The organism is Luteimonas sp. Soil_N_1, assembly GCF_057656255.1.
On record NZ_JBDGKS010000001.1, the window covers coordinates 2269436 to 2381383 of the forward strand.

The 111948-nt window shown below is 66.8% G+C and carries 106 protein-coding genes, 2 tRNA genes, 1 other RNA gene, 2 pseudogenes and 1 riboswitch (2 of these 112 only partly in view); of the genes and pseudogenes, 55 read left to right on the top strand and 56 right to left on the bottom strand.

Going from position 1 to position 111948, the window contains the following annotated elements; genetic code table 11:
• On the bottom strand, nucleotides 1–65 hold the 5' portion of the coding sequence (mtnA, locus tag AC3A4E_RS10450) for an S-methyl-5-thioribose-1-phosphate isomerase (RefSeq protein WP_487631414.1). Its footprint begins 997 nt before the window's first position; 65 of the gene's 1062 nt are visible here — the first part of the coding sequence; its start codon is at nucleotides 63–65; its stop codon lies off the left edge, out of view.
• 48 nt (nucleotides 66–113) lie between these two features.
• Between mtnA and AC3A4E_RS10455 the strand changes: the two genes are divergently transcribed.
• Nucleotides 114–341: a hypothetical protein gene (locus tag AC3A4E_RS10455; protein ID WP_487631415.1), complete on the top strand. Its 228-nt coding sequence runs from the start codon at nucleotides 114–116 to the stop codon at nucleotides 339–341.
• Nucleotides 342–1065: 724 nt separating this feature from the next.
• Here AC3A4E_RS10455 and epmA read toward each other — a convergent pair.
• From epmA to AC3A4E_RS10485, 6 genes are all read right to left on the bottom strand, one after another.
• Nucleotides 1066–2037 carry an EF-P lysine aminoacylase EpmA gene (epmA, locus tag AC3A4E_RS10460; protein ID WP_487631416.1) on the bottom strand — a complete coding sequence of 324 codons (972 nt, stop codon included), beginning with the start codon at nucleotides 2035–2037 and terminating at the stop codon, nucleotides 1066–1068.
• Between the two features lie 2 nt (nucleotides 2038–2039).
• Nucleotides 2040–4544 (bottom strand): NAD-dependent DNA ligase LigA, encoded by a 2505-nt coding sequence (gene ligA, locus AC3A4E_RS10465; protein ID WP_487631417.1) that lies wholly within the window; start codon nucleotides 4542–4544, stop codon nucleotides 2040–2042.
• A 147-nt stretch (nucleotides 4545–4691) separates the two neighbouring features.
• Nucleotides 4692–5105, bottom strand: a complete 414-nt coding sequence (fosX, locus tag AC3A4E_RS10470) for a FosX/FosE/FosI family fosfomycin resistance hydrolase (RefSeq protein ID WP_487631418.1) — start codon at nucleotides 5103–5105, stop codon at nucleotides 4692–4694.
• Between the two features lie 10 nt (nucleotides 5106–5115).
• Nucleotides 5116–5868: a cell division protein ZipA gene (gene zipA / locus AC3A4E_RS10475; protein ID WP_487631419.1), complete on the bottom strand. Its 753-nt coding sequence runs from the start codon at nucleotides 5866–5868 to the stop codon at nucleotides 5116–5118.
• A gap of 111 nt (nucleotides 5869–5979) precedes the next feature.
• The gene (gene smc, locus AC3A4E_RS10480) at nucleotides 5980–9492 is read right to left on the bottom strand and encodes a chromosome segregation protein SMC (protein WP_487631420.1); all 3513 of its coding nucleotides are present in this window, start codon (nucleotides 9490–9492) and stop codon (nucleotides 5980–5982) included.
• A 228-nt stretch (nucleotides 9493–9720) separates the two neighbouring features.
• Nucleotides 9721–10818 carry an ABC transporter ATP-binding protein gene (locus tag AC3A4E_RS10485; RefSeq protein ID WP_487631421.1) on the bottom strand — a complete coding sequence of 366 codons (1098 nt, stop codon included), beginning with the start codon at nucleotides 10816–10818 and terminating at the stop codon, nucleotides 9721–9723.
• A 310-nt stretch (nucleotides 10819–11128) separates the two neighbouring features.
• Here AC3A4E_RS10485 and zwf point away from each other — a divergent pair, with 310 nt between their 5' ends.
• The 5 genes from zwf (at nucleotide 11129) to AC3A4E_RS10510 (ending at nucleotide 16969) form a co-directional block, all read left to right on the top strand.
• Nucleotides 11129–12550, top strand: a complete 1422-nt coding sequence (gene zwf, locus AC3A4E_RS10490; protein ID WP_487631422.1) for a glucose-6-phosphate dehydrogenase — start codon at nucleotides 11129–11131, stop codon at nucleotides 12548–12550.
• Nucleotides 12547–13542, top strand: coding sequence for a glucokinase (gene glk, locus AC3A4E_RS10495; RefSeq protein WP_487631423.1), 996 nt, complete (start codon nucleotides 12547–12549; stop codon nucleotides 13540–13542). Before zwf ends, glk begins: the two co-directional genes overlap by 4 nt.
• Nucleotides 13539–14291, top strand: a complete 753-nt coding sequence (gene pgl / locus AC3A4E_RS10500) for a 6-phosphogluconolactonase (protein WP_487631424.1) — start codon at nucleotides 13539–13541, stop codon at nucleotides 14289–14291. Before glk ends, pgl begins: the two co-directional genes overlap by 4 nt.
• A gap of 88 nt (nucleotides 14292–14379) precedes the next feature.
• A complete protein-coding gene (gene edd, locus AC3A4E_RS10505) occupies nucleotides 14380–16296 on the top strand; it encodes a phosphogluconate dehydratase (protein WP_487631425.1) in 1917 nt (638 codons plus the stop codon).
• A 22-nt stretch (nucleotides 16297–16318) separates the two neighbouring features.
• Nucleotides 16319–16969 (top strand): bifunctional 4-hydroxy-2-oxoglutarate aldolase/2-dehydro-3-deoxy-phosphogluconate aldolase, encoded by a 651-nt coding sequence (locus AC3A4E_RS10510; protein WP_487632051.1) that lies wholly within the window; start codon nucleotides 16319–16321, stop codon nucleotides 16967–16969.
• Between the two features lie 126 nt (nucleotides 16970–17095).
• On the opposite strand, the gene AC3A4E_RS10515 is transcribed toward AC3A4E_RS10510, so the two are convergent.
• The 9 genes from AC3A4E_RS10515 to AC3A4E_RS10555 all read right to left on the bottom strand — a co-directional run bounded on the left by AC3A4E_RS10515 (nucleotide 17096) and on the right by AC3A4E_RS10555 (nucleotide 33031).
• Nucleotides 17096–20353: a discoidin domain-containing protein gene (locus tag AC3A4E_RS10515; RefSeq protein WP_487631426.1), complete on the bottom strand. Its 3258-nt coding sequence runs from the start codon at nucleotides 20351–20353 to the stop codon at nucleotides 17096–17098.
• Between the two features lie 197 nt (nucleotides 20354–20550).
• A complete protein-coding gene (locus AC3A4E_RS10520) occupies nucleotides 20551–21402 on the bottom strand; it encodes a carbohydrate ABC transporter permease (protein ID WP_487631427.1) in 852 nt (283 codons plus the stop codon).
• A complete protein-coding gene (locus tag AC3A4E_RS10525) occupies nucleotides 21399–22277 on the bottom strand; it encodes a carbohydrate ABC transporter permease (protein WP_232138087.1) in 879 nt (292 codons plus the stop codon). The genes AC3A4E_RS10520 and AC3A4E_RS10525 overlap by 4 nt, the downstream gene beginning before the upstream one ends.
• On the bottom strand, nucleotides 22267–23589 hold the full coding sequence (locus AC3A4E_RS10530) for a sugar ABC transporter substrate-binding protein (RefSeq protein ID WP_487632052.1): 1323 nt from the start codon (nucleotides 23587–23589) through the stop codon (nucleotides 22267–22269). Before AC3A4E_RS10530 ends, AC3A4E_RS10525 begins: the two co-directional genes overlap by 11 nt.
• A 51-nt stretch (nucleotides 23590–23640) precedes the next feature.
• A complete protein-coding gene (locus AC3A4E_RS10535) occupies nucleotides 23641–25308 on the bottom strand; it encodes a glucoamylase family protein (RefSeq protein ID WP_487631428.1) in 1668 nt (555 codons plus the stop codon).
• Between the two features lie 83 nt (nucleotides 25309–25391).
• Entirely contained in the window at nucleotides 25392–28427 is a 3036-nt protein-coding gene (locus tag AC3A4E_RS10540; protein WP_487631429.1) for a TonB-dependent receptor, read from the bottom strand.
• 78 nt (nucleotides 28428–28505) lie between these two features.
• Nucleotides 28506–31526 carry a TonB-dependent receptor gene (locus AC3A4E_RS10545; protein WP_487631430.1) on the bottom strand — a complete coding sequence of 1007 codons (3021 nt, stop codon included), beginning with the start codon at nucleotides 31524–31526 and terminating at the stop codon, nucleotides 28506–28508.
• Nucleotides 31527–31613: 87 nt separating this feature from the next.
• Entirely contained in the window at nucleotides 31614–32618 is a 1005-nt protein-coding gene (locus tag AC3A4E_RS10550; protein ID WP_487631431.1) for a LacI family DNA-binding transcriptional regulator, read from the bottom strand.
• A gap of 113 nt (nucleotides 32619–32731) precedes the next feature.
• Nucleotides 32732–33031 (bottom strand): YciI family protein, encoded by a 300-nt coding sequence (locus tag AC3A4E_RS10555; RefSeq protein ID WP_487631432.1) that lies wholly within the window; start codon nucleotides 33029–33031, stop codon nucleotides 32732–32734.
• Nucleotides 33032–33414: 383 nt separating this feature from the next.
• Here AC3A4E_RS10555 and AC3A4E_RS10560 point away from each other — a divergent pair, with 383 nt between their 5' ends.
• The 5 genes and pseudogenes from AC3A4E_RS10560 (at nucleotide 33415) to AC3A4E_RS10580 (ending at nucleotide 38674) form a co-directional block, all read left to right on the top strand.
• A complete protein-coding gene (locus AC3A4E_RS10560) occupies nucleotides 33415–34320 on the top strand; it encodes a segregation and condensation protein A (protein ID WP_487631433.1) in 906 nt (301 codons plus the stop codon).
• 28 nt (nucleotides 34321–34348) lie between these two features.
• Nucleotides 34349–35209: pseudogene (gene scpB / locus AC3A4E_RS10565) on the top strand (SMC-Scp complex subunit ScpB); the annotation flags it as partial.
• 23 nt (nucleotides 35210–35232) lie between these two features.
• Entirely contained in the window at nucleotides 35233–36903 is a 1671-nt protein-coding gene (locus AC3A4E_RS10570; RefSeq protein ID WP_487631434.1) for a pseudouridine synthase, read from the top strand.
• Nucleotides 36904–37023: 120 nt separating this feature from the next.
• Nucleotides 37024–37473 (top strand): PaaI family thioesterase, encoded by a 450-nt coding sequence (locus AC3A4E_RS10575; protein ID WP_487631435.1) that lies wholly within the window; start codon nucleotides 37024–37026, stop codon nucleotides 37471–37473.
• Between the two features lie 58 nt (nucleotides 37474–37531).
• On the top strand, nucleotides 37532–38674 hold the full coding sequence (locus AC3A4E_RS10580) for an NAD(P)/FAD-dependent oxidoreductase (protein ID WP_487631436.1): 1143 nt from the start codon (nucleotides 37532–37534) through the stop codon (nucleotides 38672–38674).
• An 84-nt stretch (nucleotides 38675–38758) separates the two neighbouring features.
• On the opposite strand, the gene AC3A4E_RS10585 is transcribed toward AC3A4E_RS10580, so the two are convergent.
• Together AC3A4E_RS10585 and AC3A4E_RS10590 are read right to left on the bottom strand one after the other, a co-directional pair.
• Nucleotides 38759–39892: a fatty acid desaturase family protein gene (locus tag AC3A4E_RS10585; protein ID WP_487631437.1), complete on the bottom strand. Its 1134-nt coding sequence runs from the start codon at nucleotides 39890–39892 to the stop codon at nucleotides 38759–38761.
• 63 nt (nucleotides 39893–39955) lie between these two features.
• Nucleotides 39956–41044, bottom strand: coding sequence for a ferredoxin reductase (locus AC3A4E_RS10590; RefSeq protein ID WP_487631438.1), 1089 nt, complete (start codon nucleotides 41042–41044; stop codon nucleotides 39956–39958).
• 112 nt (nucleotides 41045–41156) lie between these two features.
• On the opposite strand from AC3A4E_RS10590, the gene fabR reads away from it, so the two are divergent.
• Nucleotides 41157–41834, top strand: a complete 678-nt coding sequence (fabR, locus tag AC3A4E_RS10595; RefSeq protein WP_487632053.1) for an HTH-type transcriptional repressor FabR — start codon at nucleotides 41157–41159, stop codon at nucleotides 41832–41834.
• Between the two features lie 46 nt (nucleotides 41835–41880).
• On the opposite strand, the gene AC3A4E_RS10600 is transcribed toward fabR, so the two are convergent.
• Entirely contained in the window at nucleotides 41881–42678 is a 798-nt protein-coding gene (locus tag AC3A4E_RS10600) for an amidohydrolase (RefSeq protein WP_487631439.1), read from the bottom strand.
• A 157-nt stretch (nucleotides 42679–42835) separates the two neighbouring features.
• On the opposite strand from AC3A4E_RS10600, the gene AC3A4E_RS10605 reads away from it, so the two are divergent.
• Nucleotides 42836–43294: a hemerythrin domain-containing protein gene (locus AC3A4E_RS10605; RefSeq protein WP_487631440.1), complete on the top strand. Its 459-nt coding sequence runs from the start codon at nucleotides 42836–42838 to the stop codon at nucleotides 43292–43294.
• 133 nt (nucleotides 43295–43427) lie between these two features.
• Here AC3A4E_RS10605 and AC3A4E_RS10610 read toward each other — a convergent pair whose 3' ends face one another.
• A complete protein-coding gene (locus AC3A4E_RS10610) occupies nucleotides 43428–45200 on the bottom strand; it encodes a DUF885 domain-containing protein (RefSeq protein WP_487632054.1) in 1773 nt (590 codons plus the stop codon).
• 455 nt (nucleotides 45201–45655) lie between these two features.
• Here AC3A4E_RS10610 and AC3A4E_RS10615 point away from each other — a divergent pair, with 455 nt between their 5' ends.
• The 4 genes from AC3A4E_RS10615 to paoC all read left to right on the top strand — a co-directional run bounded on the left by AC3A4E_RS10615 (nucleotide 45656) and on the right by paoC (nucleotide 50610).
• Nucleotides 45656–46681, top strand: coding sequence for an XdhC family protein (locus AC3A4E_RS10615; protein WP_487631441.1), 1026 nt, complete (start codon nucleotides 45656–45658; stop codon nucleotides 46679–46681).
• A gap of 130 nt (nucleotides 46682–46811) precedes the next feature.
• A complete protein-coding gene (gene paoA, locus AC3A4E_RS10620; protein ID WP_487631442.1) occupies nucleotides 46812–47456 on the top strand; it encodes an aldehyde dehydrogenase iron-sulfur subunit PaoA in 645 nt (214 codons plus the stop codon).
• A complete protein-coding gene (locus tag AC3A4E_RS10625) occupies nucleotides 47453–48412 on the top strand; it encodes an FAD binding domain-containing protein (protein WP_487631443.1) in 960 nt (319 codons plus the stop codon). The genes paoA and AC3A4E_RS10625 overlap by 4 nt, the downstream gene beginning before the upstream one ends.
• Nucleotides 48409–50610: an aldehyde oxidoreductase molybdenum-binding subunit PaoC gene (paoC, locus tag AC3A4E_RS10630; RefSeq protein WP_487631444.1), complete on the top strand. Its 2202-nt coding sequence runs from the start codon at nucleotides 48409–48411 to the stop codon at nucleotides 50608–50610. The genes AC3A4E_RS10625 and paoC overlap by 4 nt, the downstream gene beginning before the upstream one ends.
• Nucleotides 50611–51028: 418 nt before the next feature.
• Here the strand turns inward: paoC and AC3A4E_RS10635 are convergent, their stop codons facing one another.
• The 4 genes from AC3A4E_RS10635 to AC3A4E_RS10650 all read right to left on the bottom strand — a co-directional run bounded on the left by AC3A4E_RS10635 (nucleotide 51029) and on the right by AC3A4E_RS10650 (nucleotide 54343).
• Nucleotides 51029–51211 (bottom strand): hypothetical protein, encoded by a 183-nt coding sequence (locus tag AC3A4E_RS10635; protein ID WP_487631445.1) that lies wholly within the window; start codon nucleotides 51209–51211, stop codon nucleotides 51029–51031.
• Nucleotides 51212–51334: 123 nt separating this feature from the next.
• Complete coding sequence (locus AC3A4E_RS10640) at nucleotides 51335–51640, bottom strand: UBP-type zinc finger domain-containing protein (RefSeq protein WP_487631446.1); 306 nt, start codon at nucleotides 51638–51640, stop codon at nucleotides 51335–51337.
• Nucleotides 51640–53349: an FAD-dependent oxidoreductase gene (locus AC3A4E_RS10645; protein ID WP_487631447.1), complete on the bottom strand. Its 1710-nt coding sequence runs from the start codon at nucleotides 53347–53349 to the stop codon at nucleotides 51640–51642. Before AC3A4E_RS10645 ends, AC3A4E_RS10640 begins: the two co-directional genes overlap by 1 nt.
• Before the next feature lie 67 nt (nucleotides 53350–53416).
• Nucleotides 53417–54343 carry a LysR family transcriptional regulator gene (locus AC3A4E_RS10650; protein WP_487631448.1) on the bottom strand — a complete coding sequence of 309 codons (927 nt, stop codon included), beginning with the start codon at nucleotides 54341–54343 and terminating at the stop codon, nucleotides 53417–53419.
• Between the two features lie 117 nt (nucleotides 54344–54460).
• Here AC3A4E_RS10650 and AC3A4E_RS10655 point away from each other — a divergent pair, with 117 nt between their 5' ends.
• Nucleotides 54461–54865, top strand: a complete 405-nt coding sequence (locus AC3A4E_RS10655; RefSeq protein WP_487631449.1) for a RidA family protein — start codon at nucleotides 54461–54463, stop codon at nucleotides 54863–54865.
• A gap of 169 nt (nucleotides 54866–55034) precedes the next feature.
• Here the strand turns inward: AC3A4E_RS10655 and AC3A4E_RS10660 are convergent, their stop codons facing one another.
• The 3 genes from AC3A4E_RS10660 to ssrA form a co-directional block, all read right to left on the bottom strand.
• The gene (locus AC3A4E_RS10660) at nucleotides 55035–56432 is read right to left on the bottom strand and encodes a PQQ-dependent sugar dehydrogenase (protein WP_487632055.1); all 1398 of its coding nucleotides are present in this window, start codon (nucleotides 56430–56432) and stop codon (nucleotides 55035–55037) included.
• Nucleotides 56433–56446: 14 nt separating this feature from the next.
• Nucleotides 56447–56887: a DUF2231 domain-containing protein gene (locus tag AC3A4E_RS10665; RefSeq protein WP_487631450.1), complete on the bottom strand. Its 441-nt coding sequence runs from the start codon at nucleotides 56885–56887 to the stop codon at nucleotides 56447–56449.
• A 415-nt stretch (nucleotides 56888–57302) separates the two neighbouring features.
• Nucleotides 57303–57656: a transfer-messenger RNA gene (gene ssrA / locus AC3A4E_RS10670) on the bottom strand.
• A 212-nt stretch (nucleotides 57657–57868) separates the two neighbouring features.
• Nucleotides 57869–58037: riboswitch (yybP-ykoY riboswitch) on the top strand.
• Nucleotides 58038–58050: 13 nt separating this feature from the next.
• On the opposite strand from ssrA, the gene mntP reads away from it, so the two are divergent.
• Nucleotides 58051–58644, top strand: a complete 594-nt coding sequence (gene mntP / locus AC3A4E_RS10675; protein ID WP_487631451.1) for a manganese efflux pump MntP — start codon at nucleotides 58051–58053, stop codon at nucleotides 58642–58644.
• Nucleotides 58645–58713: 69 nt separating this feature from the next.
• Nucleotides 58714–59211 carry a hypothetical protein gene (locus AC3A4E_RS10680; RefSeq protein WP_487631452.1) on the top strand — a complete coding sequence of 166 codons (498 nt, stop codon included), beginning with the start codon at nucleotides 58714–58716 and terminating at the stop codon, nucleotides 59209–59211.
• Nucleotides 59212–59218: 7 nt separating this feature from the next.
• On the opposite strand, the gene AC3A4E_RS10685 is transcribed toward AC3A4E_RS10680, so the two are convergent.
• The 4 genes from AC3A4E_RS10685 to serS form a co-directional block, all read right to left on the bottom strand.
• Nucleotides 59219–59470, bottom strand: coding sequence for a hypothetical protein (locus AC3A4E_RS10685; RefSeq protein ID WP_487631453.1), 252 nt, complete (start codon nucleotides 59468–59470; stop codon nucleotides 59219–59221).
• Nucleotides 59471–60129: 659 nt separating this feature from the next.
• Nucleotides 60130–60219, bottom strand: a tRNA-Ser gene (locus AC3A4E_RS10690).
• Between the two features lie 223 nt (nucleotides 60220–60442).
• Nucleotides 60443–61444: a LysR family transcriptional regulator gene (locus tag AC3A4E_RS10695; RefSeq protein ID WP_487631454.1), complete on the bottom strand. Its 1002-nt coding sequence runs from the start codon at nucleotides 61442–61444 to the stop codon at nucleotides 60443–60445.
• A gap of 136 nt (nucleotides 61445–61580) precedes the next feature.
• A complete protein-coding gene (serS, locus tag AC3A4E_RS10700) occupies nucleotides 61581–62861 on the bottom strand; it encodes a serine--tRNA ligase (protein ID WP_487631455.1) in 1281 nt (426 codons plus the stop codon).
• Between the two features lie 133 nt (nucleotides 62862–62994).
• Between serS and AC3A4E_RS10705 the strand changes: the two genes are divergently transcribed.
• Together AC3A4E_RS10705 and AC3A4E_RS10710 are read left to right on the top strand one after the other, a co-directional pair.
• Nucleotides 62995–63672, top strand: coding sequence for an energy transducer TonB (locus tag AC3A4E_RS10705; RefSeq protein ID WP_487631456.1), 678 nt, complete (start codon nucleotides 62995–62997; stop codon nucleotides 63670–63672).
• A gap of 81 nt (nucleotides 63673–63753) precedes the next feature.
• On the top strand, nucleotides 63754–64290 hold the full coding sequence (locus AC3A4E_RS10710) for an energy transducer TonB (RefSeq protein ID WP_487631457.1): 537 nt from the start codon (nucleotides 63754–63756) through the stop codon (nucleotides 64288–64290).
• A 93-nt stretch (nucleotides 64291–64383) separates the two neighbouring features.
• Here AC3A4E_RS10710 and aroA read toward each other — a convergent pair whose 3' ends face one another.
• Genes aroA through serC form a run of 3 tightly spaced genes read right to left on the bottom strand, consistent with a single transcriptional unit; the run spans nucleotide 64384 to nucleotide 67965 of the window.
• Complete coding sequence (gene aroA, locus AC3A4E_RS10715; RefSeq protein ID WP_487631458.1) at nucleotides 64384–65697, bottom strand: 3-phosphoshikimate 1-carboxyvinyltransferase; 1314 nt, start codon at nucleotides 65695–65697, stop codon at nucleotides 64384–64386.
• A complete protein-coding gene (gene pheA, locus AC3A4E_RS10720) occupies nucleotides 65694–66872 on the bottom strand; it encodes a prephenate dehydratase (protein WP_487631459.1) in 1179 nt (392 codons plus the stop codon). Before pheA ends, aroA begins: the two co-directional genes overlap by 4 nt.
• Nucleotides 66865–67965 carry a phosphoserine transaminase gene (gene serC, locus AC3A4E_RS10725; RefSeq protein WP_487631460.1) on the bottom strand — a complete coding sequence of 367 codons (1101 nt, stop codon included), beginning with the start codon at nucleotides 67963–67965 and terminating at the stop codon, nucleotides 66865–66867. The genes pheA and serC overlap by 8 nt, the downstream gene beginning before the upstream one ends.
• A gap of 132 nt (nucleotides 67966–68097) precedes the next feature.
• Between serC and msrP the strand changes: the two genes are divergently transcribed.
• On the top strand, nucleotides 68098–69066 hold the full coding sequence (msrP, locus tag AC3A4E_RS10730) for a protein-methionine-sulfoxide reductase catalytic subunit MsrP (protein ID WP_487631461.1): 969 nt from the start codon (nucleotides 68098–68100) through the stop codon (nucleotides 69064–69066).
• Nucleotides 69063–69752, top strand: a complete 690-nt coding sequence (locus AC3A4E_RS10735; RefSeq protein WP_487632056.1) for a protein-methionine-sulfoxide reductase heme-binding subunit MsrQ — start codon at nucleotides 69063–69065, stop codon at nucleotides 69750–69752. The genes msrP and AC3A4E_RS10735 overlap by 4 nt, the downstream gene beginning before the upstream one ends.
• A 96-nt stretch (nucleotides 69753–69848) precedes the next feature.
• Here the strand turns inward: AC3A4E_RS10735 and AC3A4E_RS10740 are convergent, their stop codons facing one another.
• Nucleotides 69849–70652, bottom strand: coding sequence for an FHA domain-containing protein (locus AC3A4E_RS10740; protein WP_487631462.1), 804 nt, complete (start codon nucleotides 70650–70652; stop codon nucleotides 69849–69851).
• Between the two features lie 94 nt (nucleotides 70653–70746).
• Between AC3A4E_RS10740 and AC3A4E_RS10745 the strand changes: the two genes are divergently transcribed.
• Nucleotides 70747–71019 carry a polyhydroxyalkanoic acid system family protein gene (locus AC3A4E_RS10745; RefSeq protein ID WP_487631463.1) on the top strand — a complete coding sequence of 91 codons (273 nt, stop codon included), beginning with the start codon at nucleotides 70747–70749 and terminating at the stop codon, nucleotides 71017–71019.
• A 1-nt stretch (nucleotide 71020) separates the two neighbouring features.
• Here the strand turns inward: AC3A4E_RS10745 and AC3A4E_RS10750 are convergent, their stop codons facing one another.
• Entirely contained in the window at nucleotides 71021–71740 is a 720-nt protein-coding gene (locus AC3A4E_RS10750; RefSeq protein WP_487631464.1) for a DUF8198 family protein, read from the bottom strand.
• Nucleotides 71741–71962: 222 nt separating this feature from the next.
• Here AC3A4E_RS10750 and AC3A4E_RS10755 point away from each other — a divergent pair, with 222 nt between their 5' ends.
• The 7 genes from AC3A4E_RS10755 to AC3A4E_RS10785 all read left to right on the top strand — a co-directional run bounded on the left by AC3A4E_RS10755 (nucleotide 71963) and on the right by AC3A4E_RS10785 (nucleotide 77597).
• The gene (locus AC3A4E_RS10755; RefSeq protein ID WP_487631465.1) at nucleotides 71963–72520 is read left to right on the top strand and encodes a phasin family protein; all 558 of its coding nucleotides are present in this window, start codon (nucleotides 71963–71965) and stop codon (nucleotides 72518–72520) included.
• Nucleotides 72521–72795: 275 nt separating this feature from the next.
• Nucleotides 72796–73713, top strand: a complete 918-nt coding sequence (locus AC3A4E_RS10760) for a restriction endonuclease (RefSeq protein ID WP_487631466.1) — start codon at nucleotides 72796–72798, stop codon at nucleotides 73711–73713.
• Between the two features lie 198 nt (nucleotides 73714–73911).
• A tRNA-Val gene (locus AC3A4E_RS10765) sits at nucleotides 73912–73986 on the top strand.
• 213 nt (nucleotides 73987–74199) lie between these two features.
• A complete protein-coding gene (locus tag AC3A4E_RS10770; RefSeq protein ID WP_487631467.1) occupies nucleotides 74200–75030 on the top strand; it encodes a transglutaminase domain-containing protein in 831 nt (276 codons plus the stop codon).
• Nucleotides 75031–75048: 18 nt separating this feature from the next.
• A complete protein-coding gene (locus AC3A4E_RS10775) occupies nucleotides 75049–76146 on the top strand; it encodes a zinc-binding metallopeptidase family protein (protein WP_487631468.1) in 1098 nt (365 codons plus the stop codon).
• A 132-nt stretch (nucleotides 76147–76278) separates the two neighbouring features.
• Nucleotides 76279–76929 (top strand): TenA family protein, encoded by a 651-nt coding sequence (locus AC3A4E_RS10780; protein ID WP_487631469.1) that lies wholly within the window; start codon nucleotides 76279–76281, stop codon nucleotides 76927–76929.
• The gene (locus AC3A4E_RS10785; protein WP_487631470.1) at nucleotides 76929–77597 is read left to right on the top strand and encodes a TenA family protein; all 669 of its coding nucleotides are present in this window, start codon (nucleotides 76929–76931) and stop codon (nucleotides 77595–77597) included. Before AC3A4E_RS10780 ends, AC3A4E_RS10785 begins: the two co-directional genes overlap by 1 nt.
• 98 nt (nucleotides 77598–77695) lie before the next feature.
• Here the strand turns inward: AC3A4E_RS10785 and AC3A4E_RS10790 are convergent, their stop codons facing one another.
• The gene (locus AC3A4E_RS10790; RefSeq protein WP_487631471.1) at nucleotides 77696–78169 is read right to left on the bottom strand and encodes an FKBP-type peptidyl-prolyl cis-trans isomerase; all 474 of its coding nucleotides are present in this window, start codon (nucleotides 78167–78169) and stop codon (nucleotides 77696–77698) included.
• Nucleotides 78170–78387: 218 nt separating this feature from the next.
• Here AC3A4E_RS10790 and AC3A4E_RS10795 point away from each other — a divergent pair, with 218 nt between their 5' ends.
• The 10 genes from AC3A4E_RS10795 (at nucleotide 78388) to trmY (ending at nucleotide 85359) form a co-directional block, all read left to right on the top strand.
• The gene (locus AC3A4E_RS10795; protein WP_487631472.1) at nucleotides 78388–78876 is read left to right on the top strand and encodes a YaiI/YqxD family protein; all 489 of its coding nucleotides are present in this window, start codon (nucleotides 78388–78390) and stop codon (nucleotides 78874–78876) included.
• Nucleotides 78877–78935: 59 nt separating this feature from the next.
• Entirely contained in the window at nucleotides 78936–79934 is a 999-nt protein-coding gene (gene rlmF, locus AC3A4E_RS10800; protein WP_487631473.1) for a 23S rRNA (adenine(1618)-N(6))-methyltransferase RlmF, read from the top strand.
• 81 nt (nucleotides 79935–80015) lie between these two features.
• Nucleotides 80016–80387 (top strand): hypothetical protein, encoded by a 372-nt coding sequence (locus AC3A4E_RS10805; RefSeq protein ID WP_487631474.1) that lies wholly within the window; start codon nucleotides 80016–80018, stop codon nucleotides 80385–80387.
• Nucleotides 80388–80479: 92 nt separating this feature from the next.
• Nucleotides 80480–81223 carry a helix-turn-helix domain-containing protein gene (locus AC3A4E_RS10810; RefSeq protein ID WP_487631475.1) on the top strand — a complete coding sequence of 248 codons (744 nt, stop codon included), beginning with the start codon at nucleotides 80480–80482 and terminating at the stop codon, nucleotides 81221–81223.
• A gap of 69 nt (nucleotides 81224–81292) precedes the next feature.
• Nucleotides 81293–82249: a DMT family transporter gene (locus AC3A4E_RS10815; RefSeq protein WP_487631476.1), complete on the top strand. Its 957-nt coding sequence runs from the start codon at nucleotides 81293–81295 to the stop codon at nucleotides 82247–82249.
• 87 nt (nucleotides 82250–82336) lie between these two features.
• Nucleotides 82337–82819 (top strand): DUF4126 domain-containing protein, encoded by a 483-nt coding sequence (locus AC3A4E_RS10820; protein WP_487631477.1) that lies wholly within the window; start codon nucleotides 82337–82339, stop codon nucleotides 82817–82819.
• 171 nt (nucleotides 82820–82990) lie between these two features.
• The gene (locus AC3A4E_RS10825) at nucleotides 82991–83821 is read left to right on the top strand and encodes a ParB N-terminal domain-containing protein (protein ID WP_487631478.1); all 831 of its coding nucleotides are present in this window, start codon (nucleotides 82991–82993) and stop codon (nucleotides 83819–83821) included.
• Between the two features lie 118 nt (nucleotides 83822–83939).
• Complete coding sequence (locus AC3A4E_RS10830) at nucleotides 83940–84092, top strand: hypothetical protein (protein WP_487631479.1); 153 nt, start codon at nucleotides 83940–83942, stop codon at nucleotides 84090–84092.
• A gap of 112 nt (nucleotides 84093–84204) precedes the next feature.
• The gene (locus AC3A4E_RS10835; RefSeq protein ID WP_487632057.1) at nucleotides 84205–84684 is read left to right on the top strand and encodes a VOC family protein; all 480 of its coding nucleotides are present in this window, start codon (nucleotides 84205–84207) and stop codon (nucleotides 84682–84684) included.
• An 81-nt stretch (nucleotides 84685–84765) separates the two neighbouring features.
• Entirely contained in the window at nucleotides 84766–85359 is a 594-nt protein-coding gene (gene trmY, locus AC3A4E_RS10840; protein ID WP_487631480.1) for a tRNA (pseudouridine(54)-N(1))-methyltransferase TrmY, read from the top strand.
• 85 nt (nucleotides 85360–85444) lie between these two features.
• Here the strand turns inward: trmY and AC3A4E_RS10845 are convergent, their stop codons facing one another.
• Nucleotides 85445–85915 (bottom strand): YehS family protein, encoded by a 471-nt coding sequence (locus tag AC3A4E_RS10845; protein ID WP_487631481.1) that lies wholly within the window; start codon nucleotides 85913–85915, stop codon nucleotides 85445–85447.
• A 150-nt stretch (nucleotides 85916–86065) separates the two neighbouring features.
• Nucleotides 86066–86554, bottom strand: a complete 489-nt coding sequence (locus AC3A4E_RS10850; RefSeq protein ID WP_487631482.1) for a hypothetical protein — start codon at nucleotides 86552–86554, stop codon at nucleotides 86066–86068.
• A gap of 170 nt (nucleotides 86555–86724) precedes the next feature.
• Between AC3A4E_RS10850 and AC3A4E_RS10855 the strand changes: the two genes are divergently transcribed.
• Nucleotides 86725–87447 (top strand): rRNA pseudouridine synthase, encoded by a 723-nt coding sequence (locus tag AC3A4E_RS10855; protein WP_487631483.1) that lies wholly within the window; start codon nucleotides 86725–86727, stop codon nucleotides 87445–87447.
• Between the two features lie 39 nt (nucleotides 87448–87486).
• Here the strand turns inward: AC3A4E_RS10855 and AC3A4E_RS10860 are convergent, their stop codons facing one another.
• The gene (locus tag AC3A4E_RS10860; protein ID WP_487631484.1) at nucleotides 87487–88509 is read right to left on the bottom strand and encodes a S66 peptidase family protein; all 1023 of its coding nucleotides are present in this window, start codon (nucleotides 88507–88509) and stop codon (nucleotides 87487–87489) included.
• Nucleotides 88510–88805: 296 nt separating this feature from the next.
• Here AC3A4E_RS10860 and AC3A4E_RS10865 point away from each other — a divergent pair, with 296 nt between their 5' ends.
• From AC3A4E_RS10865 to AC3A4E_RS10880, 4 genes are all read left to right on the top strand, one after another.
• Nucleotides 88806–89570, top strand: a complete 765-nt coding sequence (locus AC3A4E_RS10865) for a hypothetical protein (RefSeq protein WP_487631485.1) — start codon at nucleotides 88806–88808, stop codon at nucleotides 89568–89570.
• A 134-nt stretch (nucleotides 89571–89704) separates the two neighbouring features.
• Nucleotides 89705–90865: an SPFH domain-containing protein gene (locus tag AC3A4E_RS10870; protein ID WP_487631486.1), complete on the top strand. Its 1161-nt coding sequence runs from the start codon at nucleotides 89705–89707 to the stop codon at nucleotides 90863–90865.
• Between the two features lie 20 nt (nucleotides 90866–90885).
• Entirely contained in the window at nucleotides 90886–92202 is a 1317-nt protein-coding gene (locus AC3A4E_RS10875; protein ID WP_487631487.1) for a TFIIB-type zinc ribbon-containing protein, read from the top strand.
• On the top strand, nucleotides 92199–92495 hold the full coding sequence (locus AC3A4E_RS10880; protein ID WP_487631488.1) for a hypothetical protein: 297 nt from the start codon (nucleotides 92199–92201) through the stop codon (nucleotides 92493–92495). Before AC3A4E_RS10875 ends, AC3A4E_RS10880 begins: the two co-directional genes overlap by 4 nt.
• An 89-nt stretch (nucleotides 92496–92584) precedes the next feature.
• Here AC3A4E_RS10880 and AC3A4E_RS10885 read toward each other — a convergent pair whose 3' ends face one another.
• Both AC3A4E_RS10885 and AC3A4E_RS10890 read right to left on the bottom strand, forming a co-directional pair.
• The gene (locus AC3A4E_RS10885) at nucleotides 92585–92785 is read right to left on the bottom strand and encodes a hypothetical protein (protein WP_487631489.1); all 201 of its coding nucleotides are present in this window, start codon (nucleotides 92783–92785) and stop codon (nucleotides 92585–92587) included.
• 285 nt (nucleotides 92786–93070) lie between these two features.
• On the bottom strand, nucleotides 93071–93628 hold the full coding sequence (locus tag AC3A4E_RS10890; protein ID WP_487631490.1) for a lipocalin family protein: 558 nt from the start codon (nucleotides 93626–93628) through the stop codon (nucleotides 93071–93073).
• 142 nt (nucleotides 93629–93770) lie between these two features.
• On the opposite strand from AC3A4E_RS10890, the gene AC3A4E_RS10895 reads away from it, so the two are divergent.
• The 3 genes from AC3A4E_RS10895 to AC3A4E_RS10905 all read left to right on the top strand — a co-directional run bounded on the left by AC3A4E_RS10895 (nucleotide 93771) and on the right by AC3A4E_RS10905 (nucleotide 95942).
• Nucleotides 93771–94304: a hypothetical protein gene (locus tag AC3A4E_RS10895; RefSeq protein ID WP_487631491.1), complete on the top strand. Its 534-nt coding sequence runs from the start codon at nucleotides 93771–93773 to the stop codon at nucleotides 94302–94304.
• A 178-nt stretch (nucleotides 94305–94482) separates the two neighbouring features.
• The gene (locus AC3A4E_RS10900) at nucleotides 94483–95331 is read left to right on the top strand and encodes an ion transporter (RefSeq protein WP_487631492.1); all 849 of its coding nucleotides are present in this window, start codon (nucleotides 94483–94485) and stop codon (nucleotides 95329–95331) included.
• 233 nt (nucleotides 95332–95564) lie between these two features.
• Nucleotides 95565–95942 carry a VOC family protein gene (locus AC3A4E_RS10905; protein WP_487631493.1) on the top strand — a complete coding sequence of 126 codons (378 nt, stop codon included), beginning with the start codon at nucleotides 95565–95567 and terminating at the stop codon, nucleotides 95940–95942.
• A gap of 26 nt (nucleotides 95943–95968) precedes the next feature.
• Here the strand turns inward: AC3A4E_RS10905 and AC3A4E_RS10910 are convergent, their stop codons facing one another.
• On the bottom strand, nucleotides 95969–96787 hold the full coding sequence (locus AC3A4E_RS10910; RefSeq protein ID WP_487631494.1) for a DUF5694 domain-containing protein: 819 nt from the start codon (nucleotides 96785–96787) through the stop codon (nucleotides 95969–95971).
• Between the two features lie 259 nt (nucleotides 96788–97046).
• The gene (locus AC3A4E_RS10915; RefSeq protein ID WP_487631495.1) at nucleotides 97047–98000 is read right to left on the bottom strand and encodes a retroviral-like aspartic protease family protein; all 954 of its coding nucleotides are present in this window, start codon (nucleotides 97998–98000) and stop codon (nucleotides 97047–97049) included.
• An 82-nt stretch (nucleotides 98001–98082) separates the two neighbouring features.
• Between AC3A4E_RS10915 and AC3A4E_RS10920 the strand changes: the two genes are divergently transcribed.
• The 3 genes from AC3A4E_RS10920 (at nucleotide 98083) to AC3A4E_RS10930 (ending at nucleotide 100835) form a co-directional block, all read left to right on the top strand.
• Entirely contained in the window at nucleotides 98083–98835 is a 753-nt protein-coding gene (locus AC3A4E_RS10920; protein WP_487631496.1) for a response regulator, read from the top strand.
• Nucleotides 98832–100199, top strand: coding sequence for a sensor histidine kinase (locus tag AC3A4E_RS10925; RefSeq protein ID WP_487631497.1), 1368 nt, complete (start codon nucleotides 98832–98834; stop codon nucleotides 100197–100199). The genes AC3A4E_RS10920 and AC3A4E_RS10925 overlap by 4 nt, the downstream gene beginning before the upstream one ends.
• A gap of 195 nt (nucleotides 100200–100394) precedes the next feature.
• A complete protein-coding gene (locus AC3A4E_RS10930) occupies nucleotides 100395–100835 on the top strand; it encodes an FKBP-type peptidyl-prolyl cis-trans isomerase (protein ID WP_487631498.1) in 441 nt (146 codons plus the stop codon).
• Between the two features lie 172 nt (nucleotides 100836–101007).
• Here the strand turns inward: AC3A4E_RS10930 and AC3A4E_RS10935 are convergent, their stop codons facing one another.
• Both AC3A4E_RS10935 and AC3A4E_RS10940 read right to left on the bottom strand, forming a co-directional pair.
• Nucleotides 101008–101769 carry a class I SAM-dependent methyltransferase gene (locus AC3A4E_RS10935; RefSeq protein WP_487631499.1) on the bottom strand — a complete coding sequence of 254 codons (762 nt, stop codon included), beginning with the start codon at nucleotides 101767–101769 and terminating at the stop codon, nucleotides 101008–101010.
• A 122-nt stretch (nucleotides 101770–101891) separates the two neighbouring features.
• Nucleotides 101892–102263: a YajD family HNH nuclease gene (locus tag AC3A4E_RS10940; RefSeq protein ID WP_487631500.1), complete on the bottom strand. Its 372-nt coding sequence runs from the start codon at nucleotides 102261–102263 to the stop codon at nucleotides 101892–101894.
• A gap of 390 nt (nucleotides 102264–102653) precedes the next feature.
• On the opposite strand from AC3A4E_RS10940, the gene AC3A4E_RS10945 reads away from it, so the two are divergent.
• Entirely contained in the window at nucleotides 102654–103805 is a 1152-nt protein-coding gene (locus AC3A4E_RS10945; RefSeq protein WP_487631501.1) for a hypothetical protein, read from the top strand.
• 66 nt (nucleotides 103806–103871) lie between these two features.
• Here the strand turns inward: AC3A4E_RS10945 and AC3A4E_RS10950 are convergent, their stop codons facing one another.
• A complete protein-coding gene (locus tag AC3A4E_RS10950) occupies nucleotides 103872–104552 on the bottom strand; it encodes a hypothetical protein (protein WP_487631502.1) in 681 nt (226 codons plus the stop codon).
• Between the two features lie 100 nt (nucleotides 104553–104652).
• Nucleotides 104653–104922, bottom strand: a complete 270-nt coding sequence (locus AC3A4E_RS10955) for a hypothetical protein (protein WP_487631503.1) — start codon at nucleotides 104920–104922, stop codon at nucleotides 104653–104655.
• Nucleotides 104923–105306: 384 nt separating this feature from the next.
• On the opposite strand from AC3A4E_RS10955, the gene AC3A4E_RS10960 reads away from it, so the two are divergent.
• Nucleotides 105307–105999, top strand: coding sequence for a transposase (locus AC3A4E_RS10960; RefSeq protein ID WP_487631504.1), 693 nt, complete (start codon nucleotides 105307–105309; stop codon nucleotides 105997–105999).
• Nucleotides 106000–106064: 65 nt separating this feature from the next.
• On the opposite strand, the gene AC3A4E_RS10965 is transcribed toward AC3A4E_RS10960, so the two are convergent.
• The 8 genes and pseudogenes from AC3A4E_RS10965 to AC3A4E_RS11000 form a co-directional block, all read right to left on the bottom strand.
• Nucleotides 106065–106412 (bottom strand): ribonuclease E inhibitor RraB, encoded by a 348-nt coding sequence (locus AC3A4E_RS10965; protein WP_487631505.1) that lies wholly within the window; start codon nucleotides 106410–106412, stop codon nucleotides 106065–106067.
• Nucleotides 106413–106611: 199 nt separating this feature from the next.
• Nucleotides 106612–107301 (bottom strand): hypothetical protein, encoded by a 690-nt coding sequence (locus AC3A4E_RS10970; protein WP_487631506.1) that lies wholly within the window; start codon nucleotides 107299–107301, stop codon nucleotides 106612–106614.
• A 43-nt stretch (nucleotides 107302–107344) separates the two neighbouring features.
• Nucleotides 107345–107971 (bottom strand): hypothetical protein, encoded by a 627-nt coding sequence (locus tag AC3A4E_RS10975; protein ID WP_487631507.1) that lies wholly within the window; start codon nucleotides 107969–107971, stop codon nucleotides 107345–107347.
• 366 nt (nucleotides 107972–108337) lie between these two features.
• Nucleotides 108338–109552 carry a DGQHR domain-containing protein gene (locus AC3A4E_RS10980; RefSeq protein WP_487631508.1) on the bottom strand — a complete coding sequence of 405 codons (1215 nt, stop codon included), beginning with the start codon at nucleotides 109550–109552 and terminating at the stop codon, nucleotides 108338–108340.
• A complete protein-coding gene (locus tag AC3A4E_RS10985; RefSeq protein ID WP_487631509.1) occupies nucleotides 109549–110151 on the bottom strand; it encodes a hypothetical protein in 603 nt (200 codons plus the stop codon). Before AC3A4E_RS10985 ends, AC3A4E_RS10980 begins: the two co-directional genes overlap by 4 nt.
• A 5-nt stretch (nucleotides 110152–110156) precedes the next feature.
• Complete coding sequence (locus tag AC3A4E_RS10990) at nucleotides 110157–110969, bottom strand: DNA adenine methylase (RefSeq protein WP_487631510.1); 813 nt, start codon at nucleotides 110967–110969, stop codon at nucleotides 110157–110159.
• 18 nt (nucleotides 110970–110987) lie between these two features.
• Nucleotides 110988–111641 (bottom strand): annotated as a pseudogene (locus tag AC3A4E_RS10995) (methylmalonyl-CoA mutase family protein); the annotation flags it as partial.
• A gap of 149 nt (nucleotides 111642–111790) precedes the next feature.
• Nucleotides 111791–111948: the end of a C1 family peptidase gene (locus AC3A4E_RS11000; RefSeq protein WP_487631511.1), read on the bottom strand. 1921 nt of this gene lie beyond the right edge of the window; only the last 158 of its 2079 coding nucleotides appear in the window; the start codon falls outside the window, past its right edge; its stop codon occupies nucleotides 111791–111793.

Below are 111948 nucleotides of genomic sequence, written 5' to 3' on the forward strand. Positions count from 1 at the left end.
TCACCGGTCCAGAGGATCGGGCGGATGTGGTCGTAGCGGTCGAAATCGAGGGGGGATGTGTTCATGGGGGCATTGTAAATCGGGGATGTTGGATTGCTGTTGGTGGGGAGTGGGTGCAGAGCTGTCGCCTTGACGACCGCTTCCTCGCCCCCCCCTTCAGCACAGAGTGCGACCAGTTTTCGTTACCCGTCATTCCCGCGAAAGCGGGAATCTATTTTGATGTTGGCGTCCGCTTCCGCTTCCGCTTTGGCATTGGCTTTGGCATTGGCTTTGGCATTGGCTTTGGCATTGGCTTTGGCATTGGCTTTGGCATTGGCTTTGGCTTCCAGCTCTTGATCTGAATCGAGCCGTAGAGCGAGCCGAGAACCGGAGCCTGACGTGGCCGTAGAGCAGCCCATGTCTGAGCGCAGCGAGTTTGGGCTGCGTGCCGCGTCAGGCGAGGAGCGCAGGGCACCGATGCGGCTTCATCGCATCGGCTCGCGTCCGGCGAAGGGACCTTTTGGTTCCTTTTGGGTCCATCCAAAAGGGACTCGCACGCGCAGCGGGCGAAAGCCGTGCACTTACTGTTCGCTTCGAGCCGTTGGCTCTGCCTTGGTTGGATCGCTGGATTCGATGTCGTAGACGAGCTTGCCTAGGGGCGAAGATCAAGAACAGGGCTTCCGCGCTGTCGCGCGGCTTACTTTTGTCTTGGCAAAAGTAAGCAAAACCGTCTTCGCCGGACGCGATCCGCCGCGATGAAGCCGCGGCGGTCCCCTGCGCTTCTCGGACGACGGGGCACGCAGCCCAAACTCGCTGCGCTCAGACATGGGCTGCTCTTCGACCCCGACGCCCTGCGATGCTCGGCTCGCTTTACGGCTCGATTCAAATCAAAAGCCAAGGTAAGAATCAAAGACCAAAGCCAAAACCACAGCAACAACCAAACCTAAGCCCAAACCCAAACCCAATCCCAATCCCAAGCTAGATCAGCATCGAGATGGGATGCCCGATTCACCAGACGTACGTGTGTCGAGAACTATGACCACGACGACAATGAATTCGCAAAGCTAAACGCCGTCTCGCGTGCGCCTAGGCCCGCACAAAATCAAATGCGACCACATCGGCGATCCGCCCCGTCCCCAGCATCGCCATCATCAGTCGATCGACCCCCAACGCTACACCCGCGCAATCCGGAAATCCGGAATCCAGCGCACCCAGCAGGGCTTCATCGATCACCGGCAATGCATCGCCGCGCGACCCACGCACCGCATGATCCCGCTCGAAGCGTGCGCGTTGTTCCGCGCCGTCCGCAAGCTCGTGATAGCCGTTCGCGAGTTCCAGTGCGCCGAGGTACAGCTCGAAACGCTCAGCCACCTGCACGCCGTCACGCTCGGCGACACGCGCGAGCATGCATTGCGAGGCCGGGTAATCATGGACGACGAGGATCCGGTCGGCCGGATTCGCCGGCTGGATGCGATGCGTCATCAGCAGGTCCAGCCAGTCGTCGCGGGTCAGGCCCTCGGGGTCGATCTGCACATCGCCGAGCGCCGCCTGCAGTTCGGTGTCGGCTGCAGTCATCGGATCGAGTCCGAGCGTGTCGAGGTACAGGGCGCGGTACGTCGTCTGCACCACCTCGGCGCGCCGGTCCACGATCTCCAGTGCGTCCTGTACCAGAGCGACGGTCTCGTCGGCCAACTGGTGCTGGTCCCAGCCGACGCGGTACCACTCGAGCATCGTGAACTCGGGATTGTGGCGGCCACCCGCTTCGCCATCGCGGAACACGCGGCCGAGTTCGTAGCAGTCGCCGAAGCCGGCGGCGAGCAGGCGCTTGAGCGGAAACTCGGGCGACGTGCGCAGCCAGCGCGTGCGTGGGCCGGCCGATACATGCCCACCGAACTCCGTACGGAAGCTGGCGACGTTCGGGTCGGTGTTGCCGGCCTGAGACAGCATCGGGGTTTCGACTTCCGGCACGCCCCGATCCGCGAAGAACGTCCGCAGCGTCGTGTTGAGGCGCGCGCGCAGACGCAGGGTGTCGAAGCTTGCCGACGGTCGCGTCGACACGCTCACGCCTGCGACCCGAGGAACGCGAGCAGTGCCGCTTCGTCCCAGATCTCGATGCCGAGCGCCTGCGCCTTCGTCAGCTTCGAGCCTGCCGCATCACCGGCGACGACCAGCGAGGTCTTCTTCGACACGCTGCCCGCGATCTTCGCGCCCAGCGCTTCGAGTTGTTCGCCCGCTTCATCGCGGGTCATCGCTTCGAGGCTGCCGGTCAGCACGACGGTCTTGCCGTCGAGCGGACCGCTGGTCTTCACCGCTTTCGCCGGCGCTGCATCGAGCAGGCGGCGCATCGCGGCGTCGCTCGCGCGGAGCGCTGCAAGTGCATCCGCATCGGCCAGGAACGCCGACAGATTGTCCGCGCCTGCGGACGAGAGGCCGGCGCCGGTCCAGCCGCTCGCGTTCGCGCGCAGCAGCGCGTCGAGCGTGCCGTAGGTATCGGCAAGACGCTCGGCGCTCTTGCCCCCCAGCTTGTCGACGGGCAGCGTCGACAGCAGGTGTGCGAGGCCGAGGCGCTCGCGCAGCGCGGCCGATGGTGCTGTTTCGTCGTTGAAGGTGATGCCCGCGGCGAGCAGCGCGTCGACGACCTCGACGTTGCCGGACTGTTCGAAGAACGTCGCGATCGAGCGCGCGACCTCGCCGCCGATGTCGGGCAGCGCCTGCAGCAGGACGGCCGGCGTCGTGCGCACGAAATCGAGCGACCCCAGCCACTGCGCGAGCGACTTGGCCGTCGTCTCGCCCAGATGCGGAATGCCCAGCGCGAACAGGAAGCGCGGCAGCGTGGTGCTGCGGCTGGCGTCGATGCCGGCGACAAGGTTCTCCGCCCACTTCGTCGCGAGCTTGCCGCCGGTCTCGACCGTCAGATGCGCGCGCAGGAATGCAGCGTCCTTCCACACCGGCGACTCCTGCGCCAGCACCACTTCGCCCTCGGCATCGAGCGCGAAGGCGCCCTTGCTGTCGGCGATCGCCTGCGCGAGATCCGCCGCGGTTGCGGCGTCGAGCGCGGTCTTCATCCGCACCAGATCCTCGACGGTCAGCGCGAACAGGTCGGCCGGCGAATGCACGAAACCGAACTCGACCAGCGCCTCGGCCTGCTTGTCGCCGAGGCCTTCGATGTCCATCGCGCGTCGCGACGCGAAGTGACGCACGGCTTCCTTGCGCTGCGCCGAGCAGGTCAGGCCGCCGGTACAGCGCCACGCGGACGCCCCCTCTTCGCGCACGAGCTCCGAACCACAGACCGGGCACGTGGCCGGCATCGTCCACTCGACCGTGCCCGCGGGACGCCGGTCTTCGATCACGCGCACGATCTCGGGAATCACATCGCCCGCGCGGCGTACGATCACCGTGTCGCCCTCGCGTACGTCGAGCCGGCGGATCTGGTCTTCGTTGTGCAGGGTTGCGTTGGTGACGGTGACCCCGGCGACCTGCACCGGCTCCAGACGCGCGACCGGCGTGATCGCACCGGTTCGACCGACCTGCACTTCGATCGCACGCAGCACCGTCGACTGTTCCTGCGCCGGGAACTTGTGCGCCAGCGCCCAGCGCGGCGCGCGCGAGACGAAACCCATCGTCGCCTGCTGGTCGTAGTCGTCGAGCTTGTAGACCACGCCGTCGATGTCGTACGGCAGCGTGTCGCGCGCTGCGCCAATGCGGCGGAAGTAGGCGATCAGGCCATCGAAACCGGTCGCGGTGTCGGCTTCTGGCGCAACGGGGAAACCGAAATCACGCAGCAATGCGAGCGTCTCGGAATGCGTTTCCGGCAGTTCGAGTCCACGCACCTCGCCGATCGAGTAGGCGAAGAACGCCAGCGGCCTCCGGCGCGTGACCGCGGGATCGAGCTGGCGCAGTGAGCCGGCTGCGCCGTTGCGCGGGTTGGCCAGCAGCTTTTCGTTGTGGTCGAGCGCTTTCGCGTTCCAGGCTTCAAAGGCCTTGCGCGGCATGTAGATCTCGCCGCGCACTTCCAGCACCGCCGGCGGCGGCGCTGCGGTCTCGCGCAGCTTCAGCGGCACCGCGCGCACCTGTCGCAGGTTCGCGGTGACGTTCTCGCCGGTGCTGCCGTCGCCGCGCGTGGCGCCCTGCACGAACAGGCCGTCCTCGTAGCGCAGGCTGATCGCCAGGCCGTCCAGCTTGGGCTCGACCGAGAACACCGGCGCTTCGATGTCGAGCTTCTGTTCGATGCGGCGCTCGAAATCGGCGACTTCCTCGTAACGTGCGCGGTCGTCGGCATCGTCCTCGACACCGGCGGTCTCGAATGCGTTGGCGAGCGACAACATCGGGATCGCGTGGGTGACTTCAGGAAAGCCGCCGTCCGGTCGCGCGCCAACGGTGCGGGTCGGGGAATCGTCGCTGGCGAGCTCGGGGTACGCGGTTTCCAGCGCTTCGAGTTCGCGCAACAGCGCGTCGTAGTCGGCGTCCGGAATCGACGGATCGTCGAGCACGTAGTAGCGGTGATTGGCGTCTTCGATCAGCGCGCGCAACTCGGCGGCGCGCCCGGCGGGAGAAGTCTTCTGCATGCCGGAATTGTAGGACGGCGGGCGTTCGGCGCGGTGTGTACCGGGCAGTCCGGTCCTCTTCGCGGCGTCGCGGCGAAGCGCCGCGTCGGCGTAAGGGGGATCTCTCGACGATCGGCCCGGCCCCACCGAGCGCAACCGGAGTCGGCGCTATGCGCGCGCCGCCGCGTAGGCCGCCAGTCGCGCATCGAGCGTGCCGGCATGCAGTTCGAACAGGTGGTTGTCGAAATCGTGGAAGTACAGCGATTCGCCCTCGCCTTCGATGCGCGGCCGGGGCGGTCGGATGTCCACGCCCAGCGCTTCGAGCCGCGCACGGTAGGCCGGCAGATCGTCCGCCTCGACCGCGAACGCGACATGCCGGTAGGAGCGCTGCGCCGGCGGCTCGCCTTCCATCGCCGCGATCCAGACCCCGCCGAGGTCGAAGAACTTCTCGCGCGAGAGCGAATGCGGCCGATCGCCGCTGTCGTAGACCTCGCGTCCGCCCAGCCCCTCGACCAGCAGGCGGGCCGTGCGGTCGAGGTCGCGGACGACGAAGGTCAGATGGCTGATCCCGGAGACCGGCATCGCGCGGACATCACCACTTCGGGCTGCGCGTCACCTGCGGCACATCGTGCTCACGATCCCAGGCGCGCATCTCGTCACGCAGACCCGAAATGCGCTGGCGGCCGAGGGCATTGCGCTGCTCGTCGAGCAGCACGCCGTCGAGCAGTTCGGCCATGCGTTCGGCGGTGGGCAGCATCGCGTCCCAGGCGTCGAGGGCACGGGCCGGCGCCGGCAGGGTCAGGAAGAAGCCGATCGCCGGTGTCTCCAGGGTCTGGATCTCCGACATCTCGAAGCTGCCCGGCTTCTGCATGTTGGCCACGCTGAAGATCGGGCCACGCTCGGGGTGCCCGTCGACCAGGCGATGGAACACGTTCATGTGCCCGTAGGTCAGGCCGGTCTTCTCCGCGGCGACCACGATGTCCGGACCGCGCAGCACGCTGCCCGCCCGCGCGGCGATATAGAGGGTGACGATCTTGTCGAAGTCGTCGGTATTGCGCTTGCCCAGCTCGCTGTTGGGCGAGACGCTGCCGACGGTCGCGTCGAGCAGGTCCATCTCGGCCTGCACGGCATCGCCCTCGCCTTCGGCGCGTGGCACGCCGGCCTCGCCGAGATCCTGCTCCAGCTGCGCACCCAGGGTGGGTTCCAGACGCTGCTCTCGCTCATCGGCGGTGGCGATGCGTCGGCCCTGTCCGCTGCGCGGCCGCGTACCGAAATACCAGATCGCGCCCATCAGCAGCAGGCCTGCGACGAGGATTCCGATCCGCATCATCCAGTCGTCGGTCATTGGCGGTGTTCTCCTTCGGGTCGTTCATTATGCGCAGGCGCCGGGCCTGTCGGGCATGACGACCGTCGCCGGACAGGCCGTGCCGACGGTCGCGTCACATGATGACAGTCTCTAGGCGGCGCCGGCCAGTCGCGCGGCCTCGGCCAGATCGACCGAGACCAGTCGACTCACGCCCGGCTCGCGCATGGTCACGCCGCTGAGCTGGGACGCCGCTTCCATCGTCGCCTTGTTGTGGCTGACGAACAGGAACTGCACCTGCTCGCTCATCTCGCGGACCATCGCGGTGAACCGGCCGACGTTGGCCTCGTCCAGCGGCGCGTCCACCTCGTCGAGCAGGCAGAACGGCGCGGGATTGAGCTGGAAGATCGAGAACACCAGCGCGACCGCGGTCATCGCCTTCTCGCCGCCGGACAGCAGCGAGATGTTGGACACGCGCTTGCCGGGCGGCCGCGCCATGATCGCGACGCCGGTATCGAGCAGGTCCTCGCCGGTCAGTTCCAGATACGCATGGCCGCCACCGAACAGCCGCGGATACAGCGCCTGCACGCCGGCATTGACCTTGTCGAAGGTGTCCTTGAAGCGGCCGCGGGTCTCGCGGTCGATCTTGCGGATCGCCTCTTCCAGCGTGTCGAGCGCCGAGTTGAGGTCGGCGTCCTGCGCGTCGAGGTATTCCTTGCGCTGCGCGGCTTCGGCGTGTTCGGCGATCGCGGCGAGATTCACCGGCTCCAGACGGCGCAGGCGCGCGTCGAAGTCGGTGACGATCTTCTCCCAGTCCTTCGCATTCGCGGAATCTTCGAGACCATTCAACACCTCGTCGACGACGAATCCGCCCTCGACGACTTGCGCCGACAGCTGGTCGGCCGCGATCACCAGCGCCTGCTGGTCGAGGCGGCGCTGCGAGATCGCTTCGCGCTGGGTCAGCGACTGCGCGTCGCGCTGCTGGCGGACCTGTTCGAATGTGCGCAGTTCGTTGTCCACGCCTTCGAGCGCGGACCGCGCCTCGGCCAGCGCGCGCTCGGTGCGCACGCGTTCTTCAAGTGCGACCTGGCGCTGCTGCTCCAGCGTGTCGACTGGCGAGTCGCCCGTCGCCAGCTGCGCCGACAGTTCGCCGAGGCGATTGTCGATCTGGCCGCGCTGACCGCCCATGCGCGCGAGCGCCTGGGTCAGCGAGGTGATCTGGGCACGCTGGGATTCGATGGTCAGCGCGAGTGCGTGCGCGGTGTCGCGCGATTCGCGCGCGGCCGATCGCAGCTGGTCGCGGGCCTCGACCAGTCCGCGGCGCTCGGCTTCGAGTGCAGCGCGCGCGGCTTCGAACTCGCCCATGCGTTCGACCGCGTCTTCCAGCCGGCCGCGTGCGTCGCGTGCCTGCTGGGCGGCGGTATCGAGGGTTTCGTGCAGCTGGGCGAGATCGGTATCGATGCGCTCGATGCGGTTGCGCGCCGCTTCCACCCGGCCCTGCTGGCTCTGCACCTGGCCGGCGAGTTCGGACACGCCGCGATGCGCGACATACAGCGCACGCTGCGCTTCCTCGCGCTGCTGCTCGACGCTGAGCAGCTGTTCGCGGCCCTGCGCGATGCGCGTTTCCAGCGTCTGTTCCTGCTCCTGCAGCGTGGAGATCGTCTCGCGCAGCGACTGGATCTCGCGTTCGCGCAGCAGCGCGCCCTGCTTCGCCGCGCCCGAGCGCGACACGCGCACCCAGCCCGCGCCGAGACGCTCGCCGCTGCGGGTGATCACCGAATCGCCATCGCCAAGCCCCGCCTGCAGCGCGCGCGCCTCGGCCAGGGTCTCGGCCACATGCAGGCGCGCGAGCAGCCGGCGGATCGCGAGCGGACCCTGCACCTTGGCCGCCAGCGACGTCGGCGCGAAGGCTTCATCGCCGGTCTCGCCCGACACCAGCGCCAGACGGCTTTCGCCGAGTTCGCCGAGCGCATCGACCAGTTCGGCCGGCACGCCGTCGCCTTCGACCAGCACGCCTTCGATCAGCTGGCCGAGCGCGCTTTCGACCGCGAATTCCCAGCCCGATTCCACTCGCAGCCGCTCGCCGACGCGCGCCGACGAATCCAGCCCGCGCTGGCGCAGCCATTCGACTGCCGCGCCCTGCTCCTGGCCGAGCGCCGCGTTCTGCAGGGTTTCCAGCGACGACAGGCGGCCGCGTGCTTCCTGTGCCTGCTTGCGCACGACGGACAGCTCTTCCTGCGCGCCGCGCTGCGCATCCTGCAGATCGACCGCCGCGGCCTTGCGCGTTTCCAGATCGTCGCCGAGCGTGTCGAGCGCGGCCTTCTGTTCGTCGTGGCGAATCTGAAGATCGGCGAAGGCTTCGCTCAGCGCTTCGAGATCCAGCCCGCCGCGTTCGGCCTGCAGCTGCTCGCGGCGGCGATCGGCTTCGAGTGACTGCTTGTCCAGATAGTCGACACGGGTGCGCTCGACATCACCTTCGCGCGCCGCCTCGCCCTGCTCGCGGTTGTGGGTTTCCCAGCGCGTCTGCCAGTCGGCGAGCGCGGTTTCGGCCTCGCGCAGCGTGTCCTGCCGCACGGCGTCGTCGTCCTGCAGCTGCGCGAGCTGCGGTTCGGCGTCGGCGATGCTCTCGTGCAGGGTGTCGAGCCGCAGCTGGTCCTGGTCGATGTGCTCGCCGATCTCGGCCAGCTGCGCCTGCGCTTCGTCGCGGGCCTTGAGCAGGCGCGCCGACAGTTCGCGCTGATGCTGGATCTGCTGCTCGACGCGGGCCAGCGCACCGCTGACTTCGTAGCTTTCGGCCTGCGCGCGGTTGAGGCTTTCGCTCGCCTCGTGGCGACGCTCGCGGCCCGTCTCCAGCTCGCGTTCGGCTTCGCGCTGTTCGGCGATGATCTGCTCGAGCTTGGTTTCTTCCTGGGCCAGTCCTTCGCGCAGTGCGCGCAGACGCGAATCGAGCGTGCGCCATTCCAGCGCCTTCCATTCGGCGTCGCGGATCTTCCGCTCGGCCTGGATTGCGGTGTACTGCTCGGCCTGCTTGGCCTGCCGCGCGAGATGCTGCAGCTGCTTGCCCACTTCCTCGCGCAGATCGCTCAGGCGGTCGAGGTTCTCGCGGGTGTGGCGGATGCGGGTCTCGGTTTCCTTGCGGCGCTCCTTGTACTTGGAGATACCCGCCGCTTCCTCGAGATAGACGCGCAGCTCTTCGGGCTTCGCATCGATGATCTGGCTGATCATGCCCTGCTCGATGATCGAGTAGCTGCGCGGGCCCAGACCGGTGCCGAGGAACAGATCGGTGATGTCGCGGCGGCGGCACTTGGTGCCGTTGAGGTAGTAGCCGCTTTGCCCGTCGCGGCTGACGGTGCGCTTGACCGAGATCTCGTTGAACGCGGCGAACTCGCCGGCGATCGTGTGATCGGAGTTGTCGAACACCAGTTCGACCATCGCCTGCGACACCGGCTTGCGCGCGGTGGAACCGGCGAAGATCACGTCCGTCAGCGAGTCGCCACGCAGGCGGCTGGCCGAGGATTCGCCCATGACCCAGCGCACCGCGTCGATGATGTTCGACTTGCCGCAACCGTTGGGCCCCACCACGCCGGTCATGTTGGTCGGCAGGTGCAGCGTGGTCGGATCGACGAAGGATTTGAAACCGGCGAGCTTGATCGTGGACAGGCGCATGCGGGCTTTGGTGGCCTCTTGGCGCCCGTCAGGGCGCAATGGATGACGGATAGCGTGTCATGCGATACGCGAAATTTCCATCGCAAGCGGTTGATTCCACAAGCACGGAGCGCCGCTCGCGCGCGCAAGCGGTCAGTATAGCGAGGCAACGCCACCGCAGCAGACAGCGGAGGCACGCGTCTCCGCAGTCACGCAGACTCTTCCCGACAGGGAAGAAGGACGAAGCACTCAGCCCGCGGACTGCACCAGCCGCTCGCCGCTCTCGACATCGAACGCGTGTACGCGGCCGACCGGGATCGTCAGCGACAGGGTTTCGCCCGGCACCGGCACGCGGTCAGGCGGCAGGCGCGCGATCAGGGCGTGGGTGCCCAGGCGCAGGTTGACGAAGACTTCGCTGCCGACCGGCTCCACCACTTCGACCACCGGCGACAGCGATGCCTCGGCACCGGTCGCGGGCAGCAGGTGTTCGGGGCGGATGCCCAGATCGACCGTGCGGCCGTTCCAGTCGGCCGGGAACCCGGCATCGCCGAGCGCGAGGGTGATGCCCGCGCCCGCATCGAAGGTCCAGCCACCCGCGCCCTGCGCCAGCGCGCCGCGCAGCACGTTCATGGCCGGGCTGCCGAGAAAGGTCGCGACGAACAGGTTCGCCGGCCGCTCGTACAGCGCCATCGGCGTGTCGATCTGCTGGATGTGGCCGTCCTTCAGCACCACGATGCGCTGACCCAGCGTCATCGCTTCGATCTGGTCGTGGGTGACGTAGATCATCGTCGTGCCGAGCTTGCGGTGCAGACGTGCGATCTCGACGCGCATGCCACTGCGCAGCTTGGCGTCGAGGTTCGAGAGCGGCTCATCGAGCAGGAACACCTGCGGCTGGCGCACCAGTGCGCGGCCGAGGGCGACGCGCTGGCGCTGGCCGCCCGAAAGCTGGCCGGGCTTGCGGTCGAGCACCTTGTCGAGTTCGAGCACCTGCGCCGCTTCGTCCACGCGCGCGGCGATCTCGGTCTTCGACTGGCCGCGCAGCTTCAGGCCGAACGCGAGGTTCTCGGCCACGCTCATGTGCGGGTACAGCGCGTAGCTCTGGAACACCATCGCAATGTCGCGATCCTTCGGCGCCACGTCGTTGACCACGCGCTCGCCGATCGTCAGCGTGCCGTCGCTGATCGCCTCCAGTCCCGCGACCATGCGCAGCAGCGTGGACTTGCCGCAGCCCGACGGGCCCACCAGCACCAGCAGCTCGCCATCGGCGACCTCGAACGTCGCACCGGCCACGCCGACGAAACCGTTGGGGTAGACCTTCCGTACCGCGTCGAACCGCACCTGTGCCATGCACGCTCCCGTGTGTCGCAAACCCGTCGTGGATCGCATCCTGCCGCCGGTCCCGTGAACCGTGTGCGGTCATGCAATTGCGCTATTCTGGCATGTAATCGTTTCCAATCCAGCCGGCACACGTGTGGGAGGCACAGCGTGGTGCAACAGACGACAGGATCCATCCGCGTACGCGCCCGTCGCCTGCGACCCGCAGCGCGAGCGGCCTCGCCCCACCCGATGCCCCGGTCGCATGCACGTTGCGGTCCGGGCGCCTCCGGCGACACACTCCGTGACTCCCTTTCCTGAACCCGAGACGGTACCGGCGCCCATGCACGATTCCCTGCTGTTGTTCGGCGCCACCGGCGATCTGGCACAACGCTACCTGTTCCCCTCGCTGCTGCATCTGCTGCGCGACCGGCTGCTGCCGAACGACTTCCGCGTCATCGCGATTGCGCGCAGCGCGCACGACGACGCCAGCTTCCGCGACTGGCTGCGGGGCCGCCTCGACGACGAATACGACACCGCGCTGGTCGACGAACTGCTGCGCCGCATCCAGTACGTGCCGGTGGACCTCGGCGATGCGGATGCGATGGCGGCGTCGCTGTCGCGCTTCGCCGACCGGCCGGCGGTCAGCTATCTGTCGACGCCGCCGAACCTGTTCGCCTCCGCGTGCCGCGGTCTCAAGGCCGCCGGCCTGCTGGAAGCGCCATCGCGGCTGGTGCTGGAGAAGCCGATCGGCCACGACCTGGCCAGCGCGCAGGAAATCGACGCGACGTTGAAGTCCGCGCTCGACGAGTCGCGGATCTTCCGTATCGACCATTACTTGGGCAAGGCGCCGGTGCAGAACCTGCTCGCGCTGCGTCTGGGCAACACGCTGCTGGAAGCGACGTGGGAGCGGCGCTGGATCGAATCGGTGGACATCATCGTCGCCGAGACCGCCGGCGTGGACGGGCGCGAAGGCTATTACGCCGACTACGGCGCGCTGCGCGACATGGTGCAGAACCACATGCTGCAGTTGCTGGCGCTGATCGCGATGGAACCGCCGGCAGCGATGGACACCGACAGCATCCGCGACGAGAAGCGCAAGGTGCTACGCGCCCTGCGGCCGATGACCGCCGCCGATGCCGACGCCGACAGCGTACGCGGGCGCTACGGCCCGGGGGTCGTCGATGGCCAGGCCGTGCAGGGCTTCAAGCACGGCGGACACGAGGATGTCGAAACCTTCGTCGGCCTGCGTGCGTGGATCGACAACTGGCGTTGGGCCGGCGTGCCGTTCCGCCTCGTCACCGGCAAGCGCATGCCCTCGCGCACCACCGAGGTCGTGGTGACGTTCAAGCCGGTTACGCACTGGCTGTTCGGGCCCGGCGAGCGCAAGCGCGCGCGGGCCAACCAGCTGCGGGTGCGCCTGCAGCCGGAGGAGACGATCGAACTCGGTCTGATGGGCAGCCTTGCCGCGTCCGAATGGGCGGCGAATGAGCTGCAGCCGATGTCGCTGGATCTGGCGATGCTGCCGCCCAAGCGCCGCATCGCCTACGAGCGTCTGATGATCGATGCGCTCAAGGGCGACCAGACGCTGTTCGTGCGCGACGATGAAGTCGAGGCCGCATGGCGCTGGATCGACAGCGTCAGCGCCGCGTGGCGCGAAGCGGGTACGCCGGTGCGCGATTACCCGGCCGGCAGCTGGGGCCCGGCCGAGGCGCAGCCGTTCCTGCCGCGCACGCTGACCACCCATAACGGGCGCAAGCCGTGACGGCTGGACTCGCCCTGCTCGCCGACATCGGCGGCACCAACGCACGTTTCGCGCTGGCCGACACCACCAGCGCAACCCCGTTGCAACTCGAGACCGTCCAGGTCTTTCCGGTCTCCGACTTCCCGTCGCTGGCCGATGCGGCGCTTCACTATCTCCAGGACACCGGCCACGGCACAGGCGCACTGCCGCGCGCCGTGCTCGCGGTGGCCGGGCGCGTCGATGGCGACGATGCACGCATCACCAACCATCCCTGGGTGATCTCGCGCACACGCACGCAACAGCGCCTCGGCATCGACGATGTCGTGCTGACCAACGATTTCGCCGCGCAGGCGATGGCCATTCCACTGCTGCAGCCGGGCGATTTCAGCGCCGTCGGTGGCGTGCCCTGGTCGGTGCCCACGGAGACCGGTGCCCCGCGCACGTATGCGGTGATCGGCCCGGGCACGGGCCTGGGTGTCGGCGGACTGGTGATCCGCGACGGCCGGCATTACCCGCTGGAAACCGAAGGCGGCCATGTGAGCTTCCCGCCCGGCACACCGGAAGAGACCGCGATCCTCGAACGCCTGTCGGCACAGTTCGGCCGCGTCTCCAACGAGCGTCTGGTCTGCGGCCCGGGCCTGGTCAACATCCACCGCGCGCTCAGCGAGATCGCAGGCGTCGATCCGGGCCCGATGCAGCCGGCGGACATCACCGCACGCGCGAAAGACGGCGATGCCCGCTGCGCGCGCGCGGTCGATGTGTTCTGCGCGGTGTTCGGCGCGATCGCCGGCGATCTGGTGCTGACGCTGGGCGCCTGGGACGGCGTGTTCCTCACCGGTGGGCTCGTGCCGAAGATGCTCGATTCGATCCGTCATTCGGGCTTCCGCCAGCGCTTCGAACACAAGGGCCGGTTCTCGCCGAACATGGGCCGCGTGCCCAGCGTCGCGGTGCTGCATCCGCATGCCGGCCTGCTCGGCGCGGCCGCGATCGCCACGCGCAGGGCCGCCGCATGACGCCGACCGGCGCACCGGCCTTTGGCATCGCCGGCGGAATCGGCGACGATGGGCGCATGCAGCTGCACGCCTACGAATCGGCGACCCAGTGGACCTGGGGCGCCGCGATTGCGATTTCGTCCGCCATTGCCCGTGACCTGGAGCAGAAGCCGCGTGCGCGCCTGCTGCTGTCCGGCGGCAAGACGCCCGGGCCGGTATACGCGGCGCTGTCGAAGTCGCCGCTCGCCTGGGACCGCGTCGACGTGGCCCTCGTCGACGAGCGCTGGCTGCTGCCTGACGACCCCGACAGCAACGCACGCCTGCTGCGCGACACGCTGATCCAGAACAAGGCGCAGAAGGCGCGGCTGGAAACGCTCACCCGGGCCGGCCGTCCGTTCGACGAAGCCGTCTCCACCGCCAACCTGCATGCGCGCCAGCCTGCCGGCGTGGTCGTACTGGGGATGGGCGACGACGGCCATACCGCGTCGCTGTTCCCGGGCATGGTGGATCTGGAATCCGCGCTCCAGTCGACAGAGGCCTATGTGGGCGTGGACGCGGCCGGCAGTCCCGGTGCCGGTGCATGGCGCCGCCGGATCAGCCTCACGCCTGCGGGCCTGGCGCCGGCGCATACGCGCATCCTGCTGATCCGCGGCGAAAAGAAGCGCGCCCTGCTCGACCAGCTGCTGCAGGACGACGATGCCACGCAGTATCCCGCGCGCATCGCCTTCACCACGCCGGGCGCGAAGCTGCACGTCCACTGGTGCCCGTGACGCACACATCGCTCGACCGTCGCGCGCAGTGCGATCCGCGCGCCCCCGCCCGTCCCCCGGGCGCCCGTTCCTCTCATCGCCGCCGCCAATGAGCCTGCATCCCGTCGTCCACTCCGTCACCGAACGCATCCGCCAGCGCAGCGCGCCGTCGCGGCAGGCGTATCTCGAAGGCATCGCGCGCATGCGCGACGAAGGGCCGCTGCGCGGCCACCTGAGTTGCGCCAATCTCGCGCACGGCTTCGCCGCCTGCGGGCCGGTCGACAAGTCGCGCCTGCGCAACGGGCCGACCGCCAACCTCGGCATCGTCACCGCCTACAACGACATGCTGTCGGCGCATCAGCCCTACGAGCCGTATCCGGAATTCATCCGCCAGACCGCGCGTGCGCTGGGCCACACTGCGCAGGTCGCGGGCGGCGTGCCGGCGATGTGCGACGGCGTGACCCAGGGCCGCGCCGGCATGGAACTGTCGTTGTTCTCGCGCGACGTCATCGCCCAGGCCACCGCGATCGCGCTGTCGCACGACATGTTCGACAGCAGCGTGTATCTGGGCATCTGCGACAAGATCGTGCCCGGCCTGCTGATCGGCGCACTGGCCTACGGCCATCTGCCGGCGATCTTCATTCCCGGCGGCCCGATGACACCGGGTGTCCCGAACAAGACCAAGGCCGAAGTGCGCGAGCGCTACGCCGCCGGCGAGGCCACGCGCGAGGAACTGCTGCAGGTCGAGTCCGATTCGTATCACGGCCCCGGCACCTGCACCTTCTACGGCACCGCGAACTCCAACCAGACGCTGCTCGAAGCCATGGGCGTGCAGCTGCCGAGCGCGGCCTTCATCAATCCGGGCACGCCGCTGCGCGAAGCCTTCACCCGCGAGGCGGTGGAACGCGCGCTGTCGATCACCGCGCTCGGCGACGACTACCGCCCGCTGGGCCAGCTGATCGACGAACGCGCGATCGTCAACGCGGTCGCGATGCTGATGGCCACCGGCGGCTCGACCAACCACACCATCCACTGGATCGCGGTCGCGCGCGCGGCGGGCATCGTGCTGACCTGGGACGACATGGACCAGCTCTCGCAGGCCGTGCCGCTGCTGGCGCGCGTGTATCCGAACGGCGAAGCCGACGTGAACCGCTATCACGCGGCCGGCGGCAACGCCTACGTGTTCCGCGAACTGCTCGACGCCGGCCTGATGCACGGCGATCTGCCGACGATCGTCGACGGCGGCATGGCCCGCTACGGCGAAGAGCCCAAGCTCGACGGCGACCGCATCCGCTACGAACCCGGCCCGGCGGTCAGCGGCGACGACGGCGTGCTGCGTCCGGTGTCCGCCCCGTTCGAAGCGCACGGCGGCCTGCGTCTGCTGCGCGGCAATCTGGGCCGTTCGCTGATCAAGCTGTCGGCGGTGAAGCCCGAGTTCCGCACGATCGAAGCACCGGCCGTCGTCGTCGACGCGCCACAGGCACTCAACCGCCTGCACGCCGCCGGCGCATTGCCGCGCGATTTCGTCGCCGTCGTGCGCTACCAGGGCCCCAAGGCCAACGGCATGCCGGAACTGCATTCGCTGGCGCCGCTGCTGGGCATGCTCCAGAACCAGGGCCGGCGCGTCGCGCTGGTCACCGACGGTCGCCTGTCGGGCGCGTCGGGCAAGATTCCCGCCGCGATCCACATGACGCCCGAGGCCGCACGTGGCGGGCCGCTCGCGTTCGTGCGCGAAGGCGACATCATCCGACTCGACGGCGAGGCCGGCACGCTCGAAGCGCTAGTCGATCCTGCCGAATGGCAGACGCGCATCGCCGCACCGGATACCGCGCCCGCGCCGACCGACCACGGCCGCAACCTGTTCGGCTTCAACCGCGCGAACGTCTCACCGGCCGACCAGGGCGCGCTGTCGATCTCCTGCGGCCCGGCCACCACCGACGGCAGTGCGTGGCACTACGATGCCGAATACGACCTGGGCGCCGATCAAGCAGCGCTCGATGCCCCACACGATTCCAAGGACGCCTGACACGATGCCCAACGTTTCCACCATGTCCGAGCGCCAGCAGCGCGCCGCCGAATTCCTGCGCACGGCCGGCGTGCTGCCGGTGATCACCGTGCACACCCTCGACGAGGCGCGCGCGATCGCCGATGCACTGCTCGAAGGCGGCTTGAACACGCTCGAACTCACCCTGCGTACACCGGTCGCGATCGACGCGCTGGCGATGCTCAAGCGCGAGCGGCCGGAAATCGTCATCGGCGCCGGCACCATCCGCAACGCCGACAACATCCGCGACTCGATCGACGCCGGCGCCGATTTCCTGGTGACGCCGGGCACGCCCGCGCCGCTGGCACAGGCGCTGGCGGATGCGGACATTCCGGTCGTTCCGGGTGCAGGAACGCCGACCGAATTCATGGCGCTGTACGACTTGGGCTTCCGCAACTGCAAGCTGTTCCCGGCCAACGCGGTCGGCGGCCTGGCGATGCTCAAGGGCCTCGCCGGCCCGCTGCACGACATGCGCTTCTGTCCGACCGGCGGCATCTCCGAATCCAACGCCGCCGAGTTCCTGTCGCAGCCCAACGTGCTGTGCATCGGTGGCTCGTGGATGCTCGACAAGGCCTGGATCGCGGCCGGCGACTACGCGCGTGTGCGCGAAACGTCTGCACGTGCGGCGCAGATCGTGCGCGACGCGCGCGGCTGACCGGTCCGGAAGCGGGCGGCGCGCATCGGCGCCCGCCCCTGTTCCAACCTTGGACACACCGCGCCCGCACCATGCGGGCGCTTCACCGTCGGGCCTTCCACGCGCCCGACGGTTCCGCTGCAGGCCTCAGCCCGCGCCGTCGATCCGCACCCGGGCGCCCGCCCGCGTGATCCGCAGTTCGTTGCCATTCCACTGCGCCGCCTGGCCGTCGATCGTGGTCGCGCCCGGTACGCTGGCGTAGGGCCACTGCAACACCAGGCCGCCGTCCGGCAGGCCGCTGCCCGCCGCGATCTCGAGCAGCAGCGCATCACCGTCGCGACGCAGCGAGTAACCGAGCGTGCCCTGCGGCGTGCGCATGCCGCGCAGGGCGACGCCCTCGTCCAGCCAGTCGGCCGGTACGCCGGCTGCCAGCACCAGGCTGTCGTCGACCTCGCGCACATAGGCGAACATGTCCAGCGCGGAACGCACGAAGTCCGACCCCACCCAGGCATGCGGCAGATCGCCGAGGAAGAACGGCACGCGCGGCGTCGGTGTCACCACTTCGCCCCACTGGTTCCACGGCTGCGGCGCACGATGGCCGAAGAACCACTCGCGCACTTCGTTGGCGCGCTCGCGCCAGCCCAGACGCACGAACGCGGCGACGTTGCGCCATTCGTAGGGCGTGTAGTCCTTCCACGCCTCGGTGCCGTCGCGCCGGTCGACGAACTTCGTCCAGTAACGTTCGAAGGTGTTGGTCAGCAGCGGCTCGGGCAACCGGCCCTGCTCGCCGCCCGGTGCGAGTGCGATCGTGGTCGAGGTCGCGTCGAAATCACCGAGCTCGGCGGCGCCGGGCAGGAAATCGATCCCGTGCTGCTCGGCAGCGCTGCGCAGCGAAGCGTCGAGATCGACCCGGAACTCGTCGCGCGACGCCGCCATGCGCTTCGCATCATCGGGCTTGCCCAGCGCCTCGGCGATCTCCACCGCGTCCTTGTAGCCGCGCAGCGCCCAGAAGTTGTCCCAGTACGAGTGCATCGGCTTCGCCGAATAGCCTTCGTGGCTGATCGAGGCCGGCATCATGCCGTAGAAGGCCGCGTTGAGCTCGCGGTTTTCCTCGGTGCGCTCGCTGGCGCGCAGCTCTTCCATGTAGGTGTACGCGCCCAGCACGTGCGGCCACATCTTCTGCAGGAAGGCGTCGTCGCCGGTGTAGCGCCAGTACTCGGCGATGTTGAAGATCAGTTCGCCGTGGCTGTCGTTCTCCGGCACCGGATCGCTGCCGCGATCGTCGACGCAGCACGGCACCATGCCGTTGTCGAACTGGTACGGCGCGTACCACTCGACGTACGCCTTGACCACTTCCGGACGGCCCATGCGCAGCAGACCTTCGGAGATCATCGCGCCGTCGCGGATCCAGCTGCGCGCGTACGAGCGCGTGCCCGGCTGCAGACGCGGGCCAATGCGCGAGATCAGCATGTGCGCCAGCGACGTGCGCAGCGTATCGGCCAGTTCCTTGCCCGCGGCCGGCACGTCGAAGCCGACCTCGTCGAGCTTGCCGCGCCATTCGCGCGCCATCGCATCCTGCATCGACTGCGCGTTCCAGTTCGCAGGCGCGCTTGCCATCTCGCCGGTCATCGGAATCAGCAGATCGAAGTCGCGCGATTCGCCCGGCGCCAGACGCACGCTGTAGACCAGCGCGCCGGAGGCCATCGCCTGCGGATCTTCGACTTCGGTCGTCGTCGGCCAGGTGCCGGTCGCCAGGTGCTCGACGTCCATGCCGGCATCGAATGTGGTCGCGAACGCGGCCTGCGCCGGCTGGCGCGCGAACACGCGCGGCCTGCCGTCGACGCGCACGCCGTCGGTGGTGACGGCGAGCTGGCGCAACGGGCTGACACCGCCGGTGATGTTGAGGAACTGGGTCGGCGGATTGACCTGCATCGGTCGCACTGCGAGCGCGAGCTGGTAGTCGCGCGCCTCGTCGCCCGGATTGCTGAGCCTGTAACGCGCGACCAGCTGCGAATCCTCCGGCGTGCCGCGGGCGAAGCCGGTCACGCGCAGATTCAAAGCCTCGTGGGTCCAGTCGACGCTGGGGATCGGCAGGTAATCGTCCTGCAGGGACTGCGCGATCTTCGCATCGGCCCAGGTCACCAGCGTGTCGCCGACGCGCACGAAGGGTTCGATCGAGAACCCGCCGGCGGCGACTTCGATCGCACCATCCTCGCCGATCAGACCCTGCTGCAGGCCGCCATCGAGGCCGAGGATGGTCCAGTACGCCTGCTCGCCACTGAAGCCGCGCGGAAACTGGCCCTTGGGCCGGTCCGCCGCGACGGCTTCGAGCACGTCGTTCGGATGCTCCGACATCGCCAGCGGCTGCACTGCGACTTCCGCCAGCGCGAAGCCGTCTGCCGGTCCTGCGCGCAGGTCCAGGCCGATGTAGCGCGCCTCGGCTTCCGGCAGCGCCAGCCAGTCGACGTCGCCATTGCCTTCGGTCACTTCACGCACCCGGGTCCACTGCTCGCCATCGTCGGACAGCGAGACGGCGTAGCTCGAAGCGTGACGACCCGGCTGCCACTGCAGACGCAGGCCGCCGAACTCGCGCAGCGCGCCGAGATCGAGCACCGCATTCTGCGGCGCTGCTGCGGTGGTCCACGCACTCTCCGCATTGCCGTCGACGATGTTGCCGACGCCATCGGGTGTCGTCGTCGACGCGGCGCTGGCGGTCAGCGGCGAGGTGTCGTCGGGCGGCAGCGTTTCGAACGTGAGCTGGTCGAAGCAGACCGTGCCCTTGCCCCCGGCGTTGTTGTAGATCGTGAACTCGAGCTTCTCGCTCGCGCGCAGCGTCTTGTCCTGCTCCGGACCCCAGGCCTTGTCGATGTGCCGCTTGCGGTAGCGGACGTCGATCCAGTCGGTCGGGAAGTCGTACCTCGGCCGGTTGACCCACCACACGTTGTCGCCGCTGGCGTCGATGACCTTGAACTGCAGATCATTCGCGGGTGATTCGCCGCGCATGCGGAACGCGAAGCGGTAATTGTCCGGATAGGTCAATGAGAGGTCGCGCTGCAGACCCACATAGCCCGACACGCCGTTGAAATCGTAGTCCAGACACAGCGCCTTGCCGCCTTCGACATCGGTCTGACGCAGCGTGCCGGTGACCTGGTTCGAGGTCACGACGGTCCACGTCGACGGATCGTCGAAGTCGTCGAGGATGCGGACGCCCTCGCCTGCTGCGGGCGCGGCGGTGTCGCCAGCCGGCGTCGGGGCGACGTTGCAGGCCGCGAGTGCGGTCGTCAGCGCGGCGATGCCGGCGACGCGTGCGATGCGGGAACGCTCGGACGAGGCGATGGCGGCGTCAGCCTGCGTCATGTCGGTGTCGGCAGGCGCGCGTGGGGCGCGGGTGTCGAGGATCTTCATGCGGTGCGGTGGCTCCGTGGTTCGGACGGGTGCGACTTCAGATCGGATTCTCGCGTCGACTTCGGCTCAAAAGCACTCGGTCTAGGCACTTCTGCTGCCATCCATGGCGCCACATGTCTGACGCCGGAACGCCCTGCCCGGCCATCCTGGCCGGGCGTTCGGTCGAGCGCGCGGCAGTGCCGCGCAAGCGCTCGCCCTTACCCCTTCACGCTGCCGAGCAGCAGGCCCTGGATGTAGTAGCGCTGCAGCGCGAGGAACAGCAGCAACACCGGAATCACGGTGACGACGGCGCCCGCCATCATCATCTCGACGTCCTGGATGTGCTCGCGCGACAACGCGGCCAGCGCCACCGGCAACGTGTAATTGGTCTGGTCGGTCAGCACGATCAGCGGCCACATGAAGTCGTTCCACGCGGCCATGAAGGTGAAGATGGTCAGCGTCACCAGCACCGGCTTGAGCATCGGCAGCACGATCTGGAAGAAGATCCGCATCTCGCCGGCGCCATCGATGCGCGCCGCTTCCAGCAGTTCGTCGGGAATCGAACGCGCGTACTGGCGCACCAGGAAGATGCCGAACACCGTCGCCAGGCCCGGAATGACGACGGCCCCGAAACTGTTGACCAGGCCGAGGCCCTTCATCATCAGGAACAAGGGCAGCATCGCCACCTGCGCCGGAATCACCAGCGCCGCGAGCAGGATCTGGAACAGCCGCTCGCGGCCCTTGAAGCGCAGCTTCGCGAAGGCGTAGCCCGCCATGGTGTTGATCAGGAGCGCACCGACCGTGATCGCCGCCGAGATCATCAGACTGTTGGCGAAGTAGCGGCCCATGCCGGCGCGCGCGAACAGCTCGTGGTAGTTGTCGAAGGTGATCGCCGACGGCAGCAGCGGCGGCGGAAACCCGCTCGCCTCGCCCGTCGGCATGAACGACACCGACAGCATCCACAGCAGTGGCGCCAGCGCGACGACCGCCAGCGCGACCAGCGCGCCGTTCACCGCCCAGGCCGACCAGCGCGTCGCGCCGACTTCGTGATACGCCGCGATCCGGCTCATACCAGCTCCCGCTTGCGCCCGAAGCGCAGCAGCAAGGTGGTGACGCCGAGGATGATCAGGAACAGCAGGAACGCCACCGCCGATGCGCGGCCGAGGTTCCACCACATGAAGCCTTCCTCGTACATGAAGTACAGCACACTGACGGTGCTCTGCAGCGGATCACCGCGCGTCATCACGTAGGGCTCGGCGAAGAGCTGGAAATAACCGGACACGGTGATCACCGCGACCACCAGCAGCACCGGCCCGAGCATCGGCAGCGTGACGTGCACGAACTGCTTCCAGCGCGACGCGCCGTCGATACGCGCGGCCTCGTAGAGGTCTTCGGGAATCGCGGCGAGGCCGGCGATGAAGATCACCATGTTGTAGCCGAAGTTCTTCCACACGGCGAACAGGATGATCGTCGGCATCGCCCACGCGGGATCGCCCAGCCAGTCGACCGGCGCGATGCCGATGTGGCCCAGCGCCCAGTTCACCAGGCCGTAGCTGGTGTGGAACAGATAGCGCCAGATCACCGCGACCGCGACCAGCGTCGTCACTACCGGCGCGAACAGCGCGGTGCGGAACAGACCCTTGAAGCGCGCGACCTTGGCGTTGAGCAACAGCGCGGCGCCGAGCGAGACGCCGATCGACAGCGGCACGCCGATCACGACGAAGTACGCGGTGTTGCCGAGCGACTTCCAGAACAGCGGCGTCTGCAGCAGATCGAAGTAATTGCCCAGCGCGACGAAGCGCAGGTTCGACATGTCCGACAGCGCGTACAGATCGAAGTCGGTCAGGCTCAGCAGCAGCGCGGACGCGACCGGAATGCCGAAGAAGATGCCGAGCACGATCAGCGCCGGCCCGGCGAAGATCCAGCCTGCGGTACTAGCGCGCATGGGCGGCACCCTGGTCGATGGTGGGCGGCGCGCTGAGTGCACCGGTGGCCTTGCCTTCTTCCGCCTCGCGCTCACGCACCCAGCGGCGCTTCTCGAGCAGCGTGTCCACGCGCGCGTCGAGTGCCTGCAGCGCCTCGTCCTGCGCCATGCCGCCGCGCACCACGCGTTCGCTCATCAGGCGCATTTCCTGCACGATCCGCTCCCACTCCAGCACCTTGGGCGTCGGCTCGACACGTTCGAGCTGGTCGCGAAACGCCTGGGCGTACGGATCTTCGCGCAGCTGCGGGAAGTCCCATGTGCTGCGGCGCGGTGGCAGGTTGCCGATCATCGCGTGGAAGCGCTGCTGGATCTCCGGGCGCGACAGGAATTCCATCAGCTGCCAGCTCGCGTCCTTGTTCGGCGAATCGCGGAACATCACCAGCGATGTGCCACCGGCGATGCCCGCACCCGGACCATCGGGACCCGGCAGCGGCGCAGTGCCCCACTGGTCCTGCAGTTCGGCCGGCAGGCGGTTGCGGAACTCGCGGATGTTCCAGGGGCCGGAGACGTAGAACGAGAAGAAACCGCGGCCGAATTCATCCCAGACGTTGGAGATCTGGGTCTCCGACATCCGCGGCGCCCAGCCCTGCTCGAACATGTTGGTGTAGAAGCCCAGCGCCCGGCTGAAACCGGGACTGGTGAAATTGCCGTAGCTGTCGTCCTCGCGCAGCAGCGGATCGCGCTGCTGCAGGCCGAACGACAGCAACTGCTCGAACTCGTTGAGCGGCAGCATCACCGCATAACGGTCCGGGCCGACGTGCGCCTTGACCGCCGCCATCGCCGTTTCCCACTCCTGCCACGTGCGCGGCAGTGTGTCGACGCCGGCCGCGGCGAGGATGTCCTTGCGATAGAAGATCAGACGCGTATCGACGTACCACGGCACGCCGAGCAGCGTGTCGTCGACGACATTGGTGTGCCAGATGCCGGGAAAATAATCGGCTTCTTCGATGACATCGGACGCATCGACACGCGACTGCAAGGGCTCCAGCGCACCGAGCACCGCGAACTCCGGCACCCAGGTGTTGCCGAGCTGACAGATGTCCGGCAAGGCATCGGCCGCGAATGCGGTCAGCAGTTTTTCGTGCGCGGAGGTCCACGGTATCTGCTGGATCTCGACCCGGATGTCCGGATGCTCGCGCTCGAATTCGCGCACCAGTTCCGACACGACCTCGGCCTCCCGGCCCATCGCCCAGAAGCGGACGACGGTCTGCTCGTCGCGACGCGCGCAGGCCGCGAGCAGCACGAGCGCGAGCAACAGGCACACGAGGCGCACCGCCGCGGGCATGCGGCGGGCGCCGGGATCGTGTCGGAAGGCGCGCAAGTCCTACTCCACCGGCGCCGGATCGGACGCGCGCGACGGTGCCGGCGCGGGCGTACGACCATCACGGTCGGGCTGCTGGTTCGCGGCGCGCGACTCGGCGATGCCCATCGAACGCGCCATCGCCGCATCGGTATCCGGCGGACCCGAATCCTTGGGCTCGTCTTCCCCAGCCAACCAGCCACCGGTGAAGCCCGCGCGCTCCAGACCGGCACGGATGTACGGGTTCTTCTTCATCACGTTCCAGACGAAGTCGTTCCGGTAGTTCGCGATCATCGCCAGGATCGGCCCCTGGTCGATCGCGATGTAGTCGCTCGCCACCCAGCCCTTGCCCGGCACGATGCGACCGGTCTTCAACGGCACGTCCTCGTAGGTGAAGCTGGGATTGAACGAGTCGAGGAAGCCGTAGCTCGAATACAGATAGTCGCCGTAGCGGCGATGCATCTCCTCGGTGGCCGGAATCACGATCTCGGGTGCGAACGCGATCGATGCGACTGCCGCGGTCGGCGCGATCGTGCCGTCGTCGAACGCGACATCCAGACCTGCACCGCGTGCGCTGTAGTGACGGAACTCGCGTTGCTGACCGTTGAAATCCTGGTCGGTACGCTGCGGACCGTCACTGGCCGTCAGGCCCCAGACGTTCTCGCCGTAGTCCTTCCAGCCCATCGGATTGTCGATCGCGTACTGGCGCTGCGCATAGGTCGCGCGACGGCTGTTCTCGAAATAATCGATGCCGCGACGCTGCATGTAGTCGTCGCGGATACCGCGGAAGTCGATCCACACATGCGTGTACTGGTGACCGAAGTGCGGCGCAAAGCTCAGGTATTCCTGGCCGCGGAACACGCCCCACAACTTGTCATAGGTGCGCGTCCACACTTCCCATGCCTCCGGACCGACCGGATGCGTCGGGGAACCGAGCGCGAGGATGTAGACCAGCATCGCCTCGTCGTAGCCGGTCCAGTCGTGCTCGATGAAGCCGCTCTCGGGATACCAGCCCATCGAGATCAGCGGCTTGCGCTGCTGCAGGAACGGCCAGCGCACATTGCGGTACAGCTGGTCGGCGAGCTTGCGGATCTCCGCCTCGCGCGGATCATCGCGGTCGTAGTAGGACTGCGCGAACAGCACGCCCATCATCATCAGACCGGTGTCGACACTCGACAGCTCCACCCAGGGCTCGAAGCGGTGGCCGTCCTGCATGTCGATGAAGTGGTAGAAGAAGCCCTGATGACCACCGGTACCGGTGGCCTGCGGCCCCATCCTCACATTGTTGAAGAACTTCAGCGTGGTCAGCGTGCGATCCACCGCCTGGGTCCTGCTGACCCAGCCACGTTCGATACCGATCGGATAGGCGGTCAACGCATATCCGATGGCCGCGACGCTGGAGAACGGACGCGACGGAAAACGGTCAGGCGTGAGCCCGTTCACCTCGTTGGTCGTGTCCCAGAAATACTGGAACGTGCGTCGCTCGATGTCCGCGAACAGCGGCGGCAGTTCCGGCGGTCCCTTCACCTCTTCCTCCGCGGGTGCAGCCACCTCGGGTACCTGCTCGATGGGGCCCGGCTTCGGGGGCGGCACGTCGGGTTCGGCGGGCGTCTGATTGCCACAGCCTGCCAGGAACAACGCGGCAAGCGCGACGGGAATCAGGAGTTGGAAGGCACGGAGACGGGATTGCATCGTGAAGGAAACCTCGCGCTGAAATCGTTTACAGAGCACAGTATAAAACTGCCGGCCCCCTTGCGGGGGCCGGCAGCGATGGATTACCAGTCGACGCCGAACGAAAGTTTGAAGGAGCGCGTCGGGCCAGCGATGTCGAGGCCGGTCCGCTGGCCGAAATTGACGTCCTGTACGCCACCCACACCGCGGAAATTGCCGAACTGGGTGTAGTTGCGCTCGTTGGTCACGTTCAGCACGTCGCCGCGGATCCGGAACCGGAGGTCGGTGCCGGTATTCCATTCGCGCTGAAGGGCCAGGTCAAGCTGGACGAAATCCTGATCGTCGAAGTAGTACGTCCGGAAGATCGCGTTGTTGCAGCCGCCCGGGTCGACACCGTTGAAGCAGTCGATGCCCCTGTTGCCGGTTGGGCTTTCGTACGTCACCTTCGCCGATCCGGTGAAGCCGAAGAAATCCAGAATGCCCGTGCCCACGATGCGATGGCGGGGAACGCCGTTGCTGCCGATGAACCGCGCATCCTCGATGTTCTGCACATCGAAAACATCGTTGAACAGATCGCCCGTGCGGTTTTCCTTGGCCTCGCTGTAGGTATAGGCGAGTGTCATGCCCCATGCCGAATCCCGCGTGTAGGGCTTCTCAAGCGACAACAGCAATGAATTCAGACGGGTCCGCAATCCGTTGTCGACGAGGAAGAATCGCTGGTAGCCAGGCAGATCCCCACCTGGCGGATTGCCATTGGTGACCCCGGGCGGAAAGTAGGTGCCATCCGGCCGGCGGTTGCCGATCGAGACCGAGATGCCGTCCTCGCTCCTGACGTGGAGCAGCGTGGCCGAGGAGTTCCAGTCGGCACCCAGCATCGAGAATGCGTTCCGGATGCCAAGACTGAACTGGTCGGAATAAGGCGTCTTGATGTCGTTGTTGAGCAGGAAGACTTCAGAGCCGAAGTTCGTACCGGGCACGATCAACGCATTCAGTGCGTCAGCGTCGAGCAGGCTGGGGTCAAACGGGATGCAGGGGGGACGCGGTCGATCCGGACCGTTACACGCGTGACCAGGGGTGTCGAAGAAGAACTGATAGCGCTGGAAGGCAAGGCGGTACTGCTCGAACGACAGCGAATCGAACTGGTTGCGATTGTAGGAACGACCCGCACCACCGAACAACACCGCACGTTCGTCACCCGTCAGATCATAGGAAAACCCGATGCGGGGCTGCCATGCGTCCTTGAACGCCGAGCGGTTGTTTCCCGTGCTGATGTAATCCTCGATGTCGTAATCGACATTCGCGTTGTTGATGTTCGGATAGGCCCGCAGCCGCGTGACCAGCGTGTCCGGCGTTACGTGATTTTCGTAGCTTGGCGTCTGTTCGTAATCCCAGCGCAGACCGAGGTTGAGCGTCAGGCGGTCGGTCGCCTCCCAGTCGTCCTGGATATAGATACCGAACTGCTTGCTGCTCGATTCCACCGACGTCGGCTGGCCATTACCGGGGGCTGTGAACTCGACGAAATACGGCACCGCTGTGTCCTGCAACAGGTCGTAGCGAAACTGCGGGGTAAACGGCGACTGCTCGAATGCCGTGATGTCGATTGCTTTGTACTTCACGCCCGCCTTGATCGTGTGCCGCTCGAAGCCGAACCATGTGAAATCGTTCTGAAACGAATATCCCCTCTGCCCCTTGTTCTGGAAGTCTCCACCGCCGCCAAGGGCCAGCACCAGATCCATATCCGGATTGTTGAGGTCTTCGTCGCCTTCCCGCGGCACGAACAGCTGATAGCCGTTGGCGAGCGTCGCCGGGCGCGGCGCGAAGTTGGTTTCCTCGAACGTGATGTGGGCATCGTTCAACCAGTCCTGCGCACTGAACTGGTAGCGGAGATCGGCGCGCGTTTCCTCACCGGTCTTCAGCGTGCCGTAGGACGCGGTATTGGGACCGTTGCCGACGTTGGTCAGTTCGTCTTCCTCGCGCCGCTTCAGCGTGAACTCCAGCAGATGCCCTTCGGAGGGCGTCCAGCTCAACTTGCCGAAATACAGGTCTTCCTTGAACGGCACCGACACCGACGTGTTGATCGCATCGCGGAACTCCGGTGGCAGGTCGGCCGCCTGGAAGCGGCGTCCCGGGGTAATTGTCCGCGGCGAGTCGTATTCCTTGGCCTCGTACGTGACGAAGAAATGCAAGGCGTCCTGGATGATCGGGCCACCCAGCGAGAAGCCGTACTGCTCTTCCTTGGAAGACACGACCCTGCGATTCGGATTGTCCGCGTCGGGAATCTCGTCAGGCCGCGCGGCGCGCCAGCCCGAAGACGTCTGGTCCCAGAAGAAGCTGCCTTCGAAATCGTTCGTGCCCGAACGCGTGACCGCGGTGATCGCAGCGCTGCTCAGCTGGTCGTACTCGGCCTTGTAGTTGGACGTGATCACCTTGTATTCGGCGATACCCAGCTGCGGAAACGGGTTGCCTCGACTCGAATCCTGACCGGTGACACCGCCCTTGAGGACGTAGTCCTTCTGACCCACGCCGTCCACGAACACGTTCACCGCTGCAGACTGCTGCGCGCCGCTGCGCAGGGATGCCGAGCCATCGTTCGCAGTGTTGAACTTGACACCCGGCACGATGTCCGCGAATGCGAGGAAGTTCCGCGACGCCTGTGGCAGCGCATCGATCTGCTTGCTGGAAATGTAGGTCGCGATTTCGGAGGTCTTGGTTTCCGTCAGCGCCTGCGCGGTCACCTGCACCGTATCCAGGTTCGTCGCGTCTCCCGCGGTCGCGGTCTCGGCCTCACCACCCACGCCAAGGTTCAATGTCGAGGTCTGGCCGACGGCCACCGTGACGTTCTGCGATGTGCTCTGGCCGTTCGCTTCCACCTGCACGCGATAAGTGCCAGGCGGAAGGCCCACGAGTGTGTAGCTGCCGTTGGCACCGACGCTGACACTGCGGCTCAAGCCAGTGGCGGCGTTGACCGCGGTCACGCGCGCATCGGTGGCGGGTGCGGAATCGACCATCACCTGTCCGCGGATGGTCGCGGCGGTGGACTGGGCCAGCGCCGCGGGCGCGGCGACGGCCATGCAGCCGGCAAGCGCGACACACAGCAACGAGCGCGGCAGTGGGCGGGAACGAACGGGGGTATGGCTCATGGCGCGTGTACTCGTAGGTTTAGGGTTTGTGTCGCGTGCTGCACAGGTTCATCGGCGCCGCCCCCTGCGGCGCCGGTTTCACCAGTCGAAGCCCATGGAAAGTTTCACCATCCGGGTCGGATAGGCGATGGCGAGATTCCCGGGGTTACGGTTTCCGAAATTCGCATCCGGCACCGGCTGGCTGTCCGGATCACCCGGCGTCCGCCCGGTGCCCCGACCAGTGAAATAGCCGGTCCAGTTGCGCCAGTTGAAGACGTTGAGCACGTCCATGCGGATCCATGGCGCAATGCTTGTCTCCGTGTCGAAGCGCTTCTGCAAGGCGAGGTCCAGCTGCTTGTAGCCGATCGTCGTATTGGGAAAGAACGGATCGAAGAAACAGTTGCGGGTGTCGATCGCATCCACACAGTTGGTGGAATTGAGCGCGCTCGGCGTCTCCAGTGTCAGCTTGCTCGACAGCGTGAAACCCCAGCCGAGATCGGCGATGCCGGTGGCGACCAGCCGATGGCGCGGCACACCGATGGACGGCGCGAACGGCGCGTAGTCGAGGCTGGGATAGTCGAACGAAAACGTGTCGTGATTGGCGCGGTTCTCTTTCGCGTTGCTGTAGGTGTAGGCCAGCGTCGTACCCCAGCGGGAGGCCTGGGTGAAGGGCTTGTCCAGCGACACTTCCAGCGAATTGAGCCGGGTCTCGACTCCGTTACGGGCGACGATCAGGCGCCCGAAGCCCGGCAGATCCGCCGGCGGCGCATTGCCGAACGAGAAGCCCGGCTGGAAATAGGCACCCCCGTCACGACGGTTGCCGTACGAGAAGACGATGCCGTCATGGCTGAGCACGTGCTTGAGTGTCACGCTGGAATTCCAGTCGTGCCCCAGCAGTTCGATCGCATTGCGCATGCCCAGACTGAACTGGTCCGAGTACGGCACCTTCAGGTCGTTGCTGATGATGTTGACCTGGGCGCCGCGGTTGGGATTGGCCGCGACCAGCGCATCGAGCGCCGACTGGTCGTAGTACGCCGGATCCCAGGGCAGGCACGCGGTGGAGACGCCCAGACAACGATGGCCGGGCGTGTCGAACGCATACGTGTAGCTCTGGAACGCAAGGCTGTAGCGCTCGCGTGCTAGGTAGTCGAACTGGTTGCGGTTGTACGCACGTCCGGCGCCGCCGAAGATCACGTGACGCTGGTCGCCGTTGAGGTCGTAGGAAAAGCCGAGACGTGGCTGCCACGCACCCTTGAAGGCGCTGCGGTTGCTGCCGGTACTGATGAAGTCGTTGTAGTCGTAGTCCACACCCGGGCTGTTGATCGGCGCATAGGCGCGCAGTGCCTGGATGAGCGCGTCGGGCGTGACATGATCCTCGAAGCTCGGCGTCTGCTCGTAATCCCAGCGCACGCCGAGGTTGAGCGTCAGATGCGCGTTGACCTCCCAGTCATCCTGGATGTACAGCCCCAGTTGCGTGGTCTCGGAGGTGATCGGCCCACTCTGTCCGATGCCGCTCGCGGTGAACTGCACCTCGTAGGGAATGTCGAGGCTCTGGTTGATGTCGTAGCGGAACTGCGGGTTGGCCGGATTGCGCTGGTAGGCGCTGATGTCGATCTGCTTGTACTTCAGGCCGGCCTTGATCGTGTGTCCCTCGAAGCCGAACCAGGTGAAATCGTTCTGGAACGCAGCGCCCTTCTGGCCCTTGTCCTGGAGGTCGGGACCCGCGCCCGCATTGAGGATCACATCCATGTTCGGGTTGTTCACCGCCTCCTGGCCGCGCACCGGGATCCGCAGGCTGCGGCCGATACCGGAAAACAGTGGCCGCGGTCCGAACGACACATCCTCGTAGGTGATGTGTGCATCGTTGAGGAAGTGCTCGCCGCTGTACTGGTAGCGCAGATCGAAACGGTTGTCCTTGCCCGCGCGCGTGGTCGCGGCAAAGATCGTGTTGACGCCGCCGACGTTGACGATGTCGTCTTCATCGCGGATTTTCGCGCTCAGTTCGAACAGGTGTGCATCGCCGGGTGCGAAGCTGAGCTTGCCGAAGAACAGGTCCTGCTGGAACGGCGAGCCGCCGGTCAGCGCGGCGCTCTCCTGGTAACCGGGTGGCAGATCGCCGATCAGGTAATCGCGGCCCGGCGTCACCGCGCGCGGCCGTACGATGTCCTTGGCTTCATAGCTGATGAAGAAATGCAGCATGTCGCGCACGATCGGACCGCCCAGCGAAGCGCCGTACTGCTCGGCGCGCCGCGAGGCCTGATTGTTGTCGCGGGCCTCGGCAGGCGTACGCGCGGTCCAGTCGTCGCTGGTGGAATCCCAGAAGAACTGGCCGGTGAAGGTATTGGTACCCGAGCGCGTGACAGCGGTGATTGCGGCACTGCTCAACTGGTCGTACTCGGCCTTGTAGTTCGAGGTGATGACCTTGTACTCGCCGACCGCGAGCTGCGGAAACGGATTGCCCGCTGTCGAATCCTGTCCGGAAAGACCGCCCTTGAGGACATAGTCCTTCTGGCCGACACCATCGATGAACACGTTGACGGCATTCGACACCTGCGCGCCCGAACGGATCGATGCGACCTCGTCGGCACCCGAGCGGGTGAACGTGATACCCGGCACCGTGTCCGCGAATGCGAGGAAATTTCGCGAACTCTGCGGCAGCGCCTCGATCTGCTTCTGCGACACGTAGGTCGCCACCTCGGACGTGCGCGTCTCGGCCAGCAGCGGGGCCGTCACCCTCACCGTATCCAGATCGACAGCGTCACCGGCCGCGGTTTCCGCAGTCCCGGCAACGCCGAGATCGAGCGTCGCGGTCTGGCCGACCGCCAGCGTGACCGTACGCGACTCGGTACGGCCCGACGCCTGCACATCGATCCTGTAGGTACCCGGCGGAAGGCCGGCGAGACTGTAGCTGCCGCTGGGCGACACCTGCGCACTGCGGCTCAGGCCCGTGCCGACATTGGTCGCACTCACGCGCGCGCCCTCGGCCGCAGCGGCGTCGAGCGTGACCTGCCCGCGCAACGTCGCCGAGGTTGACTGTGCATAGACGGCTGGCGCAGCACCCAGTGCCGCAAGCAACGCGAACGCCAACGCATGACGACGCACAAGGATGGCGCCCGACATGCTTCCCCTCTCCTGGTTGTCCATCAACGGAGCCCCTCCCAAGGTCCCATCACTTCACTCATTGCACTTGCGTCCGGATGTCGCGCGTCAACACGAATCCCGGATCACAAGTTCTGGTCGCAACAGCGCATCCTGCGGGTCGGCATCCTGCGCGTGCCCCGACTGGATCTCCAGCAAGGTCTTCAACGCGCGCGCGCCCAATTCAGCGATGTCGACGCGCATGGTCGTTAGCGATGGGTGAACGTAGCGTGCAAGCGGAATATCGTCGAAGCCGACGACCGCGACGTCCGCCGGCGTGCATACGCCGCCGCGGCCGAGTGCGTACAGACAGCCGATCGCCATCATGTCGTTGGCGGCGAACACCGCATCGGGACGTACGTCGAGTGCCAGCAGGGCCTGGCCGGCGCGGTGCCCGGAGTCCTCGTCGAACCGCCCCGGCAACTCCCACGGCACGTAGTCCGCGCCCGCGGCAGCCAGGGCATCGCGATACCCGCGTTTGCGCTCACGTGCGTCGTCGTTGTCTTCGGGTCCGTCGATGAAGGCGATGCGGCGATAACCGGCAGCGACCAGATGCGTGACCATCGTGCGCGCGCCGCCGTAATTGTCGATGCCGATCGACGCCTGCGGCCGTCCCTGCGCACCGTTGATCAGCACCAGCGGCAGGCTCGCGTCGACGTTGCGTTCGAGGAAGTCCGTGTCGTGCACGTAGGGCGACATCAACAGCAGGCCGTCGACGCGGCCGCGCATCGCGCGCAGTGCGGCGCCCTGCTCTTCCGGATTGCCGTGATAACTCGACACCAGCAGATGCTGGCCACGGGTGCGTGCCACCTGGTCGATGCCACGCATCAGCTCGGAGAAGAACTCGCCATGCAGGTCGGGCAGCACCACGCCCACAGTCTGGGTCCGGCGGCTGCTGAGGCTGCGCGCGGCGTGATGCGGGCTGTACCGCAGTTCTGCAGCCACCGCGAGCACCCGCTCGCGCACTGCCTCGGCAACGTTCTGGTGGCCGTTGAGTGCGCGCGATACGGTCGCCACCGACACACCGGCCGCCTTGGCCACATCCTTGATCGTGACGCTCACACCACCTCCCACACCCGAGATGGCCGGACTGTAAGCGTTTCCACAACGGCATGTAAACCGGAAATAACTCCGGTTTTGATGCTGCATTGCACGATAAATCGTGCTCGCCGGCCGGCGCCCGCCCGTTACGGCAGTACTTTGCGGAAGGGTCGCACTTCCGTCCGTGCATAGACGCCTGCTGCGACATACGGATCGGCCTGCGCCCAGGCCTGCGCCGCTTCGAGCGAATCGAATTCGGCGATCACGATGCTGCCGCTGAAGCCGGCCGGGCCGGGATCCTCTGCATCGATGGCCGGACACGGCCCCGCCAGCAGCAGCCGGCCCGCGTCGCGCAAGGCCATCAGCCGCGCCAGATGGGCGGGGCGCGCTTCGCCACGACGTGCCAGGACGTCATGCCCGTCGTATCCCTCGATCGCGTACCACATGCACATGTTCCCCTGCCGGATGCAGGCAGCAGTGTAGTCACGGTGCGCGCTGGACAGCGCACCTCGCCGCCCGTACCCTACATCCCGTAGTTCCGACCGGTTGCCGTCCGGCTCGGCCCACCAAGAGCCCGTCGCTCGCGGTCGCCGCTTCGGCCCGGTCCATCGCCTTCCCCGATTCCTGTGCCTGCGCACCTGCAGATACGCATCGTGTCCGGCGTCGACCGAAGACGTTCCTGCAGCATCATTTGTATTCGCGCCGGCCCGAGCCGCGCAACCGACCGGACCCGCATTGCGGACTGCCGCGCCGTCGCCCGCCCTGCCAGCGATCCATCGACCGTGATCCACTTTTCGCGCCCGAGCGCCCAGCCGCTGTCGCCTACCGAATGACACAGCCCGCATCCGACGCCAAGGCGTCCGCCCATGCCGTCCAGCCGCAACAGCAGGAATTCCCGCTGGCGCTGGTGCACGGCCAGCCGGTGTTGCAGATCCCGCAGGATCTGTACATTCCGCCGGATGCGCTGGAAGTCATCCTCGACGCGTTCGAGGGCCCGCTCGACCTGTTGCTCTACCTGATCCGTCGCCAGAATCTCGACATCCTCGACATCCCGGTCGCCGACATCACCAGGCAGTACGTCGCCTACATCGGCGTGATGCAGGAGCTGCGGTTCGAACTCGCCGCCGAATATCTGGTGATGGCCGCGATCCTGGCCGAGATCAAATCGCGGATGCTGCTGCCGCGCCCGCCGGCCGACGAACTCGACGAAGGCGATCCGCGCGCGGAACTGGTGCGACGGCTGCAGGAGTACGAACGTTTCAAGCAGGCGGCCGAAGACATCGACCGGCTGCCGCGCCAGGATCGCGACACCGCGCCGGCGCAGGCGACGCTGCCCGAGCGCACGATCAACCGCGATCCGCCGCCGGTCGATCTGCGCGAGATGCTGCTGGCGCTGCACGACGTACTCAAGCGCGCCGAGCTGTTTACCGGTCATGCGATCCGTCGCGATGCTCTGAGCGTGCGCCAGCGCATGGGCGAAGTGCTGACCCGGCTCACCGGCGGTCATTTCCACCGCTTCGAGTCGCTGTTCGAACCCGAAGAAGGCCGGCTGGGCGTCGTGGTGACGTTCCTGTCGATCCTCGAGCTCACCAAGGAACGCCTGCTCGACATCGTGCAGGAGGCGCCGCTGGCGCCGATCTACATCAAGTCGCTCGCCGATGCCGACGGCGCCGCGCCGCCGACCACGTTCTCCAGTGAGTTCGACGATGACGTCCCCGAACCCGCCCAGTCCTGACCACCGACCGGATCTCCGAACAGTCCCGATGGACCAGACCTTCATCAATCGCATCGTCGAAGCGGCCCTGCTCGCCTCGTCGCAGCCGCTGACCGTGGCGCAGCTGGAAACGCTGTTCACGCTCGACGAACCCGCGCCCGAGGGCAGCCTCAAGCAGGCGCTCGTCGACCTGCAGGCCGCCTGCGCCGATCGCGGTGTGGAACTCGTGGAGCTGGCCTCGGGCTGGCGCTACCAGGTGCGCGGCGACGTGCACGGCTGGGTGTCCCGGCTGTGGACCGAGCGCCAGACCAAGTACACGCGCGCCACGCTGGAAACCCTGGCGCTGATCGCCTATCGCCAGCCGATTACCCGCGGCGAGATCGAGCAGGTGCGTGGCGTGGCGACCAACAGCAACATCATCAAGGCGCTCGAAGAACGCGAGTGGATCCGCGTCGTCGGCCATCGCGACATGCCCGGCCGCCCGGAACTGCTCGGCACGACCAAGGGGTTTCTCGATTACTTCGGCCTCCGTCGTCTCGACGACCTGCCGCCGCTGTCGGAACTCAAGGATTTCGCCGAGCTCGATCCGCAGATGCGCTTCGCCGGCACCGACGCCGCGGACCGCTCGGTCGGCGGCATCGCGTCCGCCAACGACGACGCCGCGCCTGACGACGCCGACCGCGATGCCGACGACGCAGACGACATTACAGACGACGCGGACGAAGGCAGCGACATCGCCTCCGCCGACGACGACGTTCCGCACGACGTGCAGGACGCGGGAGCAGCACCCGGAGACGACGACGGCGACAGCGCCGGCGACGTGTCCGATGACGACACCCAGACCCCGTCGGACATTCCGTCCGACGACGACACCGCAACAACCAACGCACAAGACGCCCTCGCCGCAGACGGCGACAGCGACCGGAGCCATTCATGACGCAACAACGCAATACCGACAAACCCGCCCGTTCCCCGCTGTCGCTCAAGCGCGGTGAAGCCCCGGCCGCGGATGCCGCGCCCAAGCTCGAAGAGCGCCTGCACAAGGTGCTGGCCCAGGCCGGCCTCGGCTCGCGCCGCGCCCTCGAGCAGCGCATCGCCGACGGCCTGGTCAAGGTCAACGGTGAAGTCGCCCAGACCGGCATGTCGATCAAGGGCAGCGACCGCATCGAGCTCGACGGCAAGGTGTTCGTCGCCAGCGCGCTGACCGAACCGGCGCGCGTGCTGATCTACAACAAGCCAGAGGGCGAAGTCACCACGCGCGAAGATCCCGAAGGCCGTCCGACGATCTTCGAGGCCCTGCCCGCGCTCAAGGGTGCGCGCTGGATCGCGATCGGCCGTCTCGACATCAACACCACCGGCCTGCTGCTGCTGACCACCGACGGCGAACTCGCGAACGCGATGATGCATCCGTCGTACGAAGTCGAACGCGAGTACGTGTGCCGCGTGCGCGCGCCGGAAGGCGAAGAGACGGTGTCCGACAAGCTCGTCGATCGCCTCAAGCGCGGCGTCGCGCTGGAAGATGGTCCGGCCAAGTTCGACGAGATCGAACGCATCGGCGGCACCGATTCGCACGACTGGTTCCAGGTGCTGCTCAAGGAAGGCCGCAACCGCGAAGTGCGCCGCTTGTGGGAATCGCAGGGCTGCCAGGTCAGCCGCCTCAAGCGCGTGCGCTACGGCCAGGTCACGCTGCCGCAGCCGCTGCTGCGCGGCCAGTCGCAGGAACTGGCGGATGTGCAGGTCGAATCGCTGCGCAAGGAACTCAAGCTCGAGGAAGGTCCGCCGCCGGCGTTGACGCTGCAGCCGGTCATCGGCCAGCGCAAGGCCGCCAAGTCGACCGTGCATCTGGGCAAGGGCGGCGCCGGCAAGGCCTACGTCAACGGCCAGAACAGCGGCGCGGATGAAGGTCGTGAACTGCGTCGCTTCGACCACGTGCGCGAAGACCGCGGCCGTGGCCGTGGCGGCCCGCGCAAGCCGCAAGGCGGCCTGACGGTCAGCGGCGACGCCGCGGCCAAGCAGTCGCAGAAGCCGTTCAAGCAGCGCGCCGACAAGGGTGCGCGCGCCCTGCCCGAGGGCAATCCCGCTGCGTTCCGTACCTGGTACGTGCCGGACGGCGTGGAGACCGGCCCGACCGGTCACCGCAATGCCGACGGCCGCGGCCCGAAGAAGCCCTACGGCGGCGGCGCAGGCGGTCCCGGGGGCGCGAAGAAGCGCGGCCCCGGTGGTCCCGGCGGCGCAGGACAGGGTCCGCGCGGTGCGGGCGGCGGCGGTCCGCGTGGTCCGGGCGGCGGTGGTGGTGGCGGACAGGGTCCGTGGGCCTCGCGTCCGGCCGGTGGCGGTGGTGGTCCGGGGCGCCCGCGTGCGCCGTACGGCCATCCCGACAGCGCGCCGAGCTTCCCGTCCGATCACGCCAATCCGGGTGGCTTCAATCCGAACGCCGGCCCGCGTGGTCCGCGTCCGGGCGGCGGCAACCGTGGCCCGAAGGGTCCGGGTGGCCCCGGCGCACGTGGCCCCGGTGGTCCCGGCGGTGGCAATCGTGGTCCGGGCGGACGTCCGCCGGGCGGCGGCAATCGCGGCCCGCGCAGTGGCGGTGGAGGCGGTCGCTGATCGCACGCACATCGTGATGTGTTGACGCACGGGGCCCTCGGGCCCCGTGTTCGTTTGTGACCTCTGTTTTCCGGTGCGCGTCGCTCGCTAGACTCGACGTTTCTCCCGACGAGTCCGCCCATGACCATCACCGGCGACGCCATCAACGATCTGATCCGCGCGAACGCGCCGGCGGCGATGCACGCCCTGCTGCCGCCACCGTGCCTGCTCGACATGGAAGGCGAATTTCTCGAGTACGAAGACGGCGTGCGCATGTCGCTGCGCTTTCCGGTGCTGCCGCGCTACCGCAATCCGATGGGCAACATGCAGGGCGGTTTCATCGTCGCCGCGCTCGACAACACGCTGGGACCGTTCTCGTATCTGATCGCACCGCCCAGCGTCACCGCGACGCTCAATACGCAGTACCTGCGACCGGTCACGCCGGAGACCACGCACATCATCTGCGAGGCGCGCCTCGTCGCCCGTACGCGCAACGTGCTGCATCTCGCGGCCGAAGCGCGCAGCGAAGACGGCAAGGTGTTCGTGCTGTGCCAGGCCACGCAGCAGATCCTGCCGCCGCGCAGCGCCTGAGACTTCATACCCGCTTCACCGCGCCGCCATCGGCGCTCCATCCACGCGATCGAGACTCGTGTCTCCCCCGTGGATGGAGACCGCCGGTTTGGATGGATACGCGCAATTCGATTTCGATGTCGTCGTGGTGGGCGCGAGTTTTGCCGGCGCCGCGTGTGCGCTCGCCGCGCGGGAAGCAGGCCTGCGGGTCTGCGTGCTCGAACGCAAACACGATCCCGGCATCCGCCTGCATACGACCGGCATCATCGTCGCCGAAGCGTTTTCGCAGACCCGGCTCGGGCGCATGCCGCCGGCGCTCTGTCGCCAGGTGCCGCGCGTGCGGCTGTACGCCCCGAGCCTCGACAGCCTGCAGTTGCAGGCCGACGACTACGCGTTCCTGACCACCGACACGCCGAACGTGCTGCGCTGGCTGGCCGACGAGATGCGCGAGGCCGGCGTCGATCTGCGGCTGATGCAGTCGTTCACCGATGCCCAGCGCGAACGCGCCGGCTGGCAGATCACAGGACTGGGCAGCACGCGCTGGCTGATCGGCGCCGACGGCGCGAAATCACGCGTCGCCCAACGCGCCGGTCTGGGTCTGGTCGAGGCGTTTCTCTACGGCGTCGAACACGAATTCCACGGCGCCACGTTGGCGGAACCCGACGCCCTGCACTGCTTCATCGACCGCACACTCGCGCCCGGTTACATCGGCTGGGCCGCGCAGTCGCCGACCGGCGTGCAGCTCGGACTCGCGTTCCGGCATCGCGCGGATCGTCATGGCGTACCGGATATCGACAGCTTCCGCGCACGCGTCGGCACACGCCTGGGACTGCCGTCGACCCTGCAGCCCGCTGCGACGCGCGCCGGCCTGATTCCCTGCGGCGGACCAGTCGAACGCCTCGCCGCACCCGGCGTGATCCTGACCGGTGATGCCGCCGGCATCGTGTCGCCGTTGACCGCCGGCGGCATCCATTCGGCCTGGGCGCATGGCGAGGCGATCGGCCGCGCAATCGCCCAGCACCGGCTCGGCGCCGACCTCTCGCCAGAGCGGATCGCTGACACCGCCGCGCCACGCTTCCGCGCGAAGCGCTGCCTGCGCTGGGCTTTCGATCATCTGCAGATGGACTGGCCGGTGAACCTGCTGCTGCATTCGCCGCTGCTGCGTCGCGCCGCCGAGCAGGTCTATTTCCATCGCCGCGGCAGGCGCCGCGGACCCGCATGAATCCCGAACCGCACATACGAAAACGCGCCCGCCGGAGCGGCCGCGTTTCGGGTGCTTCACTCGCGGCGCGTAAGCGCCCCTCGCTCAGGCGGTCTGCAGCTTGCGCGAGCCCGCCGCGCGACGCGGACGGCTCGGAAACGCATGCCGCAGGATGCGCCAGGACACTTCACCGAACTGGCGCGGCAGGGAGCCGGTGTTGTACGGCTGGCCGTAGCGCTGGCAGATCTCGCGCACTTCGACGGCGAGCGTCGCGTAGCGATGCGCCGGCACGTCGGGGAAGAAGTGGTGCTCGATCTGGTGGCTCAGGTTGCCGGTCAACAGGTTCATGACCTTGCCGCCGCCGATGTTCGACGACCCACGCAGCTGACGCATGTACCAGTGACCACGCGACTCGTTGCGGATGCTCTCCTTCGGAAAGGTTTCGACATCGGCAGTGAAGTGGCCACAGAAGATCACGACGTAGGTCCACACGTTGCGGATGCCGTTGGCGACCAGGTTGCCCAGCAGCACCGGCAGGAAGAACGGACCGGCCAGCAGCGGGAAGATCACATAGTCCTTCACCAGCTGACGCCCCATCTTGCGACCGACCGGCGCGAAATCGCGCGCCAGCTTGCCCTTGGGCATCTTGCCGGCGAAGAAGCGGCCGAGCTTGAGTTCCTGGATCGCCACGCCCCACTGGAAGTACAGCGCGAATATCACCGCGATCACCGGCTGCATCAGATAGAACGGGCGCCAGCGCTGTTCGGGAAAAATGCGCAGCAGGCCGTAGCCGATGTCGTCGTCCATGCCGCGGACGTTGGTGTAGGTGTGATGGCGGAAGTTGTGCGAATGACGCCAGTTGTCGCCGGTCGCCATGATGTCCCACTCGTACTTCTTGCTGTCGAGTTCGGGATCGTGCATCCAGTCGTACTGGCCGTGCATGACGTTGTGGCCGACTTCCATGTTCTCGAGGATCTTGGCCAGCGCCAGGAACACGACACCGGCGATACACGCCGGCCACAACAGCCACGGCACGAACGCGCCGCCGATCGCACCGACGAAAAGCAAACCGCGACCGAGCACCGCGCAATAGCGCACCCAGCGCACGACGCGGCGGATGTAGGTGGCGTCGACCTTGCCGACCTGGGCCATCGTGCGCGTGTGCAACGCATCGAGCTCGGCGCCGAAGGCATCGAGTTCCTGCGTGGAGAGGCGGCGCGTGGCAGTGAGCTTGGACATGACGACTCCGGAATTCAAAACAGGATCTTTCAAAGCAGAGCGGAACGTTTCGACGCGGCGTGTTCAGAGATCGAGCACGAGATCGGACACGGCGCTGCTGATGCACAGCTTCAGCGCGGCAGTCGCCTCGGTATTCGCGGCGCCGGTGCGCAGATCGCGCGTGGCACCGGACGCCTTGCCACAGGCGCAGGTATTGCAGATGCCCATGCGGCAGCCGGACTTCGGCTTCAGGCCCTCGGCTTCCAGCGCCTGCAGCAGCGGCACGCCGCGCGGCAGCTGCAATGCGCGACCGCTGCGCGCCAGACGCACTTCGACCATGCCGCTGTCGTCGGTCTGCGGACGCGGCGGCGGGGTGAAGGCTTCGGTGCGCAGCAACGGCACGCGGTCTTCGACGAGTCCGGTGGCCGTGGTGACGAAGCCGCCCGGGCCGCAGGCGTACACCTGGCGCGTGGCGAGATCGGGCACCAGTGTGTCGAGCAGTCCGGCGTCGATACGACCGGCGGCTTCGTCGTCCGCGGTGGCGGCTTCGCGGGTCAGCACGAAACGCACATCGAAGCCGGCATGGCGCGCAGCGAGTACGCGCAGCTCGTCGACGAAGCACAGTTCGGCGCGCGTGCGCGCCCAGTAGACCAGCGTCAGCGGCACCGGCATGCCCTGCCCGGCCAGCTGGCGGACCAATGCCATCAAGGGCGTGACACCGCTGCCGGCGGCCAGAAACAGCCAGCTGCCATCGACCTTGGTCGGCAGCACCAGATCACCGAACGCGGGACCGATATCGAACACGTCACCGCGGCGCGCAGCGGCCAGCAGATGCCGGCTCATGCGGCCTTCGTCGACACCCTTCACCGTGACCGTAATGCGGCCATCGGCGGCGACCGGCGCATCGAGGCTGTAGCTGCGGGTGATCCGCACGCCGTCGATATCGGCGGTCAGATTCACGTGCTGACCGGCCTGCGCGCCCGCCCAGTGACGATTCGGCTTCAGCGTCAGGGTGACCGCATTCGACGCGGCCGGCGCATGCGCAACCACGCGGGCCAGCGGCCGCTCCCAGCTCCAGGTCGGATGCAGGCGCTGCGCCCAGAAATCGAACACGGGCGGCACGACGAACGGCGTGGCGAGCCTGCGCAGGCGGCTACGGCGGGACGGCTTCATGGGCTGGACGGTCGACATGGGAAGCAATGTACACCCATCCGCACAGCCGTGTATACAGTTGTACATTAATGGACGCTGCTATGCTGACCGCCCAGTCTTCCGACGGCCTACCGTGACCGCCCGCACCCTCGCATCAGACAGCGGCGACCCCGGCCAGAGTCCCCCGGACAGCCAGGCCGGACGCAAACCGGTGATCGTCCGCGAGGACCTGATCGCCGCCGCCCTGCGCCTGACCGGCGCGCACCGCAGCGTCTCGACCCTCAGCCTGCGTGAAGTCGCCCGGGAAGCCGGGATCGCGCCGAACAGCTTCTATCGCCAGTTCCACGACATGGACGAACTGGCGGTCGCCCTGATCGAGCTGGCCGGCGAATCGCTGCGCAACATCGTCGGTGATGCCCGCAAGCGCGCCGTCGCCGGCCGCAGCATCGTCCGCGGCTCGCTCGAAGCCTTCATGGAACGCCTGCGCGCCGACGACAAGCTGCTGCATGTGCTGCTGCGCGAAGGCACCGTCGGCTCGGACGCCTTCAAGCGCGCCGTCGACCGCCAGCTCCAGTTCTTCGAAGTCGAATTGCGCGCGGATCTGGTCCGCATCGCCGCCGCCCAGGGGATCGTGTTCCACGAACCGGGCCTGGTGGCGCGGGCGATCACCCGACTGGTGTTCGCGATGGGTGGCACGGCGCTGGATTCCCCGCCGGAACGCGACGAAGCGCTGGTGGACGAGCTGTCGCACATGATCCGCATGTTGTTGCGCGGCGCGCATGCGATGGGGAAGGTGAAAGGCGCGCGTTGAGCGCACTTGGCGCGTCGTCAGCACCAGCGGCGCGAGGCGCGCGACCTCAAAGAATCTCGAACCGGTCCGCATCCAGCATCGCCGGGAAATGTTCCCGATGCGCCTGCAACTGCGCCGCCGACAAGGTCGTCGTCGACACCACCTCCATGTCCGTCGATTCGCTCAGCGGCTGGCCCAGCATGTCCAGCACCACGCTGTCGCCGGAATACGCCAGCCCATTCCCATCCGTGCCGACGCGATTGACGCCGACCACGTAGCAGAGATTCTCGATTGCCCGCGCGCGCAGCAGGGTCTTCCACGCGTAGGCGCGCGCGGCGGGCCAGTTGGCAACGAACAGCTGCAGGTCGAAATCCAGGCCGTCCGGGCGCTCGACGTCGAAGCGGTTACGGCAGAACACCGGGAAGCGCAGGTCGTAACAGACCTGCGGATTGATCCGCCAGCCTTTCCATTCGACCGTCAATCGATCGCGACCGGCGGCGTAACGCTTGTGCTCGTTCGCGTAACGGAACAGATGGCGCTTGTTGTAGTGCGCCAACTCTCCATCGGGCGTCGCCCACAGCATGCGGTTGTAGACGCCGTCGCCATCACGCAGCTGCACGCTGCCGGTCACTGCCGCATCCAGCGCGACCGCCTGCTCGCGGATCCACGCGACGGTCGGGCCATCCATGTCTTCGGCGCGGTCGATCGCCTCGTTGCTGAAGCCGCTGGTGAAGGTCTCGGGCAGCACGACAAGATCGGTCAGCCCGTGCAGCGGCGCGATCAGATCCCCGTAATAGTCACGGTTGGCCGCCGGGTCGTGCCACACGGTGGCGCCTTGGACGGTGGACACGCGGAGGTTCTGCATGGGGCGTTCCTTGCGTCGCACCTGTGCGACCGATGCCTCGATTCTCGGCGCTGCTGCGGGCGCACTCAAGCGCATGGGTGGAACGGCGCGTCAACGCCGGCTCCACCCGCCCGTGCATACCGTGCTCACAGCCAGCCAGCCCACCATGGAGCCCGCCATGCCCGAGACCATCTACGACGCCCTGCGTGAGAGCCACGAACGCCAGCGCTCGCTGTGCCGCAAGCTGCTGCGCGCGCCCCCGCACAGCGAGCGCCGCATCGAACTGTTCACCGACCTGCGTATCGAGCTGGCGGCCCATGCCGCCGCGGAGGAGCGCTTTCTCTATGCGCCGATCCTGATGCACGACGCCGGCCTCGACGCCTCGCGCCACGCACTGCACGAGCATCACCAGATGGACGAACTGGTCGAGGATCTGCAGACGAACGACCACGCGGGCGCGGGCTGGATGGCGAAAGCAAAGCAGCTGTCGGAAAAGGTGCACCACCATCTGCGCGAGGAAGAACGCAAGTTCTTCCAGGTGTCGGGCAAGCTGCTGACCGACACCCAGAAGACGCGCGCGGCGCAGCGCTACCGCCGCGACCACGCGCGCATGGAAAAGAAAATGCGCGAGGCGTGAGGCGCACGGAGTCCGCGCGCCGTCGAGTTGCGCTCGCCTCTCGACCCTTAGCCGTGCGTGGTAGATGTAACGCACGACGCGTAGCGCGGGAAATCGACGCGATCCAGTCCCTACGCAGGGAGTTGCCCTTCCGTCAGTTCACCGCCCTGCCCGCCGCCTTCTGCTCGGCGATGAAGCGCCGCACTTCCTCCTCCAGCACCGGCAACGGCACCGAGCCCAGATTGAGGATGGTGTCGTGGAAGGGCCGCTGGTCGAAGGCCGGGCCGAGCTCGCGCTCGGCTTCTGCGCGCAGATCGAGGATCGTCTTGTAGCCGATGTAGTACGACAGCGCCTGGCCCGGCCAGGAGATGTAGCGGTCGATCTCGGTCACCACGTCGTGGCGCGCGAGCGCGGTGTGGCTGGCGAGGTAATCGATCGCCTGGTCCCGCGTCCAGCCGTATTCGTGCAGACCGGTGTCGATCACCAGGCGCGCCGCGCGCCACATCTCGAACGTCAGCCGGCCGAATTCCTCGTACGGCGTCTCGTAGATGCCCATGCGCGTGCCGAGCCATTCGGTGTACAGACCCCAGCCTTCGCCGTAGCCGGAGAAGTAGGTCTGCTGGCGGAAATCCGGACGTGCCGGCGCTTCGAGCGCGAGCGCGGCCTGGAAGCTGTGCCCGGGCGCGCACTCGTGCAGCACCAGCGCCGGCAGGTTGTACAGCGGGCGCGACGGCAGGTCATAGGTGTTGAAGAAGCAGGCCTCCAGTCCGCCGCGGCCCGAGGTGTAGATCGGCGCGATGTCGTCGGCGACCGGCAGAATCGTGAAGCGGTAACGCGGCAGCGTGCCGACCACGTACTGCAACTGGCCGTCGATCTTCTTGGCGATCAGCGAAGCCTCGCCCAGCAACTCGCGCGGCGTCTTCGCGTAGAACTTCGGATCGGTGCGCAGGTACTCGATGAAGGCCGGCAGGTCGCCTTCGAACCCGGCTCGGCCCATGACTTCGCGCATTTCCGCAGTGATGCGTTCGACCTCGGCGAGGCCGAAGTCGTGGATTTCGCGCGCGGACATGTCGCGGGTGACGTACTCGCGGATCTGGGTCTGGTAGAACGCGCGGCCATCGGGCAGATCGCTGGCCGCGATGGTCGTGCGCGTGCGCGGAAGATACTCGCCGCGGATGAAGGTCAGCAGTTTCGAGTACGCGGGGATCGTCTGATCCAGCACGACGCGCCGGCCTTCCTCGCGCAGCTGGGTGCGCACGGGCTCGGGAATCGTGTTGGGAATGCGGTCGAAGGTGACCAGCAGCGGATTCGTCTCGCCCGTCAGCACATAGGAATCGAGTGTCTTGTCGCGGCCTTCGAGCGTCGCGCGCGGCACGCTCCAGCCACGCGCGAGACCCGTTTCCATGTTCGCGATCTGCTCGTCGAAATAGCGCGGCACTTCGGACAGGCGACCGATGAACCGACGCCAGTCGGCCTCGGTCTGGAACGGCTGGCGCGGATTGATGCCGCCCCAGAAGAAGCTGTCGCTGTTGAACGGTGCCTCGTAGGTACGCCAGCGTGCACTCGCTTCGCTGGCTTCGATCGAGGTGCGGAAGACGGCAGCATTGATGCGTTCTTCGCGGCCCAGCTGGTCGAGCGGAATCGCGTCGAGCGCATCGAGCGCTGCCTTCCAGTAATCCGCACGGCGCGCCCATGCGTCGGGCGTCACCGACGGCAACCGGTCACTGCCCTGCCAGCGCCCGTCGACCTTCTCGCGCACGAATTCCGCCTGGCGCCATTCCCACTCGCGCGTGTAGAGATCGCGCAGCGCGGTCTCGGCGGCATTCGCCGGCGGCGCGAGCACCGGTGCAGGCGTGTCCTGCGCGATGACGGGCGACGCGACGCCGAGGGCGAGCGACAGGGACAGCACGAGGCGGGACAGCGTCATGTGGCGACGCGGGGCGAAGGACATCGGCGACTCCTGGAAAGCGGTGGTGGTCGTTTCGGCCTGGGCGAGAAACGCGGGCGATCCTGCAAGGATGCCGGGAATGGGTTTGGCGTGCATGCGCGGCGCTGTGCCGAGTGCGTCGGACGCGGTGACTGTTTCGCGGAGCGCTGCCCTCACCCCAACCCCTCTCCCAGGGGGAGAGGGGCTCACTGGGCGCTCGTCGTCCGCCGCAAACGCCCTGATCGCATCGACAAAGCCTCTCTCCTTCCGAGAGAGGGGTTGGGGTGAGGGCAAACGCCGCGAATCACCCACACCGATCACCCACCCAGTCCACACAACACTCACGACCCACCACACACTCTTCCACCGACCCGTCCGGAATCTTCAATGGCCAGCCCCACGCCAGCCACGCACTCGCCTTTCGCACGCCACGCCACCGCGCACGGCGCCTGCTGATGGCGGTTGCTACCTCCGCCGTCGCCGCGAATGCCGCGGAGCTGCACGCTCCTGCGCCAGGCTTCGCCGAAGGCAATCCCGGCGCCGTGCTGCAGGCCGCGTTCGATGCACTCTCTGCCGGTCGCGCGCCGGTGCTCGCGCTCGTCGTCGAAACCGAAGGCTCTACCTACGCCTCGACCGGCGCACTCGCGCTGTTCGGCGATGGGCCGCATGTCGGCTGGATCAGCGGCGGGTGTCTGGAACCGGAGATCGAGCGCGTCGCCCGGACAGCCGGCGATGCCCGACGCCTCGAATGGCTGGAGATCGATACCACCGACGACGATTCGCTGTTCTCGGGCAGCGCAGTCGGCTGCCGGGGTCGGCAATTGCTGGCGCTGTTGCCGCTGGCCGCAATGCCGCAGGTTGCGGATGCGATCTCTGCATGGCTTGCCGGCGGCCAGGCACTGGAGATCAGACTCGAACGCGGTGGCCGCATCGCCTGCCGTCTCGATGGCCGCGCGTGGTCGTGGGATTTGTCGGTCGGCGAAGCGCCGCAATCCGCATCGACGGACTGGACACTGACCCTGCAACGCGCCCCCGAGGCGCTGATCCTGGGCGCCGGTCCGGAAACGCCGACGCTGATCCCGATGCTGCGATCGCTGGGCTGGCGCGTGATCGTCTCGGAGCGCCGCGCGCGCTGGCGCGATGCCGCTGGGCCGCATGGGGACCTGCTGGACCTGCACCCCGACGATGCCGTCGCCGCGCACCCGCATGCGGACGTCGCGCTGGTCATGCACCACGGTTTCGAATCCGATCGCGATGCGCTGGCCGCATTGGCCGGCTCCCGCATTCCCTTCATCGGCCTGCTGGGGCCGCAACGCCGCCGCGACGATCTGTTCAAGCTGATGCGCCCTGCCGAGCGTGAGGCGCTGGCCAATCGCCTGCATTCGCCGGTCGGCATTCCGCAATGCGGGCGCGGACCGGAGGCGATCGCCCTGAGCATCGCCACACAGCTGCAGCAATGGCGCGGCGCCCGGAATCGCTGAGCGCGCACGTTTCTACCGACGTCATCCGCATTCATTGACCACACCACAACATGCGGACCCGCATGCTCGTCCTGCACCTGTCCGCGTGCCCCCATCCAGCCAGCCTTTCGAGCCAGCCAGAGGAATGTCCATGTCTCCCCTCACCCGCCGGGAACTGTTGAAGGCCGGCGCCACGTCGGCCGGCGCAGTCGCCATGCCCGCCGTCGCGCAGGCCGCCAATGCCGCCGCCACGCCTATGCCGTTGCGCCCACCCGTCCGCCAGCGCGTCTCGCTGGAGGTCAACGGCGAAACCGTTGAGCGCGAGGTCGACACGCGCACGACGCTGCTCGATTTCCTGCGTGAGGAACTCCACCTCACCGGCACCAAGAAAGGCTGCGATCACGGCCAGTGCGGCGCGTGCACGGCGATCGTCGACGGCCGCCGCATCAACACCTGCCTGAGCCTGGCGGTGATGAACGCAGGCGCGAAGGTCACGACCATCGAAGGCCTCGGCACGCCGGACAAGCTGCATCCGATGCAGGCCGCATTCGTGAAGCACGATGGCTTCCAGTGCGGCTATTGCACGCCCGGTCAGATCTGCTCCGCGGTCGCGGTGCTCGGCGAAATCCGCGACGGCATTCCTAGTCACGTAACGGCCGACCTCACGGCCCGTCCTGCGATCAATGGCACCGAGATCCGCGAGCGCATGAGCGGCAATCTCTGCCGTTGCGGCGCCTACGCCAACATTCTCGACGCGATCGAAGATGTGGCCGGCGCGTCGGGAGCACGCGCATGAAGGCCTTCGGATTCGAACGCGCGGAATCGGCCGCGGCGGCGGCCACTGCGGCCGCGCGCACGCCCGGCACGAAGTTCATCGGCGGTGGTACCAACCTGCTCGACCTGATGAAGCTGGAGATCGAAACGCCGGCGCATCTGGTCGACGTCAACGGGCTCTCGCTCGACACGATCGAGAAGAGCGACGACGGTGGCCTGCGCATCGGCGCCGGCGTGCGCAATACCGATCTCGCGGCGGATCGTCGCGTGCGCAAGGATTACCCGCTACTGTCGCGCGCCCTGCTCGCCGGCGCGTCCGGCCAGCTGCGCAATCGCGCGACGACGGCCGGCAATCTGCTGCAGCGCACGCGCTGTCCCTATTTCTACGACACCGACCAGGCCTGCAACAAACGCCTGCCGGGCAGCGGTTGCGGCGCGCTCGAAGGCTACAGCCGCCAGCTCGCGGTCATCGGGGGCAGCAAGGATTGCATCGCCACGCATCCCAGCGACATGGCGGTCGCGATGCGCGCGCTCGACGCGGTCGTCGAAACCGTCAAGGCCGACGGTCAGACGCGTCGCATCCCGCTGGATGACTTTTATCTCGCGCCGGGCAATACGCCGCAGCGCGAAACGGTGCTCGAAGCCGGCGAACTCATCACGGCCGTCGTGCTGCCGCCGCCGGTCGGCGGTCGCCAGATCTATCGCAAGGTCCGCGATCGCGCGTCGTATGCGTTCGCGCTGGTGTCGGTCGCCGCGATCGTGCAGCGCGACGGCAGCGGACGCGTTGTCGTCGGCGGTGTTGCCCACAAACCGTGGCGCAGCGATGCAGCCGATGCGGAACTGCCGCGTGGCGCCAAAGCCGTCGCGGCGCGTCTGTTCGAAGGCGCCGCGCCGACCGAAGACAACCGGTTCAAGCTGATTCTCGCCGAGCGCACCATCGCTGCGGCCCTGGCCGAAGCCCAGGAGGCCACGTCATGAAGTTCGACACACCCGCAGGCCAGAACCCGATCGACGCGATGCGCGTCGTCGGCCAGCCGCTCGACCGCATCGATGGCCCGCACAAGGTCACCGGCACCGCGCATTACGCCTACGAATGGCACGACGTGACCGAGCGCGCGGCGTATGGCCACGTTATCGGGGCCGGGATCGCGAAGGGGCGCATCGCCTCGATCGACACCAGCGCCGTCGAACGCGCGCCGGGCGTGCTCGCTGTCGTTACTGCGCAGAACGCCGGCAAGCTGGGCCAGGGCCGCATGAACACTGCGAAGCTGCTCGGCGGCCCGGAGATCCAGCATTACCATCAGGCGATCGCACTCGTGGTCGCCGACACCTTCGAACAGGCGCGCGCTGCCGCGTCGCTGGTGCGCGTGGTCTATACGCGCGGTCGCGGCCGTTTTTCGCTGGAAGCCGAAAAGGACAACGCGGTGAAACCGCAGGGCGGCGACACGCCGGCCGATACCGCGGTCGGCGATTTCGATGCCGCATTCGCATCGGCCGAAGTCACGCTGGACGAGACCTACACCACGCCCGACCAGTCGCACGCGATGATGGAGCCGATGGCCTCGCTCGCTGAGTGGGACGGCGACAAGGTCACCATCTGGACCTCGAACCAGATGATCGCCTGGGGCAAGGGCGATGTGGCCCGCACGCTCGGTATCGCGCCGGACAAGGTGCGTCTGGTGTCGCCGTACATCGGCGGCGGCTTTGGCGGCAAGCTCTTCGTGCGCGCCGATGCCGTGCTCGCCGCACTCGGTGCGAAGGCCGCCAAGCGTGCGGTCAAGGTTGCGCTGCATCGCCCGTTGATCGCCAACAACACGACGCACCGCCCCGCCACGCTGCAACGCATCCGCATCGGCGCGAACAAGGACGGCCGCATCACCGCGATGGGCCACGAAAGCTGGTCGGGCGATCTGGAAGGCGGCGGTCCTGAAGTCGCCGTGCAGCAGACGCGCCTGCTCTACGCCGGCGAACACCGCATGAGCAAGATGCGCCTCGCGACGCTCGATCTGCCGGAAGGCAATGCGATGCGTGCGCCGGGCGAGACGCCGGGCATGATGGCGCTGGAAATCGCGATCGACGAAATCGCCGACAAGCTCGGCATGGATCCGGTCGAGTTCCGCATTCGCAACGACACCCAGGTCGATCCCGAAAAGCCCGAGCGTCCGTTCTCGCAGCGTCAGCTGGTCGAGTGCCTGCGCCAGGGCGCGGAGAAGTTCGGCTGGGATGCACGCAAGGCGCACGGCACTGTGCGCGACGGCCGCTGGCTGATCGGCATGGGCGTCGCCGCCGGCTTCCGCAACGCGCCGGTGATGAAGTCTGGCGCCCGCGTGCGCCTCGATGGCGATGGCCGAGTCACCGTCGAAACCGACATGACCGACATCGGCACCGGCAGCTACACGATCATCGCGCAGACCGCAGCGGAAACGCTGGGCCTGCCGATCGAATCGATCGACGTGAAGCTGGGCGACTCCGACTTCCCCGCCTCCGCCGGTTCCGGCGGCCAGTGGGGCGCGAACAGTGCGACGGCCGGTGTCTATGCGGCCTGCATGAAGCTGCGCGAGGTCGTGGCGACCAAGCTCGAACTCGATCCCGCAGCGGCGGAGTTCGCCGACGGCAAGGTCAGCGCCGGCGGCAAGTCGGTGTCACTCGCCGATGCCGCAGGCGACGGACAGATCGTCGTCGAGGACGCGATCGAGTTCGGCGATCTCGACAAGCAGAAGGTACTCAGCACCTTCGCCGCGCATTTCGCTGAGGTCGGCGTCGACGTGCACACCGGCGAGACGCGCGTGCGCCGCATGCTGTCGGTCGCTGCAGCGGGTCGCATCCTCAATCCGAAGCAGGCGCGCAGCCAGATGATCGGCGCGATGACGATGGGCGTCGGTGCGGCGCTGAGCGAGGAACTGGCCGTCGACACGACGATGGGCTTCTTCGTCAATCACGACCTCGCCGGTTACGAGGTGCCCGTGCATGCGGATATCCCGGTGCAGGAGGTGGTGTTTCTTGACGAGGCGGACGCCGACAGTTCGCCGATGAAGGCGAAGGGCGTGGGTGAGCTCGGATTGTGCGGTGTGCCCGCGGCGATCGCCAACGCGATCCACAACGCAACCGGTGTGCGGGTGCGCGAGTACCCGATCACGCTGGAGAAGGTGATCGGCGGGTTGCCGGATATCGCGTGAGTAGAGCTCCGTTCTGAAGCCCCTCTCCCTCCGGGAGAGGGGTTGGGGTGAAGGGGAAAGTTCGCAGAAAAAACCTCTGCCCTCACCCGACGCGCTTTGCGCGTCGACCTCTCCCACAGGGAGAGAGGCTCAGGTTTCCGCGGAGATGTGAATCAGCTGCCGGAAGGAAGTGCCGACTCTAGGCCCTCTCCATCTGCTCAGATTCTTAGCCCCTCTCCCTTAGGGAGAGGGGTTGGGGTGAGGGCGATGATCGCGGCGAACGCCTAGACCCTCACCCGACGCGCTTCTCGCGTCGACCTCTCCCGGAGGGAGAGGTGCTCAGGTTTCTGCGAAGACCCAATTGGTAGCTTCGAAGAACGCAAGATCGGGAATCACAATGCGCAACGCGCACTCCTGAAGCAAGCGCGTTCGCCCCGAATCACGCGCCCGCCAATCCACCACCCGCATGACCCGGCAACGCATTCTCGTCATGCGAATCCGGATCGTCGAACGCATCGACCTCGCTGGCGATACCTGCCTTCGGATTCGGCGTCGGGTCGCGCGGTGGCGAGTCCGGGTTCTGCGGGGCGTCATGCTGCGACACGTCTTCCTGCGGCGTCATTCCAGTGTCCTCGTTGGTGGAGAAAAAACCGTACGTGCGGCCTCGTGAAAACGGGATGCGCGTGTCGGGCCGGAGATGGCGCTGATCGGGCGCACACAGTCCGCGACGACGCGCCGCTAAACGTCAGACGTACCGCGGAATCGGCCCACTCTGTGGCGTCTGGTCCGGCAGATCCACTTCCACCTCATCCACGAAACACCAGCCCCAGCCTTCGGGCGGGTCGTAACCTTCGATGATCGGGTGGCCGGTCGCGTGGTAGTGCGCAGTGGCATGGCGATTGGGCGAATCGTCGCAGCAGCCGACGTGCCCGCAGGTCCTGCACAGGCGCAGATGCACCCAGGGGCTGTCGATCGCGAGGCAGTCTTCGCAGCCGCGTGCGCTGGGCACGACGGTGGCGATGGTGTCGAGGTGAATACAGGTGTCGGCCATCAGGCGGTCGCCTTCTCTTGGGTGTCGGAACGTGCGGCCTCGTCGGCCGCGGCCAGGTACTGGTGGATCTGCGAGACCACTGCGGCGCCCTCGCCCACCGCGGCCGCCACGCGTTTCACCGATCCCGCGCGCACGTCGCCGATCGCGAACACGCCGGCGCGATCGGTCTGCAGCGAGGTCGAGCGTCCCGGCCCTGCGCCATCGGCGCCAGTGGTCACGAAGCCCGCGTGGTCCAGTGCGATGCAATCGGTCAGCCAGCCGGTGTTGGGATCAGCGCCGACGAACAGGAACACATGACGCAGATCGCAGTGATGGGTCTCGCCGGAGTCGCGGTCGCGATAGATGGCGCCGACCAGTCCGCCCTCGGTGTCGCCTTCCAGCGTGACCAGCTCGGTACGCGTGTGCAGCACCACGTTCGGCAATGCCTTGATGCGGTCGATCAGATAGCGCGACATCGAGGCTTCAAGCCCCGCGCCGCGTACGACGAGGTGCAGGGTCTCCACTTTCGGCGCGAGGAACACGACCGCCTGCCCTGCGGAGTTGCCGCCACCGATCAGCGCGACTTCCTCGCCTTCGCACAGCCGCGCCTCGACCGGTGACGCCCAGTACGACACGCCCCCGCCTTCGAACAGCGACAGGTTCTCGATGTCTGGCCTCCGGTAGCGCGCGCCCGAAGCGATGACGACGGTTCGTGCGCGCACGACTTCGCCCGATGTCAGATGCAGGGCATGCGGCGCTGGTCCGTTTTCCGCTTCGCCATCACCGCCGCAGGCCAGTATCGCGACCTCCAGCGGAATCGCGAGTTCGGCGCCGAACTTCAGCGCCTGGTTGTATGCACGGCCGGCGAGCGCCTGGCCGGAGATGCCGGTCGGAAAGCCGAGGTAGTTTTCGATCCGCGCCGATGCACCGGCCTGGCCGCCGATCGCACGCTGGTCGAGCACGATCACCGAAAGTCCTTCGGACGCCGCGTACACCGCCGCGGCGAGGCCAGCTGGCCCAGCGCCGACGATCGCGACGTCGTGCAGCGCATCGGGATCGAGTTCCGGCGCCATGCCCAGACACGTCGCCGCTTCTGCGTTGCCGGGGCGTTTGAGCACCGTGCCGTTCGGACAGATCATCAACGGCAGGTCACCGGGCTGGATGCCAAGCCGCTCGACGATCTCCCGGCCTTCGTCACTGTCGGCATCGATCAGCGTGTTCGGGTAGCCGTTGCGGGTGAGGAAGCTCTGCAGCGCAGTCAGATGCTGGTCGCCCGTGAGGCCGACCAGCACCGAGCCGGAGGCATCGCCTTCGATCAGGCCGACGCGGCGCAGGATCAGCGCCCGCATGACGATTTCGCCGAGTTCCGCCGCGCCCACCACCAGCGCGCGCAGATGCGCGGCATCGATTGGCACGACCGTGCAGCCGCTCTCCGCCGCCTGCCCTGCCGCCAGCGAAGCGCGTCCGGCGAGTTGGCTCACTTCACCGGTGAACTGGCCGGCGCCCTGCGTGGTGATCGGCTTCTCGTGGCCCAGCCCGTCGCGACGCACGACATCGATCGCGCCTTCGAGCACCAGCCACACCGGTGCGTCGCGATCGCCGACATCGAACAGCACTTCGCCGGCCACGCAGGTCCGCGGCGGACCGCTGGCGAAGCGGCGCGCGCTCGCAATCTGGGCGGCATCCAGCACCGGGAACATCTGGTGACGGCGGTCGTCGGCAAGCGCCATGGGTCGGGTCCATCAGAGATGCCTGCATCATGCACCCGCAATGCGCCAGCGCTTCGCACAGGCGTGTCTACCCGGGCGGCGGCTGGATTACCGGCGCATGCACGTCCATCAGTTCGATGATCCAGTCGATGAACACCCGCAGCTTGGCGCTGACGTGCCGGTTCGGCGGAAACGCGACATGCATCGGCATCGGATCGAGCGTCCAGTCCGCGAACAGCGTCACCAGTTCGCCGCTCGCCACATGCGGCCCAGCCATGTACGCCGGCAGCCACAGCACACCCATGCCGGCGAGACCTGCCGCGAGATAGGCGTTGCCGTCATCCAGCGCCACCACGTAACGCCCCTGCGCCTGCACGCGCTCGTCGCCACGCTGCATCGCATACGGCAAGGGTTTGCCGGTGCGCGCCCACAGGAAGCCGACGATGCGGTGGTGCGAGTCCTCCAGTTCGCGCGGATGCGTGGGCGTGCCCATGCGCTGCAGATACGCAGGCGATGCATGCACGCCCAGCTGAAGATCGCCGACACGCCGCGCGATCAGCGACTGGTCGGTGATGGTGCCGCCGCGCACCACGCAATCCACGTTCTCGCCGATCAGATCCACGCGCCGGTCGCTGACGCCGAGATCGAGCTGGATCTCCGGATAGCGCCGATGGAAGTCCGGCAACGCCGGCGCCAGGATCATCCGCGCGAACGGACTGGGCACATCGACACGCAGACGTCCACGCGGCGCAGTCGACGCGTTCGACAGGCTGGTCTCGGCGTCGTCCATGTCGGCCAGCAGACGCACCACGCGCTCGTAGTACGCCGCGCCATCGGCGGTCACGTTGACCTGCCGCGTCGTGCGGTTGAGCAGCTTGACCCGCAGCCGTGCCTCCAGCTGCTGCACCAGCTGCGTCACCGTGGTCCGGCTCATGTGCAGCGTGTCGGCTGCTTTCGTGAAGCTGCCCGCCTCCACCACACGCGCGAACGCCTGCATCGCATCGAATCGGTCCATCGGCGGCCCAGCTGCGGAGATTGTTTGGATTCTACGAACAGTGCTGGGTAGCGCTGCGTGTTTATCGCGCGAGCCCGCGTCCGCAGACTGGGGTCATCGCACTCACAGGAGAGTCCCATGGCAACTCGTGACGCTGTCTTTCCCGCTGGCCGCCATGCGCTGTACGACAAGCACCGCTATTCGCCGGCCATCCGTTCCGATGGATTCCTGTTCGTCGCCGGCCAGGTCGGCAGCCGCGAAGACGGCTCGCCGGAACCGGAGTTCGAGCAGCAGGTGCGCCGCGCGTTCGAGAACCTCAACGCCGTACTCGCTGCCGCCGGCGCCACGTTCGACGATGTCGTCGACGTGACGTTCTTCATCGTCGATCCCGCGAACCGCTTCGAACGGGCTTGGGAGATCGTGCCCGAGTACTGGGGCGAGGCGCCGTTTCCGACCGCGACCGTGGTGGGCGTGACGTGGCTGGCGGGGTTCGATTTCGAGATCAAGGTGATCGCGAAGTTGCCGGAGCGTGCGCCTAGCTGATGGGCGCGACAAGCCAGAGGCCTCACCTGGAAGGTCATCGCTCACTTCGCCCCTCTTGGCGAAAGCCGGGATGACAGGCATGCGCAATGCGTCTTCCGCGTCACGTCGCAAGTCGAAAAAACAAAGGGCCCTTTCGGGCCCTTTGTCATTTACGCCACTCTGGAAACACTCAACCCGCAGGCGGCGTCGTTCCCGTCGGCGCGGGTGCGGCTGCAGCCTCCGGCGTCGCAGCCGGCGGTGCCGGAGCAGCAGGTGCACCCGGCGCGCCACCCGTCGGCGTGATGCGCCAGATGGTGTTGGCCAGATCGTCCGCGACAAGCAATGCGCCACGCGGGTCGACCGTCACGCCGACCGGACGGCCACGTGCCTTGCCGTCTTCGCCGAGGAAGCCGGTGGCGAAGTCGATCGCTTCGCCCGACGGCTTGCCGTCGCGGAACGGCACGAACGACACCTTGTAGCCCACCGGCGGATTGCGGTTCCAGCTGCCGTGCTGGCCGACGAACACACCGTTGGCGAACTGCGCGCCCATCGTCGGCGTGGAGAACGCGACACCCAGTGCGGCCACGTGCGAGCCCAATGCGAAGTCCGGGGTGATCGCGGAGGCGACCTTTTCCGGTTTTTGCGGGCGCACGCGATCATCGACGTTCTGGCCCCAGTAGCTGTAGGGCCAGCCGTAGAACCCGCCCGGCCGCACGCTGGTCAGGTAGTCCGGCACCAGCTCGTCGCCGATTTCGTCACGCTCGTTGACCACGGCCCACAGCTGGTCCATGCCCGGCTGCATCGTCAGCGCGGTCGGATTGCGCAGGCCGGTCGCGAAGACGCGGTGGAAACCGGTCTGGGCATCGACCTGCCAGACCATCGCGCGATTCTCTTCGACCGCCAGACCACGCTCGGTGATGTTGCTGTCCGAACCGATACCGACGAACAGGTAACGACCGTCGGCACTGATCGTCAGCGCCTTCGTCCAGTGGTGGTTGACCGCGCCCGGCAGTCGGGTGATTTCCTGCGGCGCGCCCGCCGCATTGACCGCGCCTTCGGTGTAGGGGAAGCGCAGCAGCGCGTCCTGCGTGGCCACGTAGATCGAGTCGTTGCCGAAGGCCAGGCCGTAAGGCGCGTCAAGGTTGTCGGCGAAGACCGAACGGTTTTCGTAAGTGCCGTCGCCATCGGTGTCACGCAGCAGCGTGAGGCGATTGCCGCTGTCGACCTGGGTGTTGCCACGGGCCTTGATGAAGCCGGCGATGATGTCCTTCGGCGTCAGCTTCGGCGCGCGGCCACCGCGGCCTTCGGCCACCAGGATGTCGCCGTTGGGCAGCACCAGCATCTGACGCGGAATCAGCAGGTTGTCGGCGATCGGCGCGATCTCGTAACCCTCCGGCACCGTCGGCAGCTGATCGCCCCAATCGGCCGGCAGCGAGATCTTCAGCGTCGGAAACAGACCGCGCTGCGGCTTGGGCAGATCCGGCGACGGTCCCACGTAGGTCTCGTCCGGCGTACCGCCGCAGGCCACGAGTGCCAGCGCCAGCGCAGGCACCAGCGCGCGTGTCAGTAGAGCGGACTTGGAACGCATCGAATGAACACGGTTCATGGCAGCACCTCCCGGCGACGCAAGGTGCCGCCGAGCGCGAACCACAGGCTTGCCCCGATCGACAGCACGCACAGCACCGACCACACCAGCGCCTGCGGCATCTTCTGCCAGGCATCCATGGCGTGGATCAGCGAATTGAGGAAACCGAGTACACAGGTCAGCGCCAGCAGCCCCACGTAGATGAGCCGTGTGCGCGTGCGCGCCGTAGGCGTCAGCAGCGAGACAAGCGCCCACACCAGCCCCACGACCGCGAACACCATCGCGCCCACCAGCAGCCAGGAAGCGAAGTTGGTCCACTGGATCTCGTAACTGCGCGCGTAGGCGATATCGGCGATCAACGCGCCCAGAAACAGTGGGAACGCACTGCTGACGAGCAGCAGATGCACAGGGTGCAGCGGCCGGTGCGGCTGCGTGGCGATTACGGGGAGTGGATGCATGGGGATCTCGTTGTCGATGGGCGACATCGCGCGGCGCGTTCGCGCACGATGCATCGCGAAGACTGGAACATGCGTGCGCAAGATGCAGTGAATACGCGCTGTCCGTCGCGTCTTGCGCAGCAGGTGGCCGCACAGATGCGATGCCCGGCATCTGCGCGTACCGCGCGTTCTGGCCGACTGCGAAAGCCTGCGCACTTGATGCGGGAGCGCCTGCGCGCATCGGGCTTCGCCAGGCAGCCGCCGGTCCAGGGGCCCTCGCACCGACGCGAATAATCACGAGCAAATCGGCCTTGCCGGAACCGAATCGCGTCGACCATGAGCAGACCCAGGCCAACGAAAAAGGGCCTGATTCTCGGGATTTCTCCGTCGAATCAGCCCCTCTTCGAACATCCGCGAACCGCTACGGACAGGTAGATGGTGGAGGTGGCGGGAATTGAACCCGCGTCCGAAGGCACTCCATCCCCGGTACTACATGCTTAGCTCACCGTTGGATCTCGCCCCGAAACAGCACGGTGCGCGAAGCGCATCCCGGGACCAGCCTGTTTTGGTTAAGCGATGACTGACAGGCAGCCGTCAAAGCCGGTTCCGTGATAATGACCCTACATCCACGAGCACGGGCACAAGTGGGTTCGGGGCTTACGCCTTAAGCGGCGAGAGCGTAGTTGTCGTCGTTGGCAACTAAAGTTTTGCTGCTGGATTTACGAGGAAAGCTGCCCCCTCGGCATGCACCAGGCAATTTTGCGACCCCCGTCGAAGCCAGTGCACCCCCGGGAATCAGAACGTTGCTCTGATGCCATGGAGTATAGGGCCGCCGCTGCGCATCACAAGCGGCATGGCATCGACTTGCGTCTGCGGTTCACCCGCCGGCACATGCTGTGTACCGCGTCGCGGTGCGTCTGGGACGGCTTGATCGTTCCATCTATGACGCATGCCATCGGCTATACGTGTGCATTGTCCGGAACGCGCCGGTACCATTCGCGTCCCCTTGGGGAGTAGCCGGTTTCCGCATCGCGGAAACGCCTGCATCAACACACTCGATCCCACACGATCGTGGTGCAGGCAACCAGACCAGGTAGGCGAGACCAGCGGTGTACCGGCGCAACGGAGGTTGGGCGCGCCGGCGTGCCGTGCATCGTCTCCGCCCGACCTGAAGTCCTTCGACAATGTCCCTGCTCTCGATCTTCCTGGTCGGCTTTGCCATGTCCGCCGATGCCTTCGCCGCTGCGATCGGCAAGGGCGCGGCCATGCAGCGCCCGCGCCTGCCCGATGCGCTGCGCGCGGGCATGATCTTCGGTGTCATCGAAGCGCTGACGCCTGTGATCGGCTGGGCGCTCGGGCTCGCGGCAGTCGCCTATGTGACCGCCTGGGACCACTGGATCGCATTCGTGCTGCTGGCCGCACTCGGCACCCGCATGGTGCTGGCGGGATTCCAGAAGGATGCACCCGAAGAAGCGGAACGTGCCTCGCGCCCGCACGGCTTCTGGAACCTCGCGGCGACCGGCTTCGCCACCAGCATCGATGCGATGGCGGTCGGCGTCGGCCTCGCCTTCCTGGATGTGAATATCGTGCTGGTCGCGAGCGTGATCGGCGTCTGCACGTTCGTCATGGTGACCACGGGCGTCATGCTCGGGCGTGTCCTCGGTGCGATGGCGGGCAAGCGGGCGGAGATCCTCGGCGGCCTGATCCTGATCGTGATCGGCAGCGTGATCCTTTACGAGCACCTGTCCGGAAACGGCGGCGGTATCGGGCTCGGCTGAGGATTCACGGCTGGCAGACCGCGGCGTGGGGATGCTCGCCTGATACCGCCTTTGACCGGGAGTCGAACCATGAAGATGCGCCGCGTCTACAGCACGCCCTCCGTTCCTGCTGCCGAAAGCGCGGTGCGCGCCGTCCGCGAGATCGGCATCGAGGATGTCGATGTCTCGTTGATCGCACGTGGCGACATCGAACTGGAGGCACTGCCCGAGCATCAGAAAGAGGCATCCACCGACTTCAAGCATGCAGCGCTGCGTGGTGCCGGTGTCGGCGGCGCGACCGGACTGCTGGCGGGACTGGTCGCCGTCGCGGTGCCACCGCTCGGCCTGACGCTTGCCGGCGTTGCCCTGACCACGCTTGGCGGCGCCGCAGTGGGCACCTGGGCTTCATCGATGGTGGGTGCATCCCTGCCCGATCCGATCCGCCGCAAGTTCGAGGGGGAGATCGAGTCGGGCCGTGTACTTGTGGTCATCGACGGCACGGAGGACACACTCGCGCGCGTCGACGATGCGTTGCGCCAGACCGGCGCACGGCATCTGCCTTATGAAGACCCGTCAGCCCTGAGTTGAGAGGTCGCTACGCGACTTCGCAGGCGGTATGCGCGACGACTTCGCGGCCGCGATCGATCCACACCGAGGGCGGCCGGTCCGGCCTGGCGATCACGACGGCTTTCGCGAATCCATCGCGTGGGACGTCACCGTTGTCGGCAGCAGCCACCTCCAGGCAGACCACTTCGCCACGCTGCAGGACGCGTTCGTTGCGGAAACGCGCCTGCGTCGGATCGCGCAACTGGTCGAGCACCAGAGCGCGCGCGGCCTGCAGGTGCATCCCGGTTTCCGCCGCAGACAGGGGATCCGACACCGGGACGGACGCGCTCGGAATGTCGGGGCGGGTATCCGCGACTCCACTTCCGTCAGTGATCGGCGGCGCACCAGCGCTCGCATCCGTCTCTGCCGGACGCATCGCCCACGCCACCACGACCACCAGGACAGCGCCCGCCACGATTGCCTTCAGCAGTGTGCGAATCAAGACGCGCTCCTGGGCATCGCGCCGCGGCGACATGCGATCAAGCCGAGATGGAGGACATACTACCGCCATGTCCGGGAGACGCCCAGGACACGGCAAGATCCACCGCGACACCGTGCCCGCTTGGTTGATTCCGATTCGATGCCAGGAATGACGCGGGCCTCCGGTCCTGACCGGTCAGGACGTCGCGCCGGGACTGGAAGGCTCTGGCGACCTGTCCGTCACCGATTCCCAGGAGCAGGAGACCCTGGATGCCATCGATCGCGCGCAGGGGCGACGAGATCAGCTTCAATGCGCCGCGTGGGATCAGCGAACAGATGCAGACGTCAGAGTCCCAGACGCCGCCTTCAGCACGGATGTGGTCGTAGCGACCAGCGGGCAGCGCGGGCGGCGAATATGACCGAAGCGGCGATCCCGGTGGGCCACCGGTTGCGTTTGACGAGTGGTCAACTGCACGGAATTGGCGGAGAGAGTGGGATTCGAACCCACGGAAGGTTTGACCCTTCGGCGGTTTTCAAGACCGCTGCCTTCAACCACTCGGCCATCTCTCCGATGTGTCTCGCTTCATCACCTGCGCCGCTGAAGCGGCGTCGGCGGTTTGACCATCGACCTGGCGGTCGATGTTTCCTCCGGCCTGCGGCCTCCGGATCAAGACCGCTGCCTTAAACCACTCGGCCATCTCTCCGATGTGTACCGCTTCAGCCAGCGCAGCGGCTGTGTCCAAACCGCGATCTGCAAAGCAGTTGCCACGCGCGAGGGCGTGGCCCTGCGCGATCACGCCATTGTCGCACGCACTGCCGCGGTGGAGATACGCGGTGGCGGGACAGCGCCGGGCATCGGCTTCTTCTCGCAGTTGCGGCAGTCGAGGCTGGAGGCTTCGATCAGCGGCGGCAGTTTTTCGGCGAGGAAGTCGATGAAGACACGTACCGCGGGCAAAAGGCCGCGACGCGAGGCGAATACGGCGTGGGCGATGCCTTGCGGCAGGTGCCAGTCGGGCAGCACGACTTCGAGTTCGCCGTTGCGCACGGCTTCGGCGCACAGGGTTTCGGGCAGCATCGTGATGCCCAGACCCTGCTTGGCCAGCGCCATCAGCATCGGGAAATCGAAACCGGCGACGCGCGGCTTGAGCTCGACGCGGCGGGTGGTGCCGTCGTTGGCCTGCAGGTCCCAGCGCTGCTTCACTTCGTCCTCGCCCATGCTCATCGTCGTGTGCTGGTCGAGTTCGTCGGGATCCTTCGGACGGCCCATGCGGTCGAGATAACCGGGGCTGGCAACCAGCAGTTCCTGGATCTGGCCGAAGCTGCGCATCACCAGGCTGCCGTCATCGTCGAGCTTGGAACGCACGCGCACCGCGACATCGAAACCCTCGTTGATGACGTCGACGCGGCGGTTGCTGACGTGCAGCTGCACGCGCACCTGCGGATAACGCGCGAGGAACTCGGGCAGCATCTGCGGAATCGACTGCTGGGCGATGCTGACCGGCACGCTGACGCGGACGAGTCCGCGCGGCTCGGCGCTGAGGCGGTCGACGACCTCACGTGCGGCCGTGGCCTCGGCGAGCATCGACTGCGCGTGACGGAACACGCTCTGGCCGACATCGGTGACCGCGAAGCGACGCGTGGAGCGCTGCAGCAGACGCACACCCAGCTCGGTTTCGAGCTGACTGATACGGCGGCTCAGGCGCGACTTCGGAATGCCGAGTGCACGTTCGGCAGCGGCGAAGCCGCCGTGCTCGACCACCATCGCGAAGTAATAGAGATCGTTGAGATCCTGCATGGGGGAACCTCGCTAGCGGAACAATGCGCGATATTCCATCACCTTTATTCCAGATGCGCAACACAGCAGACCTATCGAAGCCATAGGTTCCAGTGATGGAACACCCCGCATACCGCCGCTGTGCGGCCCATCGCGGTCAGTCGAGCCGCGCGAGCCCCGCCATGTACGGGCGCAACACCTCGGGAACCTCTATCGATCCGTCGGCCTGCTGGTAGTTCTCCATCACCGCGATCAGGGTGCGGCCAACTGCAAGGCCCGACCCGTTGAGCGTATGCACCGGCTCCGGCTTGCCCGATTCGGGATTGCGCCAGCGCGCCTGCATGCGCCGCGCCTGGAAGTCGCCGGTGTTCGAACACGAGGAAATCTCGCGATAGGTCTCCTGCGACGGCAGCCAGACTTCGAGGTCATAAGTGCGGCGCGCGGCGAAGCCCATGTCGCCGGTGCACAGCAGCAGCTTGCGGTACGGCAGGCCCAGCTTCTCGAGTACGGTCTCGGCGCAGCGCGTCATGCGCTCGAGTTCGGCGTCGCTGTCCTCGGGCCGCACGATCGACACCATTTCGACCTTCTCGAACTGGTGCTGGCGGATCATGCCGCGCGTGTCGCGGCCGTGGCTGCCCGCCTCGGAGCGGAAACACAGCGAATGCGCGCTCATGCGCAGCGGCAGGCGATCGGCTTCGACGATCGTGTCGCGCACGATATTGGTCAGCGGCACTTCTGCGGTCGGAATCAGATACCGCGCCTCGTCGCCGAACGGCGTCGCAAACAGGTCGTCCTCGAACTTCGGCAGCTGGCCGGTGCCGCGCATCGTGTCGGCATTGACGATCAGCGGCACGCTGGTCTCTTCGTATCCGTGCTCGCTGGTGTGCAGATCGAGCATGAACTGCGCGAGCGCGCGATGCAGACGCGCGAGCTTGCCGCGCAGCACGGTGAAGCGCGCGCCACTGAGCTTGGCCGCGGTCTCGGCGTCGAGCCAGCCGTGGCGCTCGCCGAGCGCGACGTGGTCGCGGACCTCGAAATCGAACGCGCGCGGCGTGCCCCAGCGCGAGGTTTCGACGTTGTCGGCTTCGTCGCGGCCCACCGGCACGCCGGCGTCCGGCAGGTTCGGCACGCCGAGCACGATCGCCTCGATGTCGGCCTGGATCTCGACCAGACGTGCTTCGCTGATCTTGAGTTCGTCACCGAAACCGGCGACTTCCGCCAGCAGCGGTGCGACATCCTCGCCCTTGGCCTTGGCCTGACCGATCGCCTTGCTGCGCGTGTTGCGCAGGTTCTGCAGTTCCTGGGTGCGCACCTGGATCTGCTTGCGCTCCGCCTCCAGCGACTCGATGCGCGACACCGGCAGTTCGAACCCGCGGCTCTCGCGCAGGCGCGCGGCGGTATCGGACAGGTGCTGGCGCAGAAGGCTGGGATCGAGCATGGCGAGGCTTCGTCTTTCGGGGAACGGATCCGCATTATCGCCCGGATCACCCCGCACCGTGACCCGTATCGCACGCGCACCGGCCTGCGTGGAGGCCTGTGCAAGAATGCTTCGCTGCAATCAGGAGTCCTCCATGTCCGCTACCGCACCGCTGCCGTTTGCCGCCCGTCTGCGCCGCACACTGGGCGGATTGATGCCCAGCGGTCGCGCGTGGTGGCTGGTGTTCGGCGGGTGCGCGCTGGGCGTGCTGCTGTTCTTGGTGCTGTGGCTGGGACGTTCTGGAAATGACGATGCCGGCGCGTCGGATGCCATGGCGCCGGCTGCAGGTGATCGCCCTGTTACTGCATTGCCTGCACCCCTGCCCGCCGCCAGCACCACGGATCGAGGCTTCGACTACGCGAGCCCCCAGGACACGCGCACGCCGGTGCGTATCGATGCCCATGTCCCGCAGGCGGTCGCACCGCCGCCCGCACCTGCGGCGACGATCGAGCTCCCGGCCGCGCCCGTCGCGACGGTGCCCGCCAGTGACCTGCCGGTGACGGTGCCCCGCCCGGTATCCAGTCCACAACCCGAATACCCGCGCGCGTCGATGCGCCGCGGTGAGCGTGGCGATGTGCTGCTGCTGGTGAAGGTCCGTCCCAACGGGCGGGTGAGTGATGTGGAGATCGTCGCGAGCAGCCAGCACCGTCGCCTCGATCGTGCAGCCGTTTCCGCAGTGCGCCGCTGGCGTTTCGAGCCGGCCATGCAGGATGGCCAGCCGGTCGAGGGAGAGCTCCGCATTCCCTTCTCGTTCGCGCCGGAAGGCGGCTGACGGCACTGGCAGTGCGCTGCACATCGCGTCCACACACTGCGTGGGACGCTCGCCGCACCCATTCAGGAAGGAGGTGCGGCCATGAACGACCCGGTGCAGCGACCCATCGATCCGCCCCCGCAGGACCCGCCGCGCAAGGGCTCCAGTCCGCTGCTATGGATTCTGCTGCTCGCCGTGCTGGTGGCACTGGGCTGGTACGCCCTGACCCAGCGTGGCACGACCGATACCGCCGAACTGCCGCCCACGCCGGTCATCGAAGACCCGGCCGCACCGCCCGCCGAACGCGAGCCTGCAGCCCGCACCACGCCACGCGTCGAGCAGACGCCTGCCCGTCCGGCCGATCGCGAAGCGCGCCCGGTCGCGCAGCCGGAGATTCCGTATCCGCCGGCTGCCGCGCGCAGTCGCGAGGAAGGTTCGCTGATCCTGCTGGTGCAGGTGGATGCGAACGGCGACGCCACCGACGTGACCGTGGAGCAGCGCAGCGGCTCGCGCGATCTCGATCGCGCCGCACAGCAGGCCGTGCGCGGCTGGAAGTTCGAGCCGGCGATCAAGGGTGGCAAGCCGACCGCCAGCTCGGTGCGTGTGCCGATCGACTTCACGCTGGAGGATGCACGCTGATCCACGCCGTCGACATGTGTTGAAGCAGAACGCCCGCATCTTCCGGATGCGGGCGTTCTCGTCTGGATCGATGCGCGAACGTGCTTTCGCGCGTCAGCCGTTGCGCAGTGAGAACCCTGCAGTCTCCGCCAGTTCCAGAAAGCCCGGGAACGAGGTCGCGACATTCGCGGTGTCACCGATGACGACTTCGCCGCGCGAGCGCTGACCGGCGATCGCGAACGACATCGCGATGCGATGGTCGCCATGGCTGTCGACGCGACCGCCACCGACGCCATCCGCGCGTCCTGTGATCGTCGCACCATCCGGCGCTTCTTCGATCTCGACATCGAGCGCGCGCAGGCCTGCAGCCATCGTGGCGATGCGGTCCGATTCCTTGACCCGCAGTTCGTGCGCGCCGGTCACCCGGGTCACGCCCGATGCACAGGCCGCGGCGATGAACAGCGCCGGGAACTCGTCGATCATGTCCGGCACGTGTTGCTCGGGCACATCGATGCCGTGCAGCGGTGCGGAGCGCACACGGAGGTCGGCCACCGGCTCGCCCCCCTCCTCGCCCGCATCGGATTCGACGATATCCGCGCCCATCAGGCGCAGCACATGCAGCAAACCGGTGCGACGCGGATTCATGCCGACACGGCGCAGCAGCAGATCGGAACCGGGCACGATCGACGCGGCGACGAGGAAAAACGCGGCCGACGAGAAGTCCGCCGGTACGCGCACGTCCGTCGCGCGCAGGCGATGCCCACCAACGAGACGCGCGATGCCCGGCGCGAACTCGATCGGCCAGCCGAACGCGGCGAGCATGCGCTCGGTGTAATCGCGTGTCGGACGGGTTTCATGCACAACGGTCTCGCCATCGGCATACAGCCCGGCGAGCAGCAGGCAGGATTTCACCTGCGCGCTGGCGAGTACGTTGTCGAATTCGATGCCGGTCAGCGGGGTGCCGCCGTGCACGTGCAGCGGCGGCACGCCGCCGTCGCCAGTGTCGATGCGCGCGCCCATCGTCGCCAGCGGTTCGGTGACGCGGCGCATTGGCCGCTTCGATAGCGATGCATCACCGACCAGCGTGCTGTCGAAGGCCTGGCCCGCGAGCAGGCCGGCGATCAGACGCATGCCGGTGCCGGCGTTGCTGCAATCGAGCGGACCGTCGGCCGCGCGCAGGCCGTCGATGCCGACGCCGTGCACGATGCGCGTGCCGGGGCCGGGCGTCTCGATCGTGACGCCCAGGCTACGGAAGATCGCCTCGGTCGCGCGTGCGTCTTCGCCTTCGAGAAAGCCTTCGATGCGCGACGTGCCGTCGGCCAGCGCGGCCAGCATGATCGCGCGATGCGAGACCGACTTGTCGCCCGGCACCCGCACTTCACCGCGCAGCGGCGCACCCGGCGCCGCGATCCACGACGCCTCGCTCACGGCACGGCGACCGGGTAGGAACCGAGTACGCGGACCTCGCCCGCGAACGCGTCGATTTCGCCCAGCGCGTCCTTCAACGGCGACTCGTCGACGTGGCCGTTGACCTCGATGAAGAACGCGTACTGCCACAGCGCACCGTGCGCGGGGCGCGATTCGATGCGGTTCATGCTGATGTCGCGCCGCGCCAGCGGTTCGAGGATGCGGTAGAGCGCGCCCGGCTGGTCGCGGATGAACACCATCAGCGAGGTGCGGTCGTTGCCCGAGGTCGGGAACGCGCCGCGACCGATCACCAGGAAGCGCGTGGTGTTGTCGCTGCGGTCTTCGATCGGGCCGGCGAGCACCTGCATGCCGTAAACGTGCGCCGCGTTCTCGCCGGCGATCGCTGCCGCGTCGTCGGATTTCTTCGCCCGCCGCACGGCTTCGGCATTGCTGGCCACCGCATGCTTCTCGACGCCCGGCAGGTTCTCGCGCAGCCATTGCTTGCACTGCGCCAGCGACAGGCCGTGCGAATACACGCGCTCGATGTCTTTGATGCGACCCGTGCGCGACAGCAGGTACTGGTGCACGCGCAGTTCGACTTCGCCGCAGATCTTCAGCGGCGAGGTCAGGAACATGTCGAGCGTCGACTGGATCGTGCCCTGGCCCGAGTTCTCGACCGGCACCACGCCGAAATCGGCATTGCCTGCAGCGACCTCGTCGAACACTTCCTCGATGCTCGCCAGCGGCAGGCCCTTGGCCGAATGGCCGAACTGCTTGTGCACGGCCTGCTGGGAGAACGTGCCTTCCGGACCGAGGTATCCGATCTTCAGCGGTTCCTGCTGCGCGAGGCACGCCGACATGATCTCGCGGAACAGGCGCACCAGTTCGGTATCCGACAACGGGCCGTCGTTGCGGTCGACGACACGGCGCAGCACCTGCGCTTCGCGCTCGGGCCGGTAATAGTCGACGGCTGCAGCGAGCTTGCCCTTGGCCTTGCCGACCTGGCGCGCGAACTGCGCGCGCTCGGCGATCAGCGTCTGGATCTGGTGGTCGATGCCGTCGATCTGTGCGCGCACCGCATCGAGATCGGGCCTGGCGACGCCTGCGGTGGCAGCGGCCTTCACCGCGTCGACCTTCGCAGCCGCCGGCTTCTTCGCCTGCGCGGCCACCGGGGCCTTCTTCTTCGAATCAGCCATGGGTCTTCTGGAAATCCTGCATGTAGGCAACGAGGCTGCGGACGCCGTCGACCGGCATCGCGTTGTAGATGGACGCGCGCATGCCGCCGAGTACGCGGTGGCCCTTGAGGCCGATCAGGCCGGCCTCGCGCGCGCCGTCGAGGAAGGCGGCATTGCGCGCTTCGTCGGCGAGGAAGAACGGCACGTTCATGCGCGAGCGCACGGCGGCGTCGATGTCGTTGCGATAGAAGCCGCCCGAGCCATCGATCGCGCCGTAGAGCAGCGCCGCCTTCTCGTCGCTGCGGCGGTTGAATTCCACGGTGCCGCCTTCGTCGAGCATCCAGCGGAATACGAGACCGGCCACGTACCAGTTCCAGGTCGGCGGCGTGTTGAGCATCGAGTCGTTGGCGAGCTGCGAGCTGTAATTGAAGATGTCGGCGCGCGGCTGACCGGCACGCTCGAGCAATTCGCGGCGCACGATGACGACCGAGATGCCGACCGGTCCCAAGTTCTTCTGCGCGCCGGCGTAGATCACGCCGTAGCGCGAGATGTCGATCGGCTCGGACGCGATGCTGGAACTGAAATCGGCGAACAGCGGCACGCTGCCGGTGTCGGGCGCGGGCTCGCCCCAGGCCGGCCGGTACTCGACGCCGTGGATCGTCTCGTTCGCGGTGATGTGCACATAGGCCGCGCCCGGCGTCAGCCGCCAAGAGTCGCGCGCGGGAATCGTGCGGTAACCGTCGGCTTCGCCGCTGGCGGCAATGTTTACCGAGACCGCTGGCGTGAGCTGCTTGAGCGCGGTCTTGCCCCAGTGGCCGGTGACGATGTAATCGACTGTGTCGCCCTGGTTCGCGAAGTTCAGCGGCAGCAGCGCCTGCGCCGTCGTCGCGCCGCCCGGCAGGAACAGCACGGCGTAGTCATCGGGCACACCGAGCAGCGTGCGAAGATCGGCTTCGGCGCGCGTGGCGACCTCCATGAACTCCGGTCCACGGTGGCTCATCTCGACGATCGACGCGCCGGCATCGCCCCACTCCAGCATGTCCGCCTGCGCCTGTTTCAGCACGCTTTCAGGCAGGGCCGCCGGTCCCGGGGCAAAGTTGTACGCACGCGCCATTGAACACTCCACGGAACGGATTTCGGGGCCGGCAAGTATGCCGCAGCGCAACAGTTTGACGTGCATCCGATGGTTGCGCTGGCAACGTATGTCACTGGTCCACAACAGGCGCGCCGCGCCGAGGAGTCCCACATGTCATTGCGCGATGCGTTGCGGATCCGGGAGTCCGAAGTCACCGACGAAACCGTCTATCGCGACCGGCGACGCCTGCTGGCACTGATGGCCGCCGCGCCTGCGCTCACCCTCGCCGGCTGCGCCGAAGCCGAGCCGCCGCCAGCGTCGACCACACGGGTCACGCCCGCGCAGGCACGCAGCGGTTTCCGCACCGACGAGCCGCTGACGCGCATCGAGGACATCACCAGCTACAACAACTTCTACGAGTTCGGCACAGGCAAGGGCGATCCGTCGAGCGCGGCGAAGACGTTGCGCACGTCGCCGTGGACGGTCGAGGTCGGCGGCGAGTGCGCCAAGCCCGGACGCGTGTCGTTCGAGGACCTGCTGCGCGGCGTCGCCAGCGAGGAACGCATCTACCGGCTGCGCTGCGTCGAGGGCTGGTCGATGGTGATCCCGTGGAGCGGCGTGCCGCTGGCCTCGGTGCTGCGCAAGTTCGAGCCCAACGCCAACGCGAAGTACGTCGCGTTCACCACGCTCGCCGATCGCGAGCAGATGCCCGGCCTGCGTTTCCGCTCGATCAATTGGCCCTACCGCGAAGGTCTGCGCATCGACGAGGCCATGAACCCGCTCGCCTTCCTCGCCACCGGTCTCTACGGCAAGGCGCTGCCGCAGCAGAACGGCGCGCCGCTGCGACTGGTCGTGCCGTGGAAGTACGGCTTCAAGAGCATCAAGTCGATCGTCGGCATCCGCTTCGTCGAGCGTATGCCCAGCACCGCGTGGAACGATCTGCAGCCGTCGGAATACGGCTTCTTCAGCAACGTCAATCCGGCGGTCGACCATCCGCGCTGGAGCCAGAAGACCGAGCGGCGTATCGCCGGCAGCGGCAACCGCCTGCTTGCAAACCGCATCGACACGCGGCCGTTCAACGGCTATGCCGACCAGGTGGCATCGCTCTACTCGGGCATGGATCTGCGCAAGTGGTACTGAAGGCCGCACCGGCGGTTCGCCCGGTCCGACCGGCGACGCCGCCCGCGATCATCGCCGCCAAGACGCTGGTCCATCTGCTGTGCCTGGCGCCGCTGGCGTGGCTGGGCTGGCGCGTGTGGCAGGTATTGGGCGGCGCGAATGTCGACGTACTCGGCGCCGAGCCCGTGGTCGCGATCGAACACGAGCTCGGCATCGGCGCGCTGCGTCTGCTGCTGATCACGCTGGCGATCACGCCCCTGCGCCAGATCACCGGCTGGACGGCGGCGCTTCGCTTCCGGCGCATGCTCGGCCTGTATGCGTTCGTCTACGCCAGCCTGCACTTCGGCGTGTGGCTGGCGCTGGATCTGGTCGGCGACCTGTCGCAGGTCGCGACCGAGATCGCGAAGCGACCGTTCATCACCGTGGGCTTTCTCGCGTGGTTGCTGCTGGTGCCACTCGCGGTCACTTCGACCAAGGGCTGGATGCGGCGCCTGGGTCGCAAGTGGGGTCAGCTGCACAAGGCGATCTACCCGATCGCCGCGCTTGCCGTGCTGCATTTCTGGTGGATCGTGAAATCGGACTGGCGTGAGCCGGCGCTGTACGCGGGCATTCTCGCGCTGTTGCTGGGCTGGCGGGTGTGGAAGGCGGTGCAGAAGAGGCGCTTGGCTAGCGCTGCCGGCGCCCGCGTCGCAACGCCCAGACGATGACACCGACCAGGAAGACCGGCACCGCCAGTACGCCGAGAATGATCATCCAGTGCCAGATGCTGAAACTTCCCATACCGGTTCTCCGTGTCCCTGGAATCAGGCCGCGCCGAACAGCAGCAGCGCGCTGAGCAACCCTGCCAGCACCACCGCCGCCAGCAACAGCCACGGCAACGGCAGCCCACCACCCCGCCTGTCAGGCATGTCGTCGAGCAGCGGGTGCGTATCGGGTGCGGTGTCGTAGCCGGGCACAGGCCGGGCGCGCGCAGGGGCTTCGACCACGAAGCGGTGATGGGCGTCGAACACGATCTGGTCACCGGCCTCCAGCAGGCCGTCACGCACCGGCTCGCCGTTCACCAGACTGCCGTCAGCCGAACCGAGATCGGTCAGACGGACCACGCCCCCCACACGCTCCAGCCGCGCATGGCGATCGGCGAAGCCGGGCTCGTCGATGCGGATGTCGGCGTCGCCGTGACGCCCCACCAGCCGTGGCTGGTCCAGGGTGAAACTGCGCCCGTGATAACGACCGCCGACACCGCGCAGCACGATGCGGGGATCGGCCTCATCCTGGGACGCCGCGTGGGCATCATCGGGCGGCATGCGTCCGGCCAGCGGTGTCGCCGACACCAGCCGCAACTCCTGACCGTCGACGAAGATCGCATCTCCCGAACGCAGCATCGCCATGCGCCGCACCTGACGGCCGTTGACGTGCACGCCCTGGACGCCGTCGGTGACCGTAAGCCAGACACCGCGTCGGTCGACGCAGAAGCGCACGCTCGGTTCGCTGCCTTCCGACACCGGGGCCAGCGTGCCTGCGGCCGCACGCCCGATGCCGTGCACGCCGATGTCCAGCGGCAACTCGGGTTCGTCGGGTGTGGAGAAACGCAGTTTGAGCGCAGTCATGCGCCGGGAATCTAGCACGCGGCCATCGCCGTCGGTCGCGTCATCACCTGGCGGCGGGCACAATGCGCGTCCACCACATTACGCGGAGCCCTGCATGTCCGGCATCGACATCACCCACGCCCATTCGCTGCCGACCGATCAGGCGCGCTCTGCCGTCGAATCGGTGGCCAAGACGCTGTCGGAGCGTTTCGACATGCAGTACGACTGGCAGGGCGACACGCTGAAGTTCAACCGCTCCGGCGTTGACGGCGCGATCGCACTGCTGCCCGACAGCCTGCATGTGACTGCCAAGCTCGGTTTCCTGCTGTCCGCGATGCGGGGCCCGATCGAAGCGGAGATTCGCCGCGTGCTGGCCGAGAAGTTCTGATTCAACGCCCCAGTGCGTAAGGCGTGGGGTGACCGGCGAACAGGCGTCGCGACACCTCCAGTTCGTCGCGCTCGATCTCGGCGACGAACGCCTCGGCGTCGGGCAGTGCCGCAAACGCGGCATGCCCGCGCTCCAGAAACCCCTGCAGCTGGGTCAGGCCCGCCAGCCGCGCCGGCCCCCGCGAGAACGCCATCAATGCCGCCACACCGCGCATCTTCAGCGCGGCGGCAAAACCGCGACCGACACGGGCGACCAGGCGGACCTGGCGACGTCTCAGGCCGGCCCGGCCGACCCTCTCATACGCCCGGGCGTACAACGCGTCATCCAGTCTGCGGCGCCGCGGCGCCAGTGCCTGCAGCGCCTCCACCATGCGCAGGTCAAGCGCCTGGCTCAACGCCACCAGTTCGATCGCGTCCGACACGGTCTCCAGCAACGCCGCAGGCAGCAGCCGGCGCATGGTCGGCATGACGCGGACGATATCGGCATCCCGACGACTGAAGTCACGGTCACCGTAGACGTCGTCCAGAAAGAAGCCGGCCGCGGGCGCTCGCCCGGGGTCGTCGAGAAACCGCATGAAACTGCTGCGCAACCGCGCAGACTGCCAGCGCCGCAACTCGGCCAGCCAGTGCGAGCCGATGCGTGGATCGGCGTCCGGGTCGTGCAATGCCTGGTGCCAGCGGAGTCGTCGCGCAAGGCGCGCCGGGAGGTCGGATGACGTCATCCGGGCATCTTCGACGCAGGGACGCCCCCGGAGCAATATCCAGGGTGACGCGCTGCGAACCGGGCACGACGCAGACCGCATGATGGTGTTGTCACACGCAGTCGGCACCCGGGTGGGCACCATCGGACATCGAGCGCCGACTGCGTCCGACCCGTACCGGATGCAACGGCCGACCCCCGCAGTGACGCACGCCCCGACCCCGACACCCGCCAGGAGCCTCCCATGAGCACGACCAGGAAGACCACGAAGACAGCGTCCCGGACCACGTCGCGTCGCAAGCCTGCGCCGGATGGCAAGTCCACCGCGGACGCGTCGCAGAAATCGATCGGCGATTCCGCGCAGCAGGTCTGGCTTGCGGGTGTCGGCGCATTCGGACGCGCGCAGGCCGAAGGCACCCGCATGTTCGAGACGCTGGTCAAGGAAGGCCTTGGCCTGGAGAAGACCGCACGCGAATTCGCGACCACGCGGGCTGACGGCGTCCGCAGCGCAGTGGAAAGCAGTGTCGACCAGACACGCGAACGCGCGTCCGACACGTGGGAACGTCTCGAGCAGGCCTTCGACAGCCGTCTGCAGCGCGCGCTCGTGAAACTCGGCGTGCCGGGCCGCGACGACGTGCAGGCACTCAAGGCGCGGATCGACGTCCTCGAAAAGCAGAAGGCCGGGACACCCGGGGCGACGGCCGCGAAGAAGACCGCGCCCGCGCGCAAGACTGCCGCGAAGACTGCGTCGACGCCGGCACGCAAGCGGGCCACGAAGAAGAAGACCGCCACCAAGAGCTGAGCGTCGGCCTCCGGGCACAGGCATGCCGGCAGGCGTGCCGGTGCAGGCGATGCCGTCGTCACTATTCCACCGCAGGGCCTGCGCCCGGCGCGTCGCGACACCGGCGAGGTATCGGGTCTACTCGCTTTTCGAACGACGCCATCGTTCAACACGAAAGTGCGCGTCTGCACATGCAGTCGCATAGGGCGAACTGATCCACAGAACCGTGTGTCCAGCCGGGTCCGGCCGGCACCCTCGGGTATCCTGCCGGCCCTGCAGACGGATGGAACACCGGCATGACCACGCAATGGGTCGCCGCGATCGGAGTGGCGGCTGCCATCGGGTTCGCGGCGTCGTTCTACTTCTTCACCTTCCAGCGCAACCGTGACGAGACGGCGGCTGGAATCGTGGCGTTGTCGGCCGTGTCCTGGCGCGGTTTCATCGGCATGGTCCTGGAAGCCCTGCGCCTGCGCGGGTACACGCGCGTGGTGGACCACGCGGAGGCCTCCGGCGATCGCGACTACGTGCTCGAACGCGAAGGCGGCCGCTGGCTGCTGTCGTGCAAGCACGGCGCCACCTATGTGCTCGGCCGCAATGCCGTGCAGGCGCTGTCGAGCGAGATCCTGCTCAAGGGGGCCGCCGGCGGCCTGCTGGTCACGCCGGGGCGGATCGATGCCAAGGGCCGCGCTGCGGCAGGCAACCAGCGGATCGAGCTGCTCGACGGCCCGGCCCTGTGGCCGGAACTGCGCGAGCTGCTGCCCGCTGGCGAACTCGAGGCGATCCGCGCCAGGACCGGCACACTGGCACGACACCGCACCGCGCTCGCCTGGCTGTTCGCGCTGCTGGCCGGCGTTGCGGTGTTCCTCTCGGCGCCCGGATCCGTGCCCGCGACGTCGTCGGTATCGCAGGACGCACCCGCCCCGGTGGTGCCTGCCGCACCCGTGCGCATCGAGGCACCGCCGCACGCGCCCGTCGAACAGCAACGCAGCGACCTGGTCCGCGCAGTCAACACCCTGCCCGGCGTCGACCGCGCGTTGTGGTCGACCGGCTCGACGCTGCAGGTCAGGCTCGCCGCAGCCGACACGCCGGCCAGCGTCGACGCGATCTGCGCACTGGTGCTGCGCCATCCCGACCTGACGTCTTCGCGGCTGCAGCTCACGCCGCCGCCCGGCAGCGACCAGCAGACCCGTTTCCTGCAGTGCAGGAGCTTCTGACGCATCGTCCGTGCGCGAACACGCGCCCGCCGGCACGGCGCCGGAACGGCCCGGGCACGCACGGCATGCGGGTGACGCAATCACCGCTTGTCGGGAAACGGAATCGCCCGTAGAATTCGCGTCCCGATCGCGCCGCCCTTCACGGGCCCAGCGCTGCGGAGACGGCCCAGGCTCCACGCCCGCCCCTCCGAACGATCCGGGCGGTTAGCTCAGCGGTAGAGCATTGCCTTCACACGGCAAGGGTCACAGGTTCAATCCCTGTACCGCCCACCAGACACCAAGCGTGTGCGAGAAAGCCGGCCCGAGCGCCGGCTTTTTCGTACGCGTTCGATCGACCCACTCCGCACTGCCCTGTGCCGTCCTCCATCGACGGTCATCTCCGTGTGTTCCGCTTCGTGGCAGTGCGCTGGTTGAACCGGCGCCCTCCACGTCCGCTGCACGACCCCGCGCCTAACGTGGCGCACCTCCAAGGAAGATCCCCCCGCAATGCGTGTCCAGGCCGGCTGCGAACTCTCGATCGAAACCGATACCGCCAGCCCGGTCATCGCCATGCTGCGCCCGCGCGACGGCGTCGCGAACTGGCGCATCAACGATCGCTCGGGGTTCGAGCGCAGTCACGGTTTCGACGAGCACGTCGACAGCTTCGGCAACCGCTGCCAGCGTTTCGTGGTGCCGAAGGGGCTGACCCGCGTGCGGATCGACACCACCGTCGAGACCACGCCGGACATCCAGGTCGCACCCCACGCACCTGCGGTCGATCCCGGCGCGTTGCCGGCCGAGACCCTGCAGTTCCTGCTGCCCAGCCGCTATTGCCCGTCCGACCGCAGCGCGATGTGGGAACAGGCGCGCAGCGTGGTCGGCGATGCCGCGCCGGGTTACGCCCAGGCCGAGGCGATCCGTCGCTGGATCGCCGCGCATCTCGAATACCGCTATGGCGTCAGCAATGCGAGCACCGATGCACAGGACACCCTGGCGCACGGCGCCGGTGTCTGCCGTGACTTCGCCCATGTCGGCATCACCCTGTGCCGCGCGCTCGACATTCCGGCGCGCATGGTCGTGGGCTGGTTGCACGACCTCAAGCCGATGGACATGCACGCCTGGTTCGAGGCCTATCTCGGCGGCGCCTGGTACACCTTCGACGCCACCCAGTCCGCCCCGCGCGGCGGTCGCGTGGTGATCGCGCATGGCCGCGATGCCGCCGACGTGGCCTTCCTGACCAGTTACCGTCCGCTGCGGACCCTGTCGCTGCGTGTGTGGGCCGATCTGGAACCGGCGGCGGACCGCGCTTTCGACGACGGTCTCGGCCACGCGGCCTGATCCCGGAGCGGCCCTGCCATGCAACTGTTCAAGTGCTCGCACTGCGATCAGGTGCTGTATTTCGAGAACACCGCCTGCCTGCGCTGCGGCAAGACGCTCGGCTTCCTGCCGCAGACGTTGACACTCGAGGCGCTGGACCTCGACGCGGGCGAATGGATCACGCCTGCCCGGCCCGGGGCCCGTTTCCGCTTCTGCCGCAACGCCACCCACTCGGCCTGCAACTGGCTGCTGCCGGCCAGCGATCCGAGCCACTACTGCCTCGCCTGCCGGCACAACCGCACCATCCCCAACCTGGGTGATTCGGAGCGGCTGTCGGACTGGCAGAAGATCGAGACTGCCAAGCGCCGGCTGTTCTACACCCTGCTGCGGCTGCAGCTGCCGACGCCCGCGCCAGGCAGTGGCGATCCGCGACCGCTGTCGTTCGACTTCCTGGCCGATCCGGTCACCGGGCCCAAGGTCATGACCGGCCACGACAACGGCCACATCACCATCGCGCTGGCCGAAGCCGACGACGCAGCACGCGAGGCGACACGCATCGCGATGGGGGAGTTGTATCGCACCCTGCTCGGGCATTTCCGCCACGAGATCGGCCACTACTACTGGGACCGGCTGGTACGTGATGCCGGCGAAGACGAACTCGCACGCTGCCGCGCGCTGTTCGGCGACGACCGCCGCAGCTACAGCGACGCCCTGCAGCTCTACTACGACCATGGCGCGCCCAACGACTGGCAGTCCGCGCACGTCAGCCCCTACGCGACGATGCATCCCTGGGAAGACTGGGCCGAAACCTGGGCGCACTACCTGCATATCGTCGACACGCTTGAGATGGCGTCGGCGTTCGGCATCCGCATCGCGCCGGATGTCGCCGACGATCCGTCGATGGAGACCGACCTGTCGTTCGACCCGCATCGTGTCGCCGACATCCAGCGACTCGTCGACGCCTGGTTGCCGCTGACCTGGGCGATCAACAGCCTCAACCGCACGATGGGCCACCCGGATATCTATCCGTTCGTGATCGCGCCGCCGGTGGTCGAGAAGATGGCCTACATCCATGGACTGATCCGGCGCGCACGCCGCTCGGCTGCCGCGCGACCGGCCCCGTCCGTCACGCCCTGATCGACACCGCGCGCCGCGCCGGCTTGGACGCAGGCGCGACGCTGCACCACAATCCCGGGTCGCCAGCGACCTGCGGCATGCCGCAACGCCCGCCGTTTCCCGCGTCCGTCGCGCCCTGCCCCCGGAGTTGTCATGACCCTGCGTTTCAGCGAATCCCTGCGCCAGTCCTGCGAAGCCACCTGGACCCGCGCCGTCGACCACCGTTTCGTGCGCGAACTGGGCGAAGGCAGCATCGCCGACGATGTCTTGGCCGCCTACCTGGTCCAGGACCACCGCTTCCTCGACAGCTTCCTGGTGCTGCTGGGCGCGGCGATCGCCAGCAGTGACCGTTTCGAGTCGCGACTGGTGCTCGGCCGCTTCACCGGCATGGTCTGCGGCGAGGAAAACACCTATTTCCTGCGTGCGTTCGACGCACTGGGCGTGGATGCGGACACGCGGACGCGCACGCCCGATACCGCACCGACCGCCGGTTTCAAGGCGATCATGCGCGAGGCTGCCGCCACCCGTTCGTATGCCGCGGCGCTCGCCGTGCTCAACGTCGCCGAAGGCCTGTATCTCGACTGGGCGCAGCGCGTGCCGCGCCCGCTGCCGACGAACTTCGTCCACACCGAGTGGGTCACGCTGCACGACAACCCGATGTTCGTGGACTTCGTCGCGTTCCTGCAGGCCGAGCTCGACCGCGTCGGGCCGGACGATGCCGCGCGCGCGCAGGATTTCTTCCAGCGCGCGGTCGATCTCGAACTCGCGTTCTTCGATGCCGCCTATGCGGAACGCACCGCCTGATGTCGCTGTTCGAACGACTCAAGGCTGCCGCGCCCAACGAGTGGGAAAGCTATGTCGATCACGCGTTCGTGCGCGGCATGGGCGACGGCACGCTGCCCGAAGCCGCGTTCCGCACGTATCTGGTGCAGGACTACCTGTTCCTGATCCAGTTCGCGCGCGCGAATGCGCTGGCCGCCTACAAGAGCCGCACGCTGGCCGACCTGCGCGCCGCGAAGGACGGGCTGTCGGCGATCGTCGATGTCGAACTCGATCTGCACGTGCGCCTGTGCGAGCGCTGGGGTCTGTCGCCGGCCGACATCGAGGCCGCGCCGGAGCATCAGGCCACGGTTGCCTACACCCGTTTCGTGCTCGATTGCGGCATGTCGGGTGACCTGCTCGATCTGCACGTCGCACTCGCGCCCTGCGTGCTCGGCTACGCGGAAATCGGGCGTGCACTGGCGCCGTCCGGCGTCGACGCGCTCGACGGACATCCGTATCGCGAATGGATCGGCGAGTACGCCGGCGATGCCTACCAGGCGGTCGCGGCGAATGCTTCGCGCCATCTCGACGATCTCGGCGCGCGCTACCTCGGTCCGGGCCGCTTCGACGAACTCGCCGCGCTGTTCGGCAAGGCTTCGCGGCTGGAAGCCGATTTCTGGCAGATGGGGCTGGACGCGGCCGGACGCTGATCGCGTCGTCGCGCGATCGGACGCCGTCCGGTCAAGCCTGTTTCTCTTAAGTGCATGGACCGTCCCGACGGCACACGCCGCCGGGACGGATCACGTGATCAGGCAGCCTGCTGGGCGACCTGGCCGACCTGCTTCTCTTCTTCGGTGGCGTCGCGCACATCGACCACTTCGATCGCGAAGTGCAGGGTCTTGCCGGCGAGCGGGTGGTTGCCGTCGATCTTGACTTCGGTGTCGCCCACCTCGACCACGGTGACCAGCATCGGACCGGCGCCGCCCTGGGCCTGGAATTGCATGCCCGGCTCGATCGTGTCGATGCCCTGGAACGCCTGGCGCGGCACGGCCTGCACGAGGCTGTCGTTGCGCAGGCCGTAGCCCTCTTCCGGCGTCACGTCGACCTTCAGCGTATCGCCGGCCTTCTGGCCTTCGAGTGCCTTCTCCAGGCCCGGCACAATGTTGCCGCCACCGTGGAAGTAAGGCAGCGGATTGCCTTCGGCCGACTTGTCGATGACGTTGCCGTCGTCGTCGGTGAGGGTGTAGTGGAACGAAGCGACGCGCGCAGCGGCGATCTCCATGGACAAACTCCTTGGATGGCAGTGGAACGGAGGGAATGCTGCGAAAGGCACCGGTAGAACCCACAGTGCAGCAGCGATGGAACGCGGATCACGATACCGGCCGGCGTCGCATGACGCAAACCTGCGACGGCCCGTGTTCGACGTCCGTACACTTCACTGGCACGCGCGCCGCGGCGCGAATTTCCGTGTATCCGCCCCTCTTGAATTACCAGAACACCATGCAGTCAGACGTCCCGGACACCGACAGGCCACCGCAGATCTGGGTCGATGCCGATGCCTGTCCGGTGGTGATCCGCGACATCCTCTTCCGCGCCGCCGAACGGGCGCAGGTCCACGTCACCTTCGTCGCCAACCAGTGGTTGCGCACGCCGGGGTCGCGCTACCTCCGCGCGTTGCAGGTCTCCGGTGGCTACGACGTCGCCGACGACGCGATCGCCGAGCGTGCGCGCCCGGGCGATCTCGTGGTCACCCAGGACATCCCGCTGGCTGCGCGCGTGATCGAACGTGGCGCCGATGCGATCGATCCACGCGGGCAACGCTTCACGCCCGACAACATCGCCGAACGCCTGTCGATGCGGAACTTCATGGACGAACTGCGCGGTGCCGGCGTGCAGACCGGCGGCCCCGCGGCCCTGCATGCGCGCGACCGGCAGACGTTCGCGAGCCGGCTGGACCAGTGGATCGCCGGGCGCAGCGCGCGACGGTGATGCACATCGATGCGCACGCCTCTCTACTGCACCGCTGCCATGCGGTCCACAATAGCGGCATGTCACGTCCCAAGTCCCCCACAGAACCGCAGCTGATGCATCCGCGCAACCGCCACCAGGGTCGGTACGACCTCAAGCGGCTCTCCCGGGTCACACCTGCACTGCAGCCTTTTCTCGTGCGCACGCCTGCCGGCGACACCAGCGTGGATTTCTCCAATCCCCGCGCGGTGCGCTTTCTCAACCAGGCGCTGCTCAAGGCCGATTACGGCATTGCGCACTGGGATATTCCCGAGTCGTACCTGTGCCCACCGGTGCCCGGCCGCGCGGACTATGTCCACGGTCTAGCCGACCTGCTCGCAGGCGACCGTCACGGCGACGTGCCGCGTGGCGCCGACGTGCGTCTGTTCGACCTGGGCACCGGTGCGAACGTGATCTACCCGCTGCTCGGACACACCGAGTACGGCTGGCACTTCGTCGGTTCGGACATCGACGAGACGGCGTTGCGCATTGCCGATTCGATCGTGAGCGCCAATGCGCTCGGCGGCGCGATCGAGCTGCGCACACAGACGCTGCGCGGCCATCTGCTCCACGGCGTCCTGCGCCCGGGGGACCGGTACGCCGCCACGCTGTGCAACCCGCCGTTCCATGCGTCGGCGGCCGAAGCCAACCGCAGCGGCCGCGACAAACGCCGCAATCTGGCGGCGCGTTCGGATGGTCCGCCGCGCGCGTCGCGCAAGCTGCCGCTGAACTTCAGTGGCCGCGACGGCGAGCTCTGGTGCCAGGGTGGCGAAGCGCGTTTCGTGCGCAAGATGATCCGCGAGAGCGTGGATTTCGGATCGCAGGTGCTGTGGTTCACCAGCCTGATCTCGAAGTCGGCACATCTGCCGGGGCTGCGCGCCGAGCTGCGCAAGGCCGGTGCGGTGGACGTCCGCGAGGTGGCGATGGCGCAGGGCAACAAGCAGAGCCGGTTCCTGGCCTGGAGCTTCCAGGGCGCCGATGCCCGCCGTGACTGGTGGCTGTACCCGGCAGATCCGACGCCGGGTCACGGCAAGCCCTGACCCGCACGCCGGGCGAGTGCCGGCGCGGGCCGCGACAGGCGCTGCCTACGCTGGTGCTCCCGTTGCCGGAGCACCGTATCGATGGCCAGTCGCAGCGCCCGCACCACCCTCGTCCTCATGCTTACCGTCATGGCGACGGCCACGCCGGCCGCACAGGCACAGACCGGTGAGCAGGGCCTGTTGTGGCGGTCCGGCGACCCTTTCGTGTTTTGCCGCCACGGCATGCAGCACAGCCCGAAAGCCTGGTACACGATTTCCGACTACGCCACGTCGATTCCCCGTCCGACGCCGGGCTACTGCCCCTGGCCGACCACGTATTGCCAGTATCAGCGTGGCTGGACGATGGACGAGATCTTCGCGTACCTCACCTATCTGCGCATCTGCCCGCAGGCCGAACGTTCCGGACGCTGGGAAGGCCCGGGGGACGGGACACAGGCCCCGTTCTCGCACTGATCCGACCTGCGGGCAGACGCAGCGGGCGACGGACCGGGCGCCGCGCTAGCATGTCGCCGCGGCATCGGCCGCCAGCTCCCCGCGCCAGCGCCATGCCCCTGTCCCCCATCCCGATCGCCATCCGCAGCTACGGCGCCGACAGCACCGTCGACCGTCACGCGTTCGCACAGATCGTGCTGCCGCTCTCGGGTGAGCTGGCGATGGACATCGCAGGACGCGGCTCGCGGCTCGACCGACATGTCGCCGCGTTCGTCGAAGCCGGTGCCCGCCACGACCAGATCAGCGGTGTCGCAAACCGCTCGCTGATCCTCGACCTGCCCGCCGGCGCACTGGGCGACGATGCCACCGCGCGTCTGGCGCGCCAGGCCTATCTCGCGATGTCGCCCGAGGCGGTGAGCCTCGTCGACTATATGGGCCTGCAGGCGACACGCGGCCGGGTGCCCGACCATCGCACACGCTTGTGGGTGCCGTTGCTGGTGGAGGCACTGCTCGGTGACGACGCACGTCCGGTCTCGCGGCTCGCGCGCCTGCTGTCGATCGTCGAGGCGCAGCCCGGCCGCGACTGGACGGTGTCGGAGATGGCCCGGCAGATCGATGTCAGTGCAAGTCGCCTCCACGCACGGTTCCAGCAGGAACTGGGGCAGACACCGCGTGCCTGGCTGGCCGACGTGCGCATCGCGCGTGCGCGGCACCTGCTTGCCCAGACCACACTGCCGATCGCCGAGATCGCCGGTGTCTGCGGCTACGGCGACCAGAGCGCGTTGACCCGGGCGATGCGGCGCGCCACCGGATGCACGCCGGCACTGTGGCGCCGACAGGCGCGAGACACGGCCTAGAACACGCGAGTCGCGGCCAAGACCGCGTGTGCCGCACGCCGTACGCTGCCCGGCACCATGGAGCGCAGCATGTCGGGCACATCCCACAACACGATCGTCGGAATCGCCTGCGGCATCGGTGCCGGCGCCTTATGGGGGCTCGTGTTCCTCGCCCCGGAACTGGTCCGCGAGTTCGCACCGCTGCAGCTGACCATCGGCCGTTATCTGTTCTACGGGTTGTTCTCGGCCGTGCTGATCGCGCCGCTGTGGCGCGGCCTGCGCCGGCAGCTGTCGCGTCGGGACTGGGGCGCGCTGGTCTGGCTCGCGCTGAGCGGGAATCTTCTCTACTACGTCCTGCTGTCGAGTGCGGTGCAGCTCGGCGGCATCGCGATGACGTCGCTGGTCATCGGCTTCCTGCCGGTCGCGGTGACGATCATCGGCAGTCGCGATCACGGCACGGTGCCCCTGCGCAGGCTCGCTCCGTCGCTGGTGCTGTGCACAGCCGGCGCGGTCTGCATCGGCTGGCAGGCGCTGTCCAGCCCTGCCGATGGCGACGTCGGCCGGCAACTGCTCGGCCTGCTGTGCGGCATCGGCGCGCTGGTGTCGTGGACCTGTTTCGCCGTCACCAACAGCCGCTGGCTGGTCCGGCTGCCGCAGGTGTCGGTGCATGCCTGGAACCTGCTGACCGGCATCGTGACGTGCGCGCTGACCCTGCTGCTGGTACCTCTGGCCGTGCTGCTCCATCCCCAGTCCCACGCGCCATCGGCGTGGCTGCTGCTGCTCGGTGTCTGCGCCGGCGTCGCCCTGTTCGCCTCGATGCTCGGCAACGCGCTGTGGAACCGCATGAGCCGTCTGCTGCCGCTGACACTGGTCGGCCAGATGATTCTGTTCGAGACCCTGTTCGCACTCGTCTACGGCTTCGCCTGGGAACGGCGCCTGCCGACCCTGCTGGAGACCATCGCCTTCGCGCTGGTGGTGGCGAGCGTCGCCAGTTGCCTGGCCGCGCATCGCAACCGCCCCGGTCCGATCGCGACCGGCAGCGCCTGAGCCATCCGTCACGACACCGGATTCACTGCCGCGCTGGCATTGATCAGGTTCGCTCCGCATCCGCGGACTCCCGATGGACGCGCAACGATGGCACTGATCCACTCGATTCTCATGGGCGCCGTGGCCGGCATGCGCGCGATGACGCCGCTGGCCACGGTCGCCAATGCCGCCTGCAACGGCACCCTGCCCCGCGGCAATGGCTCCCCGCTGCTGCTGTCCAACCGTCTGGCCTCGACCGGTGCCAAGCTGCTGGCCGCCGGGGAACTGGCCGGCGACAAGATGGACGACGCGCCCGACCGCATCGTGGTGGCCGGCATGCTGGCGCGCATCGTTACCGGCGCGGTGGCCGGCATGGCGCTGGCACCGCGTGAACAGCGTCCGCTGGCAGCGGTCCTCGGCGCCGGTGCCGCGGTCGGCATGGCCTACGTGACCTTCAATCTGCGCATGCGCGCGATCCGACGGTTCGGGCAGAAGACGACCGGCGCGGTGGAAGATGCGATCACGATCGGCAGCGCCACGCTGATTGCCCGCAGCGCGGCGCCGCGACGCCGGTCCCTGCTGCGCCGCTGATCCACGCGAGGCGCATCGCAGCACGCCTCAACGGCGACGCGAGTGCCGGCGACCGATCGCCGGCTGCCGCGTCCGCGTCGGGGACTGCACACGGGACTCCGCGCCGCGCAAGTCTCAACATCCGCGAACCGCCACCCCTACAATGCGCGCCCCCCGCAGTGGCTGCCGCGCATGAACATCGTCGTCCTCGAAGAACTCAAGGCCTACATCGATCCGCTGACCGCGGACGAGCACGAAGCACTCGAACGCAGTCTGCTGGCCGAGGGCTGTCGCGACGCGCTGGTGCTGTGGGGCGACGTGCTGGTCGACGGGCACAACCGTTACGGCATCTGCCAGGCGCACGGCATCGCGTTCAACACCGTCCAGAACACGCGTTTCCAGTCGATGGAAGACGTGCACCTGTGGATGATCGAACAGCATCTGGGCCGACGCAGCGTGTCGGACTACCAGCGCGGTGTGCTGGCGCTGCGCAAGCGCGACATCATCGCCGCACGCCAGCAGGCGCAGCGCATGGCGGCGCTGCAGGACCCGCCTGCCGCAGCGGCGGAAGCACCGGTCGACGACACAGGCGATCGCCCGCCGTGGGACGAGGCGCCGTCGTCGGTCAGCCGCGCCGACCTGGCACGCGAGGCCAAGCTCAGCAGCAACCAGGTCGCGATGATCGAGCGCATCCATGCCCAGGCGACGCCCGAGCTGGTCGAAGCCCTGAAGTCCGGTGCGATCTCGATGAGTGCGGCCGCGGCCGTGGCCAGCCTGCCCGAGGACGAACAGCGCAACGCCGCGCAGGCCGGCAAGGCCGAGCTCAAGCAGGCCGCCAAGCGCGCGCGTGATGCGAAGAAGCGGCCCAGGTCCGGCGAGGAGGGCGAGCCGGCCGACGGCGCGGACGCGCGTCCGGATGCCAAGGCACTGCAGAAGCGGATCGACGTGCTGGAGCGCGAGAACGCGGATCTCCGGGGCCAGATCGAGACGCTGCAGACCCAGATCGTCCGCCTGCGCGGTTGATGGGCACCGGGGCATCAGCACGCGCCGACCCCGGCCCGACCTGCAGCCTGAACGGGGAAACTGGCTGCGCCGGGGCTGCGGATGCCACAATGCGCCGTTGATTTCAGAGGAGTTTTCCGTGGCAAAACCCAACTACTCGTTCGAAAAGCGTCAGCGCGAACTCGCCAAGAAGAAAAAGCAGGACGAGAAGGACGCGAAGAAGCGCGCCGAGCGTGAGGCTGCGAAGGGCACGTCGAGCCCGCAGGCGGAGTCCGACGCCGCGTCGGAGTGACCGTGACCCGCGGCCTGTTTCCGGGCCGCGGTCTCCCGGATGTGCGACACGTCGCGCACGCCCGCTTCACCCGGGCAGTGGCTTGCTGGAAACCCCGGGTGGAAGCACGGCCATGATCCCCAAAAACACCCTCTGTCTCTGGTTCGACGGCACTGCCCTCGATGCCGCGACGTTCTATGCGCGCACCTTCCCCGACAGTGCAGTTCTGGCGGTCCATGCCGCGCCGGCAGATTTTCCGGCGGGTCGCGAAGGCGATCCCCTCACCGTCGAATTCACGGTGTGCGGCATCCCCTGCATCGGGCTCAATGGCGGCCCGCATTTTCCGCAGACCCAGGCGTTCTCGTTCCAGATCGCCACCGACGACCAGGCCGAGACCGACCGTCTGTGGAACGCCATCGTCGACAATGGCGGTAAGGAAAGCGACTGCGGCTGGTGTTCCGACCGCTGGGGCGTGCACTGGCAGATCACCCCGCGCGTGCTCACCGCAGCCTTTACTGGCAGCGATCGCGCGGCGGCCAGGCGTGCATTCGAAGCCATGATGACCATGGGCAAGATCGACGTGGCCGCCATCGAGGCCGCCGTGCGCGGATAGTCCGCCTGCGCATCGACCGCATACCGGCGCACGGGGGACAATACAGACCGTCTTCCGCGTATCGCGAGCACTGCCAGTCCCATGCGAACCTTCGTCCTCCGCGCGCGCGCAGCGCCCACCGACAGCCAGGCGCTGCTGGCCGGTGTCGGCCAGGCCGCCCATACCGAGATCCTCGCGCACACGCTGATGAACGCGATGTTCGTCGCGCAGTCGCACCGGTCGGATGTGGTGGTCTACCTCGTGCTCGAGAGCACGCAGGACTACTCGCGCACGATCCGCTTCGAGATCGACGCCATGCACGACATCGGCGGCTTCGACGAGCGCGCGCTGCTGGCCCGGATCGCCCGGGCGCTGGACGCCTCACGCGGCATGGGCAAGGACGAGACGCGCGTCGTCGAATCAGGCGTCGAAGTCCGCACGACCAGCTTCGAGCGGCTGGTGCAGGCGCTGGCGGACGACCACCAGCTGTTCCTGATGGATCGCAAGGGCACGCCGATCCGGGACCAGGTGTTCGCGGACAATCCCTGCTTCCTGCTGACCGACCACATCCCGATGCCGAAGAAGACGGTGCCCGGCCTGGAGCGCATGGGCGCGAAGAAGATCGCGCTCGGTCCGAAGATGCTGTTCGCATCGCAGTGCGTGGTGCTGATCCATTACGAGCTGGACCAGGGCTGAGCCCGCACACCCGGACCGGTTGCCGCGCATACGCGGCGATCGCGGGAATCCGGCTTCCCGCGTGCCCGGTGTCTGCGGCAGGTCGTCAGTCGCCGCGAACGCGCAGCGTCAGTCCCTTGAGGAAGTTGCGCAGCAGCTGGTCGCCGCAGGGGCGGAAATTGCGGTGCCCGGCCTGGCGGAACAGCGCCGACATCTCCGGCTTGGAGATCGGGAAGCCCGCGTCGGCGAAGATCTGGTGCATGTCGACGTCGGTCAGTTCGAACGCGACCCGCAGCTTCTTCAGCACGACGTTGTTGCTGATGCGCGACTCGACCGGACGCGCCGCCTGACGCTCGTCACGGCCACGGCGGTGCACGATCAGGCCGTCGAGCACATGCGCCAGCACGCTGTCGCTGCAGGGCACATGGCCGGGCTCGTCTTCCTTCAGCAGCAGCGGACGCACCTCGTCCTTGTCGAGAGGAAAGTCGGGATCCACCAGCCTGGCGAGATCGACGACCTTCTGGTCGCTCAGGTCGAGCATGTAACGGATGCTGCGCAGGACGTCGTTGGTGATCATCGATCCAACAGGGCGGTTCGGAAGAGGCGCAATTCTACCGCCACCCGTCGGTACGCCCCTCGAACGCGCTGCACGCGCGCGTGATCGTCCACACAGACGTCCAGAACGTAGCGGCTGCCGCATGTACGGCAACCGTCGTCACGCAGGCATTCAAGGCACGCGATCGAACCGGAACGTGCGCATCACTGCCTTGCCGTCGGCGCCGAAATGCACCGCCGTCTCGATCAGCTGGCCGCCCTCCGGCGTGACCGCATAGACCCGCGTCGAGGCCGGCACGCCCTGCTTCACCAACGCCATCGTCAGCACGTCGCCGGTGGGCCGCTTCACCGCGATCGCGTCGGCTTCCAGCGTGTCGCCCTCGATCGGCACCGTGCTGCCATCGAGCGGCACGATCGCCGTGGAAATCCGCGCTGCGCCGTCGGCCGGCACGATCTCGACCCGTACCGTCAACGCGCCCGCTGCGGCCTCGTTGAACGCCACCGTCACCCGCTGCGGCCGCGCCTCGGGCGGCATCGGCAACTGCGTCACGTCGACCGACCACAGGCCCAGCAGTCGCGCACCGTCGTCTGCCCGCGCCGCTGCGGACATTGCGAGCGCGATCACCGCGGCCATCCACACACCCGCCATCGTCTGTCGCATCGCCTGGCACTCCGCTCTGCAAAGGTTCGGGAACCACGCGAACCAGGCTTGGGCCTGCCCGCCTTCGCCGCATCATCCACGCAATCGCCACGCGCAGGGCGCTGCGTGCGGCAAACACGCCGACCGGCCCCGCTCGCTACACTGCCCGCCCCGATTCCCGGCTGCACCCGATGTCCGCCCCCGTCCGACTGGCCAAACGCGTCTCCGAACTCGCCCGCTGCTCGCGCAGCGAAGCCGAGCAGTACATCGAGGGCGGCTGGGTGTCGGTCGACGGTCGCGTCGTCGACATGCCGCAGCACATGGTGACCGACGAGGCCGTCGAACTCGACGCGGCCGCGCGGCTCGCCGTCGCCGAGCCGGCGACGATCCTGTTCCACAAGCCGGCCGGACTCGATGCGTTCGCCACGTCCGATGCCGCGCTGGCGTATGTCGACGCCGGCACACGCTGGAACGAGGACCCCACCGAAGTACGCCTGCTGCAGCGGCACTTCCACCGGCTGACGCCGCTGGCGCCACTGGAAGCCGATGCCAGTGGTCTGATGGTGCTGAGCCAGGACGGCCGCGTGTGGCGGCGCCTGACCGAGGACCTCGACGGCATCGAGCAGGAATTCGTCGTCGAGGTGTCCGGCGAGATGCCGTTCTACGGCATGCAGCGGCTCAAGCACGGTCTGCAGTACGACGGCCACACGCTGCCGCCGTGCAAGGTCAGCTGGCAGAACGAAGTGCGCCTGCGGTTCGCGATCAAGGGCGTGCGGCCCGGGCAGCTGCGCGACATGTGTGCGCAGGTCGGGCTGGGCGTCGTCTGGATCCGTCGCCTGCGCATCGGCCGCGTGTCACTGTCGAAGATGCCGGTCGGCGCGTGGCGTTACCTGCCGGTCGAAGACCGCTTCTGACACGACCGACGGCGCGCACGCGCGCACCATTCGCAGGACTCAGGTGTCGGCGAACACCGGCGAGAGCAGCCGGAAGCTGCCGGCATCGGCATCCAGTTCCACCTCGCCACCTACGGGCACGATGAACTGCTCGCGGATGTGCCCGATCATCGCGCCGCGATAGGCGGGAATGCCGAGCGGCAGGATGTGGTCGTCGAAGATCTGGTCCAGCGACAGCGAGCCGTAGCCGTCGCCGGGCGTGCACTCGCTGCAGTCGCCGAAGATGAAGCCGGCAATGCGGTCCAGCGCGCCCATCAGCTTGAGCGTGCTGAACATCCGGTCGATCCGGTATGGCGCTTCGCCCACGTCCTCCAGAAACAGGATGGCGCCGTTGAAATCCGGCAGGTACGGCGAGCCCGCCAGCGCCGTGAGCACGGTGAGGTTGCCGCCGATCAACCGGCCCCGCACGCGTCCGCCGCGCAGCGTGGTCGTGCGGTTCGTGCGCGGCACCAGCTCGTCGGCGTCCGCGTCGATGACGTTTTCGTAGCGCATCTGTTCGCGCTTGAAAAACACCCGCTCGAACTGGTCGACGTTGAAGCGGTTCCAGCTCGCCGCCGCGATCGGCCCGTGGAAGGTCACCAGGCCCGTCCTGGCCTGGATGGCGCAGTGCAGCGCGGTGATGTCCGAGTACCCCAGCAACACCTTGGGATGGGTGCGGATGCGCGCGTAATCGAGCAGCGGCAGCAGGCGCGCCGCGCCCGATCCGCCGCGCACGCAGACGATGGCGTTGATCTGCGGATCGCCGAACATCGCATTGAGATCGCCGGCACGTTCGGCGTCGGTACCGGCCAGGTGTCCATGGCGCGCGTCGTAGTGCGCACCGGTCCTGACCTGGAAGCCCAGCGCCTCCATCGCTTCGCGGGCCAGTTGCAGGTTCAGCCGCGCATCGCTGGCCGACGACGGACTCACCAGCCCGACCGTGTCGCCGCGCGCAAGCGGAGGTGGCAGCAACGGCGCCGGTGGTGACGGAATCGCGGCGGACGCAGTGCCCACGCCCGCCAGCGGCAGCGCCAACCCGGCCAATGCCGCACTTCCCAGAAAACCTCGTCTGTCCACAACCGCTCCGCCGTACGAAAAAGAGGCCGGTCGATCCTAGCAAGTGCGTCCGCGACGGGCGCCGCGCGCGACGCAGCGCAGCCTGGTGAGGCCGGTGCTGATCGTCCGAACCCGGCCTGGAGTCGGCGCTTGCGCCAGCGGAACACGTCACCACGCGGCATGTCCGGGACATCGCCTGGCAGGTTGGCGCCGCTTTTCGCGTTGGTCTGCACGGCGCGCGGACTTGCCGCCCGCCGACCCGATGCCACCTGCCGGAGCGCCCCGTGTATCCACCCGACCATCTGACCGCGTCCACCCTGCCGGGCGCGGTGGCCCTGCCCCGCCGACGCACCGTGTTCTTCCCGGCAATGGCCCTCGTGCTGCTGGCGACGGTACTGGCCGGATTCTGGAACACGTTCTTCTTCCGTCCCGACGCCAGCGGACCGCTGGCGATCCACCTGCACCTCCACGGCTTCGCGGTGACGGCGTGGTTCGTGCTGTTCGCGGTGCAGGGCCTGCTGATCGCCAACGGCCGCATCGCCGTGCATCGCCGGCTGGGGATGCTCGGCGCGGTGATCGCGCTCGGTGTCGTCGTGACCTCGCTGGTCACGCTGGCGCAGCTGGTGCCCAGCTGGCGCGCGCAGGGCGTGGATGTCGATGCGCAGCGGCCATTGCTGGGCCTGATCCTCTGGGGCGACCTCGGCGCGCTGGCGGCCTATGTCGTGTTTCTGGTCCGCGGCCTTCTGCTGCGCAGGCGTGCCGACGCGCACCGTCGCCTGATGCTGCTGGCGTCGCTGTCGATCATCTCACCCGCGCTGATCCGTCTCGCCGATCTGCCCGCGTTCGCAGGCGTCGATGGCGTGCTGGTCACCATCGGCGGCCTGCTCGCACTGGTCGGCGTGCTGGTGCTGTACGACCTGGCGACACTGCGCCGCATCCATCGCGAAACGCTGTGGGGTGCACCGTTCTTCCTGATCGTGCACCTGGCGCCGGCCTTCGTGATGCCGGGCACGGCGGTGGACGCGTGGTTGTTGGGTCTCGTCTGGTAGATCCACCCGAAGCGCGTCGACATCTGCACCGCGCAGGTCGTGACGACCAGCACTCGCAATCCCGTACCGTCGCGCCGTTATGATTCGGCGACACGGCAGGTACGGTGCCTGGCCACGAACTGAAAGGAATTGTCATGGGTCTGATTCAGGCGGTTTCGGGTGCGGTCGGCGGCATGCTGGCCGACCAGTGGAAGGATTTCCTCACCGTGCCGGCCGGCCTGCCGTCGACCGCTGCGCTGTTCGCCGCGGTGCCGCAGGGCACCAACGCCGGGCGCGGTTCCAATACCCGCGGCTCGTCGAACATCATCACCAACGGCTCGAAGATCGTCGTGCCAGAAGGCTATGGCCTGCTGCTGTTCCAGGACGGCGCGATCACCGGCTTCGTCGCCGAGCCGGGTGGCTACGAGTGGCGCTCCGACGATGTGAATTCGCAATCGGTGTTCGCCGGCGACGGCATCGTCAGCCCGCTGATCCGGCAGAGCTGGGAGCGCTTCAAGTTCGGCGGACAGCCGGGCGCGCAGCAGGCTGCGTTCTTCGTGTCGCTCAAGGAACTGCCGGACAACCGCTTCGGCACCCAGTCGGAGATCTACTGGGACGACGGCTTCCTCGGCACCCAGGTGGGCGCGCTCACCCGCGGCACCTACACGCTGAAGATCGTCGACCCGATCCTGTTCGTGAAGAACTTCGTGCCGGCCAGCTATCTGCAGCCCGGCCAGGTGTTCGACTTCACGGACCTTGAAAACGCCGCCGCCAGCCAGCTGTTCAACGAAGTGGTCGGCTCGCTCGCACCGGCCTTCAGCCTCTACACGAACGATCCCGCCAAGGGCAATCGCATCACCAAGATCCAGCAGGATTCGCTGGGATTCGCGCAGAGCCTGACAGACGCGGTGGAACAGGGATACCAGTGGAAGTCGGACCGGGGCCTGGCGATCGTCAAGACGGCGATCATCTCGATCGAGTACGACGCCAACACCCGCGAACTGCTCAAGACCGTGCAGCGCGCCGATGCACTGTCCGGTTCTCGTGGCAATTCCAACCTGCAGGCCAGCGTCGCCCAGGGCATGCAGTCGGCCGGCGAACACAGCGGCGCCGCAGGTCTCGTGGGTCTGGGCATGGCCTCCGGCATGGCCGGCGGCATCGGCAGCCTGCAGCAGCCGGCCACGCCGGCCGCACCCGCCGCGCCGGCGGCCGATGATCCGGTCGCCAGGCTGACGAAGGCCAAGGAAATGCTCGACCTCGGCCTGATCACACAGGCCGACTACGACACGCTCAAGGCCAAGGCGCTCGGTCTCTGAGCCGGGACCCGCCCGCACCCATGTCCGATACCAAGTTGCCGCCGCCCCTGCCGGGGCGGCCTGTCGACGGCCCGGGTTCGCCGCGCGATGTGCCGCCGTTGCCGGGCACATCGCCGCTCGATACCGGCGCCCTGCCCGATGCGATCCGCGAAGAACTCGAGGCGCCCGATCCGCTCGCCATCGACACCGCCGCAGCCGAACTGAAGGACGGCCTCAACCGCTGCCCGAAGTGCGGTTCGACCGACATCCGCCACAAACCGGGCGGCGACACACTGGTGTGCCTGTTCTGCCGCAACGAGTGGCAGGGCGCGCGCGTCGAGGAAATCTTCGGTTTCGGCGAAGGCATCGCCGACCTGCGCGGCACCGTCATCGCGTCGGGTGCACGCGACATCGAGGCCGATGCCGCCAGCCTGATGACCTTCAAGTGCACCGGCTGCGGCGCGGAGGTCACCATCAACACCGAAAGCACGATGACGGCGCGCTGCCACTGGTGCCGCCACGTGTTCGGCGTCAACGAACAGGTGCCCAACGGCGCGGTGCCCGATGCGGTGCTGCCGTTCCACATCCGCAAGGACGATGCGGTCGCGCGCATCCGCCAGTTCGTCGACAAGCGGCGGCTGTTCGCGCTGAAGGCGTTCAAGGACGAGTTCACGCCCGAGAACGTCATCGGCGTCTACCTGCCCTACATGATCGTCGACGGCAACGCGAGCGCATCGGTCGCCGGCAAGGGCGAGATCAAAACGCGCCAGTACACGCGCGGCACCGGCAACCAGAAGAAGACCTACTACGACGCCGACGTCTACCAGGTGGACCGGCACGTGGACTTCACCGTCGACGACCTGCCGCTGGAATCGTCCACCGAGCGCGGCAACCTCGACACGCGGGTCAACACCAACAACATCATCAACGCCATCCTGCCGTTCGACACCAAGAACGCGGTGCGCTGGAACGCCTCGTTCCTCAACGGCTTCACGTCCGAAAAGCGCAACAGCAACGTCGAGCATCTGCATCCGCGACTGGAAGACCAGTTGCTGTCGATCGCGCGCGCCCAGGTCGAGGGTTCGGTCCGCCCCTACAACCGCGGCGTACGGTGGGAACAGGAGCGGCTCGACGTGCACGGCACGCGCTGGGTGGCGATGTATCTGCCGGTCTGGCTGTACTCCTACCACCAGCCCGGCAAGAACGGCGGCATGCTGCACTACATCGCGGTCAACGGCCGCACCGGCGAAACCATGGGCAGTGTCCCGGTCCAGCAGTGGAAGCTGCTGCTCGCCGCGCTCACCGTCGGCACCTTCGTCGAAGCCTTCGCGATCGCGATTCTTGTGGGGATGTCATGAGCGACGAAAGTGGACTCTGGCTGTTGCTTGCCGGCCCCGGCAGCGCAGCCGCCGTGTACTGGGGCCTGTACCGGTTCTATCGCAACACCGACAAGTCGCACGGCTTCGAGCGTGAGACGCACGTCGAGGCCCAGCCGGTCACGGGCAACGACACGCTGTTCGGCAAGGTCACGGGCACGCAGGCGACGCGCATCCAGGGCGACAACGTGGGCGCCTATCGCGCGCGCGTGCAGCGTGTCGCGAGTGCAGTCGCGGATCCGGACGTGCCGGACAGACCGGACGCCGCGCCCTGAGTGCACCACGGGCCGGACGGTCCCGCGGCGGACCAGATCGCGTGAGCCGAGCGGGCGATGCAGCCTCGCCCGACTGAGTGCCCCGGCCTTCAGCCGTAGTAGTCCACGCCGATGATCTTGCAGACTTCTTCTTCGTTGTAGCCGTGGAACCGGCGACCGCGCGTGGTGTGCGTGCGGGCGAACAGCTTGCCGTTGGCATCGGTCCGCTCACGCTTTTCCTGCAGCAGCCACTTGGCGTAGTCGTGCGTCAGATTCCGCTCCCGCGTGGGATCCCGCTTCATTCGGGCCATCGATCTGCATCCTCGTTTCGAACAGCTGACGCCGTCGTCCGGCGCGTGGGGCGCACATGATACGCGCCTGCAGAACGGCGTCCGGCGTCGCCTGCGCACATGACCGTCGTGCGTGGCTGGCACCGGTCGGCACTGCTACATGCCTGTCGCGCGACACCCGCCGGCTGAATCGCGGAGGATCCCTCCCGGCGCACAGCGCCGCTCTGCAGACGGGAATCGGCAGTCGCGATCCGGCAGCTTCGCGACGCACACTGCCAGCGGACGAATACGTCGCGCCGATGCCGCTTACGGCTGCGGATTGTGCGGCGTGTCCACCAGCTTCTCGACCGGGTATCCCATCGCACGGGCCTGGTCGATCAGGCCCGTCCGGACTGCAGGGTCGAGTTGCGGCGTGCGCGAGAGGATCCACAGATAGTCGCGGCCGGGCGAGCCGACCATGGCCCAGCCGTAGTCGTCATCGAGCGCGATCACCCAGTAGTCGCCCCACACCGCCGGCAGCCACGACAGCCAGCGCGGCGCGAAGCGCACCTCCAGCGTCGACGTGCGGCCATCCACCATCCGCGCCACGCCATTGGCCTCGTTGAAGCTGCCGTCCCGGGTGCGGCACCGGTTGCGGACCGCCACCGTGCCATCGGGATTCAGGCTGTAATGCGCGGTCGTGTCGGCAACGCATTTGCGCTGGAAGAACATCGGCAGATGCGCCTGCTCGTACCAGGTCCCGGCATACCGCGTCAGATCCACGTCCGGCACCGGCGTGTTCGGCAAGGTCTGCGCACCTGCCGTCCCTGCAGCAGAAACGGACAGTCCGGCAGCGAGCAAAAGATGGGAGATGGGCAGGCGCATGTTCGGCTCGGATCCTGGAGATGCATGATTGTCCGGCCGCGCCGCGTCGGTGGACTGTGATGCGATCTGTCGGGAGATTTGAAGCGCGCGCCGGTTCCCACGACACTGCCGTCCGGGCCAACAGGATCAGCCGGGAGATTGCATGGAACGCAAACATTCCTTCGAAGCGATGCCGATGTGCAGCGCTGGATCGACAAGACGCTATGTGCGTGTGGGCATGCTGATCGGGCTGCTCTCGGCCTCAGGTGCCGCCGCGGCGCAGGCGCCGGATCCTGACGGGGCGCCGGTCTTCACGTCGGTCCACTGGTCGGCGCTCGATGGCGCGCCTCATGTCGTCCAGCTCCAGACCGGCGGTGCGATCGACGCCCACTTCGACACCGACCTGCCGGGCGCCTGCGACGGCGACGTGACCCGCAGACCCAGCGTGCGCCTGGAGGATGTGGGCGGAGACCGGGGCATCGAGCTGCGTGTGCGATCACTGTCGCGCACGCGTCCGACCCTGGTCGTCCACGGCCCCGACGGCCGCTGGCACTGCGACCACGGCAATCTGGGTCGACGTCTGCCGGACCTGCGCATCGATCGTCCTGCGCCCGGCAGTTATGCGATCTGGGTGGGCGCCTATGAATCGCAATGGGGCGATGCGGAACTGATGATCGAGCAGACGCCCCGGGAGTGATGTCCGACACGCCGCAGCGACCGCTGGCGGCGTGCATCCACGAGCACTGCGCGCACCCCTCCGTATTCGCGAAGCGGACACGCGCGACTTGACCTGCTGACGGCACGACATTCCAATGTCGTCCTGCCCGCCATTCGACCTGTCGCCGGTTTTCGCACCGCGCCCCACTGGAGACGCCATGCGCGAGACCCGCATTACACACCAGTCCGGCCTGCGCGGACGTCTGCAGACGTGCATCACCCATCCGCGCGTGCAGACCGGCATACTCGCGCTGATCATCATCAACGCCGTCCTGCTGGGCCTGGAAACGTCGCCAACGATCATGGCCATGGCCGGCCCTGCGATCCGCGCCGCCGACACCGCGATCCTGGCGATCTTCGTCCTCGAGATCGCGATCCGCCTGTTCGTGCATCGCGGACGGTTCTTCCGCGATCCGTGGAGCCTGTTCGACTTCGCCGTCGTTGCGATCGCCCTCGTGCCCGCCACCGGACCGCTCTCGGTCCTGCGTGCGCTGCGCGTGTTGCGTGTGCTGCGCGTGCTGACTGTCGTGCCGTCGATGCGCCGCGTGGTCGGCGCGCTGCTCGGTGCGGTACCGGGCCTGCTGTCGATCGGCGCCGTGCTGTTGATCATCTACTACGTATGTGCCGTCATCGCGACCAACCTGTTCGGCACCGCATTCCCCGAACGCTTCGGCAATCTCGGCCAGTCGCTGTACTCGCTGTTCGAGATCATGACGCTGGACAGCTGGTCGACCGGCACCACGCGCCCGATGATGGTCGAGTTCCCCTATGCCTGGGCGTTCTTCATCCCCTTCATCCTCGTCGCCAGCTTCACCATGCTCAACCTCTTCATCGGCGTCATCGTCGATGCGATGCAGACCGTCTCCAAGGCCGAGCACGACGACACCCGCGACGCACTCGAGCGCACCCAGGACCACATCGAGGCCGATCTCCACACCGAAGTGCGTGCCTTGCGCGACGAGATCCGTGGGCTGCGGACGCTGCTGGAAACGCGCGGATCGTCGTAGCCGGGCGCAGTGACCCGCGGACCTGGTCAACGGATGTCCGCGCCTTGCGAACGGAGCGTCCGGGCGGGACGTGATCGATGCGTCCGCAGAGTGCGGCAGGTGCCGCATTGCGCGTCGTCCGCCAGCCTGCGGTCACTTTTCGCGCCGCAAACGAAGATTTGACACAGATCAAACGTGTCTGCGCGCAGCGTTGCTGCGCGCGGCCACGCGCGATCGGATCCGAGGACGTCTCCATGCTGAGGCACAAGACTTCGAGCGCCATCGTTGCGGTCAGTGATCTGGCGCGCGCGCGGGAGTTCTACACCGGCACGCTGGGACTCGAGCCGGGGGACGAGGACCAGACGGACGTCCTGCGTTACCGGACCAGCGACACCTGGCTGGTGGTCTACCGGTCGGACGATGTCCGGCCGGGCACCGGCAATGCCGTGGTCTGGAGCGGCGGCGCCGATGTCGACGCCATCGCGACCACCCTGCGCGCACGCGGCGTCCGGCTGGAGGAGTATCCGCAGCTGGGCATGGAGATCGATCGAGGAGTGCACAGGTCCGACGGCTTCGCGGCCATCTGGTTCAAGGACCCCGACGGCAACGTGCTGCACGTCAACAGCATGTAACGAGGCGCACCCGGGCCCCGCACCGCTCAGGGTGCCAGATACCCCCGCACATCTTCGGCCTCGCGCTGCCGGTCGATCGCGAGCAGGTCCTTGAGGATGGCAGTGTGCCCGGCGCCTGCGATCACCAGCACGCGGCGCCCTGGCGCTGCGGCCTTCTGCACGTTGGCGTACATGCGGAAGTTGCGATGCCACCAGCTGGCCGAGGCATCGGCACCGACGAAACCGCCGCCCGCATCGACCGCATTGGTGAAGAGGTAGAGATCCTTGTTCTCGCGGTCTCGCTCGGGGTCGTTGGTCAGCCGCAGCAGTTCGTGCAGCGGCAGCGTGCTCTGCTCGCGGGTCGTGCGCTCGGAGAGTGACGCGAACACTGCATCCATCTCCGCCTTCTGCGCGGGTGCGTGCGCGCCGACGTACTCGAACAACGGGCCGCCGTTCCAGTGCACGTTGCCTTCGTCGAAACAGGTCACGCCGGCCAGACCCGCTGCCCGGGCCACGCGGAACCCGATCTGCTGCGTTTCGTCGACGTCGAGCGCTGCCGTTCCGTCGCGCCAGGCGGCATACGCGGCATCCTGCTTCGCCTGCGCCGCAGGCTCGCATTCCACCAGAACATCGGTTGGCGAGAACCCGGCAATCCGTGTCGCAAGGCCCGTCAGATACGCCTGGTTGTCGGCAGTGGTGACGTCGACGACTTCCGACTTGACCACGTCCAGGCCGGGATTTTCGAAGTGGAAGACGCCCAGCATCATCACCCTCGCCGGTTCCGGCGTGGGTGTCTGCGCGTGAGCGTCGGTCAGGAGTGCAGCTGCGGTCAGCAGCAGGGCGACGCAGAGCAGCCGGCAGGACATGGGCATGGACTCCAGTGGAGAGACCCGCCCCGTACAGCGCGCACGCGGGGGCCGGCAGGACGCTCACGCTACGGTTCGAGTGCCGCCCGCGCACCTGCCGGAAGTCTCGGGGACGTGCCGCATGGACGCGCGATGCAGACCGGCGGGGCACGCACCGCAGGCGTCCCTGCTCGCAGCCTGTGGAACCCGTGTCACGTACTCCCTGCGGTTCCGCATGCGCGCCCGCGGACTTGGGGGACCCTGCACGCTGGACCTCGTTCTACTGCGTCGCGAGACAGACCGCGGCAGCGTTCGCGAGCACATCGACCCGCGTGTCGCGCAATGCATCGATGCCGAGGATCAACGCCGGCTGCGCGTCGAGTCCCAGTCGCGAGAACACCGGCAATGCGCTGATCCGCACCTCCATCGCGGGCAACTGCCAATCGCCGATGTCCAGCGACGGCAGCGTGTACAGCCAGGTCTCGGTCACCTGACTGGCCAGCCCCTGTGTGCCCGCCTCGCGCAGGCGCAGACGGGCATCGCCCTCGGCCACGCCCAGTGCACGCGCGGCGGGCACATTGAGCACGGTCTGGGCCGCCCCCGTGTCCACGACGGCCATCACCGGCGAGCGGTGCGGGCCGTCCTGCATCTGCGCCTCCAGCAACGCGAACCGCTGCAGGGCCGGCCCGCGCTGCGGCAGTGCGTTGTCCAGGCATCCCGGACGCGGCAGGCTGCCCGGCTGCGCCAGCAGCAGATGACCGGCCGGCAGATCGAACCGCAGGTCGAACCGCGACATCAGATCGTTGCCGAGGATGCCGTCAACCGGCGGCGCATCGTCCCGCGCAATGTTCGACAGATCCATCGCCAGCATCTGCGCCTTCCAGCGGAAACTGCCGGCGGCCAGGTCGCGCAGCGCGGTGACACGGGCCGCGCCTGCGCTGCCGCCGGCGCCCTGCACCTGGACCTGGCGCGACTGGGATTCGAACAGGCCGATCTCCTCCGCCAGTGCCACATCGATCACGGTCGCGCCGGCGGCAGTGTCCACCACGAAGCTCAACGGACGATCGATCCCCTCGATGCGGACCTCCACGCGGGGATGGTGACCGACCAGCTGCATGTCGACCCGATGGGGCACAGCGTCCGGCGCCGGCGCCGGGGCAGCGGGCGCCGCTGCAAGCGGAGCGGTCAGCAGCAGTGACAGCAGGGAGAGGGACGCGACGGCACGTGACGACATGGCGGGATCTCGTTGGACGGGATCGCCATCACAGAGCGCGCGGGTATCGGCAGGATGTCGGCAACCCCCACAGGTCTGATACATGCGGGATACACGCGCAGGCGACAATGTCGGCATGACCGTCGAGACCGCCCGCATCGTCGTCGTCGATGACGACGCCAGCATCCGTGATGCGATCTGCGACTACCTGGGCCGTCACGGCTACGCGGTGGCCGCCGCCGACGGCGCCGTCGCACTGGACCGTCTGTTGGCACAGGCCCCGGCCGACCTGGTGGTGCTGGACTGGATGATGCCGGGCGAGGATGGCCTGTCGATCTGCCGACGCCTCGCCGGTACCGACCTCGCGGTGCTCATGCTCAGCGCACTGGACAGCCCGCCGGACCGGGTCATCGGGCTGGAGGTAGGCGCCGACGACTACCTCTCCAAACCCTTCGATCCGCGCGAGCTGCTGGCACGCGTGCGTGCGTTGCTGCGACGCGGCGAGAAGCTCCGCCAACAGGACCAGCGCCCGAGCGAGGGCTACGTCTTCCAGGGTTGGACGCTGCGGCTCGACACACGCGGACTGTGCGCGCCGGACGGCACCGGCGTACGGCTGACGGCCGGCGAGTTCGCACTGCTGCGCGCCCTGGTGGAACGTGCGGGCCGCGTGCTCAGCCGCGAGCGTCTGATGGTGCTGATCCACGGCGACGCGGCCGAACCTTTCGACCGGGCCATCGATCTGGCGATCAGCCGTCTGCGCCGGAAACTCGCGCAGGCCCAGCCCGGTGCGGACACCCTCGTCGAGACGCTGCGCAGCGAAGGCTATCGCCTCGCCGCCACGGTGCAGCGCCTGTGAGCCGGCCGCACGGCATCCTTGCGCTGGTCGGCGGGCTCGCCCTGGCGACGCTGGTGCTGGCCCAGGCCGTCGGCTTTGCCGTCGTGGGCTGGTGGCCCGCCCCTGCGGCGCCCACGATGGCGCCCGGCGATGCGATCTCGGCCCTGGCCGGCGATGCGCGGGCCGCACCCGGTCTGCGCGTCCGCTCGCAGGCCGGGCCACCCACCGGCACGCCCGTGCCATGGCTGGTCGATCTTGCCGCGCACCGTCTGGGCCAGCCGGCCACGCAGGTGCGCGCCGTCTGGCGACAGGCGCCGGCGGTCAGGATGCAGGTGGTGGACGCCGGGCAGATCGCGACCGCCGGGCAGTCCGACGCCCTGCGTCAGGCGCGTGTGCACGCCGCGCTGTCCACGGCAGGCCTGCAGCTGCCGGCGTTCGAACTGGGCGCCCTCCAACCGGACGGCACCTGGCGTGTCGTGGGCACCGCCGACCCCGGGCGCGGGCAATGGCGCCGTCAGGTACTGCTGGCGCTGGCGCTGGCTGCACTGCTGATCGCACCGTTGACCTGGTGGATGGCGCGCCGGCTCACGCTGCCGCTGCGCCGGCTCGCCGAGGCCAGCGCACGCATGGACCTGAGCGCACGCACCGCGCCGGTGCCCGTGGAAGGTGCCCGGGAGGTCCGCCAGCTGGGCCAGACCATCGCCGATGCGCATCTGCGTCTGCGCACGCAGGCCGAGGACGTCACTGCGATGCTCGCGGCCGTCGCGCACGACCTGCGCACGCCGCTGACGGGGCTGCGCCTGCGCGCGGAAACCGCGCCCTCGCCCGATCGCGAGCGCATGGTCGCCGACATCCAGCGCATGCAGACCATGATCGCCCAGGTGCTGGCCTACGCGCAGGGGGAAGTCGCGCCCCTGACCCGCGCGCCTGTGGATGTGGTCGCCCTGGCGTACGAACTCGCCACGTCTGCCGGCACCGCAGGCCACCCCGTGCAGGTGGACGCGGAGACGCCTGCCACTGTGCAGGCGGATGCCCTGGCGCTCCGACGCGCGCTGTCGAATCTGATCGACAACGCCGTGCGTTACGCCGATGGCGCCGAGGTCCGGATCCGCGCGGACGACAGCCGCCTGTACATCGACGTCGCCGACCGCGGCCCTGGCATTCCTGCCGCTGCACGCACGCGTCTGGTGCAGCCGTTCCAGCGCATGGAACATTCGCGCAGCCGTGAGACCGGCGGCGCAGGCCTCGGACTGGCGGTGGCGCGCTCGGTCGCCGAGCGGCACGGCGGCACGCTGGAGCTGCACGCGCGCGAAGGCGGCGGTCTGCTGGCACGGCTGACACTTCCGCACGGTGTCCAGGCAGACGCTGGCGCACGTGCACGCTGAGCCCGGTACGCGCGTGTGCTGGCAACGCAGAGGGCACCCGGCATCGCACAGCGGACGCTGCGGCATACAAGGCCGCTTCTGATACGCGTCGAGTCCTGCCGCTCGGCTCGTATGCGCAGGCACCCTGCCCCACCCTGACACCGCCGACGTGCCCGGACGCTATCCTGCCCGACCCTATTCGCGCACCGGACACCCATGACCCGTCACCCGTTCCGCCTTGTTGCCTTGCTGTCCGTCCTCCTCCTCGCCGCGTGCAGCGGCCCGCCGCCCTACACCGGTGGCGACGTGGCCGAACTGCAGCGCATCGATGTCACGGAAGGCGAAGGCGCGCCCGCTGTCGCTGGCGACCAGGTGTCCGTGCACTACACCGGCTGGCTCTACGACCAGAACGCACCCGACAAGCGCGGCGCGCAGTTCGACAGTTCCCATGATCGCGGCCAGCCCTTCGTGTTCCCGCTCGGCGCAGGCCGCGTCATCCGCGGCTGGGACGAAGGCGTCGCCGGCATGCGCCCCGGTGGCACGCGGGAACTGCACATCCCCGCGTGGCTCGGGTATGGCGCGAACGGCGCCGGCCGGGCGATTCCGCCGGGCGCATCGCTGGTGTTCGAAGTGGAGTTGCTCGAGATCCAGAAGTAGGCCGTCACGCCTGACGCGGTGCTGCGGCAAGTCGGCACGACGCCACGCCCGGTCACTCCGGGCGTGCTGGTCGGCCTTGCAGCGCAGGTCGGCACGACCCTGAGCGCGACTCACCGGCTTGCAGAGTGCACAACGCCTCTGCGTTTCGAACGCGGTCGCGGACGACGGCGCCTCAGCGCTTGCGGAACACCACCACGTGCTGCCAGGGCAGGGTGTCGGCCGTGCGCACCCAGTCCAGCGGATGCAGGGCCGCTTCGCGGCGGATCTGCGCCTCGCTCATCTTGTGCAGCGCCTTGATCGGCACGGTGTCGTCCTCCGCCCTGTACTCGACGAAGACCAGACGCCCCCCGGGCCGCAGCGCACGCACCAGCGCGCCCAGCACCTCGTGCGGGTATTCGAGCTCGTGGTAGACGTCGACCATCAGCGCGAGATCCACGGAGTCGGGTTCGAGTCCGGGATCTGACACACCGGCCTGTACCGGCACGATGTTCTCCAGGCCCGGCTGCGAAGCCAGTCGCGTCAGCATCTCCACCATCTGCGGCTGCACGTCCACCGCGTAGACCAAACCATCAGGCGACACCAGCGGCGCCATCCGGCGCGCGTAATAGCCCGTTCCCGCCCCGATGTCGGCGACCGCCATGCCCGGCTGCAGCGCCAGCTCCTGCAGCAGAAGAATGCCGCGCTCCTCACGCTCGCGTTCCTCGCGCTCCAGCCAGGCCGCGCCCTGCCAGCCCATCACCGCCGAGATCTCCCGACCCTGGTACGTCTTGCCGATGCCGTCCGCGCTGGGGCGTCCGGTCGAATAGATGGGTGCGCTGTCCTCGGACTGTGCGGTAGTCGACGGCGCACGCACGGGTGAGGACGGCGGCTTGGAACAGGCCGTGCCGATGCACAGCAGCAGTCCGATGGCGGCAAACGATGTGAGCTGGCGCATGGACGCTGACTTCCGGGCGAAGCCGCGGACTGCGGCGTGTCGGAGGCTAACCGCGCCCTGCGTGGTGCCTGGTGAGCGTCCCGCGTTCATTGCGGGCGCTGCTTCCAGATCGCGCCTGCTGATCAGGAACGGGTCTTCTCGAGCCGCGCCTTCAGATCCGCAAACGGATTGGAGGTCGCCGCGACAGCGGCATCCTCTGCATTCCGGGCACTGACACCGGTGTGATCAAGCTGCCGGGAATGCTCGTTGTCGTGGCAGTACACGCACAGCAGCTCCCAGTTGCTGCCATCGGCCGGGTTGTCGTCGTGGTTGTGGTTGCGGTGATGCACCGTCAGTTCGCGCAGGTTGACGCGCGTGAACTCGCGCGCGCAGCGGCCGCAGATCCACGGGTACATCTTCAGCGCACGCTCGCGATAGCCGTTGTTGCGCTGCTCTGCACTGCGCCGGGCTTCGGCGACGATACGGTCGAGCTTGGTCTGGTCGGGCGTCGTCATGCACGGAGTCTAGCCCGACGCCCGAACCGGAACGCCGGCCGGGCGTACAGCGGTTCCGCCGCCAGTCCTTCGGCGTGTTCAACGCGCGGGAGGGCCGAACCCTGACGTTGCGGGAAGGCCGATACAACGCGGCCTGGCCTGGAAATTGTCACTGACACCGTCTCCTCCGGCTTGGCTAAGATCCGTAGATCCAAGCCGCTCGACGACTCCATGCCTCACCTGCGCCGTCTGCATGTCCTGTCCGCCTCCAGCTGCCTGCTCGCGCTTTTGTTCGGGGTATCAGCACACGCGGCGCCCGATCGCGACGACGCGGCCCGCGTCTTCAGCACCGCGAACACGCTGTGCGAGCGGGATGGCGGCGCGCTCTGGGGCGCATCACTGTGCGGCCCGATGTTGATCGTCGACCCCGCGGATCGCGCGGCCGTCGCCAACCGGCAGGACCCTGGTGGCGTGCTCGTGGAACAGGACGGCCTTTTTGTCGGCACGCTGCCGCAGACGGCCCTTATCGCCAACACGCGTGTGGAATGGTCGGGCACCGACTGGACGCAATTGCTGTGGCCGGTGCCTTCGGAACCCAGCGTGCTGCGCGTGCTGCTGATGCACGAAATGTTTCACCGGATCCAGCCCGCACTGGATCTGACGCGCAAGGAAGCGGGTAACCGCCATCTCGACACGCTGGAGGGCCGCTACCTCCTTCAACTGGAATGGCGGGCCTTGGCGCGTGCCGTGATGGCAGTCGACGCAGACGTCCGACGCGCTCACGTGGGCGATGCCCTGGCCTTCCGCCATGCACGTCGTCAGCTGTTCGCCGATGCAGCCGCGGAAGAAGCGGCACTCGAGATCAACGAGGGGCTTGCCGAGTACACCGGCGTGCGCCTGGGCCTGTCGCGCGACGAAGAGCGCCGCGCCTTCGCCGTGTTCGATCTCGCGCGCTCGCTCGGCTCGCCCAGCTTTGTCCGGTCCTTCGCGTATGCCAGCGGCCCGGCCTACGGCCTGCTGCTCGACGACGCCGATCCCGATTGGCGCAGCGGACTCGACGCGGATGCCGACCTCGGCTCGCTGCTGGCACAGGCATTGCGCATCGACGTGGCCGCGTTGACCGACATCGAGACCCGCCAACGGCGTTATGACGTGGACGGCAGCCTGCGCACCGTCGAAGACACGCGCGACCGCGATCGCCTTGCCCGTGTCGCGCACTGGCGCGCGAAGCTCGTGGATGGCCCGGTTCTGGTGTTGCCGCTGCAGAACATGAGCCTGCAGTTCAATCCACAGACGCTGGCCGCGCTCGACGACATCGGCACCGTCTACCCGACGCTGCGCCTCACCGACACCTGGGGCGAACTCGCAGTCGTCGAAGGCGGTGCAGCGTTGATCCACGCCGACTACACGCGCGCGACCGTGGCCCTGCCGCAAGACGGAGATGGCACGAAGGGGGAAGGCTGGACGATGACGCTCAATCCGGGTTGGACGTCGGTGCCGGGTGCGCGCGCGGGCGACATGACGCTGAAGCACGATGAGGCAGGGCCGGACTCGAAGCCCTGATCAACCATGCGGGCGTCTTCCCGGGCTTGCAGCACACCGCTGGACCGGTGCCAGAAGTGACTCCACTCAATCGTCGCGCTTCGTCGCCTCACGACTTTGCGCGAACTCCGGGAAGGTCTCCGCCATCGAATCCTTGTCCGGCAGGATGTAGAACACGCCGCCCTTCTCGAACGTCGAGCGGACGACCTGCTCGTAGAACGTGGTCGCGACATTGATGCAACCGTGGGTGACGCGGTTGTCGTCCGGCGTCGGCGATGCCAGGCGTTCCTCGCGACGCTCGGCCGGCGTGCCGCTTGCGGTCGGGTGCAGCGAGACTGCCGAATCGTAGTCCACCCAGAGCACGCGCCCGGCGTCGATCGATGGACCATAGCCGCCCACGAAACGACCGGCCGGCGTGGTGCGATCCCGCCCCGGAATCTCGCGCAGCGCAAGGCCGGCAATGCCGGGCGCCGCATGGTCGCCGACCGCCGAACCGAACAGCCCGGGGGCTGCGCCTCGCAGCTTGCCGTCGCCGCCAAACACCAGCACCTGCGCGGCGGCCTTGTCCATCACCATGAACGGATAGCCGTGGTTGTCATCGGCGGCGATGACCCAGCCCGCAAGCTCGATGACCGTGTCGGACACTTCTTGTCCGGGCGGAAGCTGGTCGACCGAAGCGACCGGTTGCGTCGCGGGTTCCTCGGCCATGGCCACGCCCACGCTGGCGGATGCCAACGCAAGCAGCAGCGCGCCGTGGAAGACCCGCATCGCAGCGTGTGGGGAACTGGCGATGGGAACACTCCTCGAAAAAACGGGTGATACACCGGGACCCGTGGCCGGCAGGCCAACGGGTCCCGGTTCGATCAGATCAACCGCGCGGCGTGCGGCGCGGCGCCGTTTCAAGCTGCTGGACGCGACGTTCCATCGTATCCAGGCGCTGATTGGCCTGCGTCGCGGACTGGTTGGCGGATTCCGCGCTCTGGGCCGCACCCTGCACCCGCGTATCGAGGGTATCGAGGCGCGTATCGATGCGTGCGAAGTCTTCCTTGTAGGTGGCACAGCCACCAAGCCCCACGGCCGCGACCAGCGCCACGCCGACCATTTGTGCCGTCTTCTTGTGCTGTTGGATGAGCGACATTTCAGTTCTCCTGCTTCGGGGGAGTCCGGAATATAGCGGCGTTTTTGCCTTGGAAACCGTGCATCTTCAGGCGAGATTGGAGTACGTACACGGCATGTGAAATAGTCCGATTCACTCACATAGGGCGTCCCCTAGATGTCAGGAACAACGCGGTGTGCTGCGTCTATCGGACCAGTCGGGAAAGATGCGCTACGCGCTCCACGTGCGGATGTCCGGACCCCGGCACCAGATGAGCGTGCCGCTTATTGGCGATCTGATCCGGACGCATGACGATCCTGGAACGGGTTCAGGTTCACTTCCCCCACGCTCCGATCATTCGACCGGCCAGCTCTTTGCAGATTCCACCGATGCGCGCGCCGCGTCCGGAGCGGCACGCTACGTCCAATGGCTCGCCTGCCCCGCCTCGATCTGCCTGGCATTCCGCAGCACATCGTGCAGCGTGGCAACAATCGCCTGCCTTGTTTCCTAGACCCCGGTGACCGCTTGCGGTATCTGCAGGCACTGCAGGAGGCGCTGATGGCGACTGGCGTGCAGCTGCGTGCCTATGTGCTGATGGACAACCACGTGCATCTGTTGGCCACGCCGGCCGCAGCTGGCGATATCGGGCGACTCATGCAGCGCCTCGGACGCCAGTACGTCGGCCTGTTCAATGCCCGGCACCGTCGAACCGGCACGCTTTGGGAGGGCCGCTACAAGTCGTGCCTTGTCGATAACGAACGTTACGTGCTGACCAGCCAGCGCTACATCGAACTCAATCCGGTACGAGCGCGCATCACCGACGATGCGGCCGCCTGGCGCTGGTCAAGTTGCGCCGCCCATCTGGGCCAGCGCACCGGATCGTTGCTCTCGCCCCACACGGCCTGGCTGGCTCTCGATACCGATCCGGTCATGCGCGCACGCCGCTGGCGGGACATGCTCGAAGAAGCTGTGACCGAAGAAGACCTCACCGCAATCCGCCAATACCTGCAACAACAGCGCGCCTGGGGCCGCGACGACTTCCGCGCCATGGTCGAAGCCAAGACCAGACGCTTCGCTGGCGTCCGCCCTGCGCATCGACCGAGCAAGGCGGGTAAGTGAACCTTACCCGGTTATCCGCGACCGCTATTCCTTGGCAAGGACACCAGCGCGCCCAGCCGGTACCCTCAGGCAGCGACCACGTTCATGCCATCGTAGTCGGCGATCTCGAACTGCTCGGCGATGGCGTAAAGCGCTTCAACCCGTGCCTGCAGCGATTCCGGAGTGTGCTGCTCCAGCTTGTCCACCTGCAGGTAGAAGAACGGATCCTCTTCGTCGACCGGCTCGGTGACGCCGACCACCGTATAGCCCAGCGACTCCATATGCCGCGCCACCGGAAGCAGCGCACTGCCATCCTCGTCGACGAAGAAGAACGACCAGCGGCAGACCTCGTCGATGCTCCAGTCCTTGCCCGCCTCGATGTTCTTCTGCCGCGTATCGGAGAAGAACGCCTGCATCATTTCCACTGTAATCATGAAACCGGGCACGCCCTGTTGGCGCCTGGATCTGGCGCAGGGCGAGTATCGGGCATCGGCTGATGCCTGCCTACCGAGGTTGTAACGGGTGACATTGTCGAAACCGGGTGGGGTCCACCGTCCTCAAGCCCGGGAAGCAGGGCTGACTCACGACCGGATAAGTGAACCTGACCCCGTTAGCCTCCGTGATCCGGCATCCTCACGTCTCGCTTGGCATCTTCCGGGCCCGACCGAGGAATCCGATGTTCTTGTTGAATAACGGCTTGGATATACGCAACAACAGCGACTCCACATGCTTCGGATAGTCGTCGAATGATGATGACCCAACATCGTAAGCCGAGATGTATCGGATCACTTCCTTTCTAAACTCAGGCTTGTTCTTTACACCCTTCGGAAAGGAAACATCGATTTTCCGACAGATTGCTGCACTTATCTCCCCAAGAAGGTTGGTTGCCTTGCCCACATAGAGCAGATTACCCAGCGCATCGTAGAACGCATAAATTCCCGCGTCGTTCCTGTGTTCCCCGAGCATCGCCTTGAGCTGGGTTTGAAGAGCCTGCGTGTGATCGAAAGGCCAGAACTCCTTAATCACCTTGAACTCGGGTAGAAACGCAACGCTGATGAAATACTCGATTGTTGCTCGTTGCGGCGTCTTCTTGCCTGCAACCCATCGCGAAATCGCAGCCTCTGAATAGCCGGTCTTCCATGCAGCATCCTTGACGCCGGAATAATACTCATTGACAACGAAACTAAGAAATTCGCTTCGAGTTGCCATTAAGACCTCTATGTACATTAGATACTGAAGTGTGGAAATCCAGCGCGTTAAATCCTCGGAGCACCCTAGCCGGCCAAGCCGCCGCGACAGGCGGCGGCTTATCTGCGGGCTCAAGTTATGCGCAGATCCGAACCTAGCAAATCCCGCCGCGTAGCGCTCAGCCTTTTTCGAGCTCTATATCCATCGTCGACGGATCGTCTTGGATCTCGAGCTGGAAGATCTCATTCGCCCTTCGTCCGATCTGCACTGTCATATGACGTGTCCATGCCGCCATGGCTGCCGCGCCTACCACAGGTAACCACTTGCTGACGGCGCGCTTCAACGCCTGTTGTGTGATCTTCCCGCCGAGCAATGCGATGATTCTCTGCATTGCTCGCAACGATGCACGACGAACGAGGACCTTACCGCCATGAATGGTTAACAAGCTACCGGCGCTGGATCCAAGACCGGAGATCATGATCGCAAGGACGAGCTCCTTCGTGATCTGCTTCTGCTTTCCATGGGCAGCACCGACATCATAGATCAGCGTCAGCTGGCGATTGATCACCGCTACGAGCTCAGGAATGACGGCAGCCATACCCCACGGCCCCGGAATGAGGCTCGCGCCACCGCTGATCGCAGCGTTTAGGTTTGCCGTCGAGGAAATCATCGAGTCTATAGAGGAGACTGTCGGAAAGTTCTCCGGATTTTTCTTGTAATGCGCCTCCCGCGACCGCACGACCGTATCCACGCCTTCAGTAATCGCGTTCTCGATCTTGCCTTGAAACTGCTCACCAAACCCCATGAAGATAACTCCCTGTCAATGTCGCTCTGTAGTTGCGTCGCGATCCGACTGAACGACGGATCATGACGGATTCACCAGACATTCCCCGTGCGAGCGGCGACGGTGGTCGCACAAGCATTATATGCTGCTGGATTCGCAATCTCTCTACCACCAAACCCGGACCCTGGCTTGCCCCATATCGGCGGACGACGCCGAATCTGAGCGCTCAAAATTTTCGGCACATCAGCTGGCCACATGGCTCCGACCCGACAAGCTGCGCGTCACCCTCGCGCTCCACAACTGCTAGCAAAATCCGTGGGGCAGCGACCGCCTTAGGAAGCAGATCGAGGCGCCGACAAGATGCGCCCTTGTAGTACGGCCCGCCCCTCATTTCAGTGATTCCAGCTCTTTATTTTTCTTGAAATCTTTCAGCCCAGCACTGAATACCTTCTTCAATTTAGATTCCCCTGCGGATCCCGGAGGAAATGCTTCCGCAGTAAACCCACCATCATCGACGCCAACAAACGAAAATATTTCCGCAAATTCCCTATCTTTCACTAGCTCACCCACGGAGCGTCGCTCCAAGAGCTCTAGATAATACTCTCCCATTACGGACATCAGGGCTCTGAAGCCGTTCGTTCTTTTTAGAATGACCCCTTTCTCCGGATCAGCCCATGAATCAGGCCACGTGAGGGCAACCGCAGAAAAATATGACCAAATAATCTGTGCGATCCGACCCTCCTCTTGATGCAAGAAAAGGTCGCGAAACAAGGGGACTTTTGATCGACTATGCCAAATTCTCGGGGGGACCCCATCTGAATCGACAAGATAGAAATCACGATCCTTGTCTCGATCGTCACTCAAGTAGGGCACCAACGCTTCTACGAACGCCGCCTGAGTGAGAGTCTCGCTTCCAGGCACCCTGTTTGGCGTAGCCGTACCAAGCCGCTTTATAGATTTATGAAAAGGGCTACCTTCCTTTTTATCAAGTGAGACCGCAATTTGGTGAGAGCTCTTCTGAGGACTTCTTGTCTTAGCTAAAGCAAAAAGGTCATAGACAAGACTCTTGTTGACCTTAGTTTGAGCCAAATTCACAATGGAAAATATTGTGGCTTGAGTCGGAAGGTCTGCGCCAACGAAAACGCAGACACTGAGCTCAAAATCGCTCTCGCCATCGAAATCAAATTCGAAGCTTTTTCCATCACTGGCCGCAAACGCGCGAATGCGGTGCTGCCCATCAAGAATCTTCGCTATATTTCCGTAAGATACTGAATCTTCCGGATTCTCAGCATCGATATGTTCGGACAATTTCAATGTGCAGCTTTTATCATCATATTCCGAGCACTGCTCCGGAACTGCTACGATAATTGAAGTCGGAAATGTAGCATCGGGCGATCTGACATAAGATCTCAGCTTTTCAACCCGAGCGGGGCTAATCCGTCTTTGGATTCCAATATATTTATCGATCTCACCCATTTCGTTGGACATTCGGCGAACGTCCACCCAAGATATTCCAACTAGATCACGCGCCTTGATTGTGCAGGAATAAAAAGTACCAATTGACTGAGTGACAGGCAAAGCCTTAACTTGAATGTATTTCATTGACGACCCTCCGTGATCGACATCTGATCAAGCGCGGAATCGATATCGTTCTGAGCCCTCTTTTGCTTTTTCAGACCAACACTTGGCTTTGCTTTCTGATAGAGAATGCTAATAAACCAAAAATAGAGCGAGGTCATGTAGATGATTAGCGAAGCCCAAAGAACAAGATCACCCCTATAGCCCGAAACAAGATGATGCACGGTCAAAACCACTAAACTTGAACCGAAAGCAATCAGCAAGTAGAACAGAAACCAAGTTCGCTCTCTTTTAAGCTGCTTGTTCAATTCAGCGCGAGGGACATCGCGATCCTCATCATCAAAATTATCACGCAAAAGAATAAAAGCCGCACCTAATATAGTTCCCACATAAAAGAATATCTCACCGGCAGAGCTATACTCCCTCAAGGACGCAGCGATACTCGCGCGACCAGTAGCGAACCAGTTCATCAACGAAACGACGAAGAATGGCAAGACTGAGAAAGATAAGAGCACCGAAAACTCGACGGTTGCGCTTCTTATTCCTTCACGTTCGCACATTTGAAAAGCTGGTGCGCCCGGGAGCAGCCGGACGATTGCACGAAAACTATCGCGCAGTTTCATTAAACCTAGAAATTCTTGACGATGCATTCCTGATACCTTCCCCTTCCATGTGATAGACCAGATATTACGGAAGCTCGATCAAGCCTAGAGACAGAAAATTCTTCATACAGGTCGAGCACCGAATCGTGGTATGCATTTGTAACCAAAAATTTCACACCCCTGCGCGACGCCCGAACCAAAGCGTCTCGCAGACGCAACTGATCAGACCACGAAAATATAGACTCATTGTATTTGATAAAGCCGTTATTATTGTGCTTCACTGTGTACGGAGGATCACAGAACACGAAGTCACCGCTTTGCGACATATTTATGGACTGCTCAAAATCGCAAGCTAGTAACTGAATACCGGCCAGTGCCGCCGACAAGCCCCTATAGTATTCTAGGGAAGCGGTCGCAGAATTCTTTGTACCGATTGGCACATTGAACTGCCCGCTCCTGTTGACCCTATACAGACCATTCCAGCAAGTCTGGTTCAAATACAGAAACCTTGCGGCACGGGAGTACTTCGTCTTAGGCGCGGATGACCTGACCTCATAATAATATTCTCTACCGTGCTTTTCGGCATGAAGCGCCAAGCTTCGTCTCACGAGATCGGGCCGCTCCTTGAGAGCTTCATAAAATTCAATAAGCTCACCATTTAAGTCAGACAACACTCCTTTTCTGGGCAAAAGAGTAAAGAAAACTGCGCCAGACCCGACAAAAGGCTCATAGTAATTAGAGAACTTTTTTGGGAAAACGTCGTCACGCAAAACTAACCATCTTTTCCCGCCAGCCCACTTAAGGGGCGGAACAACTTTCACTAAAGCCTCGCAATCCATAGCTTCTCGCAGTTTATTTCACATATTCCGCCGATATTCCCCACCCACGCCATACAACGCATGGCTGATCTGCCTTAGGCTATGCGTCTTCACCGCTTCCATCAGCGCCTCGAACACATTGCGCCGTTCGCGCGCCGCGTTCTGAAGATACGCCAGACCATGCCCGTCGTGGACCATCGGCGCCTGTTCGTCGGCGTCGGCCTGATGGGCGTGTGAGGTCTCGCCCTTCGGCGCGAGGGCATTGCGGCCTTCCTGCCAGTTGCGGACGTTCTCGATCTGCTGGCCCTTCTCTTCCTCGGTGCTGCGGATCAGTTCGATCTCGGTGGCGATCTCGCCGGCGTGTTCCTTGGGCAGGAACATGTTCACGCCCACCAAGGGCAACGAGCCGTCGTGCTTCTTGTGCTCGTCGTACATGGACTCTTCCTGGATCTTGCCGCGCTGGTACATCGTGTCCATGGCGCCCAGCAGGCCGCCGCGCTTGCTGATGGCTTCGAACTCCTTGTAGACGGCCTCTTCCACGATGTCGGTGAGGCTGTCGACGGCGAAGCTGCCCTGCCAGGGGTTCTCGGAAGTTGAGCTCCACCCCTTGTTGATGATCATCTGGATGGCAACGGCGCGGCGCACGCTTTCTTCCGTGGGCGTGGTGATGGCCTCGTCGTAGGTGTTGGTGTGAGCCAACGCAGCCAATGGCAGTGTCTGTGTGCATCCATGCATGCCCGGATTGTAGCTGCGGCGACGCGCGGATTACGGGCTGACGGAAAGCGGATAAAGCGTTTGTCAGAGGCCGAGTTCGAAGAGATGCCTGCCGCTCGAACCTCCCCTCAGCGCCCGCCGCCTTCCGCTTCCAGCGCCTCCCGCAGCCGCTGTCTGCAATCCTCCAGCCCCGATTCCGACCGATGGATCCGCACCGGCGCCGCCGTACTGCGCTCACCGAGAATCCGGCACAGCGTCGCCTGCAGCGTCGCGGCATCGTCGTCGA

Bases quoted from the DNA above. Each gene is read 5' to 3' on its own strand.
- AC3A4E_RS10910 (WP_487631494.1), bottom strand. From the start codon at position 96,787: ATGTCCTGCCGGCTGCTCTGCGTCGCCCTGCTGCTGACCGCAGCTGCA.
- msrP (WP_487631461.1), top strand. From the start codon at position 68,098: ATGTCATTGCGCGATGCGTTGCGGATCCGGGAGTCCGAAGTCACCGAC.
- AC3A4E_RS10980 (WP_487631508.1), bottom strand. From the start codon at position 109,552: ATGAAATACATTCAAGTTAAGGCTTTGCCTGTCACTCAGTCAATTGGT.
- AC3A4E_RS10525 (WP_232138087.1), bottom strand. From the start codon at position 22,277: ATGCGCGCTAGTACCGCAGGCTGGATCTTCGCCGGGCCGGCGCTGATC.
- AC3A4E_RS10680 (WP_487631452.1), top strand. From the start codon at position 58,714: ATGAAGATGCGCCGCGTCTACAGCACGCCCTCCGTTCCTGCTGCCGAA.
- paoC (WP_487631444.1), top strand. From the start codon at position 48,409: ATGAAGTTCGACACACCCGCAGGCCAGAACCCGATCGACGCGATGCGC.
- AC3A4E_RS10795 (WP_487631472.1), top strand. From the start codon at position 78,388: ATGCAGTCAGACGTCCCGGACACCGACAGGCCACCGCAGATCTGGGTC.
- AC3A4E_RS10590 (WP_487631438.1), bottom strand. From the start codon at position 41,044: ATGAAGCCGTCCCGCCGTAGCCGCCTGCGCAGGCTCGCCACGCCGTTC.
- AC3A4E_RS10880 (WP_487631488.1), top strand. From the start codon at position 92,199: ATGAGCGACGAAAGTGGACTCTGGCTGTTGCTTGCCGGCCCCGGCAGC.
- AC3A4E_RS10705 (WP_487631456.1), top strand. From the start codon at position 62,995: ATGTCCGCTACCGCACCGCTGCCGTTTGCCGCCCGTCTGCGCCGCACA.
- AC3A4E_RS10520 (WP_487631427.1), bottom strand. From the start codon at position 21,402: ATGAGCCGGATCGCGGCGTATCACGAAGTCGGCGCGACGCGCTGGTCG.
- AC3A4E_RS10645 (WP_487631447.1), bottom strand. From the start codon at position 53,349: ATGGCGCTTGCCGACGACCGCCGTCACCAGATGTTCCCGGTGCTGGAT.
- AC3A4E_RS10850 (WP_487631482.1), bottom strand. From the start codon at position 86,554: ATGCGACAGACGATGGCGGGTGTGTGGATGGCCGCGGTGATCGCGCTC.
- AC3A4E_RS10685 (WP_487631453.1), bottom strand. From the start codon at position 59,470: ATGCACCTGCAGGCCGCGCGCGCTCTGGTGCTCGACCAGTTGCGCGAT.
- AC3A4E_RS10640 (WP_487631446.1), bottom strand. From the start codon at position 51,640: ATGGCCGACACCTGTATTCACCTCGACACCATCGCCACCGTCGTGCCC.
- AC3A4E_RS10945 (WP_487631501.1), top strand. From the start codon at position 102,654: ATGTTGATCGTCGACCCCGCGGATCGCGCGGCCGTCGCCAACCGGCAG.
- AC3A4E_RS10655 (WP_487631449.1), top strand. From the start codon at position 54,461: ATGGCAACTCGTGACGCTGTCTTTCCCGCTGGCCGCCATGCGCTGTAC.
- AC3A4E_RS10515 (WP_487631426.1), bottom strand. From the start codon at position 20,353: ATGAAGATCCTCGACACCCGCGCCCCACGCGCGCCTGCCGACACCGAC.
- AC3A4E_RS10585 (WP_487631437.1), bottom strand. From the start codon at position 39,892: ATGTCCAAGCTCACTGCCACGCGCCGCCTCTCCACGCAGGAACTCGAT.
- AC3A4E_RS10930 (WP_487631498.1), top strand. From the start codon at position 100,395: ATGACCCGTCACCCGTTCCGCCTTGTTGCCTTGCTGTCCGTCCTCCTC.
- AC3A4E_RS10755 (WP_487631465.1), top strand. From the start codon at position 71,963: ATGAGCACGACCAGGAAGACCACGAAGACAGCGTCCCGGACCACGTCG.
- mntP (WP_487631451.1), top strand. From the start codon at position 58,051: ATGTCCCTGCTCTCGATCTTCCTGGTCGGCTTTGCCATGTCCGCCGAT.
- AC3A4E_RS10870 (WP_487631486.1), top strand. From the start codon at position 89,705: ATGGGTCTGATTCAGGCGGTTTCGGGTGCGGTCGGCGGCATGCTGGCC.
- AC3A4E_RS10950 (WP_487631502.1), bottom strand. From the start codon at position 104,552: ATGCGGGTCTTCCACGGCGCGCTGCTGCTTGCGTTGGCATCCGCCAGC.
- AC3A4E_RS10740 (WP_487631462.1), bottom strand. From the start codon at position 70,652: ATGACTGCGCTCAAACTGCGTTTCTCCACACCCGACGAACCCGAGTTG.
- trmY (WP_487631480.1), top strand. From the start codon at position 84,766: ATGCGAACCTTCGTCCTCCGCGCGCGCGCAGCGCCCACCGACAGCCAG.
- AC3A4E_RS10975 (WP_487631507.1), bottom strand. From the start codon at position 107,971: ATGGGGTTTGGTGAGCAGTTTCAAGGCAAGATCGAGAACGCGATTACT.
- AC3A4E_RS10600 (WP_487631439.1), bottom strand. From the start codon at position 42,678: ATGCAGAACCTCCGCGTGTCCACCGTCCAAGGCGCCACCGTGTGGCAC.
- smc (WP_487631420.1), bottom strand. From the start codon at position 9,492: ATGCGCCTGTCCACGATCAAGCTCGCCGGTTTCAAATCCTTCGTCGAT.
- AC3A4E_RS10825 (WP_487631478.1), top strand. From the start codon at position 82,991: ATGAACATCGTCGTCCTCGAAGAACTCAAGGCCTACATCGATCCGCTG.
- AC3A4E_RS10710 (WP_487631457.1), top strand. From the start codon at position 63,754: ATGAACGACCCGGTGCAGCGACCCATCGATCCGCCCCCGCAGGACCCG.
- AC3A4E_RS10555 (WP_487631432.1), bottom strand. From the start codon at position 33,031: ATGTGGTACGCGATCGAGGGATACGACGGGCATGACGTCCTGGCACGT.
- AC3A4E_RS10845 (WP_487631481.1), bottom strand. From the start codon at position 85,915: ATGATCACCAACGACGTCCTGCGCAGCATCCGTTACATGCTCGACCTG.
- AC3A4E_RS10815 (WP_487631476.1), top strand. From the start codon at position 81,293: ATGTCGGGCACATCCCACAACACGATCGTCGGAATCGCCTGCGGCATC.
- AC3A4E_RS10875 (WP_487631487.1), top strand. From the start codon at position 90,886: ATGTCCGATACCAAGTTGCCGCCGCCCCTGCCGGGGCGGCCTGTCGAC.
- AC3A4E_RS10990 (WP_487631510.1), bottom strand. From the start codon at position 110,969: ATGGATTGCGAGGCTTTAGTGAAAGTTGTTCCGCCCCTTAAGTGGGCT.
- AC3A4E_RS10905 (WP_487631493.1), top strand. From the start codon at position 95,565: ATGCTGAGGCACAAGACTTCGAGCGCCATCGTTGCGGTCAGTGATCTG.
- AC3A4E_RS10745 (WP_487631463.1), top strand. From the start codon at position 70,747: ATGTCCGGCATCGACATCACCCACGCCCATTCGCTGCCGACCGATCAG.
- AC3A4E_RS10650 (WP_487631448.1), bottom strand. From the start codon at position 54,343: ATGGACCGATTCGATGCGATGCAGGCGTTCGCGCGTGTGGTGGAGGCG.
- AC3A4E_RS10785 (WP_487631470.1), top strand. From the start codon at position 76,929: ATGTCGCTGTTCGAACGACTCAAGGCTGCCGCGCCCAACGAGTGGGAA.
- AC3A4E_RS10940 (WP_487631500.1), bottom strand. From the start codon at position 102,263: ATGACGACGCCCGACCAGACCAAGCTCGACCGTATCGTCGCCGAAGCC.
- AC3A4E_RS10955 (WP_487631503.1), bottom strand. From the start codon at position 104,922: ATGTCGCTCATCCAACAGCACAAGAAGACGGCACAAATGGTCGGCGTG.
- paoA (WP_487631442.1), top strand. From the start codon at position 46,812: ATGTCTCCCCTCACCCGCCGGGAACTGTTGAAGGCCGGCGCCACGTCG.
- AC3A4E_RS10625 (WP_487631443.1), top strand. From the start codon at position 47,453: ATGAAGGCCTTCGGATTCGAACGCGCGGAATCGGCCGCGGCGGCGGCC.
- ligA (WP_487631417.1), bottom strand. From the start codon at position 4,544: ATGCAGAAGACTTCTCCCGCCGGGCGCGCCGCCGAGTTGCGCGCGCTG.
- AC3A4E_RS10575 (WP_487631435.1), top strand. From the start codon at position 37,024: ATGACCATCACCGGCGACGCCATCAACGATCTGATCCGCGCGAACGCG.
- AC3A4E_RS10540 (WP_487631429.1), bottom strand. From the start codon at position 28,427: ATGAGCCATACCCCCGTTCGTTCCCGCCCACTGCCGCGCTCGTTGCTG.
- edd (WP_487631425.1), top strand. From the start codon at position 14,380: ATGAGCCTGCATCCCGTCGTCCACTCCGTCACCGAACGCATCCGCCAG.
- AC3A4E_RS10485 (WP_487631421.1), bottom strand. From the start codon at position 10,818: ATGGCACAGGTGCGGTTCGACGCGGTACGGAAGGTCTACCCCAACGGT.
- AC3A4E_RS10810 (WP_487631475.1), top strand. From the start codon at position 80,480: ATGCCCCTGTCCCCCATCCCGATCGCCATCCGCAGCTACGGCGCCGAC.
- AC3A4E_RS10790 (WP_487631471.1), bottom strand. From the start codon at position 78,169: ATGGAGATCGCCGCTGCGCGCGTCGCTTCGTTCCACTACACCCTCACC.
- serC (WP_487631460.1), bottom strand. From the start codon at position 67,965: ATGGCGCGTGCGTACAACTTTGCCCCGGGACCGGCGGCCCTGCCTGAA.
- AC3A4E_RS10750 (WP_487631464.1), bottom strand. From the start codon at position 71,740: ATGACGTCATCCGACCTCCCGGCGCGCCTTGCGCGACGACTCCGCTGG.
- fosX (WP_487631418.1), bottom strand. From the start codon at position 5,105: ATGCCGGTCTCCGGGATCAGCCATCTGACCTTCGTCGTCCGCGACCTC.
- serS (WP_487631455.1), bottom strand. From the start codon at position 62,861: ATGCTCGATCCCAGCCTTCTGCGCCAGCACCTGTCCGATACCGCCGCG.
- AC3A4E_RS10960 (WP_487631504.1), top strand. From the start codon at position 105,307: ATGGCTCGCCTGCCCCGCCTCGATCTGCCTGGCATTCCGCAGCACATC.
- AC3A4E_RS10605 (WP_487631440.1), top strand. From the start codon at position 42,836: ATGCCCGAGACCATCTACGACGCCCTGCGTGAGAGCCACGAACGCCAG.
- AC3A4E_RS10890 (WP_487631490.1), bottom strand. From the start codon at position 93,628: ATGCGCCTGCCCATCTCCCATCTTTTGCTCGCTGCCGGACTGTCCGTT.
- AC3A4E_RS10885 (WP_487631489.1), bottom strand. From the start codon at position 92,785: ATGGCCCGAATGAAGCGGGATCCCACGCGGGAGCGGAATCTGACGCAC.
- AC3A4E_RS10635 (WP_487631445.1), bottom strand. From the start codon at position 51,211: ATGACGCCGCAGGAAGACGTGTCGCAGCATGACGCCCCGCAGAACCCG.
- AC3A4E_RS10780 (WP_487631469.1), top strand. From the start codon at position 76,279: ATGACCCTGCGTTTCAGCGAATCCCTGCGCCAGTCCTGCGAAGCCACC.
- AC3A4E_RS10510 (WP_487632051.1), top strand. From the start codon at position 16,319: ATGTCCGAGCGCCAGCAGCGCGCCGCCGAATTCCTGCGCACGGCCGGC.
- AC3A4E_RS10855 (WP_487631483.1), top strand. From the start codon at position 86,725: ATGTCCGCCCCCGTCCGACTGGCCAAACGCGTCTCCGAACTCGCCCGC.
- AC3A4E_RS10615 (WP_487631441.1), top strand. From the start codon at position 45,656: ATGGCGGTTGCTACCTCCGCCGTCGCCGCGAATGCCGCGGAGCTGCAC.
- AC3A4E_RS10935 (WP_487631499.1), bottom strand. From the start codon at position 101,769: ATGCGCCAGCTCACATCGTTTGCCGCCATCGGACTGCTGCTGTGCATC.
- AC3A4E_RS10915 (WP_487631495.1), bottom strand. From the start codon at position 98,000: ATGTCGTCACGTGCCGTCGCGTCCCTCTCCCTGCTGTCACTGCTGCTG.
- AC3A4E_RS10900 (WP_487631492.1), top strand. From the start codon at position 94,483: ATGCGCGAGACCCGCATTACACACCAGTCCGGCCTGCGCGGACGTCTG.
- AC3A4E_RS10665 (WP_487631450.1), bottom strand. From the start codon at position 56,887: ATGCATCCACTCCCCGTAATCGCCACGCAGCCGCACCGGCCGCTGCAC.
- pheA (WP_487631459.1), bottom strand. From the start codon at position 66,872: ATGGCTGATTCGAAGAAGAAGGCCCCGGTGGCCGCGCAGGCGAAGAAG.
- AC3A4E_RS10535 (WP_487631428.1), bottom strand. From the start codon at position 25,308: ATGCAATCCCGTCTCCGTGCCTTCCAACTCCTGATTCCCGTCGCGCTT.
- AC3A4E_RS10895 (WP_487631491.1), top strand. From the start codon at position 93,771: ATGGAACGCAAACATTCCTTCGAAGCGATGCCGATGTGCAGCGCTGGA.
- AC3A4E_RS10545 (WP_487631430.1), bottom strand. From the start codon at position 31,526: ATGTCGGGCGCCATCCTTGTGCGTCGTCATGCGTTGGCGTTCGCGTTG.
- AC3A4E_RS10820 (WP_487631477.1), top strand. From the start codon at position 82,337: ATGGCACTGATCCACTCGATTCTCATGGGCGCCGTGGCCGGCATGCGC.
- AC3A4E_RS10835 (WP_487632057.1), top strand. From the start codon at position 84,205: ATGATCCCCAAAAACACCCTCTGTCTCTGGTTCGACGGCACTGCCCTC.
- AC3A4E_RS10610 (WP_487632054.1), bottom strand. From the start codon at position 45,200: ATGACGCTGTCCCGCCTCGTGCTGTCCCTGTCGCTCGCCCTCGGCGTC.
- AC3A4E_RS10985 (WP_487631509.1), bottom strand. From the start codon at position 110,151: ATGAAACTGCGCGATAGTTTTCGTGCAATCGTCCGGCTGCTCCCGGGC.
- AC3A4E_RS10770 (WP_487631467.1), top strand. From the start codon at position 74,200: ATGCGTGTCCAGGCCGGCTGCGAACTCTCGATCGAAACCGATACCGCC.
- AC3A4E_RS10760 (WP_487631466.1), top strand. From the start codon at position 72,796: ATGACCACGCAATGGGTCGCCGCGATCGGAGTGGCGGCTGCCATCGGG.
- AC3A4E_RS10695 (WP_487631454.1), bottom strand. From the start codon at position 61,444: ATGCAGGATCTCAACGATCTCTATTACTTCGCGATGGTGGTCGAGCAC.
- AC3A4E_RS10775 (WP_487631468.1), top strand. From the start codon at position 75,049: ATGCAACTGTTCAAGTGCTCGCACTGCGATCAGGTGCTGTATTTCGAG.
- AC3A4E_RS10560 (WP_487631433.1), top strand. From the start codon at position 33,415: ATGACACAGCCCGCATCCGACGCCAAGGCGTCCGCCCATGCCGTCCAG.
- zwf (WP_487631422.1), top strand. From the start codon at position 11,129: ATGCACGATTCCCTGCTGTTGTTCGGCGCCACCGGCGATCTGGCACAA.
- AC3A4E_RS10965 (WP_487631505.1), bottom strand. From the start codon at position 106,412: ATGATTACAGTGGAAATGATGCAGGCGTTCTTCTCCGATACGCGGCAG.
- AC3A4E_RS10805 (WP_487631474.1), top strand. From the start codon at position 80,016: ATGGCCAGTCGCAGCGCCCGCACCACCCTCGTCCTCATGCTTACCGTC.
- rlmF (WP_487631473.1), top strand. From the start codon at position 78,936: ATGTCACGTCCCAAGTCCCCCACAGAACCGCAGCTGATGCATCCGCGC.
- AC3A4E_RS10920 (WP_487631496.1), top strand. From the start codon at position 98,083: ATGCGGGATACACGCGCAGGCGACAATGTCGGCATGACCGTCGAGACC.
- zipA (WP_487631419.1), bottom strand. From the start codon at position 5,868: ATGACCGACGACTGGATGATGCGGATCGGAATCCTCGTCGCAGGCCTG.
- AC3A4E_RS10570 (WP_487631434.1), top strand. From the start codon at position 35,233: ATGACGCAACAACGCAATACCGACAAACCCGCCCGTTCCCCGCTGTCG.
- pgl (WP_487631424.1), top strand. From the start codon at position 13,539: ATGACGCCGACCGGCGCACCGGCCTTTGGCATCGCCGGCGGAATCGGC.
- AC3A4E_RS10660 (WP_487632055.1), bottom strand. From the start codon at position 56,432: ATGCGTTCCAAGTCCGCTCTACTGACACGCGCGCTGGTGCCTGCGCTG.